General features: G+C 69.5%; 88 protein-coding genes, 1 tRNA gene and 5 pseudogenes (1 of these 94 running past the window's edge). 39 read left to right on the plus strand and 55 right to left on the minus strand.

Going from position 1 to position 115343, the window contains the following annotated elements; translation table 11 throughout:
* The first annotated feature begins 223 nt into the window (after window positions 1–223).
* The 14 genes and pseudogenes from NF20_RS07665 to NF20_RS07720 all read left to right on the plus strand — a co-directional run bounded on the left by NF20_RS07665 (window position 224) and on the right by NF20_RS07720 (window position 15273).
* The gene (locus NF20_RS07665) at window positions 224–1021 is read left to right on the plus strand and encodes a hypothetical protein (protein WP_255343443.1); all 798 of its coding nucleotides are present in this window, start codon (window positions 224–226) and stop codon (window positions 1019–1021) included.
* 11 nt (window positions 1022–1032) lie between these two features.
* Window positions 1033–2427, plus strand: coding sequence for an MATE family efflux transporter (locus NF20_RS07670; RefSeq protein WP_232067536.1), 1395 nt, complete (start codon window positions 1033–1035; stop codon window positions 2425–2427).
* Window positions 2428–2475: 48 nt separating this feature from the next.
* Entirely contained in the window at window positions 2476–3726 is a 1251-nt protein-coding gene (locus tag NF20_RS07675) for an MFS transporter (RefSeq protein ID WP_014711847.1), read from the plus strand.
* A gap of 825 nt (window positions 3727–4551) precedes the next feature.
* The gene (locus NF20_RS27855) at window positions 4552–4860 is read left to right on the plus strand and encodes an IS3 family transposase (protein ID WP_033712903.1); all 309 of its coding nucleotides are present in this window, start codon (window positions 4552–4554) and stop codon (window positions 4858–4860) included.
* On the plus strand, window positions 4857–5312 hold the full coding sequence (locus NF20_RS27605; RefSeq protein WP_033712904.1) for a transposase: 456 nt from the start codon (window positions 4857–4859) through the stop codon (window positions 5310–5312). Before NF20_RS27855 ends, NF20_RS27605 begins: the two co-directional genes overlap by 4 nt.
* 529 nt (window positions 5313–5841) lie before the next feature.
* Complete coding sequence (ltrA, locus tag NF20_RS07690; protein WP_007168383.1) at window positions 5842–7290, plus strand: group II intron reverse transcriptase/maturase; 1449 nt, start codon at window positions 5842–5844, stop codon at window positions 7288–7290.
* A gap of 107 nt (window positions 7291–7397) precedes the next feature.
* Window positions 7398–7874: pseudogene (locus tag NF20_RS07695) on the plus strand (IS3 family transposase); the annotation flags it as partial.
* A gap of 95 nt (window positions 7875–7969) precedes the next feature.
* On the plus strand, window positions 7970–9331 hold the full coding sequence (locus NF20_RS07700) for a Mu transposase domain-containing protein (RefSeq protein ID WP_014711848.1): 1362 nt from the start codon (window positions 7970–7972) through the stop codon (window positions 9329–9331).
* Window positions 9328–10178 (plus strand): annotated as a pseudogene (gene istB / locus NF20_RS07705) (IS21-like element helper ATPase IstB). Before NF20_RS07700 ends, istB begins: the two are co-directional and overlap by 4 nt.
* 524 nt (window positions 10179–10702) lie before the next feature.
* Window positions 10703–11935 (plus strand): IS256-like element IS1245 family transposase, encoded by a 1233-nt coding sequence (locus NF20_RS07710; RefSeq protein ID WP_011725525.1) that lies wholly within the window; start codon window positions 10703–10705, stop codon window positions 11933–11935.
* Between the two features lie 478 nt (window positions 11936–12413).
* Window positions 12414–12557: a hypothetical protein gene (locus NF20_RS27615; protein WP_020822745.1), complete on the plus strand. Its 144-nt coding sequence runs from the start codon at window positions 12414–12416 to the stop codon at window positions 12555–12557.
* Between the two features lie 660 nt (window positions 12558–13217).
* The gene (locus tag NF20_RS07715; RefSeq protein ID WP_014711852.1) at window positions 13218–13652 is read left to right on the plus strand and encodes a hypothetical protein; all 435 of its coding nucleotides are present in this window, start codon (window positions 13218–13220) and stop codon (window positions 13650–13652) included.
* A 206-nt stretch (window positions 13653–13858) separates the two neighbouring features.
* Window positions 13859–14068, plus strand: coding sequence for a helix-turn-helix transcriptional regulator (locus tag NF20_RS26140; protein WP_008257535.1), 210 nt, complete (start codon window positions 13859–13861; stop codon window positions 14066–14068).
* Window positions 14068–15273: a tyrosine-type recombinase/integrase gene (locus NF20_RS07720; RefSeq protein WP_033710438.1), complete on the plus strand. Its 1206-nt coding sequence runs from the start codon at window positions 14068–14070 to the stop codon at window positions 15271–15273. The genes NF20_RS26140 and NF20_RS07720 overlap by 1 nt, the downstream gene beginning before the upstream one ends.
* A gap of 37 nt (window positions 15274–15310) precedes the next feature.
* On the opposite strand, the gene NF20_RS07725 is transcribed toward NF20_RS07720, so the two are convergent.
* From NF20_RS07725 to NF20_RS07755, 7 genes are all read right to left on the minus strand, one after another.
* Window positions 15311–15387: transfer RNA gene (locus NF20_RS07725), tRNA-Pro, on the minus strand.
* 204 nt (window positions 15388–15591) lie between these two features.
* Window positions 15592–16992, minus strand: a complete 1401-nt coding sequence (der, locus tag NF20_RS07730; RefSeq protein WP_019732782.1) for a ribosome biogenesis GTPase Der — start codon at window positions 16990–16992, stop codon at window positions 15592–15594.
* Complete coding sequence (gene cmk, locus NF20_RS07735) at window positions 16989–17675, minus strand: (d)CMP kinase (RefSeq protein ID WP_019732781.1); 687 nt, start codon at window positions 17673–17675, stop codon at window positions 16989–16991. Before cmk ends, der begins: the two co-directional genes overlap by 4 nt.
* Window positions 17672–18415: a pseudouridine synthase gene (locus NF20_RS07740; protein ID WP_031348901.1), complete on the minus strand. Its 744-nt coding sequence runs from the start codon at window positions 18413–18415 to the stop codon at window positions 17672–17674. The genes cmk and NF20_RS07740 overlap by 4 nt, the downstream gene beginning before the upstream one ends.
* Window positions 18415–19122: an SMC-Scp complex subunit ScpB gene (gene scpB, locus NF20_RS07745; RefSeq protein WP_003876326.1), complete on the minus strand. Its 708-nt coding sequence runs from the start codon at window positions 19120–19122 to the stop codon at window positions 18415–18417. The genes NF20_RS07740 and scpB overlap by 1 nt, the downstream gene beginning before the upstream one ends.
* Window positions 19119–19937 carry a segregation/condensation protein A gene (locus NF20_RS07750; protein WP_003876325.1) on the minus strand — a complete coding sequence of 273 codons (819 nt, stop codon included), beginning with the start codon at window positions 19935–19937 and terminating at the stop codon, window positions 19119–19121. Before NF20_RS07750 ends, scpB begins: the two co-directional genes overlap by 4 nt.
* The gene (locus NF20_RS07755) at window positions 19934–20797 is read right to left on the minus strand and encodes a ParA family protein (RefSeq protein ID WP_009977240.1); all 864 of its coding nucleotides are present in this window, start codon (window positions 20795–20797) and stop codon (window positions 19934–19936) included. Before NF20_RS07755 ends, NF20_RS07750 begins: the two co-directional genes overlap by 4 nt.
* A 237-nt stretch (window positions 20798–21034) precedes the next feature.
* Between NF20_RS07755 and NF20_RS07760 the strand changes: the two genes are divergently transcribed.
* Window positions 21035–21787, plus strand: coding sequence for an O-methyltransferase (locus tag NF20_RS07760; RefSeq protein ID WP_033710449.1), 753 nt, complete (start codon window positions 21035–21037; stop codon window positions 21785–21787).
* Window positions 21788–21812: 25 nt separating this feature from the next.
* On the opposite strand, the gene xerD is transcribed toward NF20_RS07760, so the two are convergent.
* The 14 genes and pseudogenes from xerD to NF20_RS07830 form a co-directional block, all read right to left on the minus strand.
* Entirely contained in the window at window positions 21813–22754 is a 942-nt protein-coding gene (xerD, locus tag NF20_RS07765; protein WP_019732778.1) for a site-specific tyrosine recombinase XerD, read from the minus strand.
* Window positions 22751–23374, minus strand: a complete 624-nt coding sequence (locus NF20_RS07770) for an NUDIX domain-containing protein (protein ID WP_003876321.1) — start codon at window positions 23372–23374, stop codon at window positions 22751–22753. The genes xerD and NF20_RS07770 overlap by 4 nt, the downstream gene beginning before the upstream one ends.
* The gene (locus tag NF20_RS07775; protein WP_019732777.1) at window positions 23367–25118 is read right to left on the minus strand and encodes a CTP synthase; all 1752 of its coding nucleotides are present in this window, start codon (window positions 25116–25118) and stop codon (window positions 23367–23369) included. The genes NF20_RS07770 and NF20_RS07775 overlap by 8 nt, the downstream gene beginning before the upstream one ends.
* Window positions 25119–25240: 122 nt before the next feature.
* Entirely contained in the window at window positions 25241–26194 is a 954-nt protein-coding gene (locus tag NF20_RS07780; protein WP_009977247.1) for a copper transporter, read from the minus strand.
* Entirely contained in the window at window positions 26195–27376 is a 1182-nt protein-coding gene (gene steA, locus NF20_RS07785) for a putative cytokinetic ring protein SteA (protein ID WP_003876318.1), read from the minus strand.
* A 184-nt stretch (window positions 27377–27560) separates the two neighbouring features.
* Entirely contained in the window at window positions 27561–29330 is a 1770-nt protein-coding gene (gene recN / locus NF20_RS07790; RefSeq protein ID WP_011725232.1) for a DNA repair protein RecN, read from the minus strand.
* Window positions 29331–29355: 25 nt separating this feature from the next.
* Window positions 29356–30282 carry an NAD kinase gene (locus NF20_RS07795; RefSeq protein ID WP_003876316.1) on the minus strand — a complete coding sequence of 309 codons (927 nt, stop codon included), beginning with the start codon at window positions 30280–30282 and terminating at the stop codon, window positions 29356–29358.
* The gene (locus NF20_RS07800) at window positions 30279–31088 is read right to left on the minus strand and encodes a TlyA family RNA methyltransferase (protein WP_019732776.1); all 810 of its coding nucleotides are present in this window, start codon (window positions 31086–31088) and stop codon (window positions 30279–30281) included. The genes NF20_RS07795 and NF20_RS07800 overlap by 4 nt, the downstream gene beginning before the upstream one ends.
* 8 nt (window positions 31089–31096) lie before the next feature.
* Window positions 31097–31282 (minus strand): hypothetical protein, encoded by a 186-nt coding sequence (locus NF20_RS07805; protein ID WP_003876314.1) that lies wholly within the window; start codon window positions 31280–31282, stop codon window positions 31097–31099.
* A 23-nt stretch (window positions 31283–31305) separates the two neighbouring features.
* Window positions 31306–32319 carry an HAD-IIA family hydrolase gene (locus tag NF20_RS07810; RefSeq protein ID WP_033710450.1) on the minus strand — a complete coding sequence of 338 codons (1014 nt, stop codon included), beginning with the start codon at window positions 32317–32319 and terminating at the stop codon, window positions 31306–31308.
* Between the two features lie 10 nt (window positions 32320–32329).
* Window positions 32330–33124 carry a tetratricopeptide repeat protein gene (locus NF20_RS07815; RefSeq protein WP_088295121.1) on the minus strand — a complete coding sequence of 265 codons (795 nt, stop codon included), beginning with the start codon at window positions 33122–33124 and terminating at the stop codon, window positions 32330–32332.
* A 28-nt stretch (window positions 33125–33152) separates the two neighbouring features.
* On the minus strand, window positions 33153–33521 hold the full coding sequence (locus tag NF20_RS07820; RefSeq protein WP_011725236.1) for a DUF732 domain-containing protein: 369 nt from the start codon (window positions 33519–33521) through the stop codon (window positions 33153–33155).
* Window positions 33522–33612: 91 nt separating this feature from the next.
* Window positions 33613–34878 (minus strand): tyrosine--tRNA ligase, encoded by a 1266-nt coding sequence (gene tyrS / locus NF20_RS07825; RefSeq protein WP_011725237.1) that lies wholly within the window; start codon window positions 34876–34878, stop codon window positions 33613–33615.
* 11 nt (window positions 34879–34889) lie between these two features.
* Window positions 34890–35506: pseudogene (locus tag NF20_RS07830) on the minus strand (DNA-3-methyladenine glycosylase).
* Between the two features lie 107 nt (window positions 35507–35613).
* On the opposite strand from NF20_RS07830, the gene NF20_RS07835 reads away from it, so the two are divergent.
* The 4 genes from NF20_RS07835 (at window position 35614) to NF20_RS07850 (ending at window position 39213) form a co-directional block, all read left to right on the plus strand.
* Window positions 35614–36891, plus strand: coding sequence for an ammonium transporter (locus NF20_RS07835; protein ID WP_023899942.1), 1278 nt, complete (start codon window positions 35614–35616; stop codon window positions 36889–36891).
* 110 nt (window positions 36892–37001) lie between these two features.
* Window positions 37002–37763, plus strand: coding sequence for an ABC transporter ATP-binding protein (locus NF20_RS07840; RefSeq protein WP_003877791.1), 762 nt, complete (start codon window positions 37002–37004; stop codon window positions 37761–37763).
* Window positions 37697–38515 carry an ABC transporter permease gene (locus tag NF20_RS07845; protein WP_196236124.1) on the plus strand — a complete coding sequence of 273 codons (819 nt, stop codon included), beginning with the start codon at window positions 37697–37699 and terminating at the stop codon, window positions 38513–38515. Before NF20_RS07840 ends, NF20_RS07845 begins: the two co-directional genes overlap by 67 nt.
* A gap of 74 nt (window positions 38516–38589) precedes the next feature.
* Window positions 38590–39213 (plus strand): TetR/AcrR family transcriptional regulator, encoded by a 624-nt coding sequence (locus NF20_RS07850; RefSeq protein ID WP_003876305.1) that lies wholly within the window; start codon window positions 38590–38592, stop codon window positions 39211–39213.
* Here NF20_RS07850 and NF20_RS07855 read toward each other — a convergent pair.
* The 3 genes from NF20_RS07855 to NF20_RS07865 all read right to left on the minus strand — a co-directional run bounded on the left by NF20_RS07855 (window position 39179) and on the right by NF20_RS07865 (window position 42942).
* Window positions 39179–39394, minus strand: coding sequence for a Trm112 family protein (locus NF20_RS07855; protein WP_023899945.1), 216 nt, complete (start codon window positions 39392–39394; stop codon window positions 39179–39181). The two genes, NF20_RS07850 and NF20_RS07855, sit on opposite strands and share 35 nt — an antisense overlap.
* Window positions 39391–42387, minus strand: a complete 2997-nt coding sequence (locus tag NF20_RS07860) for an acyl-CoA synthetase (RefSeq protein ID WP_009977266.1) — start codon at window positions 42385–42387, stop codon at window positions 39391–39393. Before NF20_RS07860 ends, NF20_RS07855 begins: the two co-directional genes overlap by 4 nt.
* Before the next feature lie 186 nt (window positions 42388–42573).
* The gene (locus NF20_RS07865) at window positions 42574–42942 is read right to left on the minus strand and encodes a hypothetical protein (protein ID WP_003877789.1); all 369 of its coding nucleotides are present in this window, start codon (window positions 42940–42942) and stop codon (window positions 42574–42576) included.
* 492 nt (window positions 42943–43434) lie between these two features.
* On the opposite strand from NF20_RS07865, the gene NF20_RS07870 reads away from it, so the two are divergent.
* Genes NF20_RS07870 through NF20_RS07895 form a run of 6 tightly spaced genes read left to right on the plus strand, consistent with a single transcriptional unit; the run spans window position 43435 to window position 50331 of the window.
* Window positions 43435–43935 (plus strand): hypothetical protein, encoded by a 501-nt coding sequence (locus NF20_RS07870; RefSeq protein WP_003876301.1) that lies wholly within the window; start codon window positions 43435–43437, stop codon window positions 43933–43935.
* A gap of 7 nt (window positions 43936–43942) precedes the next feature.
* The gene (locus NF20_RS07875; RefSeq protein ID WP_019733238.1) at window positions 43943–44689 is read left to right on the plus strand and encodes a gluconate 2-dehydrogenase subunit 3 family protein; all 747 of its coding nucleotides are present in this window, start codon (window positions 43943–43945) and stop codon (window positions 44687–44689) included.
* The gene (locus tag NF20_RS07880; protein ID WP_033717248.1) at window positions 44689–46386 is read left to right on the plus strand and encodes a GMC family oxidoreductase; all 1698 of its coding nucleotides are present in this window, start codon (window positions 44689–44691) and stop codon (window positions 46384–46386) included. The genes NF20_RS07875 and NF20_RS07880 overlap by 1 nt, the downstream gene beginning before the upstream one ends.
* Complete coding sequence (locus tag NF20_RS07885; protein ID WP_033710444.1) at window positions 46379–48175, plus strand: glycoside hydrolase family 15 protein; 1797 nt, start codon at window positions 46379–46381, stop codon at window positions 48173–48175. The genes NF20_RS07880 and NF20_RS07885 overlap by 8 nt, the downstream gene beginning before the upstream one ends.
* A 30-nt stretch (window positions 48176–48205) precedes the next feature.
* On the plus strand, window positions 48206–49228 hold the full coding sequence (locus NF20_RS07890; RefSeq protein ID WP_081293482.1) for an SDR family oxidoreductase: 1023 nt from the start codon (window positions 48206–48208) through the stop codon (window positions 49226–49228).
* Complete coding sequence (locus NF20_RS07895; RefSeq protein WP_033710453.1) at window positions 49225–50331, plus strand: enolase C-terminal domain-like protein; 1107 nt, start codon at window positions 49225–49227, stop codon at window positions 50329–50331. The genes NF20_RS07890 and NF20_RS07895 overlap by 4 nt, the downstream gene beginning before the upstream one ends.
* Window positions 50332–50432: 101 nt before the next feature.
* Here NF20_RS07895 and NF20_RS07900 read toward each other — a convergent pair whose 3' ends face one another.
* From NF20_RS07900 to NF20_RS07920, 5 genes are all read right to left on the minus strand, one after another.
* The gene (locus tag NF20_RS07900; protein WP_023899950.1) at window positions 50433–51203 is read right to left on the minus strand and encodes an SDR family NAD(P)-dependent oxidoreductase; all 771 of its coding nucleotides are present in this window, start codon (window positions 51201–51203) and stop codon (window positions 50433–50435) included.
* Between the two features lie 15 nt (window positions 51204–51218).
* Window positions 51219–52031, minus strand: a complete 813-nt coding sequence (locus NF20_RS07905) for a mycofactocin-coupled SDR family oxidoreductase (protein ID WP_023899951.1) — start codon at window positions 52029–52031, stop codon at window positions 51219–51221.
* A 6-nt stretch (window positions 52032–52037) separates the two neighbouring features.
* Entirely contained in the window at window positions 52038–53027 is a 990-nt protein-coding gene (locus tag NF20_RS07910) for a hypothetical protein (protein WP_170945441.1), read from the minus strand.
* Between the two features lie 82 nt (window positions 53028–53109).
* Complete coding sequence (locus tag NF20_RS07915) at window positions 53110–54246, minus strand: sulfotransferase family protein (protein ID WP_011725253.1); 1137 nt, start codon at window positions 54244–54246, stop codon at window positions 53110–53112.
* Window positions 54247–54250: 4 nt separating this feature from the next.
* Window positions 54251–55144 carry an SDR family NAD(P)-dependent oxidoreductase gene (locus tag NF20_RS07920; protein WP_023899953.1) on the minus strand — a complete coding sequence of 298 codons (894 nt, stop codon included), beginning with the start codon at window positions 55142–55144 and terminating at the stop codon, window positions 54251–54253.
* Window positions 55145–55294: 150 nt separating this feature from the next.
* On the opposite strand from NF20_RS07920, the gene NF20_RS07925 reads away from it, so the two are divergent.
* From NF20_RS07925 to NF20_RS07940, 4 genes are all read left to right on the plus strand, one after another.
* Window positions 55295–56248 (plus strand): LysR family transcriptional regulator, encoded by a 954-nt coding sequence (locus NF20_RS07925; protein ID WP_003876290.1) that lies wholly within the window; start codon window positions 55295–55297, stop codon window positions 56246–56248.
* Window positions 56249–56440: 192 nt separating this feature from the next.
* On the plus strand, window positions 56441–57130 hold the full coding sequence (locus NF20_RS07930) for a PAS and ANTAR domain-containing protein (RefSeq protein WP_023899954.1): 690 nt from the start codon (window positions 56441–56443) through the stop codon (window positions 57128–57130).
* Window positions 57131–57206: 76 nt separating this feature from the next.
* Window positions 57207–58982, plus strand: a complete 1776-nt coding sequence (locus tag NF20_RS07935; protein WP_023869366.1) for an ABC-F family ATP-binding cassette domain-containing protein — start codon at window positions 57207–57209, stop codon at window positions 58980–58982.
* A gap of 5 nt (window positions 58983–58987) precedes the next feature.
* Window positions 58988–60271: a cytochrome P450 gene (locus tag NF20_RS07940; RefSeq protein WP_033710446.1), complete on the plus strand. Its 1284-nt coding sequence runs from the start codon at window positions 58988–58990 to the stop codon at window positions 60269–60271.
* On the opposite strand, the gene NF20_RS07945 is transcribed toward NF20_RS07940, so the two are convergent.
* From NF20_RS07945 to NF20_RS08025, 17 genes and pseudogenes are all read right to left on the minus strand, one after another.
* The gene (locus tag NF20_RS07945) at window positions 60254–61315 is read right to left on the minus strand and encodes a type III polyketide synthase (protein WP_011725259.1); all 1062 of its coding nucleotides are present in this window, start codon (window positions 61313–61315) and stop codon (window positions 60254–60256) included. The two genes, NF20_RS07940 and NF20_RS07945, sit on opposite strands and share 18 nt — an antisense overlap.
* A 160-nt stretch (window positions 61316–61475) precedes the next feature.
* Window positions 61476–64580 carry a type I polyketide synthase gene (locus NF20_RS07950; protein ID WP_050594174.1) on the minus strand — a complete coding sequence of 1035 codons (3105 nt, stop codon included), beginning with the start codon at window positions 64578–64580 and terminating at the stop codon, window positions 61476–61478.
* 2 nt (window positions 64581–64582) lie between these two features.
* The gene (locus NF20_RS07955; RefSeq protein WP_371277654.1) at window positions 64583–70969 is read right to left on the minus strand and encodes an SDR family NAD(P)-dependent oxidoreductase; all 6387 of its coding nucleotides are present in this window, start codon (window positions 70967–70969) and stop codon (window positions 64583–64585) included.
* A gap of 19 nt (window positions 70970–70988) precedes the next feature.
* Window positions 70989–77362 (minus strand): annotated as a pseudogene (locus tag NF20_RS07960) (SDR family NAD(P)-dependent oxidoreductase).
* A gap of 59 nt (window positions 77363–77421) precedes the next feature.
* Complete coding sequence (locus NF20_RS07965; RefSeq protein ID WP_033711518.1) at window positions 77422–78483, minus strand: type III polyketide synthase; 1062 nt, start codon at window positions 78481–78483, stop codon at window positions 77422–77424.
* A gap of 108 nt (window positions 78484–78591) precedes the next feature.
* On the minus strand, window positions 78592–80010 hold the full coding sequence (argH, locus tag NF20_RS07970) for an argininosuccinate lyase (protein WP_011725264.1): 1419 nt from the start codon (window positions 80008–80010) through the stop codon (window positions 78592–78594).
* A 34-nt stretch (window positions 80011–80044) separates the two neighbouring features.
* Window positions 80045–81241, minus strand: a complete 1197-nt coding sequence (locus tag NF20_RS07975) for an argininosuccinate synthase (RefSeq protein ID WP_009977300.1) — start codon at window positions 81239–81241, stop codon at window positions 80045–80047.
* A gap of 27 nt (window positions 81242–81268) precedes the next feature.
* The gene (locus tag NF20_RS07980; protein WP_011725265.1) at window positions 81269–81763 is read right to left on the minus strand and encodes an arginine repressor; all 495 of its coding nucleotides are present in this window, start codon (window positions 81761–81763) and stop codon (window positions 81269–81271) included.
* Window positions 81760–82689: an ornithine carbamoyltransferase gene (argF, locus tag NF20_RS07985; protein WP_003876279.1), complete on the minus strand. Its 930-nt coding sequence runs from the start codon at window positions 82687–82689 to the stop codon at window positions 81760–81762. The genes NF20_RS07980 and argF overlap by 4 nt, the downstream gene beginning before the upstream one ends.
* Window positions 82686–83900 (minus strand): acetylornithine transaminase, encoded by a 1215-nt coding sequence (locus NF20_RS07990; protein ID WP_033711516.1) that lies wholly within the window; start codon window positions 83898–83900, stop codon window positions 82686–82688. The genes argF and NF20_RS07990 overlap by 4 nt, the downstream gene beginning before the upstream one ends.
* Before the next feature lie 94 nt (window positions 83901–83994).
* A complete protein-coding gene (argB, locus tag NF20_RS07995; RefSeq protein ID WP_011725268.1) occupies window positions 83995–84882 on the minus strand; it encodes an acetylglutamate kinase in 888 nt (295 codons plus the stop codon).
* Entirely contained in the window at window positions 84879–86093 is a 1215-nt protein-coding gene (gene argJ / locus NF20_RS08000) for a bifunctional glutamate N-acetyltransferase/amino-acid acetyltransferase ArgJ (protein ID WP_033711514.1), read from the minus strand. The genes argB and argJ overlap by 4 nt, the downstream gene beginning before the upstream one ends.
* A pseudogene (gene argC / locus NF20_RS08005) lies at window positions 86090–87149 on the minus strand (N-acetyl-gamma-glutamyl-phosphate reductase). The gene argJ and the pseudogene argC overlap by 4 nt, the downstream one beginning before the upstream one ends.
* 31 nt (window positions 87150–87180) lie before the next feature.
* Window positions 87181–89667 (minus strand): phenylalanine--tRNA ligase subunit beta, encoded by a 2487-nt coding sequence (gene pheT, locus NF20_RS08010; RefSeq protein WP_033711511.1) that lies wholly within the window; start codon window positions 89665–89667, stop codon window positions 87181–87183.
* Window positions 89667–90710 carry a phenylalanine--tRNA ligase subunit alpha gene (gene pheS, locus NF20_RS08015; protein WP_023861752.1) on the minus strand — a complete coding sequence of 348 codons (1044 nt, stop codon included), beginning with the start codon at window positions 90708–90710 and terminating at the stop codon, window positions 89667–89669. Before pheS ends, pheT begins: the two co-directional genes overlap by 1 nt.
* A 195-nt stretch (window positions 90711–90905) precedes the next feature.
* Window positions 90906–91724: a rhomboid-like protein gene (locus NF20_RS08020; protein WP_033711510.1), complete on the minus strand. Its 819-nt coding sequence runs from the start codon at window positions 91722–91724 to the stop codon at window positions 90906–90908.
* A gap of 9 nt (window positions 91725–91733) precedes the next feature.
* Window positions 91734–92654, minus strand: coding sequence for an adenylate/guanylate cyclase domain-containing protein (locus tag NF20_RS08025; RefSeq protein ID WP_003876271.1), 921 nt, complete (start codon window positions 92652–92654; stop codon window positions 91734–91736).
* A gap of 215 nt (window positions 92655–92869) precedes the next feature.
* On the opposite strand from NF20_RS08025, the gene NF20_RS08030 reads away from it, so the two are divergent.
* Window positions 92870–93937 carry an oxygenase MpaB family protein gene (locus tag NF20_RS08030; protein ID WP_009977310.1) on the plus strand — a complete coding sequence of 356 codons (1068 nt, stop codon included), beginning with the start codon at window positions 92870–92872 and terminating at the stop codon, window positions 93935–93937.
* Here the strand turns inward: NF20_RS08030 and NF20_RS08035 are convergent.
* The 4 genes from NF20_RS08035 to infC all read right to left on the minus strand — a co-directional run bounded on the left by NF20_RS08035 (window position 93924) and on the right by infC (window position 96065).
* Window positions 93924–94715, minus strand: a complete 792-nt coding sequence (locus tag NF20_RS08035; RefSeq protein WP_033711509.1) for a TrmH family RNA methyltransferase — start codon at window positions 94713–94715, stop codon at window positions 93924–93926. The two genes, NF20_RS08030 and NF20_RS08035, sit on opposite strands and share 14 nt — an antisense overlap.
* A 30-nt stretch (window positions 94716–94745) precedes the next feature.
* On the minus strand, window positions 94746–95141 hold the full coding sequence (gene rplT / locus NF20_RS08040; RefSeq protein ID WP_003876268.1) for a 50S ribosomal protein L20: 396 nt from the start codon (window positions 95139–95141) through the stop codon (window positions 94746–94748).
* An 81-nt stretch (window positions 95142–95222) separates the two neighbouring features.
* Window positions 95223–95417 (minus strand): 50S ribosomal protein L35, encoded by a 195-nt coding sequence (rpmI, locus tag NF20_RS08045; RefSeq protein WP_003876267.1) that lies wholly within the window; start codon window positions 95415–95417, stop codon window positions 95223–95225.
* Between the two features lie 42 nt (window positions 95418–95459).
* Window positions 95460–96065: a translation initiation factor IF-3 gene (gene infC / locus NF20_RS08050; protein ID WP_075362228.1), complete on the minus strand. Its 606-nt coding sequence runs from the start codon at window positions 96063–96065 to the stop codon at window positions 95460–95462.
* A 453-nt stretch (window positions 96066–96518) separates the two neighbouring features.
* Here infC and lysX point away from each other — a divergent pair, with 453 nt between their 5' ends.
* From lysX to NF20_RS08080, 6 genes are all read left to right on the plus strand, one after another.
* Window positions 96519–99887 (plus strand): bifunctional lysylphosphatidylglycerol synthetase/lysine--tRNA ligase LysX, encoded by a 3369-nt coding sequence (lysX, locus tag NF20_RS08055; RefSeq protein WP_416332321.1) that lies wholly within the window; start codon window positions 96519–96521, stop codon window positions 99885–99887.
* A gap of 78 nt (window positions 99888–99965) precedes the next feature.
* Window positions 99966–101450 carry an alpha/beta hydrolase gene (locus tag NF20_RS08060; RefSeq protein ID WP_176470386.1) on the plus strand — a complete coding sequence of 495 codons (1485 nt, stop codon included), beginning with the start codon at window positions 99966–99968 and terminating at the stop codon, window positions 101448–101450.
* A gap of 23 nt (window positions 101451–101473) precedes the next feature.
* Complete coding sequence (locus NF20_RS08065) at window positions 101474–101875, plus strand: hypothetical protein (RefSeq protein ID WP_080711174.1); 402 nt, start codon at window positions 101474–101476, stop codon at window positions 101873–101875.
* 70 nt (window positions 101876–101945) lie between these two features.
* A complete protein-coding gene (locus NF20_RS08070; protein WP_033711506.1) occupies window positions 101946–102605 on the plus strand; it encodes a TetR/AcrR family transcriptional regulator in 660 nt (219 codons plus the stop codon).
* An 87-nt stretch (window positions 102606–102692) separates the two neighbouring features.
* The gene (locus NF20_RS08075; protein WP_033711505.1) at window positions 102693–104822 is read left to right on the plus strand and encodes an Rv1355c family protein; all 2130 of its coding nucleotides are present in this window, start codon (window positions 102693–102695) and stop codon (window positions 104820–104822) included.
* 112 nt (window positions 104823–104934) lie between these two features.
* Complete coding sequence (locus tag NF20_RS08080; RefSeq protein WP_033711531.1) at window positions 104935–106785, plus strand: putative bifunctional diguanylate cyclase/phosphodiesterase; 1851 nt, start codon at window positions 104935–104937, stop codon at window positions 106783–106785.
* A gap of 28 nt (window positions 106786–106813) precedes the next feature.
* Here NF20_RS08080 and NF20_RS08085 read toward each other — a convergent pair whose 3' ends face one another.
* The 3 genes from NF20_RS08085 to NF20_RS08095 form a co-directional block, all read right to left on the minus strand.
* The gene (locus NF20_RS08085) at window positions 106814–107413 is read right to left on the minus strand and encodes a class I SAM-dependent methyltransferase (protein WP_033711529.1); all 600 of its coding nucleotides are present in this window, start codon (window positions 107411–107413) and stop codon (window positions 106814–106816) included.
* Window positions 107414–107489: 76 nt separating this feature from the next.
* On the minus strand, window positions 107490–108860 hold the full coding sequence (locus NF20_RS08090; protein ID WP_044543785.1) for a cytochrome P450: 1371 nt from the start codon (window positions 108858–108860) through the stop codon (window positions 107490–107492).
* A 63-nt stretch (window positions 108861–108923) separates the two neighbouring features.
* Entirely contained in the window at window positions 108924–109643 is a 720-nt protein-coding gene (locus tag NF20_RS08095; RefSeq protein ID WP_031354147.1) for a hypothetical protein, read from the minus strand.
* A 374-nt stretch (window positions 109644–110017) separates the two neighbouring features.
* Between NF20_RS08095 and NF20_RS08100 the strand changes: the two genes are divergently transcribed.
* On the plus strand, window positions 110018–110254 hold the full coding sequence (locus NF20_RS08100) for a hypothetical protein (RefSeq protein WP_033711504.1): 237 nt from the start codon (window positions 110018–110020) through the stop codon (window positions 110252–110254).
* A 1-nt stretch (window position 110255) separates the two neighbouring features.
* Here NF20_RS08100 and uvrA read toward each other — a convergent pair whose 3' ends face one another.
* Window positions 110256–113171, minus strand: coding sequence for an excinuclease ABC subunit UvrA (uvrA, locus tag NF20_RS08105; RefSeq protein WP_033711503.1), 2916 nt, complete (start codon window positions 113169–113171; stop codon window positions 110256–110258).
* Between the two features lie 107 nt (window positions 113172–113278).
* Here uvrA and NF20_RS08110 point away from each other — a divergent pair, with 107 nt between their 5' ends.
* Complete coding sequence (locus tag NF20_RS08110; protein ID WP_031348918.1) at window positions 113279–113965, plus strand: MBL fold metallo-hydrolase; 687 nt, start codon at window positions 113279–113281, stop codon at window positions 113963–113965.
* A 17-nt stretch (window positions 113966–113982) separates the two neighbouring features.
* Here NF20_RS08110 and NF20_RS08115 read toward each other — a convergent pair whose 3' ends face one another.
* Window positions 113983–114426 carry a universal stress protein gene (locus tag NF20_RS08115; RefSeq protein ID WP_009977337.1) on the minus strand — a complete coding sequence of 148 codons (444 nt, stop codon included), beginning with the start codon at window positions 114424–114426 and terminating at the stop codon, window positions 113983–113985.
* A gap of 285 nt (window positions 114427–114711) precedes the next feature.
* Between NF20_RS08115 and NF20_RS08120 the strand changes: the two genes are divergently transcribed.
* On the plus strand, window positions 114712–115343 hold the beginning of the coding sequence (locus NF20_RS08120; RefSeq protein ID WP_033711502.1) for a glycosyltransferase family 39 protein. 952 nt of this gene lie beyond the right edge of the window; the window shows 632 of its 1584 coding nt (coding positions 1–632); the start codon lies at window positions 114712–114714; its stop codon lies off the right edge, out of view.

The following is a 115343-nucleotide window of genomic DNA, read 5'->3' on the forward strand; positions in this document are numbered from 1 at the left end:
AAAGCGAACATCTGCTCTGGCTAGCCGCCCGCCACGGTTGCTTGATCGCAGTGGACGCCCTCGACGAGCTCGACAGGGTTATCGCGCTGGCCCATCGCGGCGAGAGCGTCCGGATCATGTTGCGGTGCTTCCAGAGGTGAACCCGCACAGCAGATTTGGTCTAAACCCCACCGAATTGGATGCCGCGCTACAACAATGCGCCCAGCAGCGGTCGCGTGTGTCAATGGAAGGATTCTCGTTTCACCTCAACGGATACGAGGTCGCGCCACGTGCGCAGCTGGCGGCCCAGCTGGTTGATCGTGTCGTTGAGGCACGTGCGCAAGGGCTGGCGGCAACGTCCATTTCTATCGGCGGCGGATTCGCAGTGAGCTACCTCGACGCCGAGACGTGGGATCGGTTCTTGCGCGACAGCACCGAAAGCGACTTTCACGCCGGCAAAACGTTCACCCACTTCTACCCCTATCATCAGGAGCCGACCGGGGCCGACATGTTGGCCGCAATCCTCTCCAGCGAGGACGCCGGCGGCCAAGGCACCGTCGGCGACCGATTCGCCACGACGGGAACCAAGCTCCTGCTCGAGCCCGGCCGCGCGTTGCTCAACGGGGCAGGATTCACCGTTTTTCCCGTGCAGGGATTCAAGCGGCGCGGCGACTACGGGATCATCACCGTTCTCGGGCTGAGCATGAGCTTGTCGGAGCAGTGGAAATCCAGCGAGTTCCTCCCGGATCCGACGCTGTGGCCGCAAGAAAGCTCGGACGAGCTGCAGTCGACAGGCCCGGTCCGATGCTGCGTCGGCGGGGCTAGCTGCCTGGACTATGACATGCTGACCTGGCGAAAAGTGGAGCTACCGCGGCAGCCGCGTTATGGTGACCTGCTGATCTACCCCAACACCGCTGGCTACCAGATGGACAAGAACGAATCCGAGTTCCATGGACTCCCCTTGCCGCCGAAACTCGAGGTGACTTGCGACGACGAGGGCCGGTTTCGCTGGCGCCCCGACCAGAATGGCGATCGCTGGTGAGCCGGGCGCCCGTGGGTGAAAACCGCCGGGTGCGGCTTGCTCCCCTGATGCGCACCGGCCGGCAGCTCACCGCTTTGGCCGCACCCATCGCGGGTGTGCAATTCGCCCAAGTTGCGTTGACCACCACCGATTTGGCCATGATGGGCCTCATCGGAGTGCAAGCCATCGCCGCCGGTGGGCTTGCCGCGATCCTGTACAACCTGATGCGCACCATGTGCGTCGGTGTAGTCACCGCGGTGGGAAATCTGGTCGCCACTGCAGCCGCTCAAGGGGAGGCACGTTCCGGAAGCGACCGCCCAGACACCAAGGCGCACACGGAGATCCGCCAGATCAACCGATCCGCCTTCTTGGTGGCCACCATGACGGCTGTCCTTCTCGGCGCCGCACTGATCGCCTTGGGCTATGTATTGCCCGTCTTCGGGGTGGACAAAGACGTGCTGGCCCTCGCGCGACCCATGATGATTGCCTTAGCTCCAGGGCTTGTCCCGATGGTGTGGCTGAATGTGTTGCGGCAGTTCTCCGTTGGTATGCGCCGCCCCGGTCCCCTGTTGGCGGTCAGCATCGCCTCCATCGCACTGAACGCGGCGCTGGACTTGGTGTTCATCTACGGACTGCTGGGCCTCCCCCGGCTGGGCTTGGCAGGCATCGGACTGGCAACGACGCTGGTGCAGGTACTCACCGTTGCGGCCTTCTATTTCATCCTGCGCCGTGACAATCACCTCGCCCCGCTGCTGTCGATCGACGGCTGGAATGCCGACGCTGAAATGGCCCGCCACATCCTGCGGTTGGGAGTCCCTATTTCATTGACGTACGGCTCGGAGGCGGGGATCACGTCGCTGGCCGCCGTGGTGATGGGAACCTTCGGCCCCATCGTGTTGGCTGCGCACAATGTGGTGACTCAGCTGACCCGCATCGCCTTCCAAATCAGCATCGGCTTATCACACGGATCATCCATCCTCATCAGCCGTGCGACCGGCAAAGGTGATAAAGGGCAGGCCGAGCAGATAGCGGTCGTCGCGCTTCTCCTGGGGGTAATTAGCACGGTGACACTCGGACTGCTCTACGTGGTAGCCCCCTACTGGGTTTTACGGCCATTTTTAGACCCCGCCGATTCGGCCACTATTGTGATCGCCAAATTCTTCCTCTTCTTCGCGATAATCCAGCAAATCGTGGACTTCACCCAAAACATCGCCGTGGGACTCCTGCGGGGCATCGGCAACACCAAAGCCGGCTTGCGAGCAACCACGATCGGGTACTGGTTGGTTGGCCTGCCCGCTATGTTGCTCCTGACATTCCCGGCGCAATTGCATGGGGCCGGAGTGTGGATCGGGCTCAGCACCGGCTTCGCCGCGACGGCGGCGCTGCTGCTGCGACGGTTCCGCAAGGATCTGCCTCAAGCAGTCTGACCGGCGTCTGCGTTTTGATAGCGGGAGTTGACGTATAGGGTGCGGTCAGTGGGTTTTGTGGCGCGGTTTCGCGGGTTCGACACGGCCAGCCGGATTCTGCTGATCAATCAGTTCGGCATCAACGTCGGTTTCTACATGCTGATGCCCTATCTGGCCGGCTACCTGGCCGGCCCGCTCGCGCTGGCGGCGTGGGCTGTCGGGCTGGTCCTGGGTACCAGGGATTTCTCTGAGCTCGGCATGTTCATCGTGGGAGGCACCCTTGCCGATCGGCTGGGCTACAAGTGGCTGATCGTGGCCGGATGTCTACTGCGCACCGGTGGGTTCGCACTACTGGTGACGGGCCAGTCCTTGCCCGTCGTGTCGATCGCCGCCGCAGCCACCGGTTTCGCCGGTGCATTGTTCAACCCAGCGATCCGCGCGTATCTGGCCGCCGACGTCGGCGTCCGCCGTGTCGAGGCGTTCGCGATGTTCAACATTTTCAATCACGCCGGCATCTTGCTTGGCCCAATTGTTGGACTTGCCCTGATGGCCATGGACTTTCGGGTCGCCGCGGCCGGCGCGGCAGTCGTCTTCGCCGTGCTCACAGTCGTGCAACTACTGGCGTTGCCTCGCTGCCGCGCCGACCCAGCGCCGGAGAAGACCTCGATACTGCAAGATTGGCGGGTCGTCGTCGCTAACCGCTCTTTCCTGTTGTTCGCCGCGGCGATGACCGGTTCCTATGTGCTCTCGTTTCAGATCAATCTCGCACTGCCGTTGCAGGCGTCGATGCTGGCGCCAGGATCTCATTCATTACTAGTCGCAGCACTTTTCGCCGTTTCAGGGCTCACCGCGGTTGGTGGACAATTACGCATCACCCGCTGGTTCGCCGAGAGGTGGGGAACCAGACGCAGTTTGGCCGTGGGCCTGACCATAATGGCAGCGTCGTTCCTGCCGTTGATCGTCGTCCCAGACCGCGAACGCTTCGGTGCTCTTCCGGCGATCGCGGCGCTTCTGATGTCTGCGGGCCTGCTGGCCATCGGCTCGGCCGCCGTCTTCCCGTTCGAGATGGACATTGTGGTCTCGCTGGGCGGCCGACTGGTCGCCACCCATTACGGCTTGTACAACACCATCATCGGGGCCGGAATCCTCGTCGGTAATTTGGCCACGGGCGCGGTCATGGGTTCCGCACGACAAATGGGCCTGGGCGAACTGGCATGGGCAGGAATGGTTCTCGTCGGAATCGTCGCCGCTGTGGCCTTACACCGCCTGGACCGGACCCACCGCCTGCAGCCCGCCCACTCTGACGTTTTGCCCACCTGAGCGGCCGGCTGTTGGTGGGCCGCAGCACGGTTCGGCGCCTACATACAGTCAGGGCGATGCGTAAGCGATCATGTCCCCCACGCGATCCTTACCTCCAGCGAGGCCACACCAGCTCAAGTCGGTGCGTTGGCACCCCGACGAAAGCGGCGGTGATGGCTACCCGACCTCCCGGGGCACCCACAGCGGAAGCTTTCCGGCTTAGACGATATGCATTGGCGGGCCGGCGAAGGCGAACGACGGGCACTGATCATGGCTCACCACCTCGCAGTGCCAATCCGGCACGAGATCGGAACTGACTGGGGCCTATCGGGAACACCAGGGGCGGCCCGTGGCGGGTCACACGGCCCGCGCGCAGACCTAATGACGGCGCGCCTTTATACCTGGCGCGTGAAGCCGTGGATTGACCGGAGGTACCCTACGGGGGTGGTGTAGATCACACCGAGAGACGTCTATCCGATGCCACTGTATCCGCTGGCTACAGATGATGGCCTGCGTATAGCTCGACGGCCTGCGGGTCGCATCGAGTCGCAGATGCGATGACAAATCACCGGTAGATGAGGGGTAACCCAGGTGATCATCAGGATACTGGTTAGCGCTGCAATCGCTGTCGCCTCCGTCGGACAAGCCCCACCGACCAGTGCTGACCCGAATCCGTTCGGCACACTCAGCTGTAGCTGTTGACCGCGCTCACTGAAATTCCCCACTGATGCTCATCGAAATTCCCCACCCGTGTGGCTCCGCCGAGAAGGGCGGGCGGGTCTGCTGCACGAATAGGTGACATCTGAGTTGGCTTGCCCAGCATGGGCGGGCTGGAAGGATGTCCCCATGGCAAGGCCCTACCCCCGCGAGTTCCGCGACGACGTCGTCCGGGTCGCTCGCAACCGCGATGACGGTGTAACGATCGAGCAGATCGCCACCGATTTCGGAGTGCACCCGATGACGCTGCAGAAATGGCTCCGTCAGGCCGACATCGACGAAGGCACCAAGCCCGGCAAGAGCGCCAGCGAGTCCGGTGAGCTGCGCGAAGCCCGACGGCGGATCAAACTGCTAGAGCAAGAGAACGAGGTGCTGCGCCGGGCCGCAGCGTATTTATCGCAGGCCAATCTGCCGGGAAAAGGGTCTACCCGCTCGTGAAAGAGCTCGCCGCCGACGGGATCCCCGTCGCGGTGACGTGCCGGGTACTCAAGCTCTCCCGCCAACCGTATTACCGCTGGCTGGCCGACCCCATCACCGAGGCCGAACTCATCGAGGCCTACCGCGCCAATGCGCTGTTCGACGCGCACGCAGACGATCCGGAGTTCGGCTACCGCTACCTCGTGGAGGAGGCGCGCGATGCCGGCGAGCCGATGGCCGAGCGCACCGCATGGCGGATCTGCTCGCAGAATCGACTGTGGAGCGTGTTTGGTAAGAAACGCGGCAAGAACGGCAAAGTCGGGCCGCCGGTGCACGACGATCTTGTCGAGCGTGACTTCACCGCTGAAGGGCCAAATCAGTTGTGGCTCAGTGACATCGAGCGCCGTGAGGCGCTGTTCAACCGAACGGAGGTGAGAGACCACCGTCGCCGAGCCATCGCAGTGGCCCGGTAGAAGCTGGGGGCAGCCTGATCTAAAGAGACTTTGGTGAGGGTGGGAAGCAGCCCCGACAACGCCGGGACGGCCTGGTACTGCCAGACGGGTCGGGTCCGGCTAGCGAGACGGGAAGGTGTACGCGAGGAACCAGCGGCTGAACGCCTCTTAAGAGAAGACCACCAGCTCCAACCTGGCGGATGCGGGCTGGGCAGCGACGCGCACCCGCCCTGAGGGCGGGGAACTCGTGGGCCGGTTGATGTCGCCGGTTCGGGAGGTCACGGTGAAGGACTGCGGCGTAGCCGTGACGAGGTCGCAGGGGCATAGCTGGACACCTCACCCGTCAAACGGTTGACAGTGAACACGGGAACCACCGCGCCGGTCCCCGGTCAGATCCGGCAGCCAGCCGGGCTGGAGGGGTAGGCAGTCGTCGGCTGATGCCGGTGTGGTGGGGCGGAGGAGCCGTAGTAGTCCGAGGCCGGGAAAGCCGGTCGCATGGCAAAGGGCTCCAGCGGGTTCGCGGCGAGTACGCAGACTGTGGAGGTCACTTGTGAATACGAGTGCTTTGTGGCCCGACCCGGACACGGCCGAGCTGCGGGTACGCAGGATGCAACGCAAACTGCACCATTGGGCGGTTGATGAAAGCGACCGCTGTTTCGATGATTTGTACAACCTCGTTTATGACCCCGCATTCCTCACCCTCGCGTGGGAGCGGGTGCGGACGAACAAGGGTGCGCGCTCAGCCGGTGCCGATGGGACCGCACCGCGGTCTGTCGGTGCGGCAGAGGCGGTCGGACTGCTTCAGCGGCTCCGCGAGGAACTCAAGGAGCGGATATTCCGGCCGGATCCGGTGCGGGAGGTGATGATCCCGAAGGCGAACGGCAAGCTCCGCCGCCTGGGTATCGCGACCGTCGCCGACCGGGTCGTGCAAGCTTCGCTGAAGCTGGTGCTGGAGCCCATTTTCGAGGCGGACTTTCATCCGTGCGCATATGGGTTCCGGCCGGGCAGGCGAGCCCAGGACGCCATCGCTGAGATCCATCACCTCGCCAGCGGCTCACGGGCCTATCACTGGGTTTTCGAGGGAGACATCACGGCGTGCTTCGATGAAATCTCGCATTCGGCCCTTATGGGCCGGGTGCGGCGACGTGTCGGGGACAAACGCGTTCTGGCCCTGGTGAAGTCGTTCCTCAAAGCCGGGATTCTCTCGAAAGATCTCGGCTACCGGGACACCATCACCGGCACTCCGCAAGGCGGAATCCTCTCACCACTGCTCAGCAATGTCGCCCTGTCCGTTCTCGACGAGCACTTCGCCGCGAAGTGGAAGGCGCTCGGCCCGGAATGGACACGTGCCAAGCATCGACGCGCCGGAGTTCCGACCATGAAAATCGTCCGCTACGCAGACGATTTCTGTGTCATGGTCCACGGCACTCGCGCTGATGCCGAAGCGCTTTGGGACGAGATCGCAGCAGTGCTCGCGCCGATGGGCCTGCGCCTGTCGGTCGAGAAGAGCAGGATCTGCCACGTCGACGAGGGGTTCGAGTTCCTCGGCTTCCGCATCCAACGGCAGATCAAAAGGGGCACGACCAAGCACTACGTCTACACCTGGCCGTCGAAGAAGGCACTTATGTCCATCACCGACAAAGTCAGGAATCTGACGCGGCGACACAAACATCGAACGCTCGCTGATCTGCTGCGCCAACTCAACCCCGTCCTGCGGGGATGGTGCAATTACTTCCAGCACGGGGTGTCCAAACGCACCTTCGACTACCTCGACCACTTCACATGGTGGCGGGTGGTGACTTGGATGCGCAAACGGCACCACGGGCTGGCGTGGGGCGTCTTCCATCGACGGTTCCTGCCCAATTGGCAAATCCGCGAAGGCAAGACGGCGATGTTTCGGCCGCAGAAGGTAGAGGTCACCCGATACCGCTACCGGGGCACGAAAATCATCACCCCTTGGACAGCGAGGCCGACGGACATCACTGCACCAGTGGCCTGAATCCGTGGAGAGCCCGTTGCGGAGAAATTCGCTCGGCGGGTTCGGAGGGCGGGCCGGGGAAACGGATCGGTAGAAATGCCGACACCGCGCCCCGGTCCGACCCCTACACTGAGCACCGCACCGGTGAGGGCAAGCTCTACCTCTGTGCGATTAAGGACGTGTTCTCCAACCGGATCGTCGGCTACAGCATCGACTCCCGAATGAAGTCACAACTGGCCATCCGGGCACTACACAGCGCGGTAGCCCGACGCGGAGATGTCGCGGGGTGCATTCTGCACTCGGATCGCGGATCTCAGTTCCGGTCAAGGAAATTCGTACACGCCTTGAATCAACACGAGATGGTCGGCTCTATGGGCCGTGTCGGAGCCGCCGGCGACAACGCCGCCATCGAGAGCTTCTTTAGCCTGCTGCAGAAGAACGTGCTCGACCGCCGCCGCTGGGACACCCGAGAACAACTCCGCATCGCGATCGTCACCTGGATCGAGCGCACCTACCACCGGCGCCGCCGCCAGTCCGGCCTCGGGCGGTTGACCCCGATCGAATTCGAAGCAATCATGACCACACCGGCCAGTCAGGCCGCGTGACCGAAACTGTCACCTGATCGTGCAGCAGACCCGGCCTCCTTCGAAGCTTCTGGTGTCTGACGCCAGTTGCTCCATCGAAGGAGGCCCGCTTTCTCATGCTCACATGGGAGGACGATGTGGAAGTACATGCCCTACGCAAACGTGGTTGGACGATCTCGGCGATCGCCCGCCACACCGGCTTTGACCGTAAGACGGTCCGCAAGTACCTGGCCGGCGACGGCAAGCCCGGGGTGCGGGCCCGGCCCGACCCGGATCCGTTCGAGCCGTTCGTCGACTACGTCACCGCGCGGCTGACCGAGGACCCGCACCTGTGGGCCCGCACCCTCTACGACGAACTCGAGAACCTTGGGTTCGCCCTGTCGTATCAGAGCCTGACCCGCAACATCCGAACCCGCGATCTGCGGCCGGTGTGTGAGGCGTGCCGGACCGCCACGCAGCGCCCAAACGCGGTTATCCCACATGCACCGGGTGATGAAACCCAATGGGATTGGCTGGAATTGCCCGACCCACCGCAATCGTGGGGCTGGGGCAAGACTGCGCACCTGCTGGTCGGCTCGCTGTCGCACTCGGGCAAGTGGCGCGGTTATTTGGCGCCGAGCGAGGACCAGCCGCATCTGGTCGCCGGCCTGGACCGCGTGACCCGCGGCCTGGGAGGTTGTACCCGGGTGTGGCGCTTCGACCGGATGGCCACGGTCTGCGACCCCGGTAGCGGCCGGGTGACCGCCTCCTTCACCGGGGTGGCCAAGCACTATGGCGTGTCGGTGGCGATCTGCCCGCCCCGGCGCGGCAACCGCAAGGGCGTGGTGGAAAAGGTCAATCACACCGCTGCGCAACGCTGGTGGCGCACCCTGGCCGACGAGGTGACCGTCGAGGCGGCGCAAGCGAGCCTGGATCGCTTCGCCCGGGTCCGCGGCGATACCCGGCTGCGGGCCACCGCTGATGGCCGCTCCTCGGTCGCCGTGGTGGCCGAAACGGAGCCACTACAACCGGTGGCGGCGCAGGCGTATCCGGTGATCGTGGCCGAGGCACGCACCGCCTCGCGCCAAGCGATGGTGTCCTACCGCGGTAACCGCTACTCGGTGCCCCCGGAGTTGGCCGCCGCCAACGTGGTGGTGTCTCATCCCGTCGGCGGGCAGTTCTGCGACATCGCCACCATGAGCGGGATCGTGATCGCCCGACACCGACTGGCCGCCGACGGGCTCGGAGTGATGGTGCGTGACAGCGGCCATGTCATCGCCCTGGACGCCGTGGCAATGGCCACCGCGACCACCGGGCGCCCGCACCGCCGCAAGGAAGGCATCCCACCCGGACCGGCTGCCAAAGCCGCTGCCGCGCAACTGCTTGCACTCAAGCAGCCATCCACCACCGCAATTGAAACGTCGACTCCGTCAACCGATTCCACCGTCATCGATCTTTCCGCCTACGAGCGGGCCGCCCAGAACAGGACCATCCAATGACCCCCACCCCGCGCACCGGAAAGCCCACCACCACGACCGAGGAATCGCCGTCGGCGGCGGCGAGCCGCTATCAGCAGTTGCGTTCGCATCTGGCCGAGCTCAAACTGGCCGCGGCCGCCGAAGCCCTACCGGCGGTGCTCGACCAGGCCACCGCTGAGGGGCTGTCGCTGACCGTTGCCTTGGAGCGGCTGCTGGCCGTCGAGGTCGAGGCTTCCACCGCCCGCCGACTGGCCGGGCGGCTGCGGTTCGCCTGCATACCCACCCGGCCACCCTGGCCGATTTCGATGTCGATGCCGCCGCCGGGATCGACCGCAAGCTGATCGACGAGCTGGGCACCTGCCGCTACCTGGAATCGGCGACCAACATCCTGCTCATCGGCCCGCCCGGGACCGGCAAGACGCACCTATCCGTCGGGTTGGCAAGGGCCGCAGCCCATGCCGGATACCGGACGTACTTCACCACCGCCGCCGATCTGGCCGCCCGCTGCCACCGCGCCGCGATCGAGGGACGCTGGGCCACCACCATGCGCTTCTTCGCCGGCCCGACCCTTCTGGTGATCGATGAACTCGGCTACCTTCCGTTGCCCGCCGAAGCCGCTTCGGCATTGTTTCAGGTTGTCTCCCAACGCTATTTGAAGACCAGCATCGTGATCACCACCAACCGCGGGGTGGGTGCATGGGGTGACATCCTCGGCGACACCACCGTGGCCGCCGCCATGCTCGACCGCCTACTGCACCGCTCCGTGGTCATCAACCTCGACGGCGAGTCCTACCGCCTCCGCGACCACCACGCCGCCGCGGAAACCCTGCGCCGAACCACCACCGGCACCCGCCAACAACTACACTGACCGCTGCTCACAGGTGAGGATTTTCGGCGAGCACAGCCGGGGATTTTCGATGAGCGCCGTCACTGTCGAGACACTGCTCCTCCGGGCAGCCCAGCCCTAGGGGAAGAGACAGACCGCGGAGTGCAAGACGGTATGTCTGCCTGGTTGCCAGGACATCGCGCCGAGCCAGTGAAATGAGCCCAGGACATCGCGTCAAGCCAATGAAATAAGCGCCTGGTGTCCCCTGCTACCCAGTCCGCCCTGGAGCAGATCTGGGACTACACCCGCAACCGGTGGAGTGCCAACCAAGCCGAAACGTACGTGCGCGAGATTCAGTGAGCCATTGATCCGGCAGCGTTTTCAGAACCGGAAACGACATTCACCGACGACTTCAACATCCGGGGGCGCGCCCCGGCAATTCCGGTCGGGAGCGTCCCGGGGAGTGGTGTAAGTGATGGCGGCGTGTCGGTCCCTGACGTAAGAGGGCCATCGCGTGAGTCTCTGTGGTGAAACGACCAAGAATCACTACCGAGAGGAACATCGCGATGGCCCTGGACCAGTCTGCCTTGCTGGAGGTGCTCGACGCACTGCGCACCGCCGATGCCGGTGAGCGGATCACTCAAGCCGCCGAAACGATCTACCAAGCCTTGATCGACGCGGAGTTGACCGCGTTCATCGGGGCTTCTCCCCATGAGCGCACCGAGACCCGCTCCAATCAGCGCAACGGCTCGCGTCCGCGCACGCTGTCCACGGTCGCAGGGGACCTGGAACTGCGGATTCCCAAGCTGCGCACCGGGTCATTTTTCCCGGCGTTGTTGGAGCGGCGTCGCCGGGTCGATCAGTGCTTGTTCGCGGTGGTGATGGAGGCCTACCTGCACGGCACCTCCACCCGCAAGGTCGACGATCTGGTCAAGGCACTGGGTACCGATACCGGGATCTCCAAAAGCGAGGTCAGCCGGATCTGCAAAGACCTCGACACCGAGGTCGCGGCCTTCCGGGACCGGCCGTTGGGTGATCAGCGCTTTCCGTATGTCTTCCTCGACGCCACCTACTGCAAGGCCCGGGTGAATCATCGGGTGGTGTCGCAGGCGGTGGTCATCGCCACCGGGGTGGCCGCTGACGGGCGCCGCGAGGTACTGGGCTTTGAGGTCGGAGACTCCGAGGACGGGGCGTTCTGGACCGCGTTTTTGCGGTCGTTGAAATCCCGCGGTCTGGCCGGAGTCCAACTGGTCATCTCCGATGCCCATGCCGGACTGCGCAGTGCCATTGACGCCGTGCTGATCGGGGCCGCCTGGCAGCGGTGTCGAGTGCACTTCCTGCGCAACGTGCTCGCCCAAGTGCCCAAGGGCTCCGCAGAGATGGTCGCCGCCGCGATCCGCACCGTCTTCGCCCAGCCAGACGCCGAGCACGTGCGCGAACAACTCGACACCATCGCCGGCATGCTCGGCCGCCAGTTCCCCAAGGTCGAAACCATGTTGCGCGAGGCCGCCGCCGACATCACCGCCTTCGCCGACTTCCCGGTGGCCCACTGGAAAAAGATCTGGTCAACCAACCCACTGGAGCGATTGAACAAGGAAATCAAACGCCGCACCGACGTCGTCGGCGTGTTCCCCAACCCCGCCGCGCTGTTACGGCTGGCCGGCTCGGTACTCGTTGAGGCCCACGACGAATGGCAGGTCGCCGACAAGCGCTACCTCTCCGAGACCAGCCTCGCTCTGCTCGACGTCAGTGACCAAAGTGCCGAAACCATTGCCCCCACAGCCGCTCTCACGGCATAGTGGCTACCACAGAGCCACACGCGGACACGCGACCGCTCTTACACCACTCCACGGGACGTGACCTTCCGGTCTCCGCCGTGAGTCACCGCATCGCCCACGGTCGGCAAGGCACTCGGGACCCCGCTGCGCCGGCCGACGACTTCCCCAGTTAGTCAGCATGCCGGGCGATATTCAAGCCGCTCCGCATTCTGCGCCGCTCCGCGAGCCAATCACGACCGCTGGCCAGCCAGCCGTCGCCATCTCGCGCCAACATGCCGCCACCATTGTTCGGGACCACCGCCAGGGTGGCGCGTCAACTCGGAACAGCCGCCACTGCGCGCCGCTCGCCTGCCACTCGGCCATCGTGACACCCGACCTCGCGTTTCACCGGCCAAGAAACCGGGCGGGCGCGAGTTGAGACTTCCACGTGTCGCGGACCGCGTGTTGGCACACGCGGTACCCGCGTTCGACCCTCAGGCCACTCGGTAGTCTGCCGCTGATGGAGCAAGCGTTAGCGCGAGCCTTAGTTGCGATGGACCCTGTGCCGCTGTCAGTCGTGCACGGAATCGTCAGCGACGACTGGCTCACTGCGGACCAGACTCATTTCGACGTGCGCTTCCCGCAATTGACGTTCTCGGTGTAGACCTCGTCGACTACCGAAACGAAGGGCGAGAAGGCCATTCGTCTCCGCGTGCCCTGTGTCGTGTCCGTGCCAGAGCCGCTCCGCCCCTCGAGCGTGGCGGGATAACCCGACGCGCGGTTTTCGAGGTCGCACGACGGAGGACCATCGGTTCGCAGAAGCGCCGCGCGCAGGGAGACCGCCACCGCGCCATGGCTCAGTCATCCGCGCCCCGATCATTTCGGTTCACGTCCAACCGCGCTGCCTGGCGCGTCAACCGGCTAACCCTCTTTGCACTGCAAATGACCCGTGCGGCCGGGTGCACTTACCTGAAAGTTAGCGCTGCTAATTTTCACCATGCGCCGAACATCACACCTTTTGCACTTAGGTCTCGTATTGATAACATTTCGTCCAGATGTTTTCCGGAGCAGCGTGGTAGGGGGCGTTGACGCAGTGGTCTTGGAGGCAAGAACGGTTTCGGAACGGGTGTGCCCGCGCTGCGGTACGTCTTTCGAAGTACCCGATAAGGGGCCGGGTCGACGCCCTGTGTGGTGCTCCGCGCGTTGCCGGCGGCGAGCATCCGCGGAGCGCATCGCAGCCCTTGATTCCGGCGCGGCGGTGCGTGTCGTCGAGGTGCCTCGCGCGCATCGTCCCGACCCTGATGCGCGCCTACCGCTGCCCTCCATGGAGACCTTGGCGCGCCTGTTTCTTAGCTCGGACTACCAATGCAAAATTCTCCTGCAATCCCTTGTGCACCGGTACGCGTCGGGCGACATCGGCGACGAGTTGCGGTCCGCGATGGAGCAGTTCGCGGCCTCGGTAGATCTCCACCGGGTCCTGTCGGAGGATCCGTCGTACCGGCAGGCCCGCGACGAGATCGAGACGCTCCGCAGGCGTCTCCGCCATGACGTCGACGCTGCCGATCAGCGCGACCAGGAACTGGCCCGCCTGCGCCGTGAGTCTGAGGAGTTGCGGCGATTGCGAATCCGCGTGGCGGAATTGGAGTCTGTCGTGGCGAGCGCCGCTTACCCACTGCACCAAGCTGGCCAGCACGACGTCATGCTCAGCCGCCAGCAGCGCCGCGCAGCAGAACGCGCGGCCCGCAAAGGTCGCTACTAAGCCGGCGGCCACACACACCGAGCCGGAGTGGAGCAGCGGCGCACGACTGCCGACCGAACCGGTGAGCGCGGGAAGATGCGCCAATTCTCGTCCCGGCCGACCGTCGCGTAACGCCACCGCCAGCTCTAGCCTTTAGAAACGAGGTACCGCACGACACTGGCGCCCGAAAGCTCGCGCCGGCCGATGCGGGAAGGGAACGCAGCACGATGGCCTTGCTAGACGGGCACTGGTACAGCTCAGCCGAACTTGCCGAGCTGCTCCACGTCGACGCATCCACCATTCGACGCTGGCGTACGTCGCATCCGCCCAAAGGCCCGGCCTTCGTACGCGTTTCGGACCGGGTGTACATGTATAACTCCAACGATGTCGAGGCATGGTTGTCCAGTCGGCACGTTGACCCCGGCGAGGTCGCGTGATGGCCGAAGAACTGACACTTCCACTTGGTGTTTCGTTATCAGTTGACATCGAGGAGCGCCCCAGCCGAGCTGCTCCCTTCCGCGCTCGGGTCCGGTGGATCGACCCGATCACCAAGAGCCGCGCTTCGAAATCAGCTTCGTTTGCAACGCGTGAAGCCGCGGTCGACTGGGCCGCCCGGATGGAACGCGCCGCGGCGCACGGGGTCGACCCGAAGACGGCCACGACGTCGCTGGCGGAATACGGCACCACGAACATGGAATTGGCGCTGCGTGGGCTTGAGTCCAAGACCACCGATCCCTACCTGGCCGGCTGGCGCAAACGCGTTGTCCCGACGCTTGGGCACCTGCCCATTGCGATGGTCACCAACGGTGCAGTGGATCGAGCTGTGCACGCGTGGATCGCGGACGAATGCAGTCGATCAACTGTCAAGAACAGCCTCGCCGTGCTCGTCCGCATCATGGAACAAGCGCTGCGAGACGGCATCATCGACCGCAATCCGGCTCGAGTCTCCGGTTGGCAGCGCCAATACAAGCTCGCCGAGGACGAACTCGACGATCCACGGGCACTTGCGCTCCCGAACTGGACTGCCCTCACCACCCTCGCCGATGCACTCGTCGCCCGGTCGGCGGGCCGTTATCGGGGTTGGGGTGACGCAGTCATCTTCGAGGCGTGCACCGCCGCCCGCATCGGCGAAGTGGCCGGATGCCTGGTGCGCGACATCAACACCCACGAGTGGATATGGACGGTGCGCCGTCAGACCACCCCATCGCCGGGTGGCTTGGTGGACAAGAACACTAAGGGCAAACGTGCGCGCGAAGTCCCGTTGATCCCGGCTGTCCGCGAACTCGTCCAGCGACGGATGGACGTCGTCGCAAGCAACCCCGATGCGCGACTCTTCATCGGCCCCAGGGGCGGAAGGATCACCACAGCCACGCTGCGCGACGCCACCTCTTGGGATGCCGTGGTCACCCAGCTCGGCTACGAAAAGCTCACGCGCCATGGTTTACGGCATACGGGACTGACGTGGATGGCCGATGCCGGTGTCCCGCTACACATCCTCCGCAAGATCGCCGGTCACGGAGCGCTGACAACGACCCAGCGCTATCTGCACCCCGATCGGCAATCCGTCATCAATGCGGGCGACCTGCTTGAGCGGCACTTGTGGTCCCCAAGTGGTCCCCAACTCCGCGTCATCTCATCCTGACCTAATCGCGTCACCGCAGATCAGGACACATTTCCTCTGGTCGGGCTGACAGGATTTGAACCTGCGACCACTTGACCCCCAGTCAAGTGCGCTACCAAACTGCGCCACAGCCCGCGCGCCGGCGGTTGCACCGGCAGCAGGTCGAAAGCCTACCGTAAAGGATTGGCCTGCCGGGCAAGCGACCTCCCGTCAGTCACCAGTGAAGGATGCCGGCACGCCCAGACGCAGGCGCGGACGATGAGATGACCCGCAGACACGCCAGCACCGGCGCTAGCGGATTTCGAACAGCGCGATACCTCCAGACACAGCCCACGCCACTCAGCGCCGCCGGGCCCCGCGCTTCTCCCGCACCCGCACGTTGATCCGGATCGGCGTCCCCTCGAACCCGAACGCCTCGCGCAGGCGCCGCTCCAGGAAACGCCGGTATCCGGCCTCGAGAAAGCCGGTGGTGAACAGCACGAAAGTCGGCGGCCGGGCGGCGGCCTGGGTGGCGAACAGGATGCGCGGCTGCTTGCCGCCCCGCACCGGCGGCGGGGTGGCCGCCACCACCTCCTTCAGCCAGGAGTTCAGCGGGCCGGTGGCGATCCGGGTGTCCCACGACGCCAGGGCGGTCTCCATCGCCGGCACCAGCTTGGCCACCGCGCGACCGGTTTTCGCGGAGATGTTGACCCGCGGCGCCCACCGCAGCTGCACCAGCTCGCGGTCGATCTCGCGTTCCAGCAGCTCGCGGCGGTCCTCGTCGACCAGATCCCATTTGTTGAACGCCAACACCAGGGCCCGGCCGGCTTCGATCACCATGGACAGCACCCGCTGGTCCTGCTCGGTGAGCGGGGCCGACGCGTCGATCAGCACGATCACCACCTCGGCCGCGTCGATGGCCGAGTGCGTGCGCACCGACGCATAGAACTCGTGGCCGCTGGCCTGCCCCACCTTGCGCCGCAGACCCGCGGTGTCGACGAACCGCCACACCCGATCGCCCAGCTCGATCAGCGAGTCCACCGGGTCCACCGTCGTCCCGGCCACATCGTGCACCACCGAGCGCTGATCGCCGGCCAGCTTGTTCAACAGCGAGCTCTTGCCCACGTTCGGCTTGCCCACCAGCGCCACCCGCCGCGGCCCGCCGGGCCTGGGCGCCACCTCGGACACCTCGGGCAGCGCGGCCAGCACCTCGTCGAGCAGGTCGGCCACCCCGCGGCCGTGCATCGCGCTGATCGGGTGCGGCTCGCCGAGGCCCAGCGACCACAGCATCGCCGCGTCGGCCTCGGCCTTGTCGCTGTCAACCTTGTTGGCGGCCAAGAAGACCGGCTTCCCCGACCGCAGCAGGATCCGGGCGGCGGCCTCGTCGGCGGTGGTGGCGCCGACGAGCGCGTCGACCACCAGGATCACCGCGTCGGCGGTGCGCATGGCCACCGACGCCTGTTCGGCGACCAGCTGCTGCAGCCCCTTGGCGTCGGGCTCCCATCCCCCGGTGTCCTGCACGACGAATCGGCGCCCGGTCCACAGCGCGTCGTAGGACACCCGGTCGCGGGTGACGCCCGGCACGTCCTGCACCACCGCCTCCCGGCGGCCCAGGATCCGGTTCACCAGCGTCGACTTGCCGACGTTGGGCCGCCCCACCACCGCGACCACCGGCGCGGGGGGCGCGTGCGCCGCCTCGTCGAGCTCGAATTCGACCGCTTCCCAGTCGCTTTCGTCGCTCCATGTTCCGTCGTGAGTCACCGCGCCACTTCGCTTCGCTGCCTGACCAGATCCCGCAGGTGGTCGATCACCTGCGCCTCGGTCATGTCACTGGTGTCGACCACCACCGCGTCGGGAGCCGCCCGCAACGGCGACACCCGCCGGGTGGAATCCAGGTGGTCGCGCCGGCGGACGTCGGCGAGCACCGCCTCGTAGTCGTCGGCCAGCCCCGCCGCCACGTTCTGGTCGTTGCGCCGCCGGGCCCGGGTCTCGGCCGAGGCGGTCAGGAAGATCTTCACCGGCGCGTCGGGCAGCACCACGGTGCCGATGTCGCGGCCCTCGACGACGATACTGCCGGGGCCGGAAGCCATTTCGCGCTGCAAGCCGACCAGGCGGGTGCGCACGGCGGGAACCGACGACACCGCGGACACCGCCGCGGTGACCTTGTCGCCCCGGATCTCGGTGGAAACGTCTTCTCCGGCAAGGAAATAACGGTCACCGTCGGGGTGATAGTCCACCGACATCCGCACCGCCTGCGCGGCGCGCCCGACGGCTTCGGCGTCGGCCGGGTCGATGCCGGCGCGCAACACCGCCAGCGTCACCATCCGGTACATTCCCCCGGTATCCAGATAGCGCGCACCCAGCGCGCGCGCCAATCCCTTTGAGACGGAGGACTTTCCGGTCCCCGCGGGGCCGTCGATGGCCACCACGACGTCGGCGCTCACAGCCCGACCGCCTGGTAGAGCCGGCCCACCTCGTCGCGTCCCAGCGCCCGAATGCTGCCCGGCCGCTGCTTGCCCAGGGAAATCGGCCCGATGTCGGTGCGCACCAACGACTCGACCGGGAAGCCCGCGGCCGCCAGCAGCCGGCGCACAATGCGATTCCGCCCCTCGTGCAACGTCACCCGCACCAGCGTCTTGCCCGGGATGGCGTCCACCACCGCGAAGTCGTCGACGCGCGCCATCCCGTCGTCCAGCTCGATGCCCGCGCGCAGCGTCTTGCCCAGCCCGCGCGGTATCGATCCGGTGACCGTCGCCAGATACGTCTTGGGCACCTCGTGGGAGGGATGCATCAACCGGTGCGCGAGTTCGCCGTCGTTGGTCAGCAGGATCAGCCCTTCGGTCTCGGCGTCCAACCGCCCGACGTGAAACAGGTTCTTGTTGCCGCGAACTCGACGTTCGATCAGGTCGCCGATGCACGGCCGGCCGCGGTCGTCCGACATCGTCGAGTGCACCCCGCGCGGCTTGTTCAGCGCCAGATAGACCTGCGACTCGTCGAGGACCACCCGGGCCCCGTCGACCCGGATCACCGCGGCATCCGGGTCGACGCGGGTGCCCAGCTCGGTCACCACCTGCCCGTCCACCTCGACGCGGCCGTCGACGATCAACTTCTCGGCGGCCCGCCGCGACGCGATTCCGGCCTGCGACAACACCTTTTGCAGCCGGATGCCCTGAGCTTCGACCATCAATCCTGGTCCACGTCGAACGTCAGCGCCGCATCGGAGGCCTGACCGCCGGAGAGTTTGACGAAACGTGGCTCGCTGTCCAGGGATTCGCTCAAGTCCTCGATCGTGTCGACGTCGGGAAGCAGCGGCGCGATGTCGGGCAGGTCGGCCAACGACGTCAGCCCCAGCCGCTCCAGGAACAGGTCGGTGGTGGCGAACGTGGTCGCGCCGGTGTCCTCGTCGACCCCGGCCTCGGTGATCAGGCCGCGGGCCAGCAGCGTGCGCATCACGGCGTCCACGTTGACCCCGCGCACCGCGCTCACCCGCGCCCGGGTCACCGGCTGGCGGTAGGCGACGACGGCCAGCGTCTCCAGCGCGGCGCGGGTCAGCTTGGACCGCGCCCCGTCCAGCAGCAGCTTCTCCACATAGGGCGCGAACCGGGCCCGGGTGTACATCCGCCAGCCCTCGCTGGTTTTGCGCAAGTCGATGCCGCTGTCGCGGGCGGTGAGCTCGTCGGCCATCTCCTGCAGCTTGGTGGCGATCCGGTACACCGGCTGCTGGGTCGCGGCGGCCAGCGCCTCCGCGGTGACCGGGGTGTCCACCACCAGCAGCAGCGCCTCCAGCACCGACCCGAGTTCCCCGGACTCCATGGGCGCGGCCTCGGCGATCTCCGGGATGCCCGCCTCGAGCTCGGAGTCGAGATCGACGTCCGGCGCGTTCTCGCTCACAATTCGTCCCGCACTTCTACCAAGGTTTCACCGACCGGACGTTCCCCGGTCCACGAGATTTGGAGCACGCCAAGCGGCTCTGACTGCTCGAATGCTACCGCCCGGGACCGATACAGTTCGAGCAGCGCCAGGAACCGGCCCACCACCTCCATCGATCCCTCGCAGTCGGCGACCAGCTCGGAGAACGTCGCCCACTGCCCGCTGCCCCGCGCTTCCAGGATGGCCAGCAACTTGCGCGCCTGCTCGGGAACCGAGACCTTCACCTCGTGCAGGTGCCCCACCGACACCGTCGGAACGGGCCGCGGGCTGAACGCGACCGCCGCGATCTGGGCGAACCGTTCGGCGTCGACGCCCAGCATCACCTCGGGCAGCAGTTGGGTGAACCGGTCCTCCAGCGACACCGCGCGCGGATAGCTGCGCAGGGCGCTGGCCTCCAGCTCGGCGAACATCTCGGCGACGTGCTTGAACGCCCGGTACTGCAGCAGCCGGGCGAACAGCAGGTCGCGCACCTCCAGCAGGGCGAGGTCTTCGTCGTCGTCCACCTGTCCGGCCGGCAGCAGCCGGGCGGCCTTCAGGTCGAGCAGGGTGGCGGCGACGACCAGGAACGCGGTGGTCTCCTCCAGCTCCAGCTTGGGGCCGATCTCGCGGGTGTAGGCGATGAAGTCGTCGGTGACCTGGTGCAGCGCCACCTCGGTCACGTCCAGGCGGTGCGCGAAGATCAGCTGCAGCAGCAGATCGAACGGCCCCTCGAAATTGGTCAGGCGGACCTGAAAACCGGTCTGGGGTTGCGCCTCACCGTTTGCGGTCGCGTTCACGCGCCGAATCGGTCGATGAACTCGCGGGCCAGCGCGCGGTAGGCGATGGCCCCGGTGGAGCGCGGGGCCCAGGTGGTGATGGGCTCGCCGGCCACGCTGGTCTCCGGGAACCGGACGGTGCGGGTGATGACGGTGTCGAAGACCAGGTCGCCGAAGCGTTCGACGACGCGGGCCATCACCTCGCGCGCGTTGACGGTCCGCGGGTCGTACCGGGTGAGCAGGATCCCGCTGATTTCCAGCTTCGGGTTGAGCCGGTCGCGCACCTTGTCCACGGTGTCGGTGAGCAACGCCAGGCCGCGCAGCGAGAAGTACTCGCACTCGGTGGGGATCACCACACCGTCGGAGCAGGCCAGCCCGTTCACGGTGAGCAGGCCCAGCGACGGCTGGCAGTCGATCAGCACGTAGTCGTAACGGTCCAGCACCGGGTGCAGCGCCCGGCCCAGCGTCTGCTCGCGGCCGACCTCGTTGACCAGCTGGATCTCGGCCGCCGACAGGTCGATGTTGCTGGGCACCAGGTCCATGTGCTTGACCCGGGTCTGCAGCAGCACGTCGTCGATCGACACGCGCGGCTCGACCAGCACGTTGTGGATGGTCTTCTCCAGCTCGTAGTGCGGCACACCCAGGCCCGCTGACAGCGCGCCCTGCGGGTCCATGTCCACCAGCAGCACCCGGCGACCGTACTCGGCGAGCGCCGCACCCAGGTTGATGGTGGACGTGGTCTTCCCGACGCCGCCCTTCTGGTTGCACATGGCGACGACTTTGGCCGGGCCGTGCGAGGTGCGCGGCTGTGGCTCCGGGATCGCCCGCGGCGGCCGCCCGGTCAGGCCGAGCTCGACGCCGTTGTCCGGCCGCTCGGTCATGGCGGGGGTGTTCGGGAGGTGAACATCGTCGGAAAGTCTAACGGGTTCGTCGCGCGAAACCCGGCGACCCGCAGGCAATCAACCAGCCAATATGGGCGGAAATCGGTGGTAGGACGCACATTCCGACAGCCTATTCACTTCCGTCACACCAGCACCAGTTGGCGGGTGGGGACACCGGGCGAAAAAACCGCCGTCGCGGGCACCGGCACGGTCGCCGACGCGCCTATGGTGGCGGCTATGGACCTCAAGCGACGGATACCCCTGCTGCGGTGGTCGGTCTGGCGCATGGCGGCCGGGGTGCAGAACATCACCACCACCGGCCAGATCGGTGACGGACGGGAAGCGGCCGCCGTCGAGTACGTGCTGCGCAACGCGCGGGCCGGCGACATCGACGACGTGCTGGCCACCATCGACAGGTTCGCCTACCAGAAATCGATGCTGATCAACGTCGGCGACGAGAAGGGGCTGATCCTCGACGCCGCGGTGCGCCGCGCCGACCCGGACGTGGCGCTGGAGCTGGGCACCTACTGCGGCTACGGCGCGTTGCGGATCGCCCGGGCCGCCCCGGGCGCCCGGGTGTTCTCGGTCGAACTGGCCGAGGCCAACGCCGCCAACGCCCGCCGGATCTGGGCGCACGCCGGCGTCGCCGACCGGGTGACCTGCGTGGTGGGCACCATCGGCGACGGCGGGCGCACCCTGGACGTCCTGGCCAATGAGCACGGATTCGCTGCCGGCACACTGGATTTCGTGTTCCTCGATCACGACAAGGACGCCTACCTGGCCGACCTGAAGAGCATCATGGACCGGGGCTGGCTGCATCCGGGCTCGATCGTGGTCGCCGACAACATCCGCTGGCCGGGCTCGCCGAAGTACCGCGAGTACATGCATGTCCAGCAGGGCAAGCGGTTCGACACCGTCGAGCACAACACGCATGCCGAGTACCAGACCATGCTCTCCGACCTGATGCTGGAGTCCGAATACCTGGGCTGAGACGCGGCGCGCGGCGGCGAGATGGTCAGCGCGCCCGCGGGTGCGCCTCGGCCCACACCTCGCGCAGCGCGTGCACGGTGACCATGGTGTAGATCTGCGTCGTCGTGACCGAGGCGTGGCCGAGCAACTCCTGCACCACCCGCACGTCGGCGCCGCCCTCGAGCAGGTGGGTGGCGAACGAATGCCGCAGCATGTGCGGCGACACCCCCGAGTTGATCCCGGCGCGCTCGGCCGCGTCCTGCAGCACCTGCCAGGCGCTTTGCCGCGACAGCCGGCCGCCGCGCACGTTGAGGAAGATGGCTGGCGTGCCGCGCCCGCGGCGCGCCAGCTCCGAGCGGCCGCGCACCAGATAGGCGTCCAGCGCGGCCACGGCGGGACGCCCGATGGGCACCAACCGCTGCTTGCCGCCCTTGCCGCGCAGCAGCACCGACCGGGCCTGGGTGTCGACGTCGTCGACGTCGAGGCCGACGGCCTCGGAGATGCGCGCGCCGGTGGAGTACAGCAGTTCCAGCAACGCCCGGTTCCGCAGGGTCAGCGGGCCGTCGGCGGGGCTCTCGCCGCCCGCCGCCTCCAGCAGCGCCAGCACCTGGTCGATGGTCAGGCTCTTGGGCAGCCGGCGGCCCGGCGTCGGCGGGCGCACGGCGCGGGCGACGTCGAGTTCGGCCAACCCCTCGGCCGCCAGGAACCGGTGCAAGCCGCGCACCGCGATCAGCGCGCGGGCCGCCGACACCGCCGACAGCGCGGCGGCGCCGGTGTCGGGATCGCCGCGGCGCAGCGCCACCAGGAAATCGCTCACGTCGTCCTCGCCCACCTTGGCCAGGTCCGAAATCCCGCGGTCCGACAGGTGTTTGGTGTAGCGGCGCAGGTCGCGCCGATACGAGCTGAGCGTGTTCGCCGCGACGCCCCGCTCGATCGTGAGGTGGTCGAGGTAGCCCTGCAGTTGGGTCTCCAACGCCACCGTCGTCATCGCCCGGCCTTCCGCGCGGGAAACGCCGTGGGCCGGTCCTGCCACGGGCTGTCCACCGGACGCGGTCGCTCAAATCCCGTCGTGACGGCGTGGGCGGCCAAAATCCCTGCCACGGCAATGGCATTGACGATTTCACCGCTGAGCACCTTGCGGGCGGCGTCGGCCAGCGGATACCACTCCAGGGTCATGTCGGCTTCTTCGTCGTGCGCCTCGGGTCGGTCGACCCGGGTCAGGCCGGTGGCCAGATACACGCGCACCGACTCGTCGCTGAAGCCCGGCGTGGAGTTCAGATCGACGAGCACCGCCCAGGTCTCGGCCTTCAGCCCCGCCTCTTCCATCAGCTCGCGCGCCGCGGTCAGATGCGCGGCCTCGCCGTGGACGTCGAGCAGCCCGGCGGGCAGCTCCCACAGCCGCCGGCCGAACGCGTGCCGGTATTGGTAGACCATCGGGATGTTGCCGTCGTCGTCCATTGCGACCACGGCGACCGCACCGAAATGTTCGACGATCTCCCGGGTGACGACCTTGCCGCCCGGCATCCGGACCTGGTCGCGGCGTAGCGCGAAAATCTTTCCGGTGTACAGCGTTTCGGACGACGCCGTCTCGAAGACGTGTTCAGCCACGGGCCGCGGGCTCAGGTATGGGCCGCGCAGCGCTGTCCCGGTGCTGGATGCCGTTGGAGGACTGCTCGGGGATTTCCACCGGAAGCAGTTCTCCCGCTTTGTAATCCATGGCCGCCCCGACGAATGCGACGAACAACGGGTGCGGACGGGTGGGCCGGCTCTTCAGCTCCGGGTGGGCCTGGGTGCCCACGATGAACGGGTGCATGTCGGGCGGGTATTCGACGAACTCCACCAGATGGCCATCGGGCGATGTTCCGGAGAACCTCAGGCCGCTTTCGGCGATCTTGTCGCGGTAGGCGTTGTTGACCTCGTAGCGGTGCCGGTGCCGCTCCGACACCTGCGTCGTCCCGTAGGCCCGGGCCACGATCGAATCCTCTTCCAGCACAGCGGGATAGGCGCCCAGTCGCATGGTGCCGCCCAGGTCGGCCGCGCCGGCGACGATGTCCACCTGGTCGGCCATCGTGGAGATGACGGGATCCGGTGTGTCCGGGTCGAATTCGGCCGAGTTGGCGCCGGCCAGGCCGGCCGCGCGGGCGGCCTCGATCACAATGCATTGCAGGCCCAGGCACAGCCCCAGCACCGGCAGCCCGCGGGTGCGGGCGTAGTGGATGGCCCCGATCTTGCCCTCGATGCCGCGGATGCCGAACCCGCCGGGGATCAGCACGCCGTGCACCTCCCCCAGCGCCGCCGCGGCACCGGACGCGCTCTCGCAGTCGTCGGAGGCCACCCACACCATCTCGACCTTGGCGTGGTGGAAGAACCCGCCGGCACGCAATGCCTCGGTGACCGACAGGTAGGCGTCGGAAAGCTCAACGTACTTGCCCACCAAGGCGATTCGCACCGTCTCATGCGGCTCGTGCACCCGGCGCAGCAGGTCGTCCCATTCGGTCCAGTCGACATCGCGGAACGGCAGGTTGAGCCGGCGCACCACGTAGGCGTCGAGCTCCTCGCGGTGCAGCACCTTGGGAATGTCGTAGATGGACGGCGCGTCCGGGGTGGAGATGACGCCGTCGATGTCCACGTCGCACATCAGCGCGATCTTGTTCTTCAGCGCCTCGGGCACGTCGCGGTCGCAGCGCAGGATCAGCGCGTCGGGGGTGATACCAATGCTGCGCAGCGCGGCCACCGAGTGCTGGGTGGGTTTCGTCTTGAGCTCACCGGACGGCGCCAGGTAGGGCACCAGCGACACGTGCAGGAAGAAGACGTTCTCCCGGCCCAGGTCGTGGCGCACCTGCCGGGCCGCCTCCAGGAAGGGCTGCGACTCGATGTCGCCAACGGTGCCGCCGATTTCGGTGATGACGACGTCGGGGCGGTTGCCCTGCGCGTCCGGCTGGGCCATCGCCAGGATGCGGCCCTTGATCTCGTCGGTGATGTGCGGGATCACCTGGACGGTGTCGCCCAGGTATTCACCGCGCCGTTCCTTGGCGATGACGGTCGAATACACCTGTCCCGTAGTGACATTCGCCGAACCGGACAGATCGCGATCCAGGAACCGCTCGTAATGGCCGACGTCGAGGTCGGTTTCGGCGCCGTCCTCGGTGACGAAGACCTCGCCGTGCTGGAACGGGTTCATGGTGCCGGGGTCGACGTTGAGGTACGGATCGAGCTTTTGCATCGTCACGTACAACCCGCGCGCCGTCAGTAGCTGACCGAGGCTGCTGGCGGTCAATCCCTTGCCCAACGAGGATGCAACGCCCCCGCTGACGAAGAGGTGCTTGGTGGCGGTTTGCGGGTGCTTTCGCACAGGCGACCTCCGTGAAGACGGGCAGGGCGTCAAAATTGTTCTAGCGAATCACTAGCTGGGCCTGCCGACCCACGGAAACCCACCCTAACATCCACGGCGCCGCGCCGCGGGGAACACGCCCGCTACTGAGCGACCGTGATCGACGTGGCGCCGTGACCGGTGCCGTACTGCCCGGGGTGGCCGCCGTTCATCAGGTCGTGCAAGCCGAGGACGGCGGTGATGCGGCCCGGCGCGGCGTCGACGTTGTCGACGGTGCTGACCGCGGAGTTCATCCCGGCGTCGGCGCGGGTCACGGCGACGGCGGCGCTTCCGGTCGCCGAACCGTCGCGCCCGGCCAGCAACGTGGCCGAGCCGTGCGGGGCCAGCGCGGCCGAGAACCGGGCCACGCTGACGCCCTGGTTGCCGGCGTCCTGGGGTAGCGCTCCGCCGGTGACGACCAGCGCGGCGTTGGCCGCGCCCAGGTGGTCGCCGCCCTGGTAGGTGATGAAGCCGGTGTCGCGCAGCGCGGCCAGCACGGTGTTGCGCTGGGTCTCGGAAACCTCCGGCGGCGGCGGGCCGGCCGGGGTGGCGTTGGTCAACAAGGCGATTCCCATCAGGTCGCCCGCCTGCGAGCCCTGGTCGACGAGCTTGGTGCTCAGCTGCTGGCCGGCGGGCAGCACCGACGAGTTGACCACCGTCTGCAGCTTCTCCGCGGAATTGGCCTCGACGAATTCCTGGGTCAGCGCCACCGTCGTGGTCACCGTCCCGCCGGCCTGGCCGATGAACTTCGACACCGCGGCCACGTCGTCGTCCTTGGCGTCCGGGGTGCGAAACACCACCACCGACTTGCCGCCCAGCGCGTCGTGCAGCATCCGGCCGGCCAGTTGGGTGTCGAAATTGTTTGCCGCGCTGAGCTTTTCGTTCAGCACGTTCTTCTGGTCGTTGAGCCCGTTGATCTGGGTGTGCAGGTCGCGCTTCTCGTCACGCAGGCTGGACAGCAAGGTGTCGGACAGGAAGCCGGAGCCCAGCACCACTCCCACGGCGAGCGCCAGGAAGACGGCGGCCAGCGACAGGGCGTGTTGGCGTAGCGAGATCATCTAGGTGACCCACTTCTGCACCATCAGCGAGAAGTGGTTCCAGTAGTCGGTGATCCAGTGCAGCACCACACCGTCGGTGCGCGACACCCATAGCGCGACGATGACGGCGATCAGCATGGTCAGCGCCAGCAGCGCGATGGCGCCCGCCGAGATGTGGTTGCGGTACAGGGTGGCGACGGCCTTGGCGTCCACCACCTTCTCCCCCACCCGCAGCCGGGTCAGGAAGGTGGACGGGTTGCTGTGCGCGCGGGTGCGGTCGAAGAACGTCTCGATGTTGGCGGTGTGGCCCGCCGTCACCAGCAGGGCGGCGCCGTGGTGATCGGCCAGCAGCAGGGCCAGGTCGATGGCCGAGCCCGCGGCCGGGAACGTCATCGCCCCCACGCCCAGGTCCTGGATGCGTTCCAGCCCGGGGGCGTGCCCGTCGGCGTCGGCGGGCAGCACCACCTGGGCGCCGCACTTGAGCGCGTCGGCGCTGATCTGGTCGGGATCGCCGACGATGATCTGCGGCCGATACCCCGCCTTGCGCAACACATCCGCGCCGGTGCCGACCCCGATCAGCGCCGGCTGGTACTCCTTGATGAAGGGCTTGAGCGACTTGAGGTCCTCTTCGGCGCTGGGCTCGTCGGCGACGATCACCACGTGCCTGCGGCGCAGGTCGACGTCGATGTCGGGGATGCCGATGCCGTCGATCAGCAGCGGGCTCTCGCTCTTGATGAACTCGATGGTGTTGCCGGCGAACGCCTCGAGGTGGGCGGCCAGCCCGCTCTTGGCCTCGCGCATCAGGTCGGCGATGTCGTGCTCGGTGCGTTCGGTGCCGCGCACCAGCCGGCGGTCGCCGGCGTACACCCCGCCGTCGTACAGGCGGATCTTGGCGCCGTCTTTGACCTTCTTGAAGATGTCCGGCCCGGCCTCGTCGATCAGCGTCACCCCGTTGTTGACCAGCACCTCCGGCCCCAGGTTGGGGTAGCGGCCCGAGACCGACGGGGAGGCGTTGACCACCGCGGCGATGTCGGCTTCCACCAGGGCGTCGGCGGTGATGCGGTCCAGGTCCAGGACGTCGAGCACGACGATGTCGCCGGGGCAGACCCGGCGCAGCAGTCGGTCGATGTTCCGGTCGACGCGGGCGGTGCCGACGATTCCGGGCCGGTCGGTGTTTCGGGAAAGCAGGCCTGACATCTTCATGGGGGCGATTCTGTCGGTGAAGCGTCGGCGAGGTCGGGAGGCGCGCCGTAACATCAGCCTCATAAGTTATCTAGAGTCCCATTAGTCACAGGTGGGTGCCGAACCGGTCACGAACGTCGACTCGATGCGGGACATGGGGCCCGAGGACGTCAACAACTCGACGCTCGCCGGGGAGGCGCACCTTTTAGATCTCGTCCTTCTGGGCGGCGTCGAGCAGCTCGCGGGCGTGCGCCCGGCCGCTGTCGGACTCGCCGAGCCCGGCCAGCATCCGCGCCAGCTCGGCCACCCGCTCGTCGCCGGTGACCCGGCGCACCACGCTGGTCCCGCGCGGCCCGGCGCCGTGCACCACCAGGTGCACGTCGGCGTAGGCCGCGACCTGCGGCAGATGCGTGACGACGATGACCTGGTGGGTGCGGGCCAGCCGGGCCAGCCGCCGCCCGATCTGGACCGCCGCCCGACCGCCCACGCCGGCGTCCACCTCGTCGAACACCATGGTGGTGCCGACGGTCTCCTTGCGGGAGGCGGCCAGCACCACTTCGAGCGCCAGCATCACCCGGGACAGCTCGCCGCCGGAGGCGCTCTTGGCCAGCGGCAGCCGATCCATCCCGCGGTGTGCGGCGAAGCCGAACTCGACCTGGTCGATGCCGTCGGCGCCGGCCCGCACCCGCTCGCCCGACGGCAGCGTCAGCACCGCCGCATCGTCGGAGCCGGAGCCGGCGGGCACGACGTCGGTGCTCACGTCGATGCTGAACTGCGCGTCGGCCATCGCCAGCCCGGACAGCTCGGCGGTGACCTCCTTGGCCAGCCGTTTGGCGGCCTTGCGCCGGATGGTGCTGAGATCCGCTGCGGCCCCGGCCAATTCGCGGCCGAGCTCCTCGACGCGGGCGGCCAGCGCGCTCAGACCCTCCTCGGAGACGTCGAGTTGGGCGAGTCGCTCCCGCGACTCCCGCGCCCAGGCCAGCACGCCGTCGATGTCGGCGGCGTACTTGCGGGTGAGGCCGCGCAGCTCGGACTGCCGGGCCAGCTTGGCTTCCAGCGCGCTGGCGTCGACCGGCAGTTCCTCCAGGAAACCGGCCAGCTCGCCGGCGGCGTCGACCACCACGGTCAACACCTCGCCGATCTGGCCGGCCAGCGCCAGCAGCTTGGGATCGTCGGTGGATTCCAGTGCGGCCCTTGCCTTTCCGAGCGTGTCGACGGCGGACAGACCGGAGCCGTCGGCGTCGTCGGCGGACAGCGCCGCGCGGGCCGCGGCGGCGGCCTCGCGCAGGGTGTCCAGTTCCGAGAGCCGCATAATCTCGGCGACCAGGGCGTCGTCCTCGCCGGGTTGCGGGTCGACGGCGTCGATCTCGCCCAGCGCGAAGGTCAGCCGGTCGGCCTCCAGCGCGAGTTCGCGCATCCGGTTGCGGCGGTCGGCGAGGTCGCGTCGCGCCGACAGCCAGGCGTCGCGCAGTTTGGTGTAGCGCTCCAGCGCGGGCCCGGCCTTGGCGAACCGGTCCAGCGCGCCGCACTGCTCCTCGGGCCGCATCAGTCGCAGCTGGTCGTTCTGCCCGTGCAGGGTCAGCAGTTCGGCGGTGAAGTCGCCCAGCGATTTGGCGGGCACGCTGCGCCCGCCCAGGTAGGCGCGCGACGGCCCGTCGCGGTTGACCGAGCGCAGCGCGATCACGCTGCCGTCCTCGTCGCGTTCCGCCCCGGAGGCGTCCAGCATCTCGTCCAGCCTGACCACCAGGGCTTCGTCGAGATCCGTTGTGGTGAAACGGCCTTCGACGATCGCCCGGTCGGCGCCGGAGCGCACCCGGGTGGCGTCGGCGCGGGCCCCGCCCAGCAGGTGCAGGCCGGTGACCACCATGGTCTTGCCGGTGCCGGTCTCGCCGGTCAACACCGTCAGGCCGCGGTCGAACTCCCCGACCGCGGCGCTGATCGCCCCCAGTGACTCGATGCGGATTTCGGTCAGCATGGCAGTCGCAATCCCGTTCGCGCCGTCAGTTGCCGCGCCACCCGGTCACCGGAAGCCGGAACTTGCGCACCAGCCGGTCGGTGAACGGGGCGCTGTCCAGCCGGGCCCACTTCACCGCGGTGTCACACCGTTTGACCTCGATCCGGCTGCCGGCCGGTATCAGCATCTCGCGGCGACCGTCGCAGAACACCAGGGCGTCGTGGCCGTCGGCCTCGATCTCGATCGCGATGGTGGCGGCCGGGCTGGTGACCATGGGGCGACCGAACAGCGCGTGAGCGTTGTTGGGCACCACCAGGATTGCCTCCAGGTCGGGCCAGAGCACCGGGCCGCCCGCGGAGAACGCGTACGCGGTGGATCCGGTGGGCGTCGACACCAGCACGCCGTCGCAGCCGAAGGCCGACACCGGCCGGCCGTCGATCTCGACCACCACCCCGAGCACCCCGAGCCGCGGGCCCTTTTCCAGGCTGACTTCGTTGAGCGCCCAGCCGTGGTCGGACACCGTGCCCTGATGGCGCACCACGACGTCGAGCGTCATCCGGTTCTCCACCCGATAGTCGCGCGCCACAACATGTTCCAGCACCTTGTCGATGGCCTCGGCCTCGGCCTCGGCCAGAAAACCGATCCGGCCGAGGTTGACGCCGAGCACCGGAATGTCGGCGTTGCGCGCCAATTCCGCGGCCCGCAGAAACGTGCCGTCGCCGCCGAGCACCAGCACCAGCTCGCAGCCGCGGGCGGCCAGCGGGTCGGCGTCGACCACCTCGATCTCGACGCCCATCGCCCGCATGTCGTCGGGCGCCAGGTGCAGCGGCCCCCGGTCGACCGCCTCGGCGGACAGCACACGCAGCGCAATCCCGTTGTCGCCCAGCACCTTCTGCACTCGGCGTGCCGTCTCGGTTGCTTCTTCGCGGCCGGTGTGGACCACCATCAGGACGGTGCGCTCGGCCGGGGTCACTGCGGTCCGCTTTCCACCGCGCGCCGCACCGCGCGGCACAGCGCGTCGCCGGCCAGCGGGCGGTCGGTGCGGGCGCGCAGCCGCAGGAAGTATTCGACGTTTCCCGACGGTCCGGGCAGCGGGCTGGCGGTGACGTCGACGGGGTGCCAGCCCAGCTCGTCGGCGCGCCGGGCGACCGACAGCACGGCCTGCGCGCGCAATTCGGGGTCGTTCACCACACCCCCGGGCCCGACCTGGCCCTTGCCCACCTCAAACTGCGGCTTCACCATGGGAACGATATCCGCGTGCGGCGCGGCGCAGCCAGCCAGCGCCGGCAACACCGTGCACAGCGAGATGAACGACAGGTCCGCCACCACCAGGTCGGCCGGCCCGCCGATCGCGTCCGGTGTCAGGTCGCGCACGTTGGTCCGTTCCACCACGACCACCCGCGCATCGCTGCGCAGCGACCAGGCCAGCTGGCCGTAGCCCACGTCCACCGCGACCACCTCGGCGGCCCCGCGGTCCAGCAGCACCTCGGTGAACCCACCCGTCGACGCGCCGGCGTCCAGGCAGCGGCGGCCCGCCACCGCGATCTCGAAGGCGTCCAGGGCGCCCAGCAGTTTGTGCGCCCCGCGGGACACCCAGCCGCGTTCGCCGTCCGCGGCGACGGTCAGGGCGGCGGTGACGGCGACGGCGGTGCCCGGCTTGCGGGCCGGCATCCCGTCGATGCTCACCTTGCCGGCGCCGATCAGCTCCGCGGCCTGCTGGCGCGACCGGGCCAGGCCGCGCCGGACCAGCTCGGCGTCAACGCGGGCGCGTCGAGACATCCGCGCACTCAGCCCTTCTCCGCCGACTCCAGCGCGGCCAGCAGCACGTCGTGCGCCTCGGAGAGCCGGCGTGCGATCTCTTCGAGTTCGTCGAGCGAGGGGGCCTTGTCGGGGTCTTCGGTGTCCCCGGGCTGGGGCAGCCTGGCCAGCAAGGCGTCGATTTCAGCGCGAATCTGATCGGGATCGATACTCATCGCGTTACCACGCTAGTCACCCGCTAGTCGGTGCGCACCAAAGACCAGCGCGCCAACGCGGCGCGGGCCCGGTCGTCGCCGGCCCGGATGGGCAGCGTGCCGGCGTCCGGCGAGCCCCAGACCGCGCTGGCGACCGCGCGGACCACCGACAGCCCGTCGCCCGACCCGCCGTCGCGTCCGTCGCCGCTGACCGTGATGGCCGTGTCGCCGACGTCGACCCGCCAGCCCGGCTGCGGCGCCACCGCCAGCGCCGCGGCGTCCTGGTGCAGGGCGCGCAGGTCGTGGCCGATGTAGGTGGGGCGCCGGGCGGGCTTGGCGTACACCGCGTCTCGCGCCGAGTTGACCCCGGTGAGCACCAGCAGGCTGGGCAGCCCGGCGGCGTTGGCGCCCTCGATGTCGGTGTCGAGGCGGTCGCCGATCACCAGCGGCGCGCGGAAGTCGCCGCGGGCCGCCGCGTCGCGCAGCAGCGCCGGCGCCGGTTTGCCCGCGACCTGCGGGGTGGCGCCGGTGGCCGCGGCCACCGCGGCCACCAGGGATCCGTTGCCGGGCAGCAGTCCCCGCTCGGTGGGCAGGGTGAGGTCGATGTTGGCGGCCACCCACACCGCGCCGGCCCGGATGGCCAGCGCCGCCTCGGCGAGGTCCGGCCAGCCGATGGTCATGGACAGGCCCTGCACGACGGCGACGGGGCCGTCGTCGTAGCGGCGCACCGGGCGCAGCCCGACGGCCGCGATCTCGCCGGCCAGCGCCTCGGTGCCCACGATCAGCACCGGCGCGCCGGCCGGCAGCTGGCCGGCCAGCAGGTGGGCGGCGCTCTGGGCGCTGGTCGCCACGTCGTCAGCGGTGGCGGTGAAGCCGAGCTCGGTCAGGTGCGCGGCGACCTCGCCGGCGCTGCGGGATGCGTTGTTGGTGACGAACAACGCGCGCCCGGGCAGCCTCGCCAACGCCTGCACCGCGCCCTCGGTGGGCGAACGCCCGCGAAACGCCGTCCCGTCCAGGTCGATCAGCAGGCAATCATGTTGCTGCGCAAGGGTTTTCACGCCGGACACGTCAAGCGAGTTCACTGACCCGGTCTTCGGCGTCGGTGACGCCGTCGAGGTCGGCGGCCGCGGCGTGCAGAAACCATTGCAGCGCCTCGTCGTTGCGGCCGAGCGCCAGCAGCGTGTCGGCGTAGGCGTAGAACAGCCGCGCCGCCGTGGAGCCGGTGCGGGTCGAATCCAGTTGCGGCGTGGACAAAATCGTCAGCGCCTGCTCCAGCTGGCCAAGGTCGGCGCGGGCCCCGGCGGCGACGATGCGCAACTCGTCGGCGTCGTCGCCGGACAGCTCGGCGGCCTCCGGCCCGCGGGCCAGCTCGATCGCGCGCTCCGGACGGCCGAGTCCGCGTTCGCAATCGGCGATCAGGGCCAGCAGCGCGGACTTGCTGCCCATCCGGCGGGCGGCGCGCAACTCCGCCAGCGCCTGGGCCCAATCGCCGCAGTGGTAGGCGGCGATGCCGACCGCCTCGCGGATGGCGGCGATCCGCGACGACCGGGCCCGCGCGGCCCGGGCGTGGCGCAACGCCGCCTCCGGGTCCTCGTCCAGCAGCTCGCCCGCGGCCACCAGGTGCCGCGCCACCGCGTCGGAGGTGGCGCGGTCCAGGGTGCTCAGCTCGCGGCGGATGTCGGGGGCCAGCTGCTTGGCCTCCACCCCCGGCGGTATCGGCGGCCCGTCGCCCGCCGCGCGGTCGGGCGGGGCACCCCGACGCGCCGGGGTCTGCGGCTGGGCGGGGCGGGCACGACCCGGGCCGGACCACGACGCCGGCCGGGTCCGCCGTTCGCCGCGCTGCGGGTGCCTGTCGTCGACCACGCTGCCGAGAATACGGGCCGCCCCGCGCTCAGGATGCCAGCCGGTTACCGAGCAGCGGCGCGATCACCGCCGGGCAGTAGGTCGCGATCGCCACGATGGTGAACCTGCCCGCGGTCTCGTACGACATTCCGGCGCGCTGCGCCATGTCGGCGGCGACCGCGTCGAACGAGCCGCCGGGCTCAAAAAGCCTCGGGCACACCGACTGTCCCATCGCCATGGTGCTGGTCGGTTGGGTGTAGGCGATCCCGGCGTTGGTCAGCGCCGACAGGAACGCGTTGCCCAGCATGTCGGCGCGGATCGGCGCCGACAGCGTCCCGGCCAGCGCCGCCAGCCCGGCGAGCACCCCCACGATCAGTCCGGTCAACCGCACCCGCCTCGCGAAAATCACCGTGACCACAGTGCTCGGCCACGGTCACGTCGACGACACGGTGAGGTAAAGATTGTGCACACGTACGGCGTTTTGCGCGGCCGTCGGGCCGGCGGGCGGTCTACAGCTTTTCCACCCCGGCGATGGTGCGCTTGCCGCGGCGCAGCACCAGCCATTTGCCGTGCAGGAAGTCGGACGGTTGCGGCGCCCAGTCCTCGCGGTCGATGCGCACGTTGTTGACCGAGACGCCGCCCTCGCCGAGGGTGCGCCGGGCGGCCTTGCGGCTCTCGGACAGGCCGCTGGCCACCAACAAGTCGACGATCCCGTCGGGCGCACCGGGTTTGAGCTCGGCGACCGACGTCTCGCGCAGCGCCGCCGCCAGCGTGGCCGCGTCGAGGCGCTCCAGCTCTCCCTGCCCGAACAGCGCCCGGCTGGCGTGCTCGACCGCCTCGGTGGCCGCCTCGCCGTGCACCAGCACGGTCAGCTCGCGGGCCAGCCGCCGCTGCGCGGCGCGCTGCTGGGGGCGCTCGGCGGTGGCCCGCTCCAGCTCGCCCAGCTCGTCGGCGCTCAGGAAGGTGAACCAGCGCAGGTAGCGGATCACGTCGGCGTCGGCGGTGTTGAAGAAGTACTGGTACCACGCGTACGGCGTGGTCAGCGCGGGGTCAAGCCACAGGCTGCCGCCGCCGGTGGACTTGCCGAACTTGGTGCCGTCGGCGGCGGTCACCAGCGGCACCGTCAGCGCGTGCACCGTCGCGCCCAGCTTCTGACGGACCAGCCGCACCCCGGCGATGATGTTGCCCCACTGGTCGGACCCACCGATCTGCAGCACGCACCCGTAGCGCCGGTGCAACTCGACGTAGTCGTTGGCCTGCAACAGCATGTAGCTGAACTCGGTGTAGGAGATGCCGTCGCCCTCCAGCCGGCGCCGGACGGTGTCGCGGTCCAGCATGACGTTGACCGAGAAGTGCTTGCCGAGGTCGCGCAGGAACTCGATCGCCGACAGTTGGCGGGTCCAGTCCAGGTTGTTGACGACGACGGCGCCGGTGGCGGATTCGTCGAAGTCGACGAACCGCTCCAGCTGGCCGCGGATCCGCTCGGTCCACTCGGCGACGGTGTCGGCCTCGTTGAGGGTGCGCTCGCCGACGTCGCGCGGGTCGCCGATCATGCCGGTGGCGCCGCCGGCCAGCACGATCGGGCGGTGGCCGGCGCGCTGGAACCGGCGCAGCGCTAGCAGCGGCACCAGGTGTCCGGCGTGCAGGCTCGGCGCGGTGGGGTCGAAGCCGGCGTACACGGTCATCGGCCGGGCTTCGGCGGCCAGCGCGTCGAGGTCGGTGGACTGCGCGATCAGGCCGCGCCAGCCCAGCTCGTCGAGGATCCCGGAAGACATCGCCGCCGACTTTAGTCGCTGGTCCCGGGGGCGGGCGCCCGCGGACTTCGCCGGTAGGCCGACACCTCCGGGCGCCCGGGCAGCCACAGCCGCCACGGCCGGTCGGCGGCCTGGCTGACCCCGACCCGCGGCCCGCACACCGCGGTCAGCGGCTCGTGCAGCCGCAGGGTCACCGGCGAGTCCGGGTCGAAAAGGTCGATTCCGTTGTCCGCCATGGTGATTCCCATGGCGGCGCACAGGTTGCCCGGGCCGCGGCCAGCGCCGCGGTGTGCACCAACTCGCCGCGGCGGCCGCGCGCGACGTCGGTGCCGTCCTCGAGAGCGGCGGCCCGCAGCAGCACGGCGGCGGCGGTCCCGTCGGGCCCGCAGGACACGTTGGCGCAGACGTGGATGCCGTGGCTGCGGTAGGTGTAGAGCCGCCCGGGCGGGCCGAACATGACGAAGTTGCGGGCCCGCAGCCCCTTGTAGGAGTGCGCCGCGGCGTCGGGCCAGGGCCCGTCGGGGACTCCCCCGTACGCCTCGACCTCGACGATGACCCCGCTCACGCCCCGTCCGGTCAGGGTGGCGCCCAGCAGCCGGCGGGCAGCCTCGACCGGGTCGACCAGCAGCTGCTCGGCAGCGTCGCGCAATCGTCGTCCCGCCTCGACCACGTCAGATCCCTTTCAGCAACCCAACGAACCTACCGGCAGCCCGAACATGGCAATATCCCGGTGTCCCGGGACCCCAAGGAGCCCACATGCACGGAATCGATCCGGCCGCCACGGCCTGGCTGCTGGCCAGCACCGCGCTGGTGTTGCTGATGACCCCCGGCCTGGCGATCTTCTACGGCGGCATGGTCCGCACCACCGGCGTGCTCAACATGATCATGATGAGCTTCATCTCCATCCCCCTGGTGACCGTGGCCTGGTTGCTGGTCGGCTACACGATGGCGTTCTCCCAGGACGGGATGAGCGGGCTGGTGGGCAATCTGCGGCATTTCGGGATGCTCGGCATCACTCCCGACACCACACACGGCGCGGTCCCCGAATTGCTGTACGCCACTTTCCAATTGACGTTCGCGATCATCACCGCGGCGCTGGTCAGCGGCGCGATCGCCGACCGCGCCAAGTTCGCCGCCTGGATGGTTTTCGTCCCGGTGTGGACAGTTGCGGTGTATTCGGTTGTGGCGCACTGGGTCTGGGGGCCGGGCGGCTGGCTGGCCCGGCTGGGCGTGCTGGACTATGCGGGTGGGCTGGTGGTCGAGATCGTCTCCGGCAGCTCCGCGCTGGCCCTGGCGCTGGTGCTCGGGCCGCGGATCGGCTTCAAGAAGGACGCCATGCGGCCGCACAATCTGCCGCTGCTGTTCGTCGGCGTCGGGCTGCTGTGGTTCGGCTGGTTCGGGTTCAACGCCGGATCGGCGTTGGCGGCCAACGGAACCGCCGCGGCCATCTTTCTCAACACCCTGGTGGCCGGCTGCCTGGGCATGCTGGGCTGGCTGTCGGTCGAGCAGATCCGCGACGGGCGGCCCACCACGTTCGGCGCCGCCTCGGGCGTGGTCGCCGGCCTGGTCGCCATCACCCCGTCCTGCGGCACCGTCAACACGCTGGGGGCGACGGTGGTCGGGCTGGCGGCCGGCGTCGTGTGCTCGTTCGCGGTGGGCGCGAAACTGCGCTTCAACTATGACGATTCGCTCGACGTGGTCGGTGTGCACTTCGTCGGCGGGGTGGTCGGGGTGTCGCTGATCGGGCTGTTCGCCACGGCGGTCATGACGGCGGGCCCGCAGGGGCTGTTCTACGGCGGCGGCGTGGCCCAGCTGGGCAAGCAGGCGCTGGCGATCGCGGCGGTGGCGCTCTACGCGTTCACCGTGTCGTTCCTGCTGGCCAAGGCCATCGACCGGGTGATCGGCTTCCGGGTCAGCGCCGAGGACGAGACCACCGGCGTCGACCTGACCCAGCACGCCGAGACCGCCTACGCCGAGGGCGTGCACGGTCACCTGCCGCAGCGCCGCCCGGGCCCCGGCGACCGGTTGAAGTAGCCCCGCGCGACGGTCGTCGGCGCCCGCATAACCCCGTCCGCAGTAACACGTTTCGCGGGGCCTGGACCAAGGCCTTGACAACGCCGACGCGCGGGACGAATATTCATCACATGATGAGTTCATCCGGTGATGAATTAATCGGCGGGGCCGAACCGGCGGTGCGCATCGAGCACCTGCGGGTGGTCCGCGGCAAACGCCCGGCCCTGCACGACTTCTCCGTGCAGATCGCCAAGGGCAGCATCACCGGGCTGCTCGGGCCGTCCGGTTGCGGCAAGACCACCCTGATCCGCTGCATCGTGGGCACCCAGATCCTCACCAAGGGCCGCGTCACGGTGCTCGGAAAACCCGCCGGCAGCGCCGAGCTGCGCCACCGGGTCGGCTACCTGCCGCAGGACCCGACCATCTACAACGACCTGCGGGTGGTGGACAACGTCCGCTACTTCGCGGCGCTGTACGGGTTCGACGGCCAGGCCGCCGACGCCGCCATCGATCGGGTGGGGCTGACCGATCATCGAATTGCCTTGTGCGGCAACCTGTCCGGTGGTCAGCGCACCCGGGTGTCGCTGGCCTGCGCGCTGGTGTGCCGGCCCGACCTGCTGGTGCTGGACGAACCCACCGTGGGCCTGGATCCGGTGCTGCGCGCCGACCTGTGGGATCAGTTCGCCGCGCTGGCCCGCGGCGGGACCACGCTGCTGGTGTCCAGCCATGTGATGGACGAGGCCGACCACTGCGGCGACCTGCTGCTGATGCGGGAAGGGCGGCTGGTCGCCCACACCACCCCGAACCGACTGCGAGAGGACACCGGATGCACGTCACTGGAGGACGCGTTTCTGTCCATCATCAAGCGCAGCACCATGCGCGAAGCCGGCTGACGCTGCGCGGATACACCGCGACCACGACGCGGATCCTGCGCCAGCTGGCCGGCGATCACCGCAGCGTGGCGATGATCCTGCTGGTGCCCGTGCTGGTGATCACCCTGATGTATTTCATGTTCGAGAACGCCCCGCACCGCCCGGGCGGGCCGACCCCGTTCAACAACGCCTGCCTGGTGCTGCTGGGCCTGTTCCCGCTGTTCGTGATGTTCATCATCACGGCGATCACCATGCAGCGGGAACGGGCGTCGGGAACGCTGGAGCGGATTCTGACCACCCCGCTGCGCCGGCTCGACCTGCTCATCGCCTACGGCACCGCGTTCTCCCTAGCCGCTGCGGCGCAAGCGATCCTGGCGTGCATCGTGTCGTTCTGGTTGCTGGGCTTCGACACCGCGGGCAGCCCGGTGTGGGTGTTCGTGATCGCGATCGTCAACGCGGTGCTGGGTGTGGGGTTGGGGCTGTTGTGTAGCGCCTTCGCCCGCACCGAGTTTCAGGCCGTGCAGTTCATTCCGCTGGTGATGGTGCCGCAGTTGCTGCTGGCCGGCATCATCGTGCCGCGGGCGCTGATGCCACACTGGCTGCAATGGATCAGCAATGTGTTGCCGGCCAGCTACGCGCTGGAGGCCCTGCAACAGGTGGGGACGCACCCGGAGTTGACCTTCATCGCGGTGCGGGACATCGTCGTGGTGCTGGGCTTCGCCCTGGCGGCGCTGTGCCTGGCCGCGGCGACACTGCGGCGACGGACGCCCTAGTGGCGATCGCAAGCGCGGCGCAGCCGGGCGCAGCGGGTCGCCACGGAGGGTCCTAGCGTGACGGACGGCCCCGCGTGACGACCACCGGCACGCCGCGACGCCGCCGCGGCCGGCCGGCCGGGTCCTCCGGCAGCCGGGAGCGGATCCTGGCCAGTGCCCGGGAGTTGTTTGCCCGCAACGGTATTCGCAACACCTCGATCCGTGCGGTGGCCGCGGCGGCCGGGGTGGACTCGGCGCTGGTACACCACTACTTCGGCACCAAGGAGAAGCTGTTCGCCGCGGCCGTGCAGATTCCCATCGACCCGATGCAGGTGATCGGCCCGCTGCGGGAGGTTCCGGTCGACGACCTCGGCTACGCCCTGCCGTCGATGTTGTTGCCGCTGTGGGATTCCGAGGTCGGCGCGGCGTTCATCGCCACGCTGCGCTCGATTCTGGCCGGCGAGGAGATCAGCCTGTTCCGCACCTTCATCCAGGACGTGATCGGCGTCGAAGTCGGCCCCCGCGTGGACAACCCGGCGGGCAGCGGGGTGATCCGCATCCAGTTCGTGGCCTCGCAGCTGGTGGGTGTGGTGATGGCGCGCTACATCCTGGAACTGGAGCCGTTCGCGTCGCTGCCGCCCGAGCAGATCGCGGCGACCATCGCGCCGAACCTGCAGCGCTACCTCACCGGGGATCTGCCGGACGGGCTTGCGCCATGAGCCGGGCGTGCTCCTCGTCGTCGACGTCGCGGGCCTCGTCGATGAGCAACACCGGGATGCCGTCCTCGATGCGGTAGGCGCGCCGCAGCCGCGGGTTGTACAGCAGCTCCTGGCCCACCAGCACGAGCGGCCCCCGGTCGGCCGGGCACACCAGGATGTTCAGCAGCGCCGCGTCGATCATGACCGGCCGCCGCTCAGCTCGGCGCGCGCGGCGGGCGTCAGCCGGCGGTACTGCCCGGATTCGGCGTCGAAATACCAGACCTGGCGTCCCGCCTTCGGGATCCCGGCGGCCCGCAGCGCGCTGACGGTGGGACGGTACGTCGCGCTGAGGTTCATTTCCGGCACCACGCACACGATGTCGGGGCCCAGACCGATCGGGATCTTGGCGCAGGCCTCGGTCAGGTCGGCCGCGGTGATGGAGGCGCCCGGCAGCAGCGTCACCGCCGACACCGCCACCTCGTGCCCGCCCACCGGCACGTTGTAGGTCACCGCCAGGTCGACGCCGTTGATGCACCCGAGCGCGTCGGTGACCGGCTCGGCGTAGACCACGCCGCGCGGGGTGTGCACCACCGACCCGCGCCGACCGGCCAGCCAGTAGTCGCCGTCGTCGTCGCGGTAGAACAGGTACTCGGTCGATATCCAGGTGTCGCCGGCGGCGAACACGCCGCGTTTGACCGAGGCGCTGGGGTCGATCGGGCCGTTGGAGGCGGCCAGCAGCACCCCCACCTGGTGGGGTTCGGCGATCTGCACGAAGCCCCGGTCGTTCTCCAGGATCAGGTCGTGTTCGGTGTCGTAGGCGCCCAGCTCGATGCGCCCGGCGCCGGGCAGCGGCCGGCCCTTGCTGCCCACCTTGGCACCGGAGACGTTGGCCAGCACCGCCTGCCCGTCGGTGGTGGCGAAGAACTCGACGACGTGGGCCGGCGCGAACGCCTCGACCACCCGTCCCCACAGCCCGGTCGGCATGCCGGAGCCGATGAACAGCCGCACCGGGTGGTTGCCGTGCAACACGAACGCGGGATCGTCGACGATCTCGCGGAGCATGGCCCAGGTGTAGGACACCACGGTGACGCCGTACTGGCGCACCTCCTGCACGAAGCGGTCCCGGTCCAGGCCGCGCGACAGCGCGATGCGGGTGCCGCCGACCACCGCGCCGCCCAGGCTGACCAGCAGCGCCGACTCGTGGTGCAGCGGCGTCAGGCAGTACACGGTGTCGCGGCGGTCCAGCGCGGCCGTCGACGCGGTGCCGAACGCCGACACCGCCCAGCGGTAGTTGGTGATCTGCTTGGCCACCAGCTCGCCGCCGGCGGCGCTGAACGCGATGAACGCCAGATCCCGGGCCAGCCCCGGGTTGGGCCGGTACCAGCCGGGCAGCTCGACCGCGTCCGGGTCGATCTTCTCCATGTCGATGACATACGGCTGCTCGGCGGAGTCCTCGGGCAGGTGCAGGTCCCGCGCCTCGCCGCCGCCGAGCACCAGCACCTGCCGCAGCAGCTGCCGGTCCGAGGCCAGCACCGACTCGAGGTTGGTGGGGTCGGTCAGGATCTCGGTAGCGCCCCCGAGCCGCACCGAGGCGGCCAGGTCGGCGTCGGGCCGCATCACCACCGCGATGGCGCCGAGCCGGGACAGCGCGGCGATGGCCACCAGTGCGCTGGGCCGCGTCTCCATCAGCACACCGACCCGGTCGCCCTGGCGCACCCCCACCTCGATCAGGCCACGCACGACGTTGTTGATGCGCCGGTTGACGGCCTCGTAGGTGTGCACCCGCCCGTCGAACAGCAGGAATTCGCCCTGCGGGGCGTCGTGGGCCTGCTCCTCGATGATGCGGCCCAGCGAGATCCGAGTGTGGTCGTTGATCTGGCCCAACCGGACCAGCCGGGGCAGGGTGCGGGCGGTCTCGACGGCCAGAGTGCGCACCGACTTGTTGGCGGTGACGACCGCGTTGGCCGCGCCGCGCACCAGCCCGATCGCCGCCTCGGAGGCCTCCCCCAGCTCGTGCGCGATCCGCGAGCTCAGGGCCACCCCGCTGTCGGTGTGCTCGGCCGGCTGGTCCGCCATCGGGTCGATGCCGGTGGGTTTGTCACCGCCGGTGGACAGCCATTTCACCCACGCGGCCACGGTCGGCCAGCTGTGCTGGGCCGCCTTGGAGCCGACCACCAGGCCGAAGTGGCCGGTGCGGATGGTGCATTCGTAGACCTCGGCGTCGGGAGCCGCGCGCCGGATGCCGCGCACCGAGGCCGGCTGCCCGATGTCGTCGACCTCGCCGACGAAGGCCAGCACCGGACAGGTGATGTCGGTGAGGGTGACCATCTGGCCGTTGACGGCGAACCCGCCGGTCATCATCCGGTTGTGGGCGATGAACTGCTTGAGCAGCTCGGAGATCGCGGGGCCGGACCAGGCGATCCATCCCTCGCGCTCGAGGAACCGGCGCTGCTGCTCGCGCGGCAGCAGCGCCTCCCGGTCGTGCAGCTGGCGCAGGAAGTCCACCCGCGCCTTGGCGGTTTTGAGCGGGTCGAGCATCTGAAAGCCGGTGCGCGCCATCCAGCTGGGGATGGCCAGCCGGCTGAACACGTGGTCGGCCATGAAGTTGGCCGCGGGCGCGGCGAAGTTGGCCGGGATGCCCATCGGCAGGGCGGCCAGGGTGTCCACCGGCGAACCGAACGTGACGATGCTGGCCAGGCTCTTCGACCGCCGGTAGGCGGCCACCTGGTAGCACCACATGCCGCCCTGCGAGTAGCCGACCAGGTGGATGTCGGCGCCGGTGACGTCCTTGACGGTGTCGATGGCCTGGCTGAGCGCGACGATGTGGTCGGTGAGGGTGCGGCGCATCCCGCCCTCCACCTTGTCCGGTTCGCCGAAGTCGATCACCCAGGGATCGAGCCCGTGCGCGTGCAGGATCCCCACCGCCCCCTCGTCGCGGGTGACGTCCCACATGTCGGCCGACATCATCATCGGGTGCACCATCAGCACCGGCGGGCCGACCGGCGGCTGGCCGGGCCGGCTGTCCGGCGGGAAGTAGCGCCGAAGCTTGTACATCGGCACGCTCTCGACGATCTGCGACGGCGACGCGACCGTGCCGGTTTCCAATCCCCCCAGTCGCAAGACCTCCAGCCCGTTCTGCGCCGTGGCGATCAGCCGCCCGACCGGTCGCGTGACCATCGACAAATTGAGATCCACCGCCGCTCCCTGAGTCTTGACAGCTTGCACATCATGGCACATCGGGCCAGCTAGAAGGGCGGTGGTCGGCCCGCATCGGCGACCCGGGCGAATCGCCTTCCGGCGGCGCGGTCGGCGACCGTGCGGTGCTGCGCGGAAAGCTCATCGTGGTGCCGGCGCGGTGGTTCGCCGTCCGGCAACCGGCACTCAGCCGTGGAAGCCGGGATCCTGGCCCCCGGGGTTGGGGCACCACATCAGGCCGCACTGGACGTTGCCCGGATTGTCGCCCGGCGGGTTGTCGCCGTCCCACGCGTTCGAGCTCTGCAGCGTCTGCTGACCGTTGAGCGCGATGCGCGGGACGTTGCCCCAGCCGTCGGGGACGACGTACCAGGTGTGGCACACGTTCATGTCCCAGACGTAGTTCAGGTGACCGCGCGAGGAGTTCGGGCCGCTCGGCCACTCCATGGACTGCCCCGGGCACCAGGTGAACGGGCCCTTGGTGGCGTGGGCGGCCCCGGCGCCCAGTCCCAGCCCGGCGGCGGCGACGCCACCGGACAGCAGCGCCCCGGCGATCATCGCGTTGACGATCCGAAATCCTGACATGGCCCCACGCCCTTTCCCGGACGGGATTACCGGTGCCGACCAGTATTCGCCGGCACCGCATCCCCCGCATGGCTAATCGGCTAACTCGAATCAGTACAGACGGGCCGGGCCGCTACCGATCCCAACGACAACCGATGACACGGGCGGCCAGCGGGCCCCGTTTGCACCCCCGGGGACGCGGGTACACAGCCGACGCGCTTCGGTCACGACGCGTCGTCGAGACCACCTCGGTTGAAACTCACAGCTGGGCGCTCACCAGTTCTCTGGGCGGCTTCCGCGGCCGTTACCGACGGTGCCGGGGCCGGAGGCTGTGTGCGGTCCATTCCGGCGGAGGCGAGGCGGCGTCATGACGACACCGGTTTTTCCCGGCCACCATCCCCACGGCATCACCCACGCGGCCGCGCGGTCATCGCGGCACACCGGCGGGTGACCGGCCGGCATCACGCGAGCGAGAAAGGGAGACACATGTTGTTGCTGGGCAACGGCGGACGGCGCAGGGCCGCCGGCGGCGACGGCCTCGGCGAGGTACAGCAGCTGGCCGAGCGGGCGCTCTACGACGTCGCGCACGGCCGGTTCGAACGCTCGCTGTCCGGGCTGACAGCGATGGCGGCGCTGGTCACGACGGCCGAGATCTACTTCGAGCACTACAAGGCCAGCTTCGGCAACAAATGGATGTGGAGCCCGATCGTGGTGACCCCGCCGGTCGTGGTGGCCGGGATCGGCGGGGTGTTCTCCCGGCGCTGGGCCAAGGTCTGGCTGCCCATCACCGCCGCCGTCTACACCGCCAACGGCCTGATGGGCGAATACCTGCACGCCCGCGGGGTGGCGCGCAAGCCGGGCGGATGGAAGCACGCGTCCTACAACGTGCCGATGGGCCCGCCCATCGCCGCCCCCGGGTTGATGTGCATGGTCGGCGGGATGGGGCTGCTGGCCTCGATCCTGCGCCGCGAACGGTTCCGGCGATAGGCAGCCGATGGCCGACACCTCTCGCCCCGACCACCTGCCCAACCTGCGCGACGACGGCAAGCCACCGCACCCGTCCTGGCTGCCCCGGCAGCGCCGCGGCACCACACCGCAGATGATCGGGCGCTACCCCGATTTCGACGTGCTCGAGACCGCCGGCCACTGGGACGAGGCCACCCGCAACGTGGTGCTGGCCCGGCTGGAACCGCCGGGGCCGCTGCGGTTTTTCGGCCCCGAGGAGGAGCCGTGCCTGCGCGCGTTCTGCGACACGGTGCTGGCCCAGGACGTCGAGCCGCGGGTGCCGGTCGCCGAGTCGGTCGACGCCAAGCTCGCCGACGGCCGCCTGGACGGCTACCAATACGCCGACATGCCCGACGACCGCGACACCTGGCGGCTTGTGCTGCGCGGGCTGGACGAGACCGCGTCGCGCCGATACGGCGCCGACTCGTTCGCCGCCGCCGAGCCGCCGACCCGGGAGGCGATCATCGAGGAATTCTCCCGGGGCGAGCTGCACGGCGGCAGCTGGGACAACCTGAACGTCAAGCGCGCATGGTCGGTGTGCATGCGAATGACGTTGTCCGGCTTCTATTCTCACCCGTGGGCGTGGAACGAGATCGGTTTCGGCGGCCCGGCCTACCCGCGCGGGTTCATGCGCCTCGGCGGTGCCACCGGGCCGGCGGCCGCGCGGGAGCCGTACGAGACCCGCGGCGCCACCGACGAAGACCCGGTGCAGGTCGTGCAGAACGGCGAGCTGTGATGGGCGACTTCTGGCGCGGCCTGCTCAAGGGGGCCGTCGGACCCCGGGACAACGACTCCCGCTTCCTACTCGACGTGCATTCGCGCGACCTGCCCGGCGAACGGACCATGCGCCGCTACGCCGACGACGACGAGGTCGACCTGGTCGTGGTCGGCGCCGGCGCCGGCGGCTCGGTGCTGGCGCAGCGGCTGGCCCGCGCCGGCTGGCGGGTGGTGATCCTGGAGGCCGGCCCGTTCTGGCACCCCGACGAGGACTGGGTGTCCGACGAGGCCGGCTCCCATCCGCTGTACTGGACCCAGAAGCGCATCATCGGCGGCGCCGACCCGATCGAGTTGGGCAAGAACAACTCCGGGCGTGGGGTGGGCGGCTCCATGATCCACTACGCCGGCTACACCCCGCGGTTCCATCCCAGCGACTTCGCCACCTACACCCTGGACCGGGTGGGGGCCGACTGGCCGATCCGGTACGAGGACCTGCGCCGCCACTACGAGCAGGTCGAGCTGGAGCTGCCGGTGGCCGGGCAGAACTGGCCGTGGGGCGATCCGCATCGCTATTCCTTTGCCCCCCACCCTATTTCGGGTGCAGCCGCCAAACTGTGGGAGGGCGCGCTCAAGCTCGGCATCGAGATGCGGGTGGGGCCGGTGGGCATCGTCAACGGCACCTTCGGCAATCGCCCGCACTGCATCTATCGCGGCTACTGCCTGCAGGGCTGCAAGGTCAACGCCAAGGCCAGCCCGTACGTCACGCACCTGCCCGACGCGCTGGCGCACGACGTGGAGATCCGCGCCAACTGCATGGCCGCCCGCGTCGAACTCGACGGCAGCGGCGCCGCCCGCGGCGTGGTCTACTACGACGAGGCGGGCGGCACCGAACGGCTGCAGCGCGCCAAAGTGGTTGCCATCGCGGGGTATTCGATCGAAACGCCCCGCCTGCTGCTGAACTCGGTCAGCGACCGCTTCCCGAACGGCTTGGGCAACAACGACGACCAGGTCGGCCGTTATGTGATGGTCCAGGGCGCCACCCAGTCGGCGGGCCGGTGGTCGGAGGAGGTTCGGATGTACAAGGCGCCTCCGCCGGAGGTGACCTCCGAGCAGTTCTACGAGACCGACTCCTCGCGCGGGTTCGCCCGCGGCTTCTCCATCCAGACGGTGTCGCCGATGCCGATCGGCTGGGCCGAACACGTGCTGGCCGACGGGCACTGGGGCCGGGCGTTGCGGGAGTACATGCGCGACTACAACCACTGGGCGACCATCGGCGTGCTCAACGAGCTGTTGCCCCAGCCGGACAACCGGGTGACGCTGGCGGACGAGAAGGACGCCTACGGCATCCCGGTGGCCCGGTTCGACTACACGCTGTGCGACAACGACAAGGCCAACATGGCCTACTCCACCAACGTGATCGGCGACATCCTGCGCGCCGCCGACGCCCAGGATGTGCTCACCATCGAGCGGTTCGCCCACCTGATCGGCGGCGCCCGGATGGGTACCCGGCCGGACAACTCGGTGGTCGACTCCGATCACCGGGTGTGGGGCGTGCCGAACCTGTTTGTGGCCGACGGGTCGGTGTGCCCGACCCAGGGCTCGGCCAATCCCGCGCTGACCATCATGGCGTTGGCCTCCCGGCTGGCCGAGCGGTTGGCCGCCGGCAAGATCGACACCGCCGCCGGACGGAGGTCGAAGGCGGCGGCCCGTGGCTGAGCAGACCGTCGATGCCGGGACCGTCTTCGCGCCCCGGGTGCTGCGCGAGTACGCGCTGCTCGCCGACGGCGAGCGGGGCGCGCTGATCGGCCCGCAGGGCGACGTGGCGTGGATGTGCGCGCCGCGCTGGGAATCCGACGCCGTGTTCTCCAATCTCGTTGGGGGCGGCGGGGTTTACGCGATCACCCCGACCGACGTGCGGCACGTGTGGGGCGGCTACTACGAGCCGGGCACGCTGATCTGGCGCAACCGCTGGATCACCCGCGACGGCATCGTGGAATGCCGTGAGGCGCTGGCCTTTCCGGGCGACCCGGAGCGGGTGGTGCTGCTGCGGCGCCTGGTGGCCTGCCGCGGCACGGTGCGGGTACGGGTGCTGCTGGCCCCGGCTGCCGAGTTCGGAAAGCACGGCCCCGGCCGGCCCCGGCTCGACGACGACGGGGTGTGGAGCGGACGGTCGGGCCGGTTGCGCTGGCGCTGGCTGGCCGGCTGCGACGCCCGCCCGGTCGATTCGGCCGGCCACGCCGCCGGCGAATTGCTCGGCTGCGAGATCACCCTCGACGAGGGCGGCCGCCACGACCTGGTGCTGGAGCTGTCCGAACGCACCCTGCCCGAGCGGCTCCCCGACCCCGGCCTGGCTTGGGACGCCACCGCGGCCGCCTGGCAGCGCAGCGTGCCCGCGCTGAACTGCACCATCGCGCCCCGGGACGGCCGGCACGCGTATGCGGTGCTGCGCGGGCTGACCAGCAGCGGCGGCGGCATGGTCGCCGCGGCGACGCTCGGCCTGCCCGAACGCGCGCACACCAACCAGAACTACGACTACCGCTACGCCTGGATCCGCGACCAGGTGTACGCCGGCATGGCCGCCGCCGCGGTCGGCACCACCGAATTGCTGGACCGGGCAGTGGGATTCATCGGCGCCCGGCTGCTCGAGGACGGCGCCGACCTCAAACCCGCCTACACCGTCACCGGCGGCGCCGTGCCCGGCGAAGAGACCCTCGACCTGCCCGGCTACCCCGGCGGCACCGACAAGGTCGGCAACTGGGTCAACCAGCAGTTCCAGCTCGACGTGTTCGGCGAGGCGCTGCAGCTGCTGGCGGTGGCCGGGGCCGCCGACCGGCTCGACGCCGAGGGCTGGCGCGCCGCCCAGGCCGCCATCCGGGCCATCGAAAAGCGCTGGCGCGAACCGGATTACGGGGTTTGGGAGATTCAGGACGAGCGGTGGACGCAGTCCCGGCTGGCCTGCGTGGCCGGGCTGCGCGCCGTCGCAAAGCTTGCCGGCGCCGGCCCGGAGCTGACCGCGTGCGCGTCGCTGGCCGACGCGATCCTGGCCGACACCGCATCGGAAAGCCTGCACCCGCACGGCTATTGGCAGCGCAGCCCGCGGCTGCCCGGCGTCGACGCCTCGCTGCTGTTGCCGCCGGTGCGCGGAGCGGTGCCCGCCGACGACCCGCGCACCCGGGCCACCCTGGACGCCGTGCGCCGCGACCTCACCGACGACGGGTTCGTCTACCGCTTCCGGCACGACGAGCGCGACCTGGGCGAGGCCGAGGGCGCGTTCCTGCTCTGCGGGTTCATGATGGCGCTGGCCGAACATCAACTGGGCCATACCCATTGCGCGATGCGCTGGTTCGAACGCAACCGGGCGGCGTGCGGGCCGCCGGGGCTGTTCTGCGAGGAATACGACGTGCGGCAACGCCAGCTGCGCGGCAACCTGCCGCAGGCGTTCGCGCACGCGCTGATGCTGGAATGCACCGCCACCCTCGCGGAGGACGCCGTCCACCATGACTGACACCGGACCGCAGCGAAAGGCAGTTCTGCGATGACACAGTCCACCCAGACGGTGGTGATCACCGGGGCCAGCGCCGGGATCGGGCGGGCCACCGCGAAGGAGTTCGGCCGGCGCGGCGCGAACGTCGCCCTGCTGGCCCGCGGCGCCGCCGGGCTGCAGGGCGCGGCCCGCGACGTGGAGGCCGGCGGCGGCAAGGCGCTGGCCCTGCCGACCGATGTTGCCGACCACGCGGCCGTCGTCGCCGCCGCCGACCAGACCGAGGCCGCCTTCGGCCCCATCGACGTGTGGGTCAACGTCGCCTTCACCTCGGTGTTCGCCCCGTTCAGCGAGATCAGCGCCGAGGAGTTCAAGCGGGTGACCGAGGTGACCTACCTCGGTTATGTGCACGGCACCATGGCGGCGCTGGCCAAGATGCGGCCCCGCGACCGCGGCACCATCGTGCAGGTCGGCTCCGCGCTCAGCCAGCGGTCGATTCCGCTGCAGTCGGCCTACTGCGGCGCCAAACACGCCGTCAACGGGTTCACCGAATCGGTGCGCTGCGAACTGCTGCACGAGGGCTCGCGGGTGCGGATCACCCTGGTGCAGATGCCCGCCGTCAACACCCCGCAGTTCTCCTGGGTGCTGTCCCGGCTGCCCCGTCATCCGCAACCGGTGCCGCCGATCTACCAGCCCGAGGTCGCCGCCCGCGGCGTGCTGTACGCCGCCGATCATCCAGGGCGCAAACAGTATTGGGTCGGGGATTCCACCATGGTGACGCTGCTCGCGCAGAAGTTCGCGGCGCCGTTGCTGGACCGCTACCTCGGCCGCACCGGGTACGACTCGCAGCAGACCGAGCAGCCCGTCGGCGGCGACCGGCCGCACAACCTCTGGCAGCCGCTGGATCAGGAGCCGGGCAGCGATCACGGCGCCCACGGCGAATTCGACGACACGTCGCACGCCCACAGCCCGCAGCTGTGGGCCTCCCAACATCCGGTAATCAGCGGCACCGGCGCGCTCGGCGCCGCCGGGCTGGGCACCTGGCTGGCGGCGCGGGCCCGCCGGTGGACGCGATGACGCCCGACCCGGCCATCGACGAGGTGACCGCGCGGGTTTACCAAATCCCCACCGACGCACCGGAAGCCGACGGCACCCTGTCCTGGTCGTCGACCACGCTGGTGCTGGCCGAGGTGGCCGCCGGCGGGCGGCGCGGCATCGGCTACACCTACGCCGACGGCGCCTGCGCCGCGCTGATCACCGGGGCGCTCGCCGGCTCGGTCACCGGACACAGCGCGCTGGACGTCCCGGCGCGCTGGCAGGCGATGGTCCGCGCGATGCGCAACAACGGGCGGCCCGGCCTGGTGTCCTGCGCGATCTCCGCGGTGGACACCGCGCTGTGGGACCTCAAGGGAAAGCTGTTGGGCCTGCCGGTGTGCCGGCTGCTCGGCATGGCGCACGACTCGGTGCCGATCTACGGCAGCGGCGGTTTCACCAGCTACGACGACAACGCCACCCGCGCCCAGCTGGAACGCTGGGTGCACGAGTGGCGGATCCCACGCGTCAAGATCAAGATCGGCGAGTCCTGGGGGTCGCACGAGCGCCGCGATCTAGATCGAATTGCCCTGGCCCGCACCGTGATCGGGCCCGACACCGAACTGTATGTGGACGCCAACGGCGGCTACCGGCGCAAGCAGGCGATCCGGGTGGCCCGCGCCATGGCCGAGCACGACGTCACCTGGTTCGAGGAGCCGGTCTCCTCCGACGACCTGACCGGGCTGCGGGAGGTGCGCGACCAGGTGAGCGCCGACGTCACCGCCGGCGAGTACGGGTACGACCTGGCCTACTTTCACCGGATGCTCGCTGCCGACGCGGTCGACTGCCTGCAGATCGACGTCACCCGGTGCGGCGGCATCACCGACTGGCTGCGGGCGGCGGCCGTGGCGGCCGCCCACAACGTCGACGTCTCCGGGCACTGCGCGCCCAACCTGCATGCCCACGTCGCCACCGCCGTCGCGAACCTGCGGCACCTGGAGTACTTCCACGACCACCACCGCATCGAGCGGACGTTCTTCGACGGCGCGCTGTCGCCGCAGGGCGGCGCCCTGCGGCCCGATCAACAGCGGCCCGGATTCGGGCTGGAGTTCAAACAGCGCGACGCCGACCGGTACCGGATGCGCTGACTGGCTTCGTCACGACCTGTGGGCCCACGCATTTCGTGAATTCGAGTGCGGGGCCGACAATTGAGGGCATCGACGCCGCGTTCGCGGGAATACCAATCCTGCTACTGGCGCATGTGTGAGGCGCCGCCGATGTACCACACCTGCCCGTTGATCCATTCGGCCTCATCGGAGAGAAGGAAGGCAGTGATCGCGGCGATGTCGCGCGGTTCTCCGAGGCGGGTGACCTTGGCGGCCTGCAGGAACATCTGCTGCAGTGCAATGTCGTTCTGCTGCTTTTGGGTTTCGCCCATGACCAGGCCGGGCATGACGCCGTTGCACCGGACCCCTTGCGCGCCCCAGTTGTTCGCGATGTGGCGGGTGAGTTGGTTGACGGCGGCTTTGGCGGCGTTGTAGGCGACGTGCATCGGGTCGGTGCCTAGCGAGCCTCCCGAGGACGTGTTGACGATGCTTCCGCCGCCGTGCTCGAGGAGGTGCGGCACGACGGCGCGACTGGTGCGCACGTAACCCAGGAGGTTGACGTCGAGCGTGCGGCGCCAGACATCGAAATCGGTGTCCAACAGGGTGGTGTCGCGGCCGAGGTTCTCAACGGATAGGTCCGCGCCGACGTTGTGGAGGCCGTGGAGGGCGCCGAACTCGCCAATGGTCTTCTGCACGAGGTTCCGAACGGATGCTTCGTCGGCAAGGTCGAATGCCACCGCGATCGCGCGCCCGCCGGATTGCGTGATCCGGTCGGCGGTGGCGTTGGCGCCGTCGATGTTGATATCACCGACGGTGACGGCTGCTCCCTCGCTGGCGAGGCGTTCGGCGGTTGCGGCTCCGATTCCGGTCGCTCCGCCCGCGACGATGAATGTTTTGCCTTGTAATCCGCGCACGGGCCCATCCTCTCGCTAGCAGTAGGCGACACCCAGGTCGACCGAGATACCGGATGCGGTAACGAATCTCGATTGATCCGATGCGAGCCAGGCCACCGCGTCGGCGATGTCTTCGGGTTGCGCAATGCCGTCGGGCAGCAGCGGCTTGTGCAGGCCTTCCAAATGGGGATACGTCGCGGCCGCCGACTCGAGCGCGTCGCGCATACGTCCGGTTCCCATGGGCGTGTCGACAGCTCCGGGGTGAAGGCTGTTAACGCGGATGTTGTAGCGGCCCAGCTCGGCGGCGAAGGCCCGGGCCATGCCGGTGATGGCGTGCTTGCTCGCCGTGTAATGCACCATGAACGCTTGCATTTTCACACCTGCAGCGGAACCGATCAGGATGATCGACCCGCCCCGTCCCCCTGCGATGATGTGGTGAGCGCCTGCCATGACGGTGTTCCACGTGCCGATCACGTTGGTGTCGATGGTGTCGCGGAATGCTTGGTCGGTGATTTGGTCCCATGGTGCCGGGCAACAGATTCCCGCGTTGGCGACGATGATGTCGAGACGGCCAAGCTCGGCGACCGCGTCGCCCACGGCCGCGCGCAATTTGTCGCCGTCACGCACATCGATCGCCGCGGTGATCGCGCGTCGGCCGTTGGCTTCGACCAGTCGCGCGGTCTCGGCGAGATCGTCGGGAGTCGGCGACTCATACGGGACGCTTTCGGGTAGTTGCCCGGCGATGTCGACCGCGATGACGTCGGCGCCGCCGGCGCTGAGCCGCACCGCGTGGGCACGTCCCTGCCCGCGCGCGGCTCCGGTGATGAGAGCTACTTTGTTGTCCGCCACGGCAGTTCAGTCCCGATGAATCTTGTCGAGCGGGTTGGAGCGTTCGAGCATGCCGTAGGTCTCCTCGCCGTCCCAGCGGTAGCGCACACCGGCTTGCTGCAGTGCGGGGAAACTGGGCATCTCCTTCTTCATGGCATGTACGGAGTAGGAGTCGTCGTCGTGATGGATGTCGTGGGTGGAGAACACCGTCTCTCCCTCGACGGCGACGACGCCGTGGCCGGTTTCCAATACCAGTGACACGTCTTCGCCCAGGGCCTGCAACCGCGTCAGCCACGGCGCCCGCACGACGCGCGCCGGGATCAGCGGCCCGTCGCCGGTAAAGACGTAGCCCTCGTTGAACGTGGGCTGGCCGTCCGGCCGCGGCGGATAGGCGATGTAGCCGAACGCTTTTCCGCTCGGAAACACCGCCGACTGCCAGGCATGCCCCCAAAAGCCGGCTAGCTTGCGCACCCCTTGGCGGCGGATCCGCAGACCAGTGCCGCTGAACCGCCGCTCGCTGCCGTCGACCGTCACCGACCCGGCCGCCCGAAAGAGTTGTTCATAGCGGGGGCCGCCCATCAGGTTGCCCTCGATGGATGACTTCAGTTGTTGGCCTGCATCGGTGTGTAAGGCGCCCTGAACCCAAGGCGGCACCGCCATCGCGGCCTCAACCTCAAAAGCGACGTCGACCAACGGGCCGTCCTTGCGCCCGCTGACCAGATCGGCCGACGACGTCTGCACGGCCTTGCCCTCGTAGGTCATCGTCCATGTGTGAAATGGTTCGACGCAGCGGAACGCCAATCCCCCTGCCCCCAACACCGTCGGCCGGCCGTCCGGTCCCGCCGCGGGCAGGGACGGACCGTTGGCTCTCAGGCGGTACACCCGACCGTCGGGGTAAGCGACGTTGACTTGGATGTCGTGGGCATCCCAATTGGCTGCGACGGCTTCGATTCCGATCCTCGGCAGGCCGATCTCGCCGCGATCGTCGACGACCCAGAAGCTCACCGAGTCTCGCATCTCCGGGTTCTCTGGACGCTCAGCGAACACGAGTTCGCGCGATGGGTCGATGCCACCAGTGAGGTCAATAGCCATGGCTCTCCTAGATGTCGGCGTGTGCGGTCCAGTCGGCGGCGGCCGTGATGTAGTCGGCGAACAGCGGCCGTATCGAATCCAGGTCGATCCCGAACTGAACAGGGTCAGCATGGCTGCTGGGTTCGCGCTCGGTTGCCGCCTGCGCCCACCAGCTGTTCATTCGGCCCTCGAATTCGTCGCTGACCTGTTCGCCAAGCCAGCGATACAATCCCGTCACCTCGCCGATCGGGTCGGCCTGCATCGCGCGAAAGTCGATGTCATAGAACCGGTTATCGTTGCCCGCTGCCCGGAACTGCAGCGTGCGGGCCATGCCCAACGACCAATGCTCGACGTTGAGCCGCCCGATATAGGGGCGGTCGATGTCGTCGGTGAACTGGCCGATGATGTCGGCGTAGAGGTCGGCGACTGACAGGATGACGTCGGTCGGATCACGGTGCGTCATCACGAATTTGGCGTCTGGGAAGACCGCGGCCAGGCGGTCAAGCCAGAGCACGTGCGAGGGGCATTTCAGCCTCCACGGCCGCGTCGGCTCACCCCAGGCCAGCAGCTTGAGCACCCGACGCTCGTACGCGAGCGCCGAGGTGAGGTCGGCGTCGGCCACCAGCCACGCCGAATAGGTGGGAACTTGGGCCAGCGACTGGAACAGGTGGGAGGCGAAACTCAGAGCCATCAGTTCGTGACATTCCATCGGCCCGTTGGCGTCCGTGGGCACATGGTGGCGAGTGCCGATCATTTCCCCCTTGCCGGGCGGGATGCGCGGATCCACACCGCACACGGTCGACGGCGGCGGACACGGTTGGGAGGACTCCCATTTGCGCAGATACCGGACATCGGGGTCCTGAGCGAGCAGCATCGACAATGCCGTCGACCCTGTGCGCGGCAAGCCGAGCCCGATCAGCGGAGACTCGAGGGACACCTCGTCGATCTCGGGATGCCGGCGGTACCAATCCTCGACCTGCAGCCGCTGAGCAAGGTATGCGGTGATCCGCGGATAGATGAAGGCCTCACCTTTGGCGTTGAGCCGGGCCTCATCGCGCAGCGACGTCAACAGTATCTCGAGGCCTTCTCGAAAGGAATCATCCCCGAAATCGTCGAGACCGGTCTGGGCAACCGCGGTTTGCAGGAGATCATTGACTGCCGGCATTGGATCAGCCCATCCACTGTCCGCCGGCGACATCGATGGTCTGGCCGCACAGATAATCGGCGGCCTCGGTAGCAAGGAAGGCAACCATATTCGCGGCTTCCTCCGGAAGCGAGGCCCGGCCGAGTTGCACCTGCTGCGTGATCGCCTCAATCATCGCGGCGCGGCCCGCGCGCTCCTGGTCGTCCTGCGGATCCAAAACATATTGCTTGAGTTGGGGATTGAGCATGATGCCGGGCGCCACGCCAAGCACGTTCACTCCGCGCAGAGCCACCTCATGGGCGAGGTTGCGGGTGAACCCGATCACGCCGGCCTTACACGCGTTGTACACAACAAGGCCCCGCTGCTGGATACGGCCACCGACCGAGCCGATATTGATGATCTTCCCCGACCCCTGAGGAAGCAGGAACTGCAGTGCGGCGTGTGCGCCGTACATCATCATCGTCAGGCTGCCGAGCACGGTGAAGTCGATCTGCTCCTTGGTCTGAGTCTCGAACAGCCCTCCGGCGACCATCACGGGGTTGTTGACCATGATGTCGAGACCACCCAGCTGCCAGTGCGCCTCGCGCACGGCATTATGCACTTGATCCCAGTCCGACATGTCGGCGCTGATCGCGACCGTCTTGACCCCCCAGCGTTCCTCGACTTCGCGACCACGACGTTGCACTTTTTCCAGCGTGCGGCCAATCAGCGCGATGTCGGCACCCAGCCCGCCCAGCCGATTGGCGATCGCCTGACCCAGGCCGTCTCCCCCGGCGCCAGTGACAACAGCCTTCTTGCCGGACAGATCCATCAACTCGGTGACCCGCTTATCGACAATGTGCTCCGGCAGCCGGTCAAACCCCAGCACTTCTGCCCAGTCCTGCTTTTCATCCTGGATTGTCACGACGGCTCCCTTCACCGCAGGCGATACACACGACATATCAGCGCGTTATCGCATCAGAACGTGCTCGCTCGGTTGCGACGTTAGAGCCGGGGACGACCGATGAGGTAATACCAATTACGGAACGCAGTCATACCGATTCTTGATGCCTGGTATATCTGTGCAGCAGTGGACACTCATCGGCTGAAGTACTTCCTGCGCATCGCAGAACAGGGCTCGATCACCGGCGCGGCCGCCTCGCTCGGCATCGCGCAGCCGGCGCTGAGCCGCCAGATCCGCCTGCTCGAAGAGGACCTCGGTGTCGCGCTCTTCCGCCGAACCCGCCGCGGGGTGCAACTGACCGAGGAGGGGGAACGGCTACGAGCATCGACCGCTGCACCGCTGCGCCAACTCGAGCTGGCCATGCAATACGCCGGATCACCGATAGCCAGGCTCGCACGCGGCGTCCGCCTAGGCATACTCGACACAACGGTCGACGTCTTCGCTGCACACCTGCTGTCCAGCTTGGCCGCCGCTTTTCCGAAGGTGACTTTCTCCGTGGAGACCGGAAGCACCGACCAGCTCGTCGAAGCGATGTTGAAGGGCGCCGTCGACGTCGCTGTGATCAACCCAGTGCCGGACGACCGAATCTTCTACCGCGATCTACTCACCGAAGACCTCGTGGTCGTCGGCGCAGCGACCTCGGACCTCGATTCCGGTCAGATGATGCCCTTCACCGAACTCGTAGAGCTACCACTGGTGGTCCCTCGATCACACACCGGTATCGGGAACGTGATCGAAAATGCCGCGCTGCGAAGGAAAGTCAAGATCAGCTGGCGGATAGCCACAGATTCCCTAGCGCTGACCAAACGGCTCGTTGCGGCCGGCCTCGTCTACGGAGTTCTCCCGCTTTCCGCCTGCCTCAACGAAATTGACTCCAACCAATTGCGATACACCCCGTTGACCGAGCCACCCCTTACTCACAGGGTCGGTGTCGCGGCCACGTCCAACCTAGAGCTCCCACGAGAAGTCACCGCAAAAGTCGGCAACATCCTGCGCGAAGAGACCGCACACCTCATCAAAACTGGACGGTGGCCAGCTCGACTCCTATCACCGCAACCATGGGATCCCGCAGTCACATGAACGGTTGACGGGACGCACCTTGACACCGCGAGTGTGCGAGCAACAACTTCGACCAACGCGTGCTTCAGGTTGGCCGGCAACCTCGATCACACACTGAGCGCCTCCCCAGCACGAGCAGGTATGGAAGTGCGCCAAACGGGGAATCGATATGTCAACTTCTCCCAGCGGTTGCATGGAAGGGATCTGGCGCCCATGACAGTGAATTCCAACGACGAAACCGTCCCGTGTGCGGAGCCGCTCGGCTCGGACGTCGTCGAGGGCGACGGCGACCTCAGCGCGGTCGAGCGGGTGCTGGGCCTGGGTGAGCCGCAGCGCGTCGGCAGGTTCCGGTTCTTCCTGGACGGCCACCGCTGGGAGTGGTCGGACGCGGTGGCGCGCATGCACGGCTACCGGCCCGGGCAGGTGCAGCCCAGCACGGAGCTGCTGTTGCAGCACAAGCACCCCGACGACCGCGAGCGGGTGGCGGCCGTGCTGGACCAGGTGATGCAGGGCAAGCCGTTCAGCAGCCGGCACCGCATCGTCGACACCGCCGGGCGCACCCACTGGGTCGTCGTCGCGGGCGATCGGATGCTCGACGACTCCGGCGCGCTGGCCGGCACCTCCGGCTTCTACGTCGACGTCACCGACTCGCTGCACTCCGACATCACCAACGTGCTCTCGGCGGTGGCCGACTCCCGGGCCCGCATCGAGCAGGCCAAGGGGGTGCTGATGGCCGCCTACGGCATCTCCGCCGAGCGGGCGTTCGACATCCTGGTGTGGCGCTCGCAGGAAACCAACCTCAAGCTGCGCGACGTCGCCGGCCGGTTTCTGGACGCGGTGGCCAGCAAGGCGTCCCCGGGAATGCAGCGCCAGGTCGACCACGCCCTGCTGACCCTGGAATGACCGCGCAGGCTCGGATTGCACGACTCCTCCTCCGGCCGTCACCGGCCGGCATCGTCGCCGCGCTAGGGTCGGGCCGGTGGCGCACCTACTGGGAGCTGAGGCCGTACACCTGGAATACCCGACACAGGTGGTCTTCGAGTCGATCACGCTCGGGGTCAACGACGGCGCCCGCATCGGCATCGTCGGGCGCAACGGCGACGGCAAATCCAGCCTGCTGCGGCTGCTGACCGGCGAACAACAACCCGACGCCGGCCGGGTCACCCGGCGCAGCGGGCTGCGGGTCGGCGCGCTCAGCCAGGCCGACACGTTGGACCCGGACCACAGCGTGGGCTGGACACTGGTCGGCGACGCGGCCGAACACCAGTGGGCGGGAGACCCGCGGGTGCGCGACGTGGTGGCCGGCCTGGTCTCCGACATCGATTGGCGGGCAAGCGTTTCCACGCTGTCGGGTGGTCAGCGCCGCCGGGTGCAGCTGGCCCGGTTGCTGATCGGCGAGTGGGACGTCATCGCGCTCGACGAGCCGACCAACCACCTGGACATCGAGGGCATCACCTGGCTGGCCGGACATCTGCGGCAGCGGTGGGCCCGCAACACCGGCGGGCTGCTGCTGGTCACCCACGACCGCTGGTTCCTCGACGAGGTCGCCACCACCACCTGGGAGGTGCACGACGGGATCGTCGAACCGTTCGACGGCGGCTACGCGGCCTACGTCCTGCAACGCGTCGAGCGCGACCGGATGGCCGCGGCCGCCGAGGCCAAGCGGCAGAACCTGATGCGCAAGGAGCTGGCCTGGTTGCGCCGCGGCGCGCCGGCGCGCACCTCCAAGCCCAAGTTCCGGATCGAGGCGGCCAACCAGCTGATCGCCGACGTCCCGCCGCTGCGCAACAGCGTCGAGCTGGCCAAGCTGGCCACCGCTCGGCTCGGCAAGGACGTGGTGGACCTGCTCGACGTGTCGGTCTCCTTTGACGGGCGTCCGGTGCTGCGCGACGTCGAATGGCGGATCGCCCCCGGCGAGCGCACCGGCATCGTCGGGGCCAACGGCGCCGGCAAGTCGACCCTGCTGGGCTTGATCGACGGCACCGTGCGGCCCGACAGCGGGCGGGTCAAGCGCGGCAAGACCGTCCAGCTCGGCGTGCTCGACCAGCGGGGAGCGGAGCTGGCCGCGATCGCCGACGACCGGATCAGCGACGTGCTGGGCCGGCTGCGCGCCGGCTATCGGGTGGACGGCCGTGAGGTGACGCCGGCCCAACTGCTGGAGCGGCTCGGTTTCGGCCGGGGTCAGCTCGCGGCGCGGGTCGGCGACCTGTCCGGCGGCCAGCGGCGGCGGCTGCAGCTGATGCTGACGCTGTTGTCCGAGCCCAACGTGTTGCTGCTGGACGAGCCGACCAACGACGTCGACACCGACACGCTCGCCGCCATGGAGGATCTGCTCGACTCCTGGCCGGGCACGCTGATCGTCGTCTCGCACGACCGCTACCTGCTGGAGCGGGTCACCGATCAGCAGTACGCGGTGCTCGACGGCCGGTTGCGACATCTGCCCGGCGGCATCGACGAGTATCTGCGGCTGGCCGCCCAGCGGCGCGACGCGGCACCGCCCGCCGGGCCGACTCCCGTTGCGCCGCAAGCGATGTCGGGCGCGCAGCGGCGCGCCGCGGAGAAGGAGCTGGCCGCGGCCGACCGCCGGCTGGCGCGGCTGGCCGAACAAATCAAGGACAAGCACGAGGAGCTCGCCGCGCACGACCAGTCCGATCACGTCGGCATCACCCGGCTCACCCGTGAGCTGCGCGCGCTGGAGGACGAGGTCGCGGCGGCCGAGAGCCGCTGGCTGGAACTGTCGGAGCTGCTCGAATGAGACCCGTGCGCTACCGGCCCGGTGAGGCATTGCTCGCGCTGTACCGGCGCCGGGGCCCGGTGATCGACGCCGGGGCGGGCCGGCACGGCTACACCCTGCTGCTCGGGGCCGAGGCAAACAAGTTTGTGTTCGCCAACGCCGACGCCTTCAGCTGGCGGGCGACGTTCGAGAACCTGGCCCTGGTCGACGGGCCCACCGCGCTGATCGTCAGCGACGGCGACGACCACCGGCGCCGCCGCAGCGTGGTGGTGCCCGGGCTGCGGCACCGGCAGATCCAGGACTATGTGACCACCATGGTGTCGTGCATCGACCGGGTCATCCACGGCTGGCGGCCCGGGCAGCGGCTGGACGTCTACCAGCACTGCCGCGCGGCGGTGCGGCGCAGCACCGCCGAGAGTCTGTTCGGCCCGCGCTTGGCCGTGCACTCCGACGCCCTCGGCGAATACCTGCAGCCGCTGCTCGACCTGACCCACCAGCCGCCGCAACTGGTGGGCCTGCAGCGGCGGATCAACGCCCCGGCGTGGCGGCGGGCGATGGCCGCGCGACAGCGCATCAACAACCTTGTCGACACTCTGATCGCCGAGGCCCGCGCTGCGCCCAACCCGAACGACCACATGTTGACCATGTTGATCGACGGCCGCGGCGACGAGGGTTATACGTTGAGCGACAACGAGATCCGCGATGCCATCGTGTCGCTCGTCACGGCCGGCTACGAGACCACCAGCGGCGCGCTGGCCTGGGCGGTCTACCTGCTGCTGTCGCAGCCCGGCGCGTGGGCCACGGCGGCCGGCGAGGTGCGGCGGGTACTCGCCGGACGGCCGCCGGCCGCGGCCGACCTGAGCGGGTTGACCTACCTGAACGGCGTCGTTCACGAAACCCTGCGGCTGTACCCGCCCGGGGTGATCTCCGCGCGCCGGGTGATGCGCGATCTGCGCTTCGAGGGCAGGCGGATCCGATCGGGGCGGCTGTTGATCTTCAGCCCGTACGTCACCCACCGGCTTCCCGAAATATGGCCCGAGCCAAGGCGATTCGCACCCGAACGGTGGGACCCCGATGCTCCCGGGTATCGCCGGCCGGCGCCGCACGAGTTCATCCCGTTCAGTGCGGGGCTGCACCGCTGCGTGGGGGCCGCGATGGCCACCACCGAGATGACGGTGATGCTCGCGCGGCTGCTGGCCCGCACCCGGCTGCGGTTACCCGCTCAGCGCCTGCGCGCGGCCAATGTCGCCGCGCTGCGGCCCACGCCGGGCCTCACGGTCGAGGTGATCGACTCAGTGCCAGCGCAGTAGCACCAGCTCGGAACCGAAGCCGGGACCCACGGCCAGCATCAGCGCCGGGCTGCCGGCCGGGGGCGGCTTGGCAATGGTGTCGCGCAGGATGTGCAGCACCGACGCCGAGGACAGGTTGGCGACCTCGCCGAGCGAACGCCAGGTCAGCTCGTGCGCCTCCGCGGGCAGGTCCAGCGTCGCGGCGATCGCCGTGATGACCTTGGGGCCGGCCGGGTGGGTGATCCACGCGCCGACGTCGCCGGTGGTCAGGCCGTGGGCGGCGAGGAAGCCGGTCACGTCGTCGGCCAGGTGCTTCTCGACGACGGCCGGCAGTTCCGGGGACATCACCAGCTGCATTCCGGCCGAGCCGATGTTCCAACCCATGATGTGCAGCGTTTCGGGATAGAGCCGGCTGCGCGAGTCCAGGATGTCGGGGCCGGTGGCGCCGAGCCGCTCGGCGCGCCGGTCCCCCACGGCGACCACCGCGGCGGCGCCGTCCCCGAACATCGCCGTCCCGACCAGTCCCGACACCGTCGGCTTGACCGTCGGGAAGGTGAGCGAACACAGCTCGACCGACACCAGGGCGGCGACGCCGTCGGGAGCGCCACGCAGGTAATCGTGCAACCGGCCCACCCCCGCGGCCCCGGCCGCGCAGCCCAGCCCGAACAGCGGCACTCGGCGCACGTCGGGGCGCAGGCCCAGCCGTCCGGCGATCCGGGCGTCCAGCGACGGCACCGCCACCCCGGTGACCGTGGTGGTGGCGATCATGTCGATGTCCTGCGGCCGCAGGCCCGCCTCGTCGAGGGCGCCGAGTAATGCGTCGCAGCCAATTTGGACGGCCTTGTCGATGAAGATCTCGTTGACCTCGCCGAAATCGGTCAGCGAGTGGTACTGCTGCAGCGGCAGCACGAAGTGGCGGCTGTTGACCTTGGCGGCGGCGTGCAGGCGCCGGACGACCTCTTCGTGTTCCCGTAGCGCGGGGAACTTCACGATCTCGTCGGTGATTTCGCGTTGGCTGTAACGATGCGGCGGCACGGCGCCGAACACACCCGCGATGACGCTCATGCTTTACTCTCTTGATTGCCAACCGACTTGAACACGATTCCCGCTAAACCCCGAAGTTTATGCGTTCGGATGGGGTCGCGCAAAAGTTCGATGTATTGAACACATGTGTTATTGGGGCGATTTTCGGTGCGTGTAATCGGGTCGGCCAGCGGGGATTTCGTCATTCGGCCTCGTCGTCGTCCGCCGAGTTCAGCGCCATCGCGATCAGCGCGTCGGGGCTTAACGAGTCGATATCCGCGTCGCTGATTTTCGCATCGGTGGTCGCGGTTTCCGGCATACCGGCGAGCAATAGGAGTTTGTCGAGCAATCCGGTCCGCCGCAGCTCGCGCAGCGGAATTCTGCGCAGCGCCGACCAGATTCTCTCGTCGTCGGATTCCGGGTCCTCGTCGTGCAGCAGTTGCCGGCGAAGATGATCGGCCAGTGCGGCCGGCGTCGGGTAGTCGAAGATCAAGGTGCGCGACAATGCCGTCCCGGTATGCGTGGTGAGGCGGTTGCGCAATTCGACCCCGATCAGTGAGTCGAACCCGAGATCGGCGAAGGCGCGGTCGGGGTCGATGGCGTCACCGCCGGGGTGCCCGAGCACCGCGGCCGCGTGCTCGCAGACCAATTCGCGCAGCACCCGTTGCTGTTCGTCGCGGGGCAGTGCGTGCAGGCGGTGCGCCAGCTCGGGGGCACGCGTGCCGCCCCCCACCGGCGCCGCTCCCGCCGGGGCGCCGGCCAACGATGCGCCGTCCAGCCAAAAGCGTTCGCGCGCAAAGGCATACGTCGGCAGCTCGACGCGACGGGCGGGCAGGCCGGCGAACACGCCCGCCCAGTCGAGGCGGTGGCCGCGGGTGAACAGGTGCCCGGCCGCGTGCAGCGCCGATTCGGTCTCGGGGCGGTCCTTGGGCAGGGTGGCGATCGCGGTGGCGCCCTCGGTGCTCAGCGATTGGTCCACCGCGGCCGTCAGCGCCGCGCCGGGGCCCAGTTCCAGGAAGGTCCCGGCGCCGGCCTGCTCGGCGGCGCGCACCCCCGCGAGGAATTGCACCGGCGCACGCACATGCTCGACCCAGTACTGTGGCGTGCCGTAGCCGGGGCCGGCCAGTTGTCCGGTCAGGTTGGACACCAAAGGGATTCGCGGGGGCCGCGGCTCGATACCGGCCGCCGCGGCGGCAAAGCCGTCCAGCATCGGCTCCATCAGGGCCGAGTGAAACGCATGCGAGACCGCCAACCGGTGCACCCGCGCGCCGGACCCGGCCAACCGCTCCGCCACCGCCGCCACGGCTTCCTGCCCACCCGAGAGCACCACCGCGTCGGGGCCGTTGACCGCCGCGATGCTCACCCCACCACCCACCAGCGGCGCCACCTGCGCCTCGCCCGCGGTCACCGCCACCATCACACCGCCGGGCGGCAGCGCCGCCATCAACGCACCCCGGGCCGCCACCAACCGCGCCGCATCCCGCAGCGACAACACCCCCGCCACACACGCCGCGGCGATCTCACCCACCGAATGCCCCATCACCACATCCGGTGTCACACCCAAGGATTCCCACAACGCCGCCAACGCCACCTCGAGCACGAACAACGCCGGCTGGGCAAACTCCGTGCTCTGCAACAACTCCGGATCGGCGCCCCACATCACCTCACGCACCGGCAGCCGGGAATGCTCGTCCACCACCGCGACAGCCTCATCGAACGCCCGAGCGAACACCACGAACCTCTCGTACAGCTGCCGGCCCATCCCCAACATCTGCGAGCCCTGACCGGGAAACACCAACACCGTCTTGCCCGTCGACCGGGCCCGCCCCACCACGGTGGCCGCATCCGGCCGCCCCGACGCCAGACCCGCCAAACCCGTTGCCAACACGCCACGCTCGCATCCCACCACCACCGCGCGATGCTCGAACACCGCCCGGGTGCTGACCAACGACCACCCCACGTCCAGTGGACTCGCCTGCGCGTCGGCGGTCACATGGTCCAGCAACCGGCGGGCCTGCCCGGCCAACGCCTCGGCCGAACGGGCCGAAACCACCCAGGGCAGTGCGACGTCGGCCGGCGCGGACGCTGGAGTTGGATTCGGTTGCGCCGCATCCTGTTCCACGATGACGTGTGCGTTGGTGCCGCCCATCCCGAAGGACGAGACGCCGGCGCGCCGCGGCCCGCCGCGGTCCGGCCACGGCGCCAGCGCGGTGTTGACGCGCAGGCCGAGACGGTTCAGGTCGATGTCGGGGTCGGGGCGCTCGAAGTGCAGGCTCGGCGGGATCGCGGCGTGTTCGATGGACAGGACCGCCTTGAGCAGGCCCGCGATCCCGGCGGCGCTGGCGGCGTGGCCGATGTTGGTCTTCACCGATCCCACCGACACCGGGTGGTGGGATCGTTCGGCGAAAATCCGGCCCAGCGCTTGGATTTCGACGGCGTCGCCGACCCTGGTGCCGGTGCCGTGCGCTTCGACGTAGTCGATGTCGGTGCTGCCCAGGCCGGCCTCGGCCAGCGCGCGGCCGATCACGTCGGCCTCGGCTGCCGCCGATGGCAGGGTCTGGGCGGGCGCGCCGTGCCCGGCGTTGCCCACCGCGGTGGCGCGGATGACGGCGTGGATGCGGTCGCCGTCCCGCCGGGCCGCCGCCAACGGTTTGAGCAGCACCAGCCCGCCGCCCTCGCCGCGCACGTAGCCGTCGGCGCGCCGGTCGAAGGCATACGTGTGACCCGACACCGACACCGCGCCGAATTCGCGTTCCAGCAGGGCGATTTCGTCGGCCAGGTTGAGGTGGACGCCGCCCGCGATGGCCAGCGGCGCCTGCCCGCTGCGCACGCTCTCGCAGCCCAGGTGCACCGCGACCAGCGAGGACGACTGGCCGGAGTCGACGGTCATGCTGGCGCCGCGCAGCCCGAGCAGGTACGAGATCCGGTTGGCGATCATGCCCCGGCTGACGCCGGTGAAGGTGTGGTGGTCCACGTTGTCGGGGACGTCACGCAGCGTCAGCGCGGCGTAATCGTCGGTCATCGCGCCCAGGTACACCGAAACCGCTTCTCCGCGTAGCGTTTCGGCGACGATGAAGGCGTCTTCGAGCAGTTCCCAGGCCAGCTCGAGGGCCAGGCGCTGCCGCGGGTCCATCGCGGCCGCCTCGCGCGGCGACAGGTTGAAGAAGTCGGCGTCGAATTCCGCGGCCTCCCCGGCGAATCGGGTGACTTCGCGCCCGTCGCGCAGCAGACGCCAGAAGGAGCCCGGGTCCGGCGCGCCGGGGAACCGGCACGCCATCCCGATGATCGCTACGTCGGTCGGGGGCACGGTCAGGGACCGGCTTCGTCGTCGAGGATCGCGAAGAGCTGGCTGTCGGTGGCGGTGGCGATGTCGTCGTCGAAGGCGTCCTCGGGAAATTCCGGGTGCCCGCTGGGCTGGGGCGGCGTCGACAGCAGGCTTTGCAGCCGGGTGACCAGCTGTGCCCGGTCCCCCGGGCTCAACCCCGGCTGGGCCAGCAGTGTCTGCAGTTCGCTCACGACCTCGTCGATGCGGGACGACCGATCGGGCGGCGCGGCGGTCTCGGCCGGCGCCGCGGCGGTCGGGCCGGCGCTGGCCAGCTGGCCGCCGAGGTGTTCAGCGAGCGCGGCCGGCGTCGGGTGGTCGAAGATCAGCGTGGGCGAAAGCGTAAGCCCGGTCGCGATTTTGAGCCGGTTGCGCAGTTCGACCGCGGTGAGCGAATCGAATCCGAGATCGCTGAAGGCATCGCCGGGACCGACGTCGGCGGTGCTGTGTCCCAGCACCGCGGCCGCGTTGCCGCACACCAGCTCCACCAGTTCGGCCTGGCGCTGTTCGGCATTCATGCCGGCCAGCCGGGCTCGCAGGCCCGTCAGCGACACCATGTCGGTGTGCTCGAGCATCCGGCGGGCCGGGCGGCCGGCCAGCTCGCTCAGCAGCGGCGGCAGCGCCGCGCGGTGCTGGGCCAGCGCGGCCCGGTCCAGCCGGGTGCCGACCACCAGCGGCTGCTCGCCGAGCAAGGCGTCGTCAAGCAGGTCCAGCGCCTGCCGGGTGGACAGCGCGCTCAGCCCGGCCCGGCTCATCCTGGCCTTGTCACGCTCCTCGAGGTGGGCGGTCATCGCCGACGGCTCTTCCCACATCCCCCAGGCCACCGACAGGGCCGGCAGCCCGTGCGCGTGCCGGTGGATTGCCAGCGCGTCCAGGAAGCTGTTGGCCGCCGCGTAGTTCCCCTGCCCCGGCGCACCGACGATCCCGGCCATCGACGAAAACACCACGAACGCCGACAAATCCAGGTCCTTGGTCAGCTCGTGCAGGTTCCAGGCACCGTCCACCTTGGCCCGCAGCACCGTGTCGATGCGCGCCGGGGTCAGCGAGGCGATCACCGCGTCGTCGAGCACCCCCGCGGCATGGAACACCGACCGCAACGGGTAGCGCGCCGGCACCTGAGCCAGCATCGCGGCCACCGCATCGCGGTCGCCGACGTCGCAGGACAGCACCGACACCGACGCGCCGGCGCCGCGCAATTCGGCGGCCAGCTCGGCCATTCCGGGTGCGGCTTCGCCGCGGCGGCCGACCAGCATCAGGTGCGGCACCCGGTGCCGGGCGACCAGGTGACGAGCCAGCGCCGCGCCCGCCATGCCGGTGGCGCCGGTGATCAGCGCGGTGCCGCCGGAGAGCCCGGCCGGCCCATCCGGCATGGTCAGCACCACCTTGCCGATGTGCCGGGCCGCACTGACGAACCGGTAGGCGTCGGCCGCGCAGCGCGCGTCAAAAGCCTTGACCGGCAACGGCGTCAACGCCCCGGCGGCGAACAACTCCATCACTTCGGCCAGCATCGCCGCGATGCGGTCCGGGCCGGCCTCCATCAGGTCGAACGCCCGGTAGCGCACCCCGGGATGGGCCCGCGCGACGACGTCGGGATCCCGCAGGTCCGTCTTACCCATTTCGATGAACCGCCCGCCGGGGCCCAGCAGCCGCAACGACGCATCGTTGAACTCGCCGGCCAGCGAGTTGAGCACCACGTCCATGCCGCCGGGGGCGGCACCGAACTTCTGCTCGAAATCCAGGGTCCGGGAATCCGCGATGTGCGCATCGTCGAAACCCATGGCGCGCAACGTATCCCACTTGCCGCGACTGGCCGTGGCGAACACCTCCGCACCCCAATGCCGGGCCAACTGCACGGCGGCCATACCCACCCCGCCGGTGGCGGCGTGCACCAGCACCCGCTGCCCGGCCCGCAGCCCGGCCAGCACCGACAGCCCGTAATACGCCGTCAGGAACACCACCGGGATGCCAGCGGCCTGAACCATCGACCAGCCGGGCGGCACCCGGGTCACCAACCGGCGGTCGACGGCGGCTTCGGAGCCCACCAGCCCGAAGATGCCCATCACCGCGTCACCGACGGCCACATCGGTGACGCCGGCGCCGACCTCGGTCACGACCCCGGCGCCCTCGGCGCCCAACTGGGCCGCACCCGGATACATCCCCAACGCCACCAACACATCCCGGAAGTTCACCCCGGCCGCGGCCACCCGCACCCGCACCTGCCCGGGTGCAGACTCCGCGGCGGGGTGTTCCTGCACCGCCAGGTCTTCGAGCGTCCCGGCGTCGCCGGCGGCCAGCCGCCACACCGCCGGCGGCCCGGGCAGTTCCAGCAGCGCCCGCCGCCCGGCGGGTCTCAACCGGGCGCGGTAGGCCATGCCGTCGCGGACCACCAGTTGCGGTTCGCCGCAACCGATCACCGTGGCGAGGTCCAGCGAACCGTCGGTGTCGACCAGCACCACCCGGCCCGGGTGCTCGGCCTGCGCCGAGCGCACCAATCCCCACACCGCCGCGCCGGCCAGATCCGCGACGTCCTCCCCCGGCCGACCCACCGCGCCGCGGGTCGACACCACTAGCTCGCCGCCCGCCTCGCCGGCGAGCCGGGACTGCAGCACGCCCAGCGCCTCATGCGTGGCCGCATGGACCGCGGCCGGTCCGGCGCCATCGACAGCGGCAGGCTCCCAGACCGTGACGCCTTCGCTGATTGGGTTGTCGGGCAACGAGTTCCGCGGCTCGATCCCCGACCACGCCACGTCCAGCAGCTCACCGCTGCCGGAGCGGACCGCCACGGCCGCGGCCAGCTGCTCGGCCGACACGGCGCGGGTCACCAGCTCCCGCACCGACAGCACGGGGACCCCGGACGCGTCGGCCAGTTCGACCGACACGGCGCCGGCGCCGGCCGGCGCCAACCTGACCCGGACCCGCGACGCGCCGGCCGCGTGCAGGCTCACGCCCTGCCAGGAGAACGGCAACACCGTCTCCAGCCGCTTGTCGGCCACCCCTAACGCGTGCAACGCCGCGTCCAGCAGCACCGGATGGATGCCGAAGCGGCCCGTCGAAACGCCGGCCTGCTCCGGCAATTCCACCTCGGCGAACGTCTCGGCCCCGCGCCGCCACACGGCCCGCAACCCCCGGAAGGCCGGGCCGTACCCGTAGCCCCGCCCCGCCAAGTCGTCGTAGCCGCCGGCCACGTCGACCGCCTCGGCATCCGCCGGCGGCCACACCGACAGCTCCGCCGCCGGGGCCGGCGCCGCCTCGCTCAGCACACCTTCGGCGTGCAGAGTCCACTCCGATTGCGCGACACGCGAATACACCGCAACCGACCGCGAGCCCGGCTGCCCGGCCGCGTCGGCCACCACCACCTGAAGCTGCACGGTGCCGCCCGCGGGCAGCGACAGCGGCGCCGACAGCGTCAGCTCCTCGACCACCGGGCAGCCGACCTCGTCGCCGGCGCGCAACGCCAGTTCCACGAAACCCGCGCCGGGGAACAGCACCGTGCCGGCCACCGCGTGGTCGGCCAGCCACGGCTGGGCGGCCGTCGAGAGCCGGCCGGTCAACACCACGCCACCGGAATCCGGCCGGTCCAGCACCGCGCCCAGCAGCGGGTGCTCGGCCTCGGCCAACCCCAGGCTGGCGATGTTCGCCGAGCCCACCGCGTCGCCGGACAGCCAAAACCGGCGCCGCGCAAAGGCATACGTCGGCAGGTCGACCCGGCGGGCGTGCAGGCCGGTGAACGCCGCGGACCAGCGCACGTCGGCGCCGGCCGTGAACAGCCGCGCGGCCGCGGTCAGCAGCGAGTCGACTTCGGGGCGGCCCTTGGGCATGGTCACCACCGACATCGCCCGGTCGGACGTCAGCGATTGTTCGACCGCGGACGTCAGGGCCGCGCCCGGGCCGACTTCCAGGAACACGCCGGCGCCCTGGGATTCGGCCAGCCGCACACCGTCGACGAACCGGACCGGCCGGCGGACGTGGTCCACCCAGTACTGTGGCGTGCCGTAGCCGGGGCCGGCGAGTTGTCCGGTCAGGTTGGACACCAAAGGGATTCGCGGGGGCCGCGGCTCGATACCGGCCGCCGCGGCGGCAAAACCGTCCAGCATCGGCTCCATCAGGGCCGAGTGAAACGCATGCGAGACCGCCAACCGGTGCACCCGCGCGCCCGAGCCGGCCAACCGCTCCGCCACCGCCGCCACGGCTTCCTGCTCACCCGAGAGCACCACCGCGTCGGGGCCGTTGACCGCCGCGATGCTCACCCCACCACCCAGCAGCGGCGCCACCTGCGCCTCGCCCGCGGTCACCGCCACCATCACACCGCCGGGCGGCAGCGCCGCCATCAACGCACCCCGGGCCGCCACCAACCGCGCCGCATCCCGCAGCGACAACACCCCCGCCACACACGCCGCGGCGATCTCACCCACCGAATGCCCCATCACCACATCCGGTGTCACACCCAAGGATTCCCACAACGCCGCCAACGCCACCTCGAGCACGAACAACGCCGGCTGGGCAAACTCCGTGCTCTGCAACAACTCCGGATCGGCGCCCCACATCACCTCACGCACCGGCAGCCGGGAATGCTCGTCCACCACCGCGACAGCCTCATCCAACGCCCGTGCGAACACCTCGAACCTCTCGTACAGCTGCCGGCCCATCCCCAACGTCTGCGAGCCCTGACCGGGAAACACCAACACCGTCTTGCCCGTCGCCCGGGCCCGCCCCACCACCGTGGCCGCATCCGGCCGCCCCGACGCCAGACCCGCCAAACCCGTTGCCAACACGCCACGCTCGCATCCCACCACCACCGCGCGATGCTCGAACACCGCCCGGGTGCTGACCAACGACCACCCCACGTCCAGTGGACTCGCCTGCGCGTCGGCGGTCACATGGTCCAGCAACCGGCGGGCCTGCCCGGCCAACGCCTCGGCCGAACGGGCCGAAACCACCCACGGCACAACAGCATCGGGCATAGCAGACGATGCGGGTGCGGCCTCGGTCTCAGCGGCCGCGGGGGCCTGCTCGACGATCACATGCGCGTTGGTGCCGCTGATCCCGAACGACGACACCCCGGCGCGGCGCGGCCCGCCGTGCTCCGGCCAGGGCCGCGGGTCGGTCAGCAGCGACACCGCCCCGGCCGACCAATCCACATGCGGCGACGGCACGTCCACGTGCAGCGTCTTGGGCATCACCCCGTGCCGGATCGCCTGCACCATCTTGATCACCCCGGCCACCCCGGCCGCCGCCGAGGTGTGACCGATGTTGGATTTGATCGAGCCCAGCCACAGCGGCCGGTCCGCCGGGCGGTCCTGGCCGTAGGTCGCCAAAAGCGCTTGGGCCTCAATGGGATCGCCGAGCACCGTGCCGGTGCCGTGGCCCTCGACCACGTCCACGTCCACGGCCGACAGGCCGGCGTTGGCCAGCGCCGCCCGGATCACCCGCTGCTGCGAAGGCCCGTTGGGGGCGGTCAGGCCGTTGGACGCGCCGTCCTGGTTGACCGCGCTGCCCCGCAGCACCGCCCACACCGGGTGTCCCAGCCGACGGGCGTCGGCCAACCGCTCCAGCACCAGCACACCGGCGCCTTCCGACCACGAAGTGCCGTCGGCCGCACCGGCATACACCTTGCAGCGGCCGTCGGGCGCCAGCGCCCGCTGCCGGCTGAACTCGACGAACGCCGCGGGCGTGGCCATCACGGTGACACCGCCGGCCAGCGCCAGGTCGCACTCGCCGGACCGCAGCGACTGCGCGGCCAGGTGCATGGCGACCAGCGACGACGAGCACGCGGTGTCCACCGACACCGCCGGCCCCTCCAGGCCCAGCACGTAGGACACCCGGCCCGAGGTCACGCTCAACGTCGAGCCGGTGAGGCCGTAGCCCTCCAGCTCGCCCTTCACCTCGCCGCCGTAGCCGGCGTGGATGACGCCGGCGAAAACCCCGGTCGCCGTGCCGCGCAACGCCGAGGGATCAATACCGGCCCGCTCCAAGGCTTCCCAGCAGATCTCCAGCATGATCCGTTGCTGGGGATCCATGGCCAGCGCCTCGCTGGGTCCGATGCCGAAGAACCCGGCGTCGAAGTCGCCCGCGTGCTGCAGAAAACTGCCCTGCCGGGTGTACATCTTGCCCTTGGCGTCCGGATCGGGGTCGTACAACCCCTCGACATCCCAGCCGCGGTCGACAGGAAAGTCCGACACCGTGTCGCGGCCCTCGATCACGAGGTCCCACAACGCTTCCGGCGAGTCCACCCCGCCGGCGTAGCGGCACGCCATGCCCACCACCGCCACCGGTTCGGACAGCCGGCCTTCCAGCTCCGCGACCCGCCGCCGGGTCCGCCTGAGATCGGCCGTGAGGCGCTTCAGGTAGTCGAGGTGCTGCTCGGTGCCCGGCATCGGCGCTCCTTGCGGGGTGTCAGCGGCCGAGTTCTTCATCGAGGATCGCAAAGAGTTGGCTCTCGGTGGCGGCTTCCAGATCTTCGTCGAGCGGTGCGGAATCGGGCCCGTCACCGGCCGGAAGCGCGCCCAGCAGGCCGTGGATGCGGGCCCGCAGCACCGCCTTGTCGTCGGAATTCCAGTGGGGCGCGCCCAGCAGCGCCTGCAGCTCGCGGGTGATGTCGTTGAAGCGACCCATCAGGTCGGGCTGGTCGTCGCCGCCGGAGCCGGCCAGCCGGGAGTCGAGGTGCTCGGCCAGCACCACCGGCGTCGGATAGTCGAAGATCAGTGTTGGCGAAAGGGTAAGCCCGGTAGCGTTTTTCAGCCTGTTGCGCAGTTCGACCGCGGTCAGCGAGTCGAACCCGAGGTCCTGGAACGCCCGGCCGGCGTTGATGTCCGCCGGGTTGGGCACCCCGAGCACCATCGCCGCGTTGCCGCACACCAGGTCGACCAGCTCGCGCCGGCGCGCCTCGGGACTGAGGCCGTGCAGCCGCGCGGCAAGCCCGCTCATCGACGCGGTGACGTCCGCGTCGTCGATGACGCGGCGGGTGGGGCCGGCGGCCAGCTCGCGCAACAGCGGGGGCAGCGCGGCGATGTTCTCCGACAGCGCGGCACGGTCCAGCCGGGCCGCCACCAGCACCGGCGTCTCGACCAGCATGGCGGCGTCGAACGCCGCCAGCGCCTGTTCGGTGGACAACGGCGCCAGCCCGATCCGGCTCATCCGGGCCTTGTCCCGATCGCCGAGGTGGGCGGTCATCGCCGAGGCCTGTTCCCACAGCCCCCACGCCAGCGACAGGCCGGCGAGCCCGTCGGCGCGCCGGTGGGCAACCAGCCCGTCCAGGAAGCTGTTGGCCGCCGCGTAGTTGGCCTGACCGGGCGTGCCCACGATCCCGGCCATCGACGAAAACACCACGAACGCCGACAAATCCAGGTCCTTGGTCAGCTCGTGCAGGTTCCAGGCGCCGTCCACCTTGGCCCGCAGCACCGCATCCACCCGGTCCGGGGTCAGCGAGGACAGCAGCCCGTCGTCGAGGATCCCGGCGGCGTGCACGATCCCGCGCAGCGGATAGCCCGCGGGTAGCCCGGCCAGCATGGTGGCCACCGCGTCGCGATCGGCGACGTCACAGGCCAGCACCGACGCCGACGCGCCCGCCCGCTGCAGCTCGTCCACCAACTCGGCGGCTCCGGCGGCCTGCGCGCCGGTGCGGCTGACCAGCACCACATGGCCCACCCGGTAGCGGTCGACGAGATGACGGGCCAGCGCCGAACCGGCCATCCCGGTGCCGCCGGTGATCAGCACGGTGGACTGCGCCAGCCCGCCCCCGCAGCCGCTGAGCACCTCGCCGGGCCCGGACGGCACGGTCAGCACCACCTTGCCGATGTGGCGGGCCTGGCTGACATACCGGTAGGCCGCCGACGCGCAGCGCACGTCGAATGTCTTGAGCGGCAACGGTGTCAGCACACCCTCTTGCAGCAGTCCCACGATTTCGGCCAGCATCGCCGCGGTGCGGTCGGGGCCGGCCTCCATCAGATCGAACGCCCGATAGCGCGCCCCGCGGTACCGCTGCGCGACGACGTCCGGGTCACGCACGTCGGTCTTGCCCATCTCGATGAACCGCCCGCCGGGGGCCAGCAGCCGCAGCGACGCGTCGGTGAATTCGCCGGCCAGCGAGTTGAGCACGACGTCGACCCCGGCCCCGCCGGTGGCCGCGAGGAACTTCTGCTCGAAGTCCGGGCTGCGCGAATCGCCGATGTGGTCGTCGTCGAATCCCATCGCGCGCAAGGTGTCCCACTTGCCGCGGCTGGCGGTGGCGAACACCTCGGCGCCGTAGTGGCGGGCCAGTTGCACCGCGGCCATGCCCACTCCGCCGGTCGCGGTGTGCACCAGCACCCGCTCGCCGGGCCGCAGCCCGGCCAGCACCGACAACCCGTACAGCGCCGTCAGGAACACCACCGGCACGCCCGCCGCCGCCACCAGCGACAGACCCGGCGGCACCGCGGTCAGCAATCGCTGATCCACCACCGCTTCGGACCCAACCACCCCCAGCAGCCCCATCACCGGGTCGCCGACGGCCAGGCCGGTCACCGCGGGCCCCACCTCCACGACCACGCCGGCGCCTTCGGCGCCCAGCCGGCCGCCGCCGGGATACATGCCCAGGGCCACCAGCACATCCCGGAAGTTGACCCCGACCGCGGCCACCGCGACCCGCACCTGCCCGTCCGCCAATTCCGTTCGCGGGCACCGGCTGACCACCAGGTCCCCCAGCGTGCCCTCGCCGCCGGCGTCCAGCCGCCACGCCCCGGACGGCAGCCCGAGCGTCGCGCCGGCCCGCGCCGGCCGCAGCCGGGCCGCATGGCCCACACCCTGGCGAACCACCACTTGTGGCTCGCCGCAAGGTATTACCGCCCTGGCGTCCAGGGATCCGTCGGAGTCGATCAGCACCAGGCGGCCCGGATGCTCGGCCTGCGCCGACCGCACCAGGCCCCACACCGCCGCACCGGCCAGGTCCGAAACGTCCTCCCCGGCCAGGGCCACGGCCCCGTGGGTCTGTACGGCCAGCACCCCGGCGCCCTCACCGTCCAACCAGGATTGCAGCACCGCCAGCGTCTCGGTGACCGCCGCGTGCACCGACTTCACCACGTCGCCGCCGTGTTCGCCCGGCTCCCACAGCGTGACCTCGTCACCAAGATCATTGCCGCCCAGTGCGATCGGCGACCAGATCACGTCGAGCAGCCCCGAGGGCTGCGCGGTGCCCATCGCCGCGCTCAGCTGCCCCGGTGAGACCGGGCGCATCGTCACCGACCGCACCGACAGCACCGGCAGGCCCGCGCCGTCGGCCAATTCCACCGACACCGCGCCGGCCCCGGCCGGGGCGATCCGGACCCGCGCCCGCGACGCGCCCGAGGCGTGCAACGCCACCCCCTGCCAGGAGAACGGCAACACGGTCTGGTCCTTCTCGCCCGCCACACCGAGCGCGTGCAGCGCGGCGTCCAGCAACACCGGATGGACGCCGAAATCGTCACCGGCGGCGGCGTCGTCGGGCAGGGCGACCTCGGCGAAGATCTCGTCGCCGCGCTGCCACATCGCCCGCAAACCCCGGAAGGCCCGGCCGTATTCGTAGCCCCGCTGCGCGAGCCGGGCGTACCCGCCGGTGACGTCGACCGCGGTCGCCCCGATCGGCGGCCAGATCGACAGGTCGCCGGCCGGTGTCACCGTCCCGGCCCGCAGCACACCCTCCGCGTGCAGCATCCACTCCGAATCCTGGTGTGCAGCAGCAGAATACACCGACAGCGGGCGGCGTCCGGATTCGTCGGGCGCGCCGACCACCAGCTGCAGCCGCACACCACCGGACGCGGGCAGCGGCAACGGGGCCGACAACGTCAGCTCGTCGATCACGCCGCAGCCAACCTCGTCGCCGGCCCGGATGGCCAACTCGACGAACCCCGCCCCGGGAAACAACACCGTGTCGCCCACCGCATGATCGGCCAGCCACGCCTGCGCGGACGTCGACAGCCGGCCGGTCAGCACCACACCCCCGGAATCGGGCCGCGGCAGCACCGCGCCGAGCAGCCCGTGCTCGGCGCCGCGCAGCCCCAGGGCGGCGACGTCGGAGGATCCCGTCGACCCGCCGGGCAGCCAAAAGTGTTGCCGCACAAACCCGTACGTCGGCAGGTCGACGCGGCGGCCGCCCAGCCCGTCCAGCGCCGCGCACCAGTCCACGACCACGCCCGACACGAACGCCTGGCCGGCCGAGAGCCAGAACCGGTCCGGTCCGCCGTCGTCGCGGCCCAGCGACGGGATGACGCAGCCCTGACCGCCGTCGGGCATGGTTTCTTCGATGGCGGCCGTCAGCACCGGATGCGGGCTGCACTCGATGAACGCCCGATAGCCCGCTTCGGCGGCGCCGCGCACCGCCGCTCGAATTGCACCGTCTGCCGGATGCTGCGGAACCAGTAGTCGCCGTCCAGCGCGGCGGTGTCCATCAGCTCGCCGGTGACCGTGGAGAAGAACGCCACCGCCGACGACCGCGGCGCGATACCGCGCAGCGCCTCGGCGAGCGAATCGCGAATTTCCTCCACCTGAACCGAATGCGAGGCGTAGTCGACGTCGATCCGGCGGGCACGGATGTCGTCGGCCGCGCACCGGTCCAGCAGTTCCGTCAGGGCATCCACCTCGCCGGACACCACCACCGCCGAAATCCCGTTGACCGTGGCGATATTCAATCGCTCACCCCAGGGGGCGATCAGCTGCTCGGCGCGCGAGCGTCCGCAGGCCAGCGAGACCATGCCGCCGCGGCCCGACAGCCGCACCAGCAGCCGGCTGCGCAGCGCCACCACCCGCGCGGCGTCCTGCAGCGACAGCGCCCCGGCCACACAGGCCGCCGCGATCTCGCCCTGGGAGTGACCGATCACGGCGTCGGGAACCACGCCCACCGAACGCCACAACTCGGCCAGCGACACCATCACCGCCCACAGCGCCGGCTGCACCACGTCCACCCGGTCCAGCCCGGGCGCGCCCGGTGCCCCGCGGATGACGTCGATCAGCGACCAGTCGACGTGCTCGGCGAGCGCCCCCGCGCACCGATGCATGTGTTCGGCGAATACCGTTGAGCGGTCCAGCAATTGAGCGCCCATGCCGGGCCATTGCGAGCCCTGGCCGGGGAACACGAACACCGTCTTGCCCACCGGCTGGGCCCGGCCGGTCACCACGCCCGCCCCCGGCTGCCCGCCCGCCAGGTCGGCCAGCCGGCGCAGCAGCTGCGCGCCGTCGGCGCCGACGATCACCGCCCGGTGCTCGAACCGCGACCGCGTCGACACCAGTGACCAGCCCACGTCCAGCACCCGCACGCCGGGATCGGCCTTCACCCGCGCCAGCAGCCGCGCCGCCTGGTTCGTCAACGCCTCGGCCGAGCGCGCCGAGAGCACCCACGGCACCACCACGTCACTCCCTTGGGGCGCAACGGTTTCCGGCTCATACTGCTCGACGATGACGTGCGCGTTGGTGCCGCTGATGCCGAACGACGAGACGCCCGCGCGGCGCGGCCGATCCCGCGCCGGCCAGGGCCGCGCCTCGGTGAGCAGCGACACCGCCCCGGCCGACCAATCCACCTGCGGCGTCGGCTCGTCCACGTGCAGGGTCTTGGGCATCACCCCGTGCCGAATCGCCTGGACCATCTTGATCACCCCGCCGGCGCCGGCCGCGGCCGAGGTGTGACCCATGTTGGATTTGATCGACCCCAACCACAGCGGTTCGTCGACCGGGCGGTCCTGGCCGTAGGTCGCCAAAAGCGCTTGGGCCTCAATGGGATCGCCCAGCATGGTGCCCGTCCCATGCCCTTCCACCAGGTCCACGTCGGCCGCGCCGAGCCGGGCGTTGGCCAGCGCCGCCCGGATCACCCGCTGCTGCGACGGACCGTTGGGGGTGGCCAGGCCGTTGGACGCGCCGTCCTGGTTGACCGCGGAGCCGCGCAGCACCGCCAGCACCGAATGTCCCAGTCGCCGTGCATCGCTCAGCCGCTCCAGCACCAGCACCCCGACGCCTTCGGAGAAGCCGGTGCCGTCCGCGGCGCCCGCGTAGGCCTTGCAGCGGCCGTCGGCGGCCAGCGCCCGCTGCCGGCTGAACTCGATGAACATCGCCGGGGTGGCCATCACCGTCACCCCGCCGGCCAGCGCCAGGTCGCATTCGCCGGAGCGCAGCGACTGCGCCGCCAGGTGCAGTGCCACCAACGACGACGAACACGCGGTGTCGACCGACACCGCCGGGCCTTCCAGGCCCAGCGCGTAGGCCACCCGCCCCGAGGCCACGCTCAGCGTCGAGCCGCGCAGGCCGTATCGCTCCAGGTTCCCGGGCACCCGGCCCTGGCCGCCGTAGGAGCCGTGGAATATCCCGGCGAACACCCCGGTCGCCGATCCGCGCAGCGTGGCGGGGTCGATTCCGGCCCGCTCCAACGCTTCCCAGGACACCTCGAGCAGCAGCCGCTGCTGGGGGTCCATCGCCAGCGCCTCACTGGGTGCGATCCCGAAGAACGCGGCATCGAAATCGCCCACGCCGGTGAGGAATCCGCCGCACCGGCAGTACGACTTCCCGACCGCGTCGGGATCGGCGTCGAACAGCCCGGCCAGGTCCCAGCCGCGGTCGGCGGGAAACTCCGAGACGACGTCGCGGCCCTCGACCACCATCTCCCACAATGCCTCGGGCGAATCCACGCCGCCCGGGTAGCGGCAACCCATGCCCACCACGGCCACGGGTTCGGTCGCCGCGACCAGGTACCGGCGGTTCTCGCGCTTGAGCCGCTCGTTCTCCTTCAGCGACTGGCGCAGCGCCCGGACCAGTTCCTCGGTGTCGCCGCTCATCGGAGGCGGCCTCGGGTGTCACTCACAGCGATACTTCCGCATTCGTGCACGGGCGAGGGTCAGTGCCAACGCAACAACACCAGTTCGGAGCAGAAACCCGGACCCATCGCGAGCATCAGGCCGGGGCTGTCGCTCGGCGGCGGCTTGGCGAGGGTATCGCGCAGCACGTGCAGCACCGACGCCGACGACAGGTTGCCGATCTCGCCGAGTGACCGCCAGGTCAGTTCCAGCGCCTCCGGCGGCAGGCCGAGGGCGGCGTTGATCGCCTCGATCACCTTGGGCCCGCCCGGATGGCTGACGAAGGCGCCGATGTCGGTGGTGCTCAGGCCGTGCGCCCCGAGGAATCCGGTGACGTCGTCCTCGATGTACTGCTCGACGACGGCCGCGACGTCCTTGGACAGCACCAGCTCGAATCCCGTCGCGCCCACGTCGTAGCCCATGGTGCGCAGCGAATCCGGATACAGGTGGCTGCGCGAATCCAGGACGCTGGGGCCGGCGGCGTCGAGCTGCTCGGCGCGCCGCTCGCCCACCGCCACCACGGCCCCGGCGCCGTCGGCGAACAGGGCGCTGCCGACCAGCCCGGCCAGCGACGGCTTGTAGCCGGGGTAGGTCAGCGAGCACAGCTCGACCGAGACCAGGGCGGCGACAGCGTCCGGTGCGCCGCGCAGGTAGTCGTGCATGCGGGCCACCCCGGCCGCGCCGGCCACGCAGCCGAGCCCGAACAGCGGCACCCGGCGCACGTCGTCGCGCAGACCGAGCCGCGCGGCGATCCGGGCGTCCACCGAGGGCACCGCCAGGCCGGTGACCGTGGTGGTGATCAGCACGTCGAGGTCTTCGGGTTTCAGGCCGGCCTCGTCGAGCGCGCCGGACAGCGCCGCGCAGCCCAGGGTCACCGCGTTTTCGATGAAGATCCGGTTGGCCACGCCGAAGTCGGTCAGCGTGGGGTATTGCTCGAGCGGCAGCACCAGATGGCGGCTGCCGACCTTGGCGCTGGCATGCAGCTGCCGCACGATGTCCTCGTAGCCTTCGAATTCGGGGATGCTGACGAAGAAGTCGGTGAGCTCACGCTGCGGATAGCGGTGCGGCGGCAGAGCACCGAACACGCCGGCGATGACGCTCATTGCACCCACCCCTTGATCACGACCGGTCGGGCTGACAGGTTCAGCCGCATCGCTCGAGCGGGAAGTCTAGTCCGGTTGCAATTTACCGGCAGGTAAATCGAAGCCATCTCAGGCCGGGCCGCCGAGCCGCTCGCGCAGCCGCGCGGCGGTGGCCGCCACGGTGTCGATCTGCTCGACGACCCGCGCCGGCGCGGTGCCGCCCCGCGCGTCCCGGGAGGACACCGAGCCCTCGATCGTCAAAACCTCCCGTACCTGCGGCGTCAGGGCCGGGCTGATGGCGGCCAGTTCGTCGTCGGTCAGCTCGTCGAGCCCGACGGCCCGCTGCTCGGCGGCGCGCACCGCGGCCCCGGCGGCCTCGTGCGCGGACCGGAACGGCACGCCCTGGCGCACCAGCCATTCGGCGATGTCGGTGGCCAGCGTGTAGCCGGCGGGGGCCAGCGCGGCCATCCGCTGCACGTCGAAGGTCAGGCTGCCGACCAGGCCGGCCATCGCGGGCAGCACCAGCTCCAGCTGGGCCACCGCGTCGAACACCGGTTCCTTGTCCTCCTGCAGGTCGCGGTTGTAGGCCAGCGGTTGGGCCTTCAGCGTGGCCAGCAGCCCGGCCAGGTTGCCGATCAGCCGCCCCGACTTGCCGCGGGCCAGCTCGGCGATGTCCGGGTTCTTCTTCTGCGGCATGATCGAGCTGCCGGTGGACCAGGCGTCGTGCAGCTTGACGTAGCCGAACTCCGTCGAGCTCCACAGGATGACGTCCTCGGCCAGCCGGGACAGGTCGACGCCGATCATGGCGAAGACGAACGCGGCCTCGGCGGCGAAGTCCCGGGAGGCGGTGGCGTCGATCGAGTTGTCGGCGGCGCTGGCAAACCCCAGCTCCGCGGCGATCGCGTCCGGGTCCAGGCCCAGCGACGAGCCGGCCAGCGCCCCCGAGCCGTACGGGGACACCGCGGCGCGCTTGTCGAAGTCGACGATGCGGTCGACGTCGCGCAGTAGCGGGTGGGCGTGCGCGAGCAGATGGTGGGCCAGCAGCACCGGCTGCGCGGACTGCAGGTGCGTCTTGCCCGGCATGATGGCCTCGGGGTGGGCGGCGGCCTGGGCGACCAGCGCCCCCACCACGTCCAGCGCCCCGGCCGCGACGCGGCGCACGGCGTCGCGCAGCCACATCCGGAACAGGGTGGCCACCTGGTCGTTGCGCGACCGGCCGGCCCGCAGCCGCCCACCCAGGTCGGGCCCGACGCGGTCGATGAGGCCGCGCTCCAGCGCCGCGTGCACGTCCTCGTCGGTGACCAGCGGGGTGAAGCTGCCGTCGGCCACGTCTTCCGCCAGGCTGTCCAGCCCGGCCAGCAGCCCGTCGCGCTGCTCCTCGGACAGCAGCCCGGCCCGGTACAGGATCACGGTGTGCGCCCGGGAGGCGACGATGTCGTAGGGGGCCAGCACCCAGTCGAAGTGGGTGGACTTGCTCAGGGCGGCCAGCGCGTCGGACGGGCCGTCGGCGAACCGCCCGCCCCACAGCGACCCCTCGCGAGTGCTCACGCGCGCCCCCCTGCGCGCCCTCTTGCGGGAAAGCTCACCGCTGGTCCCGGCGGGAGGCGATCTTCGACGACAGCCCGTGCACGTAGACGAAACCCTTCGCCGCCGACTGGTCGAAGCTGTCGCCCTCGTCGTAGGTGGCCAGGTTGAAGTCGTAGAGCGATTCGGCGCTGCGCCGGCCGTTGACCGCAATGTGGCCGCCGTGCAACACCATTCGGATCTCGCCGGTGACGTGCTCCTGGGTCTTGTCGACGAAGCTTTCCAGCGCAGCCTTCAGCGGCGAATACCACAACCCGTCGTACACCAGCTCGGCCCAGCGCTGATCGGTGTGCCGCTTGAACCGGCCCAGCTCCCGCTCCAGCGTGACGTGCTCGAGCTCGGTGTGCGCGGTGATGAGCACCATGGCGCCGGGCGCCTCGTAGATCTCGCGGCTCTTGATGCCCACCAGCCGGTCCTCCACGACGTCCAGGCGCCCCACCCCCTGGGCACCGGCGCGGGCGTTGAGTTCCTCGATCGCGCCCAGCACCGACACCGGCTTGCCGTCGATGGACACCGGAACCCCGCGCTCGAACCCGACGATCACCTCGTCGGGGGTGCTCCAGTTCAGCGTGGGGTCCTCGGTGTAGGCGTAGACGTCCTTGGTGGGCGCGTTCCAAAGGTGTTCCAGGAAACCGGTTTCCACCGCGCGACCCCACACGTTCTGGTCGATGGAGAACGGCGAGCGTTTGGTCACGTTGATCGGGATGGCGTTCTCCTCGGCGAACGCGATCGCCTTCTCCCGCGTCCACGCGTAATCGCGCACCGGGGCCAGCACCTCGAGATCCGGTGCCAGCGAAGCGAATCCGACCTCGAAGCGGACCTGGTCGTTGCCCTTGCCGGTGCAGCCGTGCGCGACGATGCTGCCGCCGTGCTCGCGGGCCGCGGCCACCAGGTGCTTGACGATCAGCGGCCGGCTGATCGCCGACACCAGCGGGTAGCGGTCCATGTAGAGGGCGTTGTTGCGGATGGTGGGCAGGCAATAGCCCTCGGCGAATTCGTCGCGGGCGTCCACGACGACGGCCTCCACCGCGCCGCAGTCCAGGGCGCGCTGGCGGATGACCTCCATGTCTTCGCCGCCCTGGCCGAGGTCGATCGCCACCGCTACGACCTCACGGCCGGTCTCCTTGCCGATCCAGCTGATGGCCACCGAGGTGTCCAGACCGCCGGAATACGCCAGGATGACGCGTTCTGACATGAACCAATCTCCTTAAGTTGAACCGCTTTAGGTGAGTTTTTCCAATGTGTCGGCCAGCTCCGCGCCCGTCATCGGATCGCGGGCGGCGACGAACACGGTGTCGTCGCCGGCGATGGTGCCGACGACGTACGGTAGCGCCGCCCGGTCGATGGCGCTGGCCAGGTAGTCGGCGGCGCCCGGCGGAGTGCGCAGCACCGCGAGGTTCGCGCTGGCGTCGGCCGAGACCAGCAGCTCGCTCAGCAACCGGGAAAGCCGTGCGGTGCCGCCCGATACGCCGCGCACCGGGCTGCCGTCCTCGGGGACCATGTAGACGCCGACCCCGCCGTCGGCGCCGCGCAGTTTGACCGCGCCCAGCTCCTCGAGGTCGCGCGACAGGGTGGCCTGGGTGACCTCGATGCCCTCGTCGGCCAGCAGCGCCGCCAGCTCGCTCTGGCTGCGCACCTGCGCCGACGACAGGATCGCCACGATGCGGGCCTGCCGGGCGGCCCGGGTGGTTTCGGGGGCGCTCTTCGAGCGGGTCATGACTGCCGCTCCAAAAGCCATGTGAGCAGCGCCTTTTGCGCGTGCAACCGGTTTTCGGCCTCGTCCCAGACGACGCTGGACGGCCCGTCCATCACCTCGTCGGTGATCTCCTCGCCGCGATGGGCCGGAAGGCAGTGCAGCACAATGGCTTCCGGATCCGCGAGGGACACCAGGTCGGCGTTGAGCTGATACGGCCAAAACGGTGTGCGGCGGTCCAGGCCGTCGTCCTCCTGCCCCATCGACGTCCAGGTGTCGGTGACCAGGACGTCGACACCGCGCGCGGCCGCCCGCGCGTCGGTGGTGAGAGTGACCGTGGCGCCGGTGCTTTCGGCGCGCCGCCGCGCCGCCGCCACGAATTCCGGTGCGGGGGTGAAGCCGTCCGGGGCGGCGATGGTGACGTGGATGCCGGCCGTGACCCCGCCCAGCATCAGCGAGTGGGCCATGTTGTTGGCGCCGTCACCGAGGTAGCACATCCGCAGGCCGCTCAGCGACCCCTTGTGCTCGGCGATGGCCTGCAGGTCGGCGAGCACCTGGCAGGGATGGAACTCGTCGGAGAGCGCGTTGATCACCGGCACGGTCGCGGCGCCGGCCATCGCCTCGAGGCGCTGCTGCTCGAACGTCCGCCACACGATGGCCTCGACGTAGCGGGACAGCACCCGGGCGGTGTCCTCCAGCGTCTCGTCGCGGCCCAGCTGGGTGCTGCGGGCGTCGACGACCACGGCGTGCCCGCCGAGCTGGGCGATGCCCACCTCGAACGAGAACCGGGTGCGGGTGGAGTTCTTGTCGAAGAGCACCGCGACCCCGCGCGGGCCCTCCAGCGGGCGCGCGCTGAACGGGTCCTTCTTCAGCTCGGCGGCCAGCGCCAACACCTCGGCCTGCTCGGCCGGCGACAGGTCGTCGTCGCGCAGGAAATGCCGGGGGGTCATGCCGCGGCCCTGTCGAGAATGCCGGGCAGCGCCGCGATGAAGCCGTCGATCTGGGCCTCGGTCACGATCAGCGGCGGAGCCAGCCGGATGACGCCGGGGGCGGCGGCGTTCACCAGGAACCCGGCCTCGCGGGCGGCCGCCTCGGCGTCCTTGGCGCGCGGCGCGGTCAGCACCACCCCGCACAGCAGTCCGCGCCCGCGCACGTGGTCGACCAGCGGATGGCCGAGCCCCTCGATGCCCTGGTGCAGCGACTTGCCCAGCACCTCGGCGTGCCGGACCAGGTTCTCCGAAGCCAGCACCCGCAACACCGCGAGCGCCGCGGCCGCGCACACCGGGTTGCCGCCGAAGGTGCTGCCGTGCAGGCCGGGGGTCAGCAGGTCGGCGGCCGGACCGACGGCCAGGCAGGCGCCGATCGGCAAGCCGCCGCCGAGCCCCTTGGCCAGCGTCACCACGTCGGGGGTGATGCCGTCGTGCTGATGGGCGAAAAACGTTCCGGTGCGGCCCATTCCGGTCTGCACCTCGTCGAGCACCAGCAGCGCGCCGTGCCGTGCGGTGATGTCGCGGGCGGCGGCCAGGTATCCCTCGGGTGGGACGACGACGCCGCTCTCCCCCATGATCGGTTCCAAAAACACCGCGGCGGTGCCGTCGTCGACCGCGGCGGCCAGCGCCTCGGTGTCGCCGTAGGGCACGTGCGTGACGTCGCCGGGCAGCGGCGCGAACGGCGCCTGCTTGCTGGGCTGACCGGTCAGCGCCAGCGAACCCATCGTCCGGCCGTGGAAGGCCTCTTGCGCGGCAACGAGTTTGGTGCGGCCGGTGAGCCGCGACAGCTTGAACGCGACCTCGTTGGCCTCGGTTCCGGAGTTGCAGAAGAACACCCGCGCCGTACCCGCGGATTCGGTGCCGCCGGATTCGTGGCCGGCGCCCAGCAGGGCCACCAGTTCCTCGGCCAGCGCCAGACTCGGTTCGGTGGCATACAGATTCGAGGTGTGGCCCAGCGTCGACAGCTGCTTCGTGACGGCCTCGATGATCGCGGGGTGGCGATGGCCCAGCACGTTGACCGCGATGCCGCCGAGCAGGTCGAGGTAGGTGTTGCCGTCGACGTCGGTGACCACGGCGCCCTCGCCGCTGGCCAGCGCGACCGGCGGGGTGCCGTAGTTGTGCATCATCACGGCCTCCCAGCGCCGCCGCAGCGCGTCCGTGTTTGTCACCATCGCCGATCCCCCTTCCCGAGCGTCACGCTGGGGTGGTTCTCGGCGCCCAATGCCACGCTGGCGTGACGCTCGGCGGCTGGCAAGGCACCCTTCGTCACGAGCTCACCACCTTGGTGCCGGTGCCCGCGTCGGTGAAAAGCTCCACCAGCACACAGTGTTCGACCCGCCCGTCGATGACGTGCGCGCTGGGCACGCCCGCGGACACCGCCCGCAGACACGCCTCGACCTTGGGGATCATGCCCGCCTCCAGCGTGGGTAGCAGTTGGGACAGTGTGGCCGTGTCGATCTCGCTGACCAGCGAATCACGGTTGGGCCAGCTGGTGTACAGGCCCTCGACATCGGTGAGCATCAGCAGCTTCTCGGCGCCCAGGGCTTCGGCCAGCGCCGCCGCCGCGGTGTCGGCGTTGATGTTGTGTACCACCCCTTCGGCGTCCGGGGCCAGCGTCGACACCACCGGAATGCGCCGCGCCGCAATCAAATCCAGCACCGCGGCGGCGTTGACCCGCTCCACGTCGCCCACCAGGCCGATGTCGGTGGTCACGCCGTCCACGGTGACGCTGCGCCGCACGGCGGTGAACAGCTGGGCGTCCTCGCCGGTGATGCCGACCGCGTACGGGCCGTGCGCGTTGATCAGGTTGACCAGTTCGCGGCCGACCTGGCCGAACAGCACCATCCGCGCCACGTCGAGCACTTCCGGTGTGGTGACCCGGAATCCGCCCTTGAAGTCGCCAGGGATGCCCAGCCGGCGCAGCATCGCGGTGATCTGCGGCCCGCCGCCGTGCACGACGACGGGGTGGATGCCGCAGTTGCGCAGGAACGCCATGTCGGCGGCGAAGGCGCGCCGCAGGGTGTCGTCGGTCATGGCGTTGCCGCCGTACTTGATCACGACGATCTTGCCGTGCAGCTGCTTGAGCCAGGGCAGCGCTTCGGCCAGCACCTGCGCCTTGACCGCGGTGGGCAGCGCTTCGGTCGAGGGCGTCATGAGCTGTAGGCCGAATTCTCTTCGACGTAGCCGTGCGACAGGTCGGTGGTGCGGATGGTGGCCCGCCCGTCGCCGAGCCGCAGGTCGACGGTGATGTCGATGTCGGGCCCGGACAGGTCCACCTCCCGCGCGCCGGGTGTGCCGACGCCGTCGGCGAAGACCGCGGAACCGTTGAACGACACCGTCATCCGGTCGGGATCCAGCGCGATCGGCGCGATGCCGACGGCGGCGACCACCCGGCCCCAGTTGGGGTCGGAGCCGAACACCGCCGTCTTGACCAGGCTGTCGCGGGCGATGGTCCGGGCGGCGACGACGGCGTCGTCGTCACTGGCCGCGCCGGTGACGGTGACGTTGACACGTTTGGTGACGCCCTCGGCGTCGGCCTGCAGCTGAGCGCACAGGTCATCGCAGACCCGCAGCACCGCGTGGTCGAGGTCGGCCTGCGCCGGCGTGATCCCGCTGGCCCCGGAGGCCAGCAGCAGCACCGTGTCGTTGGTCGAACACGCGCCGTCGATGTCGAGCCGGTCGAAGGTGGCGGCGGTGGCGCGGCGCAGCGCGGTGTCCAGCGCCACCGGGTCGACGGCCGCGTCGGTGGTGAGCACGCACAGCATGGTGGCCAGCGACGGCGCGATCATGCCCGCGCCCTTGGCCATCCCGCCGACGGTCCAGTTGCCGGGATGGTGCAGCGCAACCTGTTTGGGCACGGTGTCGGTGGTCATGATGGCCTGCGCGGCGTCGTCGCCGCCGGACAGGCCGCCAGCCATGTCCTGCACGATGGTGCGCACCCCGGCGAGCAGCTTGTCCATCGGCAGCCGGTCGCCGATCAGCCCCGTGGAGCACACCGCGACCTCGATGGCGCCGGTCTCGGTGCCCCAGTCCGACAGCGCGGCGGCGACGGCTTCGGCGGTGGCGTGGGCATCCTGGAAGCCGCCCGGCCCGGTGCAGGCGTTGGCGCCGCCCGAGTTCAGGATGACGGCGCGCAACGCGCCCGTGGTCAGCACCTGCTGGCTCCACAGCACCGGGGCGGCCTTGACCTTGTTGCGGGTGAACACGCCGGCGGCGCCGTAGTCGGGTCCCTCGTTGAAGACCAGGGCCAGGTCGCGCTTGCCCGACGCCTTGATCCCCGCGGCGATGCCGGCGGCCCGGAAGCCGGCCGGCGCGGTGACGCCCTGTTCGCGCAGCAGCCGCGCCGCGTTCACCGTCTCGGTCACGGCGCCACCCCGATCACCGAAAGTCCTTGTGTCTCCGGCCAACCCAGCGCCAGGTTCATCGACTGCACGGCCGCCCCGGCGGTTCCCTTGACCAGGTTGTCGATCGCGGCGATCGCCACCAGCACGCCCGCCGCCTCGTCCACCGCCACCGCGATGTGCGCCGCGTTGCTGCCGATCACCGCCCCGGTCCGCGGCAGCTGTCCCTCGGGCATCAGGTAGATGAAAGGCTCTGCGTCATAAGCCTTTTCGTATGCGGCCCGAAGCGCCGACAACGGCGCGGTGGTGCGGGCGGTGCAGGTGGCCAGGATGCCGCGCGAGGTCGGGATCAGCACCGGGGTGAACGACACCGTGACGTCGCGTCCGGACACGGCCGCCAGGCCCTGGGCGATCTCGGGGGTGTGCCGGTGCGCCCCGGCGATGTTGTAGGCCCGCGCCGACCCGATGACCTCCGAGCCCAGCAGGTCGGTCTTGGCGGCGCGACCGGCTCCGGAGGTGCCGCTGACGGCGACCACGGTGACGGCGGGCTCGATCAGGTCCTCGGGCATCGCGGGCAGCAGGGCCAGCAGCGCCGCGGTCGGGTAGCAGCCCGGCACCGCGATCCGGCGGGCGCCGCGCAGCCGCTCGCGCGCCCCGGGCAGCTCCGGGAGCCCGTAGGGCCAACTGCCGGCGTGCGGCGAGCCGTAGAACCGTTCCCAGGCGGCGGCGTCGGTCAGCCGGAAGTCCGCGCCGCAGTCGACGATCAGCGTGTCGGCGCCGAGCTGGTCGGCCAGCGCCGCCGAATGTCCGTGCGGCAACGCCAGAAACACCACGTCGTGGCCGGCCAGCACGGCGGCGTCGGTGGGCTCCAGCACGCGCTGGGCCAACGGCGTCAGGTGCGGGTGATGCTCGCCGAGCGGGCTGCCGGCGCTGGCCGCGGCGGTCACCGCGCCGATCGTCAGCCGCCCCTGGGTGTAAGCCGGGTGCCCGAGCAGCAGGCGTAGGATTTCACCGCCCGCATAGCCGCTGGCACCGGCTACCGCCACCCTCATCACGTCGGCCATTTCGACGATTCTGCATGGTTATGCAGTACTTTGCAAATCCATTCCATCTAGGTGCGTAGCTCGGCGCCGACCGCTTCGGCGGCCCGGCGCACCGCGGCGTCGCGGGCCGCGGTGGCGTCGTCCTCGGTCAGGGTCCGGTCCGGCGCGCGGAACCGCAGCGCGAAGGTCAGCGACTTGCGGTGCTCGCCGAGCTGCGGCCCGGTGAAAACATCGAACAACTGCAGGTCTTCCAACAGGTCCCCGGCGCCCTCACGGACGGCGTCGGCCACCGCCTGGGCCGGCACGTCGGCGGCCACCACCAGGCTGACGTCCTGGAACACCGCCGGGAACGGCGAGACGCGGGGGGCGGGCAGCGTCGCGACGAGGCGTATCGCATCCAGGTCGAGTTCCAGCGCGCAGGTGCCCCTGGGCAGGCCGGCACGTTCGACCACCGCCGGATGCAGCTGGCCGGCGTACCCCACCGGGGTGTCGCCGACGAGCACCTCGGCGCATCGGCCCGGATGCCACGGCAGCTGCTGCGCGGCCCGCAACCGCACGTCCACGCCGGCGGCCCGGGCGATGACGCGCACCGCCTCGAACGCGTCGGCGGCCTCGGCGCGACGGCCCGGCCCCCACGGGCCGCGTTGTTCGCGCAGGCCGGTCAGCACCGCGGCGACGTGCTGGGGTTGCCGCGGCAACGACGCGTCCAGGACCGCGATCTCGGCGTCGGTGGGCCGGCGGTCGACCGGAATGAACTGCACCGCACGGGTTTCCGCCGTCGGCTGCACCACCTGCCCCAGCGCGTAGAGGGAGACGTCGACCAGGCCGCGAGACACGTTGCGCACCAAGGCTTCCAGCAGTGCGGGCAGCAGCGTGGTGGCCAGATGCGGGCGGTCGGCCTCCAGCGGGTTGAGCACCTGGGTGGTGACGCGCCGCGGGTCGTCGTCCGGCAGTCCCCACACGTCGAACACGCCCGCCGGCAGGAACGGAGTGGGCAGAATCTCGATGTAACCGGACTGGGCCAGCGACCGCCCGATGGCGCGGCGGCGGCGCTGCGCGGCGGACAGGCCGCGGCCGGCCGGGGCCGACGGCAGCACCGATCCGATCACCTCGAGGCCCTCCAGCCGCAGCACCTCCTCGACCAGGTCGGCGGGTTGCAGCAGGTCGGGCCGCCAGCTGGGCGGGATCACCGTCAACGTGCCGCCGTCGGCGGTGACCGCGGCGCCGATCTGGACGAGCCGCTTGGCCGCGGTGCCCGGCGGGTAGGTGACCCCGGCGAGGCGGTCGGGCAGGTCGGCGGGCATCTGGATGGCCGGCGGTGACCAGTCGTCGCACGCCGGCTCGCCGCGCCAATCGGTCAACGCCTCCGACACCGTGCCGCCGGCGATGCCGGCGAGCAGCGTGGCGCACCGGTCCAGCGCGGCCACCGAGATCGCCGGATCCACCCCGCGCTCGTAGCGGCGGGCAGCTTCGCTGGGCAGGTGCAACCTGCGCTGGGTGCGCGACACCGCGGCCGGGTCCCACACCGCGGCCTCGAGCAGCACGTCGGTGGAATCGGCGCGCACCTCGGTGCTGGCCGCCCCCATCACGCCGCCGATCGCCGCGGTCGCCGCGTCGTCGACGATCAGGACGTCGACGGGTTCGAGCTTGCGCTCGATGTCGTCGAGGGTGACGACGGTCTCGCCGGGCCGGGCGAAGCGAACGCCGAGCCCGCCGCTGATCCGGTTGCGGTCGTGGGCGTGCATGGGGTGGCCGAGCTCGAGCATCACGTAGTTGGTCACATCGACCGCCGGCGAGGTGGCGCGGATGCCCGACAGCAACAGCCGGCGCTGCAGCCACCACGGCGACACCGCGGCCGGGTCGATGCCGGTGACCGGGCGCAGCGCGAACCGCCGCACCCCGGTGTCGGGCTGCACCGTCAGCGGCCAGGCCTCGCCGTCGACCGGCAGCGGCTTGACATCCGCGGGGTCGACGAATTCCAGGTCGTAGGCGCAGGCGATCTCGCGCGCCAGGCCGCGCAACGACATGCAGTAGCCGCGGTCGGGGGTGATCGCCAGGTGGAAGATCACGTCGTCGAGTCCCAGCACCGCGGCGCCGTCGGCGCCCGGTTCGGCGGTGCCCGGCGGCAGCACCAGGATCCCGGAATGGTCGGCGCCCAGGCCGAGTTCGGCCGCCGAGCAGATCATTCCGTCCGAATTGCGGCCGTAGGTCTTGCGCGCGGCGATGGCGAACCCGCCCGGCAGCGTGGTGCCGGGCAACGCCACCACCACCAGGTCCCCTGCTACGAAATTCCTTGCGCCGCAGACGATTTCACGGTCAACGTCGTCGCCGACGTCGACATGGCAGAACCGGATCGGCTTCTTGAAGCCGGTCAGCTCTTCGATGTCGGTGACCCGGCCGACGGTCAGCGGGCCGTCCACCGGCCCCAACTCGATGACCTCTTCGACCTCGTGGCCGATGCGGATCAGGGTCTGTTCCAGCTCGGCGGGGGCGACGTGCCAGTCCGGGGCCCCGGCGGCCACGACCTCGCGCAACCAGCTGTACGGAACGCGCATCAGGCGCCCACCCCGAACGGCAGCGAGAACCGCACGTCGCCCTCGACCATGTCACGCATGTCCGGAATCCCGTTGCGGAACTGCAGGGTTCGCTCCAGGCCCATTCCGAATGCGAACCCGGAGTAGACGTCCGGGTCGATTCCGGCGGCCCGCAACACATTTGGATGCACCATTCCGCAGCCGCCCCACTCCACCCAGCCGGCGCCGCCCTTCTTGCCGACGAACCACACGTCGACCTCGGCGGACGGTTCGGTGAACGGGAAGAAGTGCGGCCGGATCCGGGTCCGCGCCTGCGGGCCGAATTCTGCTCGCGCGAACGCATCCAGCGTTCCGCGCAGGTGCGCCATGGACAGGCCGCGGTCCACGGCCAGGCCCTCGACCTGGTGGAAGACCGGGGTGTGGGTGGCATCGAGTTCGTCGGTGCGGAAGGTGCGCCCGATCGAGATGACGTAGACCGGCAGCTCGCGGGCGAGCAGCGTGCGCACCTGCACCGGCGAGGTGTGGGTGCGCAACAGCTGCCGGGAACCCTCCGGCGCGATGTAGAAGGTGTCCTGTTCGCTGCGCGCCGGGTGGTCGGCGGGGAAGTTGAGCGCGTCGAAGTTGAACTGCTCGGCTTCCACCTCGGGCCCCTCGGCCAGTTCCCAGCCCATCGCGATGAAGGTGTCGGCGATGTGTTCGGCCAGGATCGTGATGGGATGCCGGGCGCCGACCGGCTGCCGGGTCGACGGCAGGGTGACGTCGATGCGTTCGGCGACCAGCACCGCGGCGTCGCGTTCGGCGCGCAACTCGGCCAGGCGTTCATCGTAGGCCTGCTGGGCCTGCGCGCGTGCGGCGTTGACCCGCCTGCCCGCGTCGGCGCGCTGGTCCTTGGGGACGCCGCCGAGCGCCTGGCGTGCCAGGGCCAGCGGCGCCCGGTCACCGAGGTGCTCGGTCTTCAGGCGCGCCAACGCGTCGAGGTCGCCGGCCCGGGCGAAGGCCTGCCGCGCGGCGCCGACCGCCTCGGCCAACGCTGTTTCCGACAGGTCCACGGGTTGATCACCCACGCGGCGACACTCTCCTTGCTGACGAGGCTCTACGGGCTGCCCGCATCGGCGCCGCGCTGGGTTCGATTCGCCCGGCTCCTCCTCGGTCGCTACGCGAACCGCATCGTCGCCGGGCTGGGCACGATGGTGATTCCGCGCGGCACGGGTCGAGTGCTGATCATAGTGATGCGCTGCGTGCCGCCGCGGCGACGGTCGTCAGCCGGCTACGGCCGGCTGCGGGCCCGTCAGAGGGTCGTCGCCGTCGAGCGGGGTGACCGCCAGGCCGCGGCCGGTGTACGCCTTGGCCGCCGCGTAGGCCGCCGCGGCGCCCAGCAGACCGAACACCGGCGTGGCAGCCATGGTTCCCCAATGGTGGGCCAGCATCAAAAAGCCGAAGCCCGAGGACGCCGCCAGCATCAGGTAGCGCGCCGGCGTCCAGTGGATCGGCTGGCGGAACCGCGCCGACACCAGCACGCCCAGGATCACCGCGACGGTGTGACCGGCATCGGTGAAGTCGCCGCCGACGATCGCCGAGGCGATGCCCGCCGCCACCCACCAGCCGACCCAGGCGGCCCGCCAGCGCGCCGGGATCACCGCCGTCATCGCGCCCAGCACCGCCAGCGCGCCGTAGCTCATCCCCACGTCACTGGCCCGGGTGATCGACACGGGCAGCCAGCCGAACTCGACCGACGCGGCCAGCGCGGCGGCCACCAGCAGCGTCGCGCCGATGTGGCCGACCAAAAACGCCACCACCAGCCGGATGGTGCGCAGGTGCAGCTCCGCCAGCGCCAGCAGACAGGTCAGAAAGGGCAGCCAGAAGTAGAGCGGTCCGGCGTCGACGACCAGCGCGCTGCCCAGCAGCGTGCCCAGGTGGCCGTGCGACAGGTTGTGCAGGTTGGTGCTGGCGCGCTGCACGATGACGTCATGCGCCTGCGGGCCGAGCACCAAGATGGCGCAGCTGATGGCCAGCAGCAGCGCCGCATACCCCACGGTGAATTGGACCCGGGCCAGCCGGGACACGATGCCCCCACTCATTGGCACCCATTATGGCTGCGGTTTCGTCTCGTCCGTGTCATCGGAGGCTGACAACTCCTTAAGAGTCTTGAGGCGATATATCGCCAAGTCGGCGGGCATGCCGGCGGGCTTGGGTCCGAAAACCGGTTTGCGGGTGCGTTTGGCCTCGACGCCCAACGCGTCCAACTCGCTTTGCGGTATGTGGTCCAACGTGGAACTCGACACCATGATTCCACCCTTGGTGGCCCGTTCCATAACCCGTGCGGCGATGTTCACATCCACACCCAGCCAATCCGAGGCCAGCCGCTGCGGGCGGCCGGTGTGGATGCCGACCCGCATCCGCGGTGTATAGCCGGCCACCTCGACCGATCTCAGCGCCTCCTTGGCGGCCAGCACGGCCCGCACGGCGACGGTCGGATCGCCGAACACGGCCATCAGCCCGTCGCCCATGCGCTTGACGATGTGCCCGCCGGCGTCCAGCAGCGGTGGTTCGACGGCGCGGGCCACCTGGCGCAGCAGCGCCAGGGCGGCGTCGTCGCCCGCCTGCAACGACCAGGTGGAGAACCCGACCAGGTCGGTGAAGACCAACGTCACCTCCGGATTGGCCGGACGCCGCGAGATGCCCTCGGTCAGCGCCTGCCACACCTGCAGCACCCCGAGGCTGACCTCACGCGACACCGCGTCGCGGTCCCCCAGCAGCCGGTCGGCCGCGCGGGCCGCGGCGCGCGGGCCGCCGTCGCCGGCGGTGGACAGCGGATCGCCGAAGTCGGGGTCGCCCGGCAGCAACCGGCGCGCACGCCGAACCAGGGCCACCGCCCCGGGGCTGTGGTTTCGGTTGTGCAGCCACTGGGTCGCGTTGTGCACCGACAGTGCGGTGCGTCGCGAAGCCGACTGCGCCGCCGCGGATTCCTCGGGCTCGCCCGGATCCAGATCGCGACGCGCGAGTTCCACCTGGCCAGGTTATTTGCTTTCGTCGACGCCAGGCAACGACGGCCGCGTCGCATGTGTCGCAGCTCGCATTCGCACGGGGTTGATCACGGGCCTCGATCACGGAGGCGGCACACCGGCGTGGAACCCCGATAACACTCCCCGGACACGGCACCGAAATCGTAGACAACACGCGTTGTCAAAAGTTATCGTGACCGCAACTGGCGCAGGAGGCCGCGATGACTGGCAGATCGACCACAGCCGCTGATCCGCTCGGACCAGATTCCCTGACCTGGAAGTACTTTGGCGATCTGCGCACCGGAATGATGGGCGTGTGGATCGGCGCCATCCAGAACATGTATCCCGAACTCGGCGCCGGCGTGCAAGAGCATTCGATCCTGCTGCGCGAGCCGCTGCAACGGGTGGCCCGGTCGGTCTACCCGATCATGGGTGTGGTCTACGACGGCGACCGGGCGCCGCAGACCGGCCGGCAGATCACCAGCTACCACCACACCATCAAGGGGACCGACGCCTCGGGGCGCCGGTACCACGCGCTCAACCCGGACACCTTCTACTGGGCGCACGCCACGTTTTTCATGCTCATCATCAAGGTGGCCGAGTACTTCTGCGGCGGCCTGACGGAGGCCGAGAAGCGGCAGCTGTTCGACGAGCACGTGCAGTGGTACCGGATGTACGGGATGAGCATGCGTCCGGTGCCCAAGTCGTGGGAGGAATTCCAGGAGTACTGGGAGCGCACCGGCCGCGAGGTCCTCGAGATCAACCAGGCGACGCTGGACATCTTCCGAATGCGCATCCCCAAACCGAAGTTCGTGTTGATGCCGACCCCGCTGTGGGACCAGCTGTTCCGGCCGCTGGTGGCCGGCCAGCGCTGGATCGCGGCCGGGTTGTTCGAGCCCGCGGTGCGCGAGAAGGCCGGCATGCACTGGACGCCGGGCGACGAGGTGCTGTTGCGCCTGTTCGGCAAGATCGTCGAACTGGCCTTCCTGGCGGTGCCCGACGAGATCCGGCTGCACCCGCGGGCGCTGGCCGCCTACCGGCGCGAACAGGGACGGCTGCCCAGCGACGCGCCGCTGGTGGAGGCCCCGCCGTTCATGGCGCCGCCGCGGGACCGGCGCGGACTGCCGATGCACTACTTTCCGCCGCCGCCCAGGTTGCCGTTCGACCCGGCCCTGCAGCCCGCGCGGGCGCTGATGGAACGCGCCGGATCGCTGGTGCACACCACGTTGTCGCTGGCCGGCCTGCGCGCCGGGCGGGGCCGGCCGAAACGACCGGTCAGGGCCGCATGAACAGCTCCAGCGCCCGCGCGCTCTGGTAGAGGCAGATCGCCGCGGCCGAGGCCACGTTCAGGCTCTCCGCGCCGCCGACCATCGGGATGCGCACCCGGTGATCGGCCGCCGCCGCGACTTCGCTTGGCAGACCGTGTGATTCGGGGCCGAACAGCCAGGCCGTCGGCTTGGCCAGCAGTTCACCCGCCCGATCCAGGCGCACCTCGCCGTCCACGGTGGTGGCCAGCAGCTGCAGGCCGGCCTCGCGCACCGCGGCGACGGCCTCGCGCAGGTCCGGCGCGGCGGCCACCGGGACGGAGAAGATGCTGCCGGCCGATGCGCGCAGGCATTTGCCGTTGTACGGGTCGACGCTGTGGCCGGCCAGCAGCACGCCGGCCGCGCCCATGGCGTCGGCCAGCCGAATCAGGGTGCCGGCGTTGCCCGGCTCGCTGATCTGGACCGCGACCGCGATGAGCCGCGGCGACCCGGCCAGCACGTCGCGCAGGCCGGTGGCCGGCAGGTCGCACACCGCGACCAGCCCGGCCGGGGTGACGGTGTCGGAGAGCGCCTTGGCGGCGCGCTCGGTGATCAGATGGACCGGGCAGTCCAGCGCCGCCAGCAGCGGCGCATACCGCTGCTGCGCGGCTTCGGTGACGAAGACGTCGCGGACCAGGCCGCGGCCCGCGGCCGCCTCGACCAGGTTGGGGCCCTCGGCCAGGAACCGGGCGGCCCGGCGCCGGCCGGCGTGGCGGTGCAGTTTGGCCGCCGCGGCGACCCTGCCCGAACGTTCGGTCAGCACCCTGCGGCGTCCCCGTCGTCGCCGGGTCGGTTAGGCCGCTTCTCCGGAGTCCGACGGGGCGTTGACGTCCTCGGGCAGCGCCGCCCGGGCGACGTCGACCAGCGCGGTGAAGGCGGCCGGGTCGGCGATCGCGATGTCGGCGAGGTTCTTGCGGTCCACCTCCACGCCGGCGGCCTTGAGGCCCTGGATCAGCCGGTTGTAGGTGATGTCGTTGGCGCGCGCCGCGGCGTTGATCCGCGAGATCCACAGCTTGCGGAACTCGCCCTTGCGCGCGCGACGGTCGCGGTAGGCGTAGTTCAGCGAATGCAGTTGCTGCTCTTTGGCTTTGCGGTAGAGCCGGGATCGCTGGCCGCGATAGCCCTTCGAGGCCTTCAGGATGCTGCGCCTCTTCTTGTGGGCGTTGACCGCCCGCTTCACGCGTGCCATGGGATGTTCCTACTCTCGTTCAAACGTCATTCGGTCGGAGGTGCCGTGCCAGCTCGCGGACGGGTCTGGCCGGCGCGGGGGTCAGCCGTTCAGCAGGCTGTTGACCCGCTTGGTGTCGTTGGCCGACACCGTGGTGCGGCCTTCCAGCCGCCGCGTGCGGGTGGTCGGCTTGTGTTCGAGCAGATGCCGGCGGTTGGTCTTCTGCCGGACGATCTTGCCGGTTCCGGTGCGCCGGAACCGCTTTGAAGCCCCGCTGTGGGTCTTGGCTTTGGGCATGTTTCCTCTGTTCGGTAAGGACTGTCGTGGTCGGGCGGTGGGTCAGCTCGACGAGGGTTCGGCGTCCGCGGCCGCATCGGAGTCCGATGCCGCGCCGCCGGGCCCCTCGGGATGCCGCGCCCTGGCGCGAGTCTTCGCGCCGCGATGCGGTGCCAGCACCATCGTCATGTTGCGGCCGTCCTGCTTGGCGGACGTCTCGACGAAACCGTATTCGGCGACGTCGGCGCCCAGCCGCTGCAGCAATCGGTAGCCCAGCTCGGGCCGCGACTGCTCACGTCCGCGGAACATGATGGTCACCTTCACCTTCGATCCCGCTTCCAGGAAGCGGATGACGTGACCCTTTTTGGTCTCGTAGTCGTGATCGTCGATCTTGGGTCGCAGCTTTTGTTCCTTGACGACGGTCTGCTGCTGGTTCCGGCGGGATTCGCGCGCCTTTTGCGCCGCTTCGTATTTGAACTTGCCGTAGTCCATGATCTTGCAGACCGGTGGTCTGGCGTTCGGGGCGACTTCGACAAGGTCGAGATCGGCGTCCGCGGCGACGCGCAGTGCGTCTTCGATGCGCACTATGCCTACCTGCTCTCCCCCTGGGCCGATCAACCGGACTTCAGGTACGCGGATGCGCTCGTTGACGCGGGTCTCAGTGCTGATGGGGCCTCCCTTGTTGGGCTTCTATATGTCCTGGCGAATATCCTGCGTGACGACCGGTGACCGGGTGGTCCGGGAAGCAGCGGCGGAGACACCACACCACTAGCAAAAAGGCCCTGCACAAGCAGGGCCCAATGCCGACCGATCCCGGCTGAGCGGTGCTCGAGCCGCCCGCGGTAGCCGCGGAACAGGCATTCGCGATGCCTGTGACCGGACCGCCGGACCTGGGAGAATCCGCTCAGGATCTCGTCGGCCCGCGGTGGGAGTGGGACTCCACTTACTGTTCCCGGCTTGCGCCGGGCTGGTCGCAGCCGTCAGTTTAGCAGTGTTGAGGAGGCTTTTAGCACTTCGGCCGCCCGACCGGGCCCGCGCGGGCGTCGATCCGGCCGGGAAAACACCGCGAAATTCGTGCCGGCCACTCTTAGCGCTTCGACAAGCTTTTCACGGATAGAGGGCATATCCTCGCGGTCTGTGACACTCGCATCTCCTGGTTCGAGGTCTGGTTCGGGTCCTCGTTCGGGGCCGCGGTTGGGGCCTCGCAACCGGTCGACCTCGCGGTATCGCTGGGTGCCGGCGGCCGCCGGGTGGACCGTGGGTGTGATCGCCACGGTGTCGCTGCTGGGCAGCGTGTCCCCGCTGATCCGGTACCTGATCAAGGTCCCGCGCGAGTTCATCAACGACTACCTGTTCAACTTCCCCGACACCAGCATCGCCTGGTCGTTCGTGCTGGCCCTGCTGGCGGCGGCGCTGACGGCACGCAAGCGGATCGCCTGGCTGCTGTTGCTGGGCAACATGATCCTGGCCGCCGCCCTCAACGTCGCCGACATCGCCGCCGGTGACAACACCGCCGCCGAGATCTTCGGCGAGAACCTGGGTTTCGCCGTCCACATCGTCGCGATCGTCCTGCTGGTGCTGGCGTATCGGGAGTTCTGGGCCAAGGTCCGCAAGGGCGCGCTGGTCAAGGCGGCCGCGGTGCTGGTCGCCGGGGACGTGGTGGGCATCCTGGTGTCCTGGGGCCTGGTCGAGTTGTTCCCCGGCACCCTGGCCCGCCAGGACCGGCTGCCCTACGTGGTCAACCGGGTGGTCGGCTTCGCGCTGGCCGACCCGGACCTTTTCACCGGCCGCCCGCACGTGTTCCTCAACGCGATCTTCGGGTTGTTCGGCACGCTCGCGCTGATCATGGCGACCATCGTGCTCTTTCAATCCCAGCGCGCGGAGAACGCGCTGACCGGTGAGGACGAGTCGGCCATCCGCGGACTGCTGGAGTTGTACGGCAAGAACGACTCGCTGGGCTACTTCGCCACCCGCCGCGACAAATCGGTGGTCTTCGCCCAGAGCGGACGCGCCGCCATCACCTACCGGGTCGAGATCGGGGTCTGTTTGGCCAGCGGCGACCCGATCGGCGATCCCCGCGCGTGGCCGCAGGCGGTCGACGCCTGGCTGGGCCTGTGCCAGACCTACGGCTGGGCGCCCGGCGTGATGGGCGCCAGCACGCAGGGGGCTCGGACCTATCGCGAGGCCGGCCTCAACGCGCTCGAGCTGGGTGACGAGGCCATCCTGCGCACCTCCGAGTTCAAGCTGTCCGGCCCGGACATGCGCGGCGTCCGCCAGGCGGTGACCCGGGCCCGCCGCGCCGGGTTGACGGTGCGGATCCGCCGGCACCGCGACATCCCCCCCGAGGCGATGGCCGACACCATCGCCCGCGCCGACGCCTGGCGTGACACCCAGACCGAGCGCGGCTTCTCCATGGCGCTGGGCCGGCTCGGTGACCCGGCCGACGGGGACTGCCTGCTGGTGGAGGCCATCGACCGGGACGGCAGCGTGGTCGCGATGCTGTCGCTGGTCCCGTGGGGCACCACCGGTGTGTCGCTGGACTTGATGCGCCGGTCGCCGAGTTCACCCAACGGCACCATCGAGCTGATGGTCAGCGAGCTGGCGTTGAACGCCGAAAGCCTTGGTATCACCCGCATTTCGCTGAACTTCGCGATGTTTAGGTCGGCGTTCGAACAGGGCGCCCAGCTGGGCGCCGGCCCGGTCGCGCGGCTGTGGCGGGGGTTGCTGCTGTTCTTCTCCCGGTGGTGGCAGCTAGAGACCCTGTACCGCTCGAACATGAAGTACCAACCCGATTGGGTTCCGCGCTACGCCTGCTACGAGGATGCCCGGCTGATCCCCCGGGTCGGCGTCGCGTCGGTGATCGCCGAGGGCTTCCTGGTGTTGCCGTTCAGCCGGCGCGACAAGGTGCACACCGGCCACCACCCCGCCGTGCCGGCCCGGCTGGCGCAGTCGGGCCTGCTGCACCACGACGGCTCGGCACCGGACGTGAGCGGGCTGCGCCCGGAGCGCACCGACGCCGAGGAGGCGCGCTCGCGGCTGCCCGAGCAGGTTAGGGTGCGCCTGGCCAAGCTGAAGGTGTTGCAGCGCAACGGTGTTGACGCCTATCCGGTGGGCTGTCCGCCCAGCCACACCGTCGCGCAGGCGCTGGACGCCGACGACCAGCAGGACATCACCGTCGCCGGCCGGATCCTGCGGATCCGCGACTTCGGTGGGGTGCTGTTCGCCCAGCTGCGGGACTGGTCGGGGGAAATGCAAGTGCTGCTGGACAATTCGCGTCTGGGGCGGGGCCGCACGGCCGACTTCACCGCGGCCATCGATCTCGGCGACCTGGTCGAGGTGTCCGGTCAGATGGGGTTCTCCAAGAAAGGCACCCGGTCGCTGATCGTCACCGACTGGCGGATGATCGGTAAGTGCTTGCGGCCGTTGCCGAATAAGTGGAAGGGGCTAACCGATCCGGAGGCCCGGGTGCGAACCCGCTACGTCGACCTGGCGGTCAACCCCGAGTCGCGGGAGTTGATCGCGGCGCGCAGCGAGGTGCTGCGCTCAGTCCGGCAGACCCTGTTCGCCAAGGGATTCATCGAGGTCGAGACCCCGATCCTGCAGCAGATCCACGGCGGCGCCACCGCCCGACCGTTCGTCACGCACATCAACACCTACGACATGGATCTGTTCCTGCGCATCGCGCCGGAGCTGTATCTGAAGCGGCTGTGCGTCGGCGGCGTGGAGCGCGTCTTCGAGTTGGGCCGGGCGTTCCGCAACGAGGGGGTCGACTTCAGCCACAACCCGGAGTTCACCCTGCTGGAGGCCTACCAGGCGCACGCCGACTATCGGGTGTGGATCGACGGGTGCCGCGAGCTGATCCAGAACGCCGCCCAGGCCGCGCACGGCGAGCAGACCGTGCTGCGGCCCGGCGCCGACGGCCGGCTGCAACCGGTCGACATCTCCGGGATCTGGGCGGTCAAGACCGTGCACGACGCGGTGTCCGAGGCGCTCGGCGAGCAGGTCGACCCCGGCACGTCGCTGTCCACCCTGCGCAAACTGTCCGACGCGGCGCGCATCCCCTACCGCGCGCACTGGGACGCCGGCGCGGTGGTGCTCGAGCTCTACGAGCACCTGGTCGAGGACCGGACCGAGGAGCCGACGTTCTACGTCGACTTCCCCACCTCGGTGTCACCGCTGACCCGGCCGCACCGCAGCCGGCCCGGGGTCGCGGAGCGGTGGGACCTGGTGGCCTGGGGTGTCGAACTGGCCACCGCCTACAGCGAGCTGACCGATCCGGTGGAGCAGCGCCGCCGCCTGCAGGAGCAGTCGCTGTTAGCTGCCGGCGGGGATCCCGAGGCGATGGAACTCGACGAGGACTTCCTGCAGGCGATGGAGTACGCGATGCCGCCGACGGGCGGGCTGGGCATGGGCGTCGATCGCCTCGTCATGCTCATAACGGGCCGCAGCATCCGCGAAACCTTGCCGTTTCCGCTGGCCAAGCCGCATTAGCGGAGGCCATCCGACACTCGGCCAACCCGGGGCGAACATTCGGTGAATACGTTCCAGGCCGGTTAACAATAGATCACAATGACTCACGTGACAGACTCCCCGAACGGTGCACCCGCACAGTTCCTGGCGTTTAGCCACACCTCGCTGATGCATGGCTGGGTGCCGATGACGGTCCAGGTGCTGGCCGGTGTCGTGCTGACGTTGGCGGTCGGCTGGCGGTCGCGCCGCTGGCGGACGGTGTGGGTGCCGGCGGCCGCGCTGGCCGGCGCCGCCGTGGCCTACCTGACGCACTGGTACATCGTCGACCGCGGGCTGTCCGACGAGCCCGCCCCGGCGGCGCTGTGGCTCTGGGTCATGCTGACCGGGACGGCGGTGGCGGTGCTGGTGCTGGGCTGGCGGACCGCGCGCCGCTGGCGGCGCGGCGCCGCGGTGCTGGCGGTTCCGCTGTGCTTGCTCAGCGCGGCCCTGGTGCTCAACCTGTGGGTCGGCTACTTCCCCACGGTGCAGTCCGCGTGGAGTCAGCTGACGTCGGGCCCGCTGCCCGACCAGACCGACCAGGCCACCGTTACCGCCATGGCCGCCAGTCGAATCCGGCCGCCGCACGGCACCGTGGTGCCGGTGGCGATCCCGTCGGACGGCTCGCACTTCAAACACCGCGGCGAGCTGGTCTACCTGCCGCCCGAATGGTTCGCCACCACCCCGCCGCCGGCGTTGCCGACGGTGATGATGATCGGCGGTCAGTTCAACACCCCGGCGGACTGGACCCGGGCGGGCAACGCGGTCAAGACGATCGACGACTTCGCGGCCGCCCACCACGGCCAGGCGCCGGTGTTGGTGTTCGTGGACTCCGGCGGCGCCTTCAACAACGACACCGAGTGCGTCAACGGGGTCCGCGGCAACGCCGCCGACCACCTCACCAAAGATGTTGTGCCGTTCATGATCTCGGCGTTCGGGGTCAGCCCGCACCGGTCCAACTGGGGCGTCGCGGGGTGGTCGATGGGCGGCACCTGCGCGGTGGATCTGACCGTCATGCACCCGGAGCTGTTCAGCGCGTTCGTCGACGTCGCCGGCGACTTCTTCCCCAATGCGGGCAACAAGGCGCAGACCATCGCCCGGCTGTTCGGCGGAAACGCCGACGCCTGGGCGGCATTCGATCCGACCACGGTGATCAACCGGCACGGACCGTACCGCGACGTGGCCGGCTGGTTCGCGATCTCCTCGGACGGCCCGCCCGCGCCCCGGCGTGACATCCAGCTCAGCGACAGCGGTGCCATCCGGCTCGCGGCACGCGAGGCCGCGGCCAACCCCGGCAACCAGACCGCCGCCGCCTATTCGCTGTGTGCGCTGGGCCGCGCCAACGGCATCGACTGCGCCGTGGTGCCGCAGCCCGGTCGGCACGACTGGCCGTTCGCGGACCGCGCGTTCGCGGCCGCGCTGCCCTGGCTGGCCGGGGCGCTGGGCACTCCCGGAATCCCGCGAACCCCGTTGCCCGCCACGTCGTCCCCGGCCGTCGGCGCTCCGCTGGTGGTCCCGGCCGAGCGGTCCAACACCGGCAAGCGATAGCGCCGGTGGCGTCGGTTGCGCGCGTGCGGCGTGCGGTCTTCGCGCGGCACTGCCACCCGTGCAGCGCGTGGTCCCGATGGGCGAGCACGCCGCTGATCCTGGTGCCGCCCTGGACGCGACGGGCCAAGCACGCGGTATGGATTGCGCTGTGGCTGGCGGTGAATCCGTTCATCTTCGGCGAACCGGCCCATCACCGCGCCTGGGCCACACGGGCGATGCTGGGCGAGGCACTGTGGATCACCCGCCGGCCCCGGGACGCGGCGATGGTGGTCAGCGCGGCGACGTCGGCGGCCGCGCTGGTTGCGGTGATCGCCGCCCATCGCCATCGGCTGAGACCCGCGCTGGTCGCGACCGCCCTGCAGATGGCGCTGACGCTGGTGTACTGGCAGCAGATGGTTCGGTATCTCGAACGCGAGATGCGGTAACGCGGCCGATCGTCTGCGAGACAGGGCAATACGCGCGTATCGCTGAGCGATACGAAGGTATTGTCAGGCCGTGGGACCCACCCGGCTGTTTCCGTACGATCCGCCCCCCGCGCAACGATCGGCGAAGGAGCGGATACGCGACGCGGCGCTGAGCTGTTTCGCCATTCGCGGCGTCGCCGCCACATCGCTGCGCACTGTCGCCGAAGCCGCGGAGGTGTCGGTCGGGCTCGTGCAGCACCACTTCGGCACCAAGTTGGCGCTAGTCGCCGCCGTCGACCAGTACGTACTGGCTCAGGTCGGTGAGGCGTTGGAAGCGACGGCGTTGACCGATGCGCCGGTTGACGGCCTCGACGATGCCGGCCAGCGCCTGACCTCGTTGATGGCCGAACGCCCTGACGTGATGTCTTATCTCGGGCGCGCGCTCGCCGAGGGCGGAACTCTGGGGGCGGTCATCTTCGACGGGCTGTTGGCCATCAGCGCGGCCCAGCGCGACGAATTCGTCCGGCAGGGCAACACCCGCCCCGATCTCGATCCCGAGTGGGCGGCACTCAACCCACTGATCTTGCGGGTCGGTGCCATCATTTTGCATCCTTACATCGAGTTGCGCCTGCGCAAATCGTTCTTCGCCGAGCCGGAGCTGCGACGCTGGGACGCCGCCGTCACCAGTCTCATCCGGCACGGGCTCTTCCTCGATGCACCCGAAGCCCGGGAGCACGGGCGCGGCGAGTGACCCCCCAGCCGCGTCGGAGGTACCCGCCGATCGCACGTTTCAGAAACGGGGTCCCGCCCACGACCCAGGTGCTATACACGAGACACCATGCATGAGTCCGCCGTATCCGCCTATGCCGCGCAACTTCTCGACGCCGACAACCCCGACGACATGCCGGAGTTGCAGCGGCTGCAAGGCGATCCGAACGTGGAATTCATCGATCGGCTCGACACGCAGATGGCCAACCTCGCCAACCTGCGTCCCGCACCGCCTCCCGAGCTTCTCGCGGAGCCCGGCCGATGGGCCTACTACCCATGGCGACGCGCCGTCGTGGCGGTGCTCGGCCCCCGCGGGTACCGTGCCGTGCGCCTGGACCGCAACCGCAACAACATCACTTCCGCGGAGCAGGACCGGCTCGCTACGCTCCGGGTCGGGGTGGCCGGCCTGAGCGTCGGCCACGTCATCGCGCACACCCTTGCCGCGCAGGGATTGTGCGGCCGGCTTCGGCTCGCCGATTTCGATCATATGGAGCTGTCGAACCTGAATCGGGTGCCCGCCACCGTATTCGACCTCGGCGTCAATAAGGCGTGCGTGGCGGCGCGCAGGGTTGCCGAACTCGACCCGTACCTGCCGGTCGAGGTCTTCGCCGCCGGGCTCACCTTCGACACCGTCGACGCGTTCCTGGACGGCCTCGACATCGTGATCGAAGAGTGTGACTCGCTCGACATGAAGGCGGTACTGCGCGAAGGCGCCCGCGCCCGCCGGATTCCGGTGTTGATGGCGACCAGCGATCGCGGACTAGTCGACGTGGAGCGTTTCGACCAGGAGCCGCAGCGCCCGATCTTGCATGGCCTACTCGGCGACCTCGACATCGGCCTACTCCCGGGTATGAGCAGCCGCGAGAAGGTCCCCCACATCTTGCGTCACCTTGAAGCGGAACGACTTTCGCCCCGCACGGCCGCATCATTGGTCGAGATCGACCGCACGGTGTCGACCTGGCCCCAACTCGCGTCGGACGTCATCCTCGGTGCCGCGGCGCTGGCGGAGGGCGTGCGTCGGATCGGACTCGGCGAAGAGCTCCGCTCGGGCCGCACCCGCATCGATATCGGCTGGGCGCTCGACCGACTCGACGAGCCTGACATGACTCGGCACGGCCCCACACCGGTGGACGACGTTCACGAGGCGCCGGAACTGCCCGGAATGGCCGGAACCATCGCCAGCGCCGCGATCCGCGCCCCCTCCGGGGGAAACGTCCAGCCCTGGTTTGTCCAAGCCGGACCCACCAGTATCACCATCGACGTTGCCGCCCAACATACTTCGACGATGGACGTCGGGTTCCGAGGCAGCTCCGTCGCGGTGGGCGCAGCTCTGATGAACGCCAGGATCGCTGCGGCGGCGCACCAGGTTCTCGGGCCCTTCAGCCTCAGTGAACGGGTCAACGGGTCGCCGGTGCGCGCCACTCTAAACCTGAGCGATGGCACCGACCCCTGGCTCGCGGATCTCTATCAGTCGATGATCCGGCGCGAGACAAATCGCCATCACGGAAGCCCGCGAGCGGTCGACGCCGCGACCATCGAGGCGCTCGGCGACGCGGCAAACCGCGAGTGCGCGCGACTGCACCTGATCACCGGCCGTGACGAGATCGCACGTGCGGCAATGCTTCTCGCCGCATCAGACCGCATCCGCTATCTAACGCCACACCTGCACCGGGAAATGGTGTCCGAACTTCGCTGGCCCGGCGACGCCGACCCGGACACCGGAATCGATGTGCGCAGCCTGGAACTCGACGCCGGCGACCTGGCGCTCCTCGGCATCCTGCGTCGCGAGGACGTCATGGCCTACCTCGCCCGATGGAACGCGGGCGGCGCACTCGGGGAAGACACGCGCGACCGGATACTGGCCAGTTCGGCCTTGGCCGCAATCACCGTCCGGGGACGTGAGCTGCGCGACTATGCGCGGGGCGGGGCTGCCGTCGAGCTGGTCTGGATCATCGCCCAGCGCCTGGGGCTCGCGGTGCAGCCCGTCTCGCCGGTCTTCTTGTACGCCCACAACCGGGCAGAGTTCGACCAGCTGTCACCCCAATTCGCCGGCGAGCTAATGCAATTGGAGCGCAACTTCCGAGCACTGGCGGACATAACCAAAGACGAAGCCGCGGTGCTGCTGCTCCGGTTCACCGCCGCACCGCCGGCATCGGTGCCGAGCCGGCGCAGCGTCGAACGAACCCGGGTGCGCAATTGAGCGGCTGGCTGCTCGCACACTGCATATCGATTGTGAGTCCGGCGCGCGGCCGGATTCGTGACTCCGGGCACATTGCCCGCCCCGTTCCCCCGTTGAAGCTACGGTAATGGAAATGTCGGGCACGTTGGACTACCTGGTCACCGCTGCTGCCGCCGAATTGATGGCGGCGACGGCGGCGGACTCGGCCGCGATCAGCCAACGGGTGCTCGGCAACCTGGTTCGCGACTTGGGCGTGGACTTCAGCTTCCTGCGCCACAACGACCACACGATCCGCGCGACGATCCTCGTCGCCGAGTGGCCGCCACGCAATGCCGACCCAGACCCGCTCGGTGTGGTGTATTTCGCCGACGCCGACTCCGTGTTCGCGCAGGCCGAACACCTCAAGGCGCCCCAGGTGGTCCGCCCGGAGGCGGCAAATGCCGACTATCAACGCAATATCGACGAGGGCACCGGCTGGGGAACCGTCTCGCTTGCCGCCGTGCCCCTGCTCTCCGGGGACGTGACGACCGGCACGCTGGCCTTCGGCAAGGCCGGCGACCGCGAATGGCTGCCCGAAGAGCTCAATGCGCTGCAGGCAATCGCGGCGCTCTTCGCGCAGCTGCAGGCCCGCGTCGTCGCCGAGAAGCAGATCCACTACCTCGCCGAGCACGATGAACTCACCGGGCTGCTGAACCGCAGGGCGCTCATCGCATACCTCGACAAGCGCCTCGCCCCGGGGCAACCGGGCCCGGTCTCGGTCGTGTTCCTGGCCGTCGACCGGTTCAAGGTCATCAACGGTCGCCTCGGGCAACACGCCGGCGACCGGTTCATCGAGGCCTTCGCCGCGCTCATCCGCCAGACCATCGACATTCCGTCGGTCATCGCTCGCTTCGGCGGTGACGAGTTCGTTGTCGTGCCCGAGGCGCCAATGGACGTCGAAGCGGCCGAGGCGTTCGCCCGGTCGCTGCACGGCCTGCTGCACCAGCAGGTCGAGATCGACCACGAAATGCTTAGTCGCACAGTGAGTATCGGTGTCGCGGCCGGTGCGCCGGGCGACGAGACCACGTCGGACCTGCTGCGCCGAGTCGACCAGGCCACCCGTTCGGCCAAGAGTTCCGGCGGAAACAACGTCGCGACGTTCAGGCCGGAGATGTCGACGACGGACACGATCCGCAACGACATCGAACTGCACCTGGAAGGGATGATCGACGGAGCCAGCGGTGCCCTGGTCCTGCATTACCTGCCGGAGTTCGACATGCGCACCGGCGCGGTGCTCGGCACCGAGGCGCTATTGCGTTGGCAACACCCGACTCTGGGATTGTTGATGCCCGATTCGTTCATTCAGGTCGTGGAATCGATCAACCTGGGCGCCAAACTCGGTCGTCTCGTAATGCATTCGGCCTGTGCGCAATTCGGGCTCTGGCAATCGCGTGGTGTCGGCAAGGGAGCGGTGCTGCGCATCAACGTGTCTCCCGTACAGCTCGTCACGGCAGGCATCGTAGACACGGTCGCGGCCACCCTCGACGAGTTCCGCCTCGATCCCAGCACTATCTGCCTCGAGATCACCGAGAGCGTCGTGGTCCAGGACATCGACGCTACCCGCCAAACCCTGTTCGGGTTGAAGGACATTGGCGTGCAGATCGCCATCGACGACTTCGGCACCGGGTACAGCGTGCTGACGTATCTGAAGTCTCTTCCCGTCGATTCACTCAAGATCGACAAGGGCTTCGTGCACAGTGTCGATACGAACGCCGGCGACCTGGCGATCGTCCGCTCGACGCTGGCCCTGGCCGATGCCTTCGGGCTCGGCGTTGTCGCCGAAGGAGTCGAAACGGTGGCCGCGGCCCAAACGCTGCTCAGCTTGGGTTGTCATCGCGCCCAAGGGTTTCTGCTATCGCGGCCGCTGGACAGTGCCGCGATGGAGTCGCTTCTCGCCCAGCGCGTCGTCCCCATGAATTTCTCCGAGACCGGGCCAGCGGTCTAGATCCGCCGAGAGCGCAGTACCCCCGCGCTCACGGGCGGCGTTGAAATAGGTAGTAATACGTCGGGGTCTTGTCGTCGAGCGCCCGCTCCTCGCCAGTGGACAACAGCGTCCAACCCGCGGTGAACCGCCGTTCGATTTCGGCGCGATCGATGCCCGGCACGCCGAACCGGCCCCCGGGAGGAAACGCGACGATGAACAGCCGTGCGTCGGGCGCCGCAACGGCGCTGACCTCCCGGACATACGCGTCGCGATCGCCGCCACTCATGTTGTGGATGCAGCCGTTGTCGACGATCAAATCGAATGCCGCCCCAATCCCAGACTGGCTCAACTGCGTGACGTCGGCACGGACGAAATCGACCGCAACGCCGGCGGCGGCGGCCTTCGCGCGCGCCTTGTCGAGCGGCTTCGCGACGTAGTCGACTCCGGTGACATTCCAGCCGTGCTGAGCGAGGTAAATAGCGCAATCCCCCGTGCCGCACCCCAAGTCGAGGGCCCAGCCCGTGGGCAGCGCCTGCGTGCCAGCGGCCCCTTCGACCAGATCCCGCAGACCCTGCCCGATCGGATGCCCTTCCCAGGGGGTGAAGCCGACCCGGTAGAAGAACCGGAATCGTGCGCGCCGTGAAGCCATAGCCGCAATGATGGCATTCACCGCAGCCGGAGCGTCGCCCGCCCCCCGGCGACGAGCGAGGCCAAGCACGACAGCGTCAGCGCCGTCGTCTCACCATGGCCCTGATCGGCGCCGCCGCGACCATGGTGAAGGGCACGGCCAGCGGGAAATCGTCGGACAGGGACTCGATTTCGACGCGGCGAACGATGGTTGCCAACGCGAGCGTGGCCTCCAGCATCGCAAAGTGGTCCCCGATGCACGAGCGCGGCCCGCCCCCGAACGGTAGGTACTGCCACCGGTCGCGATCACCGGCACGGCGGGGATCGAATCGATCCGGGTCGAAGCGCAGCGGGGCGTCCCACAGGCTCGGATCGGTTTGTACCGCCATTCTGCCGAACGCCAGCATGGTTCCGGCTTCGACGCGGTAGCCGGCGACTTCGACATCGCGGGTGGCCATCCGGGTTCCGGTCGGCCCGGGCGGGCACAGCCGCAGCGCCTCCTGGAGCACGCGGACCGTAAATCCCAGCCGCGCAACGTCATCGGGAGTAAGGTGACGGTCCGGTAACTCGGCCACTTCGGCCGCGACCCGCGCCTGAAACTCGGGATGGCGGCCCAGCGCCCACAGCGCGTAGGTCAGCGTCGTCGCCGTGGTGTCGTGGCCGGCGAACAGGAAGATGATCATTTCGTCGCGGATTTCCTTGTCCGACAACGCCTGCCCGGTCTCCGGGTCGGTGGCCGCGATGAGCGCATGCACCAACGGGGCCTCCCGGCCGGGGTCGGCGCGGCACGCCTGCAGGATCTCATCCGCCAGCGCGCGAATGGCGCCGGCCGCGGCGCGGGCGCGCCGCCGGGACGGCGTGGGCAGCCACTCCGGTGCGCGCAGCGGCCGCAGCGCCCGCCGCACCGCGTAGCTCGTCGCCACGCGCAGGGGCTCGGCGATCGCGTCGGAGCGCTCGTCGAGGTCCAAACCCAATACCGAGCGGCCCAGCGCGCGCAAGGTCAGTGTGCGGCACTGCGCATCCAGGTCGATCTCGGTGTCTTCGGGCCACCCGGCGCACACGCTCTCCGCGGCCTCGGCCATGTGTCCCCCGAACTCACGGACACGCTGACGGGTGAACACCGGCTGCAGGGTCCGTCGGCGCGGCAACCACTCGGTGTGGGGCAGGACGAACAGGTTCGGACCGAGCAGTCGGCGCAGCTCGGTGGCTACCGTGCTCGTCTTGTCAATCGAACCGTCCCGCACGCTGACGATGTCGCGGATGCCCTGCGGGGACGTCGCCAAAACGATCGGTGGAATCAGCCACCTGGGTCCCAGGGTGACCCGGGTGACGGGTCCGCCCGCATCGCGAAGCTTGTTAGTACCGGTGTGGAATTCCTTGATGGCCCTTAGCCGTTCGCGATAGGAAAGCGGGTTTTTGGGGGCCAAGGGCAATTCGGCGATGTCACGCTTGGGTTCGGCGACCGACACGATTCGACCCTAGAACACTTTCGCATCGGGCACGCGGAACTTGCGACCTCGGGCCGACATCGCCTATGCCGATAGGCGGCTGAGGATTTCGGTGTTCTCGGCGCACATCAACTTGAATTGCGCCGGATCGGCATGGGCGGCGAGGGTGCGGCGGTCCCACCACATCACCTTGGTTCGGTAGTTCTCGTTGGGATAGGCCGCCGCCGGCACCCGAGACGCCACCACACCGCCGGAGGACTGCCACTGCTCGAGCACGTGCGCCGCCGCGGTGGCCATGACGAACTGGGCACCGAGCAGCGTCATCGTCGGCAACGCGGTGCGGGCCAGCACGGTGGAAAGGGCCCGATTGCCGTATTCGCGGGAATTCGTCCATGCGCTTTTCACTTCCACGACGCCAAAGGGAATCCGGTTGGCAATCATGTAGCGCAGCAGCGGAAGCCCCGGGTTTCCTTTCCACTCCTGCAGGGCGTGCGAATCCTCCGGAGACCGCAACGGCCCCACCACCCGCGTCCCCCCGACGACCCGACCTTGGGGGTCAAGCGCGGCAAAGAACAGGGTCGTGTCGGCGCCATCCCTGATCCGCTCCAGGTCGAGCACCCAGTCCAGGCCGTGCTTGCGATAACTCTCGAGTGCGCCGTCCAGATATTGATTCCACAATTCGGGCTCCGCTTCCGGCGTCGACGCGGTGACCCGACAACCCGTCGCCTGGTCGTACCAGCCGAATCCGGTCTCCGGCCACGGGCCGTCGCTAATCTCTCTTGCCGCGAGCTGAGCCGCTTCCATGTTTACCTCCACTCATTTGCCGTACGATCGGAGCCATTTTTGACCGAGCCTTCAACACCAATTTGTTTGTTAATAAGACTCGTGACAAATAACCAAGGTGATTGTGGCACAAGCAGCTAATTACGTCCCTTCGGCTCGGGCAAGAAGTTGCACGGCGCGCTTGCTCAGCGGCGCATGGGATTTGGCGAATAGAACAGCTACTGTTCAGTAACCGCGGTCGCGGCCGATTTATGGTTAACGCCGGTCCCGGCCAGAGCATGGAAAATGTGGCGTGCAGCGACGAATCTTCCCCAATCGTCTGTGCCGATGATTTGACGCCCAACGGTGACAACAGGCGTTGCCTATTTCGATCGCCGCCGCAGTAGCGTAACCGCATGCCCGACGAATCAGCTACGCCGGCCGACGCCGGCTACGACAACGCCGGCGTGCCCACCTTCGATTCCGTCCGGGACAAGATCGAGGCGCGCTACGCGACGGCGCAGGGCGCCGCCGACCTCGACGCGGAATCGCCCGAAGGCCGATCGGTCGCCGAGCAGTACGACGAGCGGCAACGCGCCGCCGCACGGCGGCTGGCCCAGATCCGCGAGTCCATGCGGCCGCAGCAGGATTGACTCAGGCGGTGGCCTTGCGGCGCCGGCTCGACCGGCGCGGGGCGCCGGCCGCCGCCCCGCCACGGCCGATCACCTCGGCGAGGAACTTGCCGGTGTAGCTCTCCGGCACCGCGGCGACGTCCTCCGGAGTGCCTTGCGCGACAACGGTTCCGCCCTCGGCCCCGCCCTCCGGGCCCATGTCGACGATCCAGTCCGAGGTCTTGATCACATCCAGGTTGTGTTCGATGACGATCACCGTGTTGCCTTTGTCGACAAGGCCGTTGATGACCTTCAGCAGCTTGCGGATGTCGTCGAAATGCAACCCCGTGGTGGGCTCGTCGAGGATGTAGACGGTGCGGCCGGTGGAGCGCTTCTGCAGTTCGGCGGCCAGTTTGACGCGCTGCGCCTCGCCGCCGGACAGGGTGGGCGCCGGCTGGCCGAGCCGCACATAACCGAGGCCGACGTCGACCAGGGTGCGCAGGTAGCGGTGGATGCCGGTGATCGGCTCGAAGAACTCCGCCGCCTCCTCGATGGACATGTCCAGCACCTCGGAGATGGTCTTGCCCTTGTAGTGCACCTCCAGGGTCTCCCGGTTGTAGCGGGCACCGTGGCACACCTCGCACGGCACGTACACGTCGGGCAGGAAGTTCATCTCGATCTTGATGGTGCCGTCGCCCGTGCACGCCTCGCACCGGCCGCCCTTGACGTTGAACGAGAACCGGCCCGGTTGATAGCCACGGACTTTGGCCTCGGTGGTGGCGGCGAACAGGGTGCGGATCTTGTCGAACACGCCGGTGTAGGTGGCCGGGTTGGACCGCGGTGTGCGCCCGATCGGCGACTGGTCCACCCGCACCAGTTTGTCCAGGTGGTCCAGCCCGGTGACCCGGGTGTGCCGGCCCGGCACCAGCCGGGCGCCGTTGAGCCGGTTGGCCAGCACCGTGGCCAGGATGTCGTTGACCAGAGTCGATTTGCCCGAGCCCGATACGCCCGTCACCGACGTCAGCACACCGAGCGGGAACGACACGTCGATGCCGCGCAGGTTGTGCTCGCGCGCCCCTACCACGGTGAGCTGGCGGCGGCGGTCGACCGGGCGCCGGATCGCCGGCATCTCGATGCTTTCCTTGCCGGACAGGTAGGCCCCGGTGATCGAGTCCTGGTTGGCCAGCAGCTCGGCATAGGTTCCGCTGTGCACGATCTGGCCGCCGTGCTCACCGGCCCGCGGGCCGATGTCCACGATCCAGTCGGCATGGGCGATGGTGTCCTCGTCGTGCTCCACGACGATCAGCGTGTTACCCAAATCCCTTAATCGCGTGAGGGTTTCGATAAGCCGGCGGTTGTCGCGCTGGTGCAGACCGATGGACGGCTCGTCGAGCACATAGAGCACCCCCACCAGCCCGGACCCGATCTGGGTGGCCAGCCGGATGCGTTGCGCCTCACCGCCGGACAGGGTGGCCGCCGCGCGCGACAGCGACAGATATTCCAGCCCGACGTCGAGCAGGAACCCCAGCCGGGACTGGATCTCCTTGAGCACCTGCCCGGCGATCGCCTGCTCGCGGGGCCCCAGGGTGAGCGTGTTGAGGAACTCCGCGCAATCCGAGATGGACAGCTCGCACACCTCGGCGATGGATTTCTTCCCGTGCCGCCCCGCCGCCAGCGTGACGGCCAGGATCTCCGGCTTCAGCCGGGTGCCCTCGCAGACCGGGCAGGGCACGTCGCGCATGAAGCCCTCGTAGCGCTCCTTCATCTGCTCCGACTCGGTCTGGGCCATCTTGCGCTGCAGGAACGCCAGCACGCCCTCGAAATCGGCGTAGTACGAGCGGGTCCGGCCGTACCGGTTGCGGTAGCGCACATGCACCTGGTGGTCGGAACCCTCGAGAATCGCCTTGCGGGCCTTGGCCGGCAGCTTGCGCCAGGGGGTGTCGACGTCGAAGCCCAGCTCCTCGCCGAGCCCGGCCATCATCCGGGTGAAGTACTCCGCGGTGTGGCCCGTCGACCACGGCGCCACCGCCCCCTCGGCCAGGGTGCGCTCCGGGTCGGGCACCACCAGGTCGGGGTCGACCTCCTTGCGGATGCCGAGCCCGCTGCACTCCGGGCAGGCGCCGTAGGGCGAGTTGAACGAGAACGACCGCGGTTCCAGGTCGTCGACCGCCAACGCGTGCCCGTTGGGGCAGGCCAGCTTCTCGGAGAACCGCTGCTCGCGGTTGTGGGCGTCGTGCTCGTGGTCGACGAATTCCAGCACCACGATGCCGTCGGCCAGGTTCAGCGCGGTCTCCACCGAATCGGTGAGCCGCTGCTTGGCGGACGCCTTGACGGTGAGGCGGTCCACCACCACCTCGATGTCGTGCTTTTCCTGCTTCTTCAGCTTCGGCGGATCGGTCAGCGGATGCACCACGCCGTCGACCCGGACCCGGCTGTAGCCCTGGGCGTTGAGCTTCTCGAACAGGTCGGCGAACTCGCCCTTGCGGGTGCGCACCACCGGGGCCAGCACCAGGAACCGGGTGCCCTCGGGCATCGCCAGCACCTGGTCGACGATTTGCTGGGGCGTCTGGCGGGCGATCCGCTCGCCGCACACCGGGCAATGCGGGGTGCCCGCGCGGGCGTAGAGCAGCCGCAGGTAGTCGTAGACCTCGGTGATGGTGCCGACTGTCGACCGCGGGTTGCGGTTGGTCGACTTCTGGTCGATGGACACCGCCGGCGACAGCCCCTCGATGAAGTCCACGTCCGGTTTGTCCATCTGCCCCAGGAACTGGCGGGCGTAGGCCGACAGCGACTCCACGTAGCGCCGCTGCCCCTCGGCGAAGATCGTGTCGAAGGCCAGCGACGACTTGCCCGATCCCGACAGCCCGGTGAACACGATCAGCGCGTCGCGGGGCAGGTCGAGGTCGACGCCGCGCAGGTTGTGCTCGCGGGCGCCCTTGACGATCAGACGGTCAGCCACGCTGCCCTCTCTCAATGAATCCGCTCCGTACAGCCGGTATGCGCACGGCGCATTCCATGCTAGGTGCCCATACCGACAAGCAACGTTTGACCAGTAACGTGGCCGCTATGACTGCCTCGGTTGTTCCCAGCGACAACTACACCGGACACGTCGATCCGGGCACCGCGGCCCGCCGGACCCTACCCGGCGCCACGATCATAAAGGCGTCGGTGGGCCCGATGGACAACAACGCGTACCTGGTGACGTGTTCCGCGACGGGCGAAACACTGCTGATCGACGCCGCCAACGACGCCGACGTGCTGATCGGCCTGATCCGCGACTACGCCCCCAAGCTGTCGCTGATCGTGACCAGCCACCAGCACTTCGATCACTGGCAGGCGCTGGCCGACGTCGCCGCCGCCACGGGGGCGCCCACCGCCGCCAACGAGATCGACGCCGGCCCGCTGCCGGTCAAACCGGATCGTTTGCTGGCGGGCGGGGACACCGTGCGCATCGGGGAGCTGACGTTCGACGTCATCCACCTGCGCGGGCACACTCCCGGCTCGATCGCGCTGGCTCTGGACGGGGCGGCGACCGGCGGGGTCACCCAGTTGTTCACCGGCGACTGCCTGTTCCCCGGCGGGGTGGGCAAGACGTGGCAGCCCGGCGACTTCGACCAGCTGATCGACGACGTCACCACCCGGGTGTTCGACGTGTACGACGACTCCACCGTCGTCTACCCCGGGCACGGCGACGACACCGTGTTGGGCAACGAACGCCCCCACCTCAGCGAATGGCGCGAGCGGGGCTGGTAACGGTCAACCGGTAGCGGTCATGAGGTGGTGTGCACGATCAGCACGTCGGTCTTGGCCCGCCGCGACACGTTGGCGGGCACCGAGCCCAGCAACCGTCCGGCGATGGTGCTCAGACCGACGTTGCCGACCACCAGTAGGTCCGCCTGCTCCTCCTCGGCGAGGTGCACGAGCGCATCCACCGGGGCCCCCACGATGGGGCGCTCGTCGACGTTCTTCGCTCCGGCCTGGTGGGCGCGCTCCTTGGCGTCGCGCAGAATCGCATAGATCGGGGCGGTGCCCGACACCTTGTAGCTTTCTTCCCGCAGGGCGTCGGCGGCCCGGGCGTCCTCATGCTGGGGCAAGTACGCCGAGGCCACGATCAGCTTGGCATCCGGTCCGGCGATCTGCGCCGCCCGCTCTACCGCACGCATCGACGAGTCCGAGCCATCGGTTCCTACCACGACAGTCCGATAGGCGCCCATTTACCCTCCCAGTGTCGGTTGGTCAGCCAACCCAAGACAGTATCGCGTTTGCTCGATGCTGAGGAGGTAGATCAGCGACACGGTGTGGCGCGGCGGGTTTGCCAATTCGGCGGGCCCGGCTGCGGCAATGGACAATTTCGCCGATGCCAAAACAATCCCATCCCCGAGGGCAGCGCGGAAAGCATTGCATTACGCCGCTTTTCGCCGATTGCGGGGCCGACGGCGAATAGCCCGGCGGCTGTTTGTGAGCCGCCGCACCGGGCGCGCCCTAAAGTAACAAGCATCATGTCCATGCCCACCCTCGAGCCGACTTTCGAGTCGGGCGCCGGGGATATCGTCGCCGAACCTGCGCCTCGCCGTCCGCGGGGAAGGTTGCTCGATCCGTGGGCGATCGCGGTGCTCGCCACCGCGCTCAGCGCCGCCTGGGCGTGCCGGCCGTCGCTGTGGTTCGACGAGGGGGCGACGATCTCGGCCGCGGCCAACCGGACATTGCCCGAGTTGTGGCGGCTGCTCGGACATATCGACGCCGTCCACGGGGCCTATTACCTGCTGATGCACGGCTGGTTCGCGCTGTTCCCGCCCACCGAGTTCTTCTCCCGGTTACCCAGCGCCCTGGCGGTCGGGGCCGCGGCCGCCGGTGTCACGGTGTTCACCAGGCAGTTCGCCCCGCGGCGGACGGCGGTGTGCGCGGGCGCCGTGTTCGCCCTGCTGCCCCGCATGACGTGGGCGGGCATGGAGGCGCGCCCGTACGCGTTCGTGGCCGCCGCCGCCGTCTGGCTGACCGTGTTGTTCGTCGCCGCCGTCCGGCGCGGCGCGCCCCGCCGGTGGGTCGGGTACGCGCTGGCGTTGATGCTGGCGATCCTGCTCAACCTCAACATGGTGCTGATGGTGCCGGTGTACGGCGTGATGCTGCCGCT

Origin of the sequence: Mycobacterium sp. MAC_080597_8934 (assembly GCF_000523975.1) — a bacterium.
Classification (GTDB): domain Bacteria; phylum Actinomycetota; class Actinomycetes; order Mycobacteriales; family Mycobacteriaceae; genus Mycobacterium; species Mycobacterium avium.

Coding starts and splice junctions, on each gene's coding strand:
- NF20_RS07665 (WP_255343443.1), top strand. CDS start 224: ATGGAAGGATTCTCGTTTCACCTCAACGGATACGAGGTCGCGCCACGT.
- NF20_RS27855 (WP_033712903.1), top strand. CDS start 4,552: ATGGCAAGGCCCTACCCCCGCGAGTTCCGCGACGACGTCGTCCGGGTC.
- NF20_RS07700 (WP_014711848.1), top strand. CDS start 7,970: ATGCTCACATGGGAGGACGATGTGGAAGTACATGCCCTACGCAAACGT.
- NF20_RS07710 (WP_011725525.1), top strand. CDS start 10,703: ATGGCCCTGGACCAGTCTGCCTTGCTGGAGGTGCTCGACGCACTGCGC.
- NF20_RS27615 (WP_020822745.1), top strand. CDS start 12,414: ATGGAGCAAGCGTTAGCGCGAGCCTTAGTTGCGATGGACCCTGTGCCG.
- NF20_RS07715 (WP_014711852.1), top strand. CDS start 13,218: ATGGAGACCTTGGCGCGCCTGTTTCTTAGCTCGGACTACCAATGCAAA.
- NF20_RS26140 (WP_008257535.1), top strand. CDS start 13,859: ATGGCCTTGCTAGACGGGCACTGGTACAGCTCAGCCGAACTTGCCGAG.
- NF20_RS07720 (WP_033710438.1), top strand. CDS start 14,068: ATGGCCGAAGAACTGACACTTCCACTTGGTGTTTCGTTATCAGTTGAC.
- NF20_RS07740 (WP_031348901.1), bottom strand. CDS start 18,415: ATGGTCGAAGCTCAGGGCATCCGGCTGCAAAAGGTGTTGTCGCAGGCC.
- NF20_RS07755 (WP_009977240.1), bottom strand. CDS start 20,797: ATGACCGAGCGGCCGGACAACGGCGTCGAGCTCGGCCTGACCGGGCGG.
- NF20_RS07760 (WP_033710449.1), top strand. CDS start 21,035: ATGGACCTCAAGCGACGGATACCCCTGCTGCGGTGGTCGGTCTGGCGC.
- xerD (WP_019732778.1), bottom strand. CDS start 22,754: ATGACGACGGTGGCGTTGGAGACCCAACTGCAGGGCTACCTCGACCAC.
- NF20_RS07780 (WP_009977247.1), bottom strand. CDS start 26,194: ATGATCTCGCTACGCCAACACGCCCTGTCGCTGGCCGCCGTCTTCCTG.
- steA (WP_003876318.1), bottom strand. CDS start 27,376: ATGAAGATGTCAGGCCTGCTTTCCCGAAACACCGACCGGCCCGGAATC.
- recN (WP_011725232.1), bottom strand. CDS start 29,330: ATGCTGACCGAAATCCGCATCGAGTCACTGGGGGCGATCAGCGCCGCG.
- NF20_RS07800 (WP_019732776.1), bottom strand. CDS start 31,088: ATGTCTCGACGCGCCCGCGTTGACGCCGAGCTGGTCCGGCGCGGCCTG.
- NF20_RS07805 (WP_003876314.1), bottom strand. CDS start 31,282: ATGAGTATCGATCCCGATCAGATTCGCGCTGAAATCGACGCCTTGCTG.
- tyrS (WP_011725237.1), bottom strand. CDS start 34,878: ATGTCTTCCGGGATCCTCGACGAGCTGGGCTGGCGCGGCCTGATCGCG.
- NF20_RS07835 (WP_023899942.1), top strand. CDS start 35,614: ATGCACGGAATCGATCCGGCCGCCACGGCCTGGCTGCTGGCCAGCACC.
- NF20_RS07840 (WP_003877791.1), top strand. CDS start 37,002: ATGATGAGTTCATCCGGTGATGAATTAATCGGCGGGGCCGAACCGGCG.
- NF20_RS07845 (WP_196236124.1), top strand. CDS start 37,697: ATGCACGTCACTGGAGGACGCGTTTCTGTCCATCATCAAGCGCAGCAC.
- NF20_RS07855 (WP_023899945.1), bottom strand. CDS start 39,394: ATGATCGACGCGGCGCTGCTGAACATCCTGGTGTGCCCGGCCGACCGG.
- NF20_RS07865 (WP_003877789.1), bottom strand. CDS start 42,942: ATGATCGCCGGGGCGCTGCTGTCCGGTGGCGTCGCCGCCGCCGGGCTG.
- NF20_RS07870 (WP_003876301.1), top strand. CDS start 43,435: ATGTTGTTGCTGGGCAACGGCGGACGGCGCAGGGCCGCCGGCGGCGAC.
- NF20_RS07875 (WP_019733238.1), top strand. CDS start 43,943: ATGGCCGACACCTCTCGCCCCGACCACCTGCCCAACCTGCGCGACGAC.
- NF20_RS07880 (WP_033717248.1), top strand. CDS start 44,689: ATGGGCGACTTCTGGCGCGGCCTGCTCAAGGGGGCCGTCGGACCCCGG.
- NF20_RS07890 (WP_081293482.1), top strand. CDS start 48,206: ATGACACAGTCCACCCAGACGGTGGTGATCACCGGGGCCAGCGCCGGG.
- NF20_RS07895 (WP_033710453.1), top strand. CDS start 49,225: ATGACGCCCGACCCGGCCATCGACGAGGTGACCGCGCGGGTTTACCAA.
- NF20_RS07910 (WP_170945441.1), bottom strand. CDS start 53,027: ATGCGAGACTCGGTGAGCTTCTGGGTCGTCGACGATCGCGGCGAGATC.
- NF20_RS07915 (WP_011725253.1), bottom strand. CDS start 54,246: ATGCCGGCAGTCAATGATCTCCTGCAAACCGCGGTTGCCCAGACCGGT.
- NF20_RS07930 (WP_023899954.1), top strand. CDS start 56,441: ATGACAGTGAATTCCAACGACGAAACCGTCCCGTGTGCGGAGCCGCTC.
- NF20_RS07945 (WP_011725259.1), bottom strand. CDS start 61,315: ATGAGCGTCATCGCGGGTGTGTTCGGCGCCGTGCCGCCGCATCGTTAC.
- NF20_RS07955 (WP_371277654.1), bottom strand. CDS start 70,969: ATGCCGGGCACCGAGCAGCACCTCGACTACCTGAAGCGCCTCACGGCC.
- NF20_RS07965 (WP_033711518.1), bottom strand. CDS start 78,483: ATGAGCGTCATCGCCGGCGTGTTCGGTGCTCTGCCGCCGCACCGCTAT.
- NF20_RS07975 (WP_009977300.1), bottom strand. CDS start 81,241: ATGTCAGAACGCGTCATCCTGGCGTATTCCGGCGGTCTGGACACCTCG.
- NF20_RS07980 (WP_011725265.1), bottom strand. CDS start 81,763: ATGACCCGCTCGAAGAGCGCCCCCGAAACCACCCGGGCCGCCCGGCAG.
- argF (WP_003876279.1), bottom strand. CDS start 82,689: ATGACCCCCCGGCATTTCCTGCGCGACGACGACCTGTCGCCGGCCGAG.
- NF20_RS07990 (WP_033711516.1), bottom strand. CDS start 83,900: ATGGTGACAAACACGGACGCGCTGCGGCGGCGCTGGGAGGCCGTGATG.
- argB (WP_011725268.1), bottom strand. CDS start 84,882: ATGACGCCCTCGACCGAAGCGCTGCCCACCGCGGTCAAGGCGCAGGTG.
- pheT (WP_033711511.1), bottom strand. CDS start 89,667: ATGCGCGTTCCGTACAGCTGGTTGCGCGAGGTCGTGGCCGCCGGGGCC.
- NF20_RS08020 (WP_033711510.1), bottom strand. CDS start 91,724: ATGAGTGGGGGCATCGTGTCCCGGCTGGCCCGGGTCCAATTCACCGTG.
- NF20_RS08030 (WP_009977310.1), top strand. CDS start 92,870: ATGACTGGCAGATCGACCACAGCCGCTGATCCGCTCGGACCAGATTCC.
- rplT (WP_003876268.1), bottom strand. CDS start 95,141: ATGGCACGCGTGAAGCGGGCGGTCAACGCCCACAAGAAGAGGCGCAGC.
- rpmI (WP_003876267.1), bottom strand. CDS start 95,417: ATGCCCAAAGCCAAGACCCACAGCGGGGCTTCAAAGCGGTTCCGGCGC.
- NF20_RS08060 (WP_176470386.1), top strand. CDS start 99,966: ATGACTCACGTGACAGACTCCCCGAACGGTGCACCCGCACAGTTCCTG.
- NF20_RS08075 (WP_033711505.1), top strand. CDS start 102,693: ATGCATGAGTCCGCCGTATCCGCCTATGCCGCGCAACTTCTCGACGCC.
- NF20_RS08080 (WP_033711531.1), top strand. CDS start 104,935: ATGTCGGGCACGTTGGACTACCTGGTCACCGCTGCTGCCGCCGAATTG.
- NF20_RS08085 (WP_033711529.1), bottom strand. CDS start 107,413: ATGGCTTCACGGCGCGCACGATTCCGGTTCTTCTACCGGGTCGGCTTC.
- NF20_RS08095 (WP_031354147.1), bottom strand. CDS start 109,643: ATGGAAGCGGCTCAGCTCGCGGCAAGAGAGATTAGCGACGGCCCGTGG.
- NF20_RS08100 (WP_033711504.1), top strand. CDS start 110,018: ATGCCCGACGAATCAGCTACGCCGGCCGACGCCGGCTACGACAACGCC.
- NF20_RS08110 (WP_031348918.1), top strand. CDS start 113,279: ATGACTGCCTCGGTTGTTCCCAGCGACAACTACACCGGACACGTCGAT.
- NF20_RS08115 (WP_009977337.1), bottom strand. CDS start 114,426: ATGGGCGCCTATCGGACTGTCGTGGTAGGAACCGATGGCTCGGACTCG.